Below are 86,855 nucleotides of genomic sequence, written 5' to 3'. Positions count from 1 at the left end.
CGTGGCCCCCACCGCCGGTTCGCCCGCGGCCCCCGCCGCCGAGGCGGCGTCCTCCGCGACCCCGGTGCCTTCCGAGGTCCCGGCGTCCGCCGACGCCGAGCCCGCGCCGGAGGAGGCCGCCCCGAAGGGCCGTGGCCGCACCGCGCGCCGTGCCCAGGGCGGCGCGAAGAAGCCCGCGTCCGACGCCCCGCTCGACGTGCTCTCGGAGTTCGGGCTGAGCGCGGCCCCCGCCGTGGAGCAGGCGGTGCCCGCGGCCACGGGCCCGGACGCCGACGCGCTGCTCGGTGCGCCCGACGCGCCGCGCAAGGCCAAGCGCACCCGGACGACGCGCAAGGCGGCGCCGGCGGACGACGTCGCCGCGCCCGAGGCGGAGCCCGCCGGGCCGACCGAGCCCGCACCGGCGACCGAGGCTCCTGGGGAGAAGAAGCCCGCGCGCCGCTCGCGCCGCGCGACCTCCGCGGCCGGCGCCCCGAGCGCGCAGGCCCCGACCGCGAGCGTCGCGGACGCACAGCCTCCGGTCACGACGGCCGACGACGCCGCGCCCGTCGTGGCCGAGGCCACCGCGCCGCTCGTCCAGCCGGACGCGCCGGCCTCCGAGGAGGCGCCGAAGAAGCCCGCGCGCCGCTCGCGCCGCGCCACCTCGAAGGCCGCCCCCGCCGAGGCCCCGACAGAGCCGCAGCAGGCGGCCGAGACGACGTCGAGCGACGCCCCGGCAACCGCGGACGCACCCGAGGCGCCCGTCTCGCCCGCCGCGACCGGCGCGGGCACGAGCGCGCCGCGGCTCGCGACGACCGCCCTGCTCTTCCAGGCGCCCGACCCCGCGGCCGCGCCGCGTCGTCCCCGCCGGGCCCAGAGCCCGGCCGGTCCGCCGCGCCACGTCGAGCCGACCCCCGCGACCCAGGCGGCCCCCGCCGCGGCCGAGCCGCGCGAGCGGGCTCCGAAGGAGTCCGCGGCTGCCCCGGTGGCGTCCGAGCGCACGGAGGACGTGACGGTCGAGGTCGCCCTCACGGGCGAGGACGCCGCCGCCGTCGAGGAGATCGAGGCCATCGAGTCGGAGCTCGTCGCCGAGGGGATCGAGCTTCCCGACGACGCGTTCGGCCCGGAGGACTTCGTCGAGCTGGACGAGGCCGAGTCCGACGCCACCGAGGACCAGGCCGCGTCCGACGACGCGGAGTCCGGTCCCCGCCGCCGTCGTCGCCGTGGTGGCCGCGGTCGCCGCGGTCGCCCGGACACCGGTCGCGAGCAGGACGAGAACGACGAGAGCCCCGCCGAGGGGGACGAGCCGGCCGACGCCGACGCGACCGCCGAGGCCGACGAGCCCGAGCACGAGGCTGCGGACGCCGAGTCCGGCGAGGACGACGCGGGCGGCAGCCGCCGTCGGCGTCGCCGCCGCCGTGGTGGGCGGGGCGAGAGCGGCGAGAGCTCCTCGACCCGTTCGCGGCCGCGCGAGCGCAGCCTGGCCGACGAGGTCACGGCGCTCAAGGGCTCGACGCGTCTCGAGGCGAAGCGCCAGCGTCGCCGCGAGGGTCGCGACGCGGGCCGTCGCCGCCAGATCATCACCGAGGCGGAGTTCCTCGCGCGCCGTGAGGCGGTCGAGCGGTCGATGGTCGTGCGCGAGCGCGCGGGCCGCACGCAGATCGCCGTGCTCGAGGACGGCGTGCTCGTCGAGCACTACGTCTCCCAGCAGTCGCAGGCGTCCATGGCGGGCAACGTCTACCTGGGCCGGGTCCAGAACGTGCTGCCGAGCATGGAGGCCGCGTTCATCGACGTCGGCAAGGGCCGCAACGCGGTGCTGTACGCGGGCGAGGTGAACTGGGACGCGGCCGGGCTCGAGGGCCAGCCGCGACGCATCGAGCAGGCGCTCAAGTCGGGCGACTCCGTGCTCGTGCAGGTGACGAAGGACCCGATCGGGCACAAGGGCGCGCGCCTCACGTCGCAGATCACGCTCGCGGGGCGCTACCTCGTGTTCGTGCCGGGCGGCGGCATGACGGGCATCAGCCGCAAGCTCCCCGACACCGAGCGCAACCGACTCAAGAAGATCCTCAAGGAGGTCGTGCCCGACGGCGCGGGCGTCATCGTGCGCACCGCCGCCGAGGGTGCGAGCGAGGAGGAGCTGCGCGCCGACGTCGAGCGCCTGCGCGGGCAGTGGGAGGCCATCGAGAAGAAGTCGAAGAGCGCCTCGGCGCCGGCGCTGCTCCAGGGCGAGCCCGACCTCGCGATCCGCGTGGTCCGCGACATCTTCAACGACGACTTCAGCTCGCTCGTCGTCGAGGGCGACGGGGCGTGGAGCGAGATCTCGTCGTACGTCGAGGAGCTCGCGCCGGACCTGCGCGAGCGCGTCTCCAAGTGGACGGGCACGCAGGACGTCTTCACGGTGCACCGCGTCGACGAGCAGCTCGCCAAGGGCATGGACCGCAAGGTCTGGCTGCCGTCGGGCGGCTCGCTCGTCATCGACCGCACCGAGGCCATGACGGTCGTCGACGTCAACACGGGCAAGTTCACCGGCTCGGGGGGCACGCTCGAGGAGACGGTGACGCGCAACAACCTGGAGGCGGCCGAGGAGATCGTCCGCCAGCTCCGGCTGCGGGACATCGGCGGCATCATCGTCATCGACTTCATCGACATGGTGCTCGAGTCCAACCGCGACCTCGTGCTGCGTCGCCTCGTCGAGTGCCTGGGCCGCGACCGGACCAAGCACCAGGTCGCCGAGGTCACGTCCCTCGGGCTCGTGCAGATGACGCGCAAGCGCGTCGGCCAGGGCCTGGTCGAGGCGTTCAGCGAGACGTGCGAGCACTGCCACGGGCGCGGGTTCATCGTGCACACCGACCCGATCGAGAAGTCGGGCGGTAACGGGCGCGGGGGCCACGACCACGGCGGCAACGGCGGGAGCGGCGGCGCGGCGGCCGCGGAGGAGCCGGCCGAGGCCGGGCGCTCGCGGTCGCGTCGCAAGCGCGGCACCGCCACCGCCGCGGCCGGCAAGGACGCCGCCATCACGCTCCCGCAGCCGGCCGTCCCGGTCCTGCCGGAGGTCTCGTCCGAGGCGCGCGAGGCCGTGAAGGCCACGCTCGCGACGATCGCCGCGGCCGCGGCGCACGCCCACGAGCACGAGCACGACGGCGCGGACTCCACGCCGGTCGCCGGCGACGACGCGCACGCGGAGCCCGGCGAGGAGTGACGCGGACCGCACCCGGCGGCGTACCGCTGTACGCCGCCGGGGCGCGCGTCCGCCTGCGCGGGTGGCGCGCGGACGACCTCGCGGCCTACCGCGCGTGGCTGCGCCCGGAGCACGAGTGGCACCGGTGGGACGGCCCGTACTACCCCGTGCCCGACGACGCCGCGTCCGACGCCGCGGTCGCGCGCCTCGCGCGCGCGGCGGCCACGCAGGCCGCCCACCCGGACGGCCTGGACGACGACGGCCTCCCGCCGCGGCGCGTCGTCGTGGCCGACGAGGAGGACCGCCTCGTCGGGACGTGCTCCTGGTACTGGGTGTCGGCCGAGACGCAGTGGGCACGGGTCGGGATCGGCCTCTACGACCCCGCGGTGCGCGGCCGAGGCCTGGGCCGCGACGCGCTCGGCGCGTGGATCTCCTACCTGTTCTCGGTGACGGACTGGGTCCGCCTCGACCTCGCGACGTGGTCCGGGAACGCGGCGATGCTCGGCGCCGGCCGAGCGCTCGGCCTCGTCGAGGAGGGGCGGTTCCGCGACGCCCGCGTCGTCGACGGCGTGCGGCACGACGCCGTCGTCCTGGGCGTCCTGCGCCGGGAATGGGCCGCCCGGTCCTGACCGGTGCGGGGGCGTCTTCGTCCCCGTCACCTGCACCTGGCATCATGCCGCCATGGGTTACGACCTCTCGGGCCGCCTCGTCGTCGGCGTCGCCTCGTCCGCACTGTTCGACCTCACCGAGTCCGACCGCGTGTTCCGCACGCAGGGGGAGGCGGCGTACCGCGACTTCCAGGAGCGCCACCGCGACGACGCGCTGGCCCCGGGCGTCGCCTTCGGGTTCGTGCGCCGCCTGCTCGCGCTCAACGACCTGGCGCCGGCGGCGGACGACCCGCTCGTCGAGGTCATCGTCATGTCGCGCAACTCGCCCGAGACGGGCCTGCGGGTCATGCGCTCGATCCGGCACCACGACCTCGGCATCACGCGCGCCGTCTTCCGCCAGGGCCGCAGCCCGCACGAGTTCATCCGCCCGCTGCACGTGGACCTGTTCCTCTCCGCCGACGAGCGCTCCGTGCGCGACGCGGTCGACCTCGGCCTGCCGGCCGGGTACGTGCTCGACCCGACGTTCGCCGACGAGGCCGGGGACGAGCTGCGCATCGCGTTCGACTTCGACGGCGTGCTCGCGGACGACTCGTCCGAGCGCCACTTCCAGGACGGCGGCCTCGCCTCGTTCCGCGAGCACGAGGCGCTCAACGCCGACGTGCCGCTCGGGCGCGGCCCGCTGCGCGAGCTGCTCGTCGGCATCCACCGGGTGCAGGTCGTCGAGCGCGAGCGGCACGCGACCGACCCGTCGTACCGGCCGCGCGTGCACGTCTCGCTCGTCACGGCACGCTCGGCCCCGGCGCACGAGCGCGCGGTCGCGACGCTGTCGTCGTGGGGCGTCACCGTCGACGACGCGTTCTTCCTCGGCGGGGTGGACAAGGACGGCGTCCTCGAGGTGCTGCGCCCGCACATCTTCTTCGACGACCAGCGCGCCGTCGTGGAGGCGACCCGCCGCGTCGCCCCGTCGGTCCACGTGCCCTACGGCGAGCTCAACCGCGGCGTCCTGCCCGCGGAGCCGACGCTCGACACCCGGCGCCCGCGTCCGGCCGACGCCGTCCCTCCCGCGCCCACCCGGCGCGAGGCGGCCACGCCGCCGGCACCGACCGCGGCGACGGGCGAGCGCGACGCCGAGGAGGAGCCGGCGCCCGCGCGCGGCGACGAGGTCCGCACCCGGGGGACCGGCACGCGCGAGCTCCCGCTCGTGCGTTCCGTGCCGGGCATCGGTGGTGCGGGTCTCGCCGGTCTCGCCGGGGCGTCGACGGTCGTCCCGGCCGCAGAGCCGGCGCGCGAGGCCGAGCGTCCCGAGCCGGCCCCCGGTCCCGCGACCACCGCTGCCCCCGCTCCTGCTGCTCCGCGGGACGGAGAGGCCGGGCCAGAGCCGGCGACGAGCCCGGAGCCCACGGACCGTCCGTCCGACGCCGAGGGCTCGGCGCCCACCGGGACCACGCTCCTCAGCCGCCGGGACGTCGCGCGCCCGGGGACGCCCGACCGCGTGTCGGTGCTCGGCCACGCAGGGGAGCAGAAGCCGCTGCCCGTCCGCCCGTCGAACGGCTCGGCCCGGCACCACTGACGGGCGCACCGGCCCCGCGTCGCGCGCCGTCGGGGTCCGGTGGTTCACTGCTCGCATGAGCGGCGCCGCACGTCTCCCGGACCCTTCGCCCCGCGCGGGCGGCCGGGTCGAGGTGGTGTGCGGCCCGATGTTCGCGGGCAAGACCGAGGAGCTGCTGCGCCGGGTCCGACGCGCCGAGGTCGCGGGGCGCCGCGTCGAGGTGGTCGGCCACGTCCTCGACACGCGGCGCGGCACGGGAACGGTGAGCTCGCACTCCGGTCTCGCGATCCCGTCGCGGACGGCGCGCGACGCGGCCGACCTCGCGCGGCTGGTGCACGACGGCGGCCCGCTCGACCTCGTCGCGGTCGACGAGGCCCACTTCTTCGGGCCCGACCTCGTCGACGTCGTGCAGCGCCTCGCGGACGACGGGCTCGTGGTGGTCGTCGCGGGCCTCGACGTGACGTTCGACGCGCGGCCGTTCGAGCCCCTGCCGACGCTCGCGGCCCTCGCCGAGCGCGTCGACAAGCTCACCGCCGTGTGCGCGGTGTGCGGTGAGGACGCGGCGTTTCACGTGCGGGTGGCTCCGGAGGCGGCGGCCGACGACGGACCGCGCGACCCGCTGGCACCCGTCGCCGCGCACGTCGGCGGCGCCGAGAGCTACGAGGCGCGGTGCCGCGCGCACCTGCCCGCGGCGCCGTGGCGGGCTCAGCCGGCCGGCGGCCCCGGCGGGTCTTCGACGAGCGGGACGAACGAGTAGGAGCCGTGCTCGCTCACCCGGGCGCCCCCCGGCGCGTCCGGGTCGGCCTCGACGAGCAGCATCGTGTGCCGGACCGGGACCACCATCCGGCCGCCCGGCGCGAGCTGGTCCACGAGGGCCTGGGGGAGCGCGTCGGCCGCCGCGGAGACGAGGACCCGGTCGTACTGCTCGCCCGGTGTGCCCAGGACGCCGCGCCGCGCGGGCTCCAGGCGCGCCCAGGGGACGTGCGCCGTCGCGACGTTCGTGGCGCCCCACGCGGCGAGGTCGAGGTCGCGCTCGAGCCCGAGCACGCTGCCCGACGGCCCGACGAGCACGGCGAGCAGCGCCGTCGTCCACCCGGAGCCGGCGCCGACGTCGAGGACCCGGTGTCCGGGGGCGACGTCGAGCAGCCGCAGCATCGCCGCGACGGTCGAGGGCTGCGAGTTCGTCTGGCCGTGCCCGATCGCGAGCGGGCGGTCCTGTCCGGCCCAGCGGCGTTGCGCCCGGGGGAGGAACGCGCGGCGGTCGATCGCGCGCATCGCGGCGGCGACGGCGTCGTCGTGCCCGCGACGGCTGCTGCCGTCGGGCGGGCCTGCCGGGCGCATGCGACCACCTCCACCGCCAGCGTAGGCACGGCCGCGCGCCACCCGCCCTCCGTCGTGGCCGGTCGCCGGCGACCGTGAGTCGGACGACGAGGGGACGACCGGACCCCCCGGGTGGCGAGGGCGCACGCGCGGCGGGATGCTCGACGGGTGCGCGGGCGCGTCGGTGCGCCCGCCCCGGACGGGGGAGCCCGGCATGAGCGGCACGGTGGCACGGATCACGCACATCAGCGCGCGGTCGGACACGAGCTTCGAGGACGCCGTGAAGATCGGCGTCGAGCGCGCGGCGAGCACGCTGCGCAACGTCTCGGGCGCGTGGGTCAAGGAGCAGAAGGTCGACATCGTCGACGGTCGCATCACGACCTGGCAGGTCGTCCTCGAGATCACGTTCGTCCTCGAGTAGGACGGCGGTCGGCGGACCGCGGGACGGGGCCGTCGCGCGCGGGAGATCGTGCGCGCGGTCACGCCCGCGCCATTTGACCTGCCCAACCGATTTCCGTACTCTTGAACGTCGGCGCGCCCAGGCGCGCCGGTCCCGTGTGCCCACGGACGACTCGCACTCGCACGCCGCGGCGTGGCCGGAGTCTCCAAGACGAACTCGCCGTGACGAGCACGCCAAGACTAGGAGAGATGAGCAGCAACGTGGTGTACGCGATCGTCAAGGCCGGTGGCCGTCAGGAGAAGGTTTCCGTCGGCGACATCGTCGTGGTGGACCGGGTGTCCGCCAAGGTCGGTGAGTCCCTCGAGCTGCCCGCTCTCCTGCTGGTGGACGGGGAGAAGGTGACCACCGACGCGGCGAAGCTCGCGAAGGTCAAGGTCACCGCCGAGGTCGTGCGGGACGAGAAGGGTCCGAAGATCACGATCCTGCGGTACAAGAACAAGACCGGTTACCGCCGTCGTCAGGGTCACCGCCAGCAGCTGACCCGCCTCAAGGTCACCGGCATCAAGTGACCTCGCCCGGCGCGAGGTAGCGGCCACGGGCCGCCCCGCGCCGACCGGCACCCTCCCTCAGCAACCAGCACGAAAGCAGGTTCGTCATGGCACACAAGAAGGGCGCGAGCTCCTCGCGCAACGGTCGCGACTCGAACGCCCAGCGCCTCGGCGTCAAGCGCTTCGGCGGTCAGGTCGTCAAGTCGGGCGAGATCATCGTCCGCCAGCGCGGGACGCACTTCCACCCCGGTGAGAACGTCGGCCGCGGCAAGGACGACACGCTGTTCGCCCTGGCCGCCGGTGCGGTCCAGTTCGGCACGCGTCGTGGCCGCAAGGTCATCGACATCGTCGCCGTCGAGGGCTGAGCGACAGCCACAGGCTTCGAGCAGGAGGGGCGCACCGACGCGGTGCGCCCCTCCTGCTGTTTCTCGCACACCCACCTCTGAGAGGATCGTTCCATGGCCAGCTTCGTCGACCGTGTCGTCCTGCACGTCTCCGGCGGCAACGGCGGGAACGGGTGCGCCTCGGTCCGTCGCGAGAAGTTCAAGCCGCTCGCCGGCCCCGACGGCGGCAACGGCGGCGACGGCGGCACCGTGCGGCTCGTGGTCGACGCGCAGACCACCACGCTGCTCGAGTACCACCACTCGCCGCACCGGCACGCGACGTCCGGCACGCAGGGCATGGGCGACGACCGCGACGGCGCGAACGGCGACGACCTCGTCCTGCGCGTGCCGGACGGCACCGTCGTCAAGGCGACGGACGGGACCGTCCTCGCCGACCTCGTGGGCGACGGCGCGGAGTACGTCGTCGCCGAGGGCGGCCGCGGCGGCCTCGGCAACGCCGCGCTCTCGTCGCCGCGCCGCAAGGCGCCGGGCTTCGCCCTGCTGGGCGAGCCGGGCGAGGAGCGGGACGTCGTCCTCGAGCTGAAGACGATCGCCGACGTCGCGCTCGTCGGGTACCCGAGCGCCGGCAAGTCGTCGCTCGTCGCCGCGATCTCGGCCGCGCGGCCCAAGATCGCCGACTACCCGTTCACCACGCTCGTGCCGAACCTCGGCGTCGTGCAGGCGGGCTCGGCGCGGTTCACCGTCGCGGACGTCCCGGGCCTCATCCCGGGCGCGAGCGAGGGCAAGGGGCTCGGGCTCGAGTTCCTCCGCCACATCGAGCGCACCGCCGTGATCGTGCACGTCCTCGACTGCGCGACGCTCGAGCCCGGTCGCGACCCGATCAGCGACCTCGACGTCATCGAGGCGGAGCTCGCCGCCTACGCGCAGGACCTCGACATCGAGGGCGGCCGCGTGCCGCTCACCGAGCGCCCGCGGCTCGTCGTCCTCAACAAGATCGACGTGCCCGAGGCGCGCGAGCTCGCCGACCTCGTCAAGCCCGACCTCGAGGCGCGCGGCCTGCGCGTGTTCGAGATCTCGACGGCCAGCCACGAGGGCCTGCGCCCGCTGACCTACGCGCTCGCCGAGCTCGTCGAGAAGGCCCGGGCCGAGGCGCCCGCGCCCGAGCCGACACGCGTCGTGCTGCGGCCGCGCGCCGTCGACGAGGCCGGGTTCACCGTCACGCGCAAGGGCGGGGCCACGGACTACTGGTTCGAGGTGCGCGGCGCCAAGCCGGAGCGCTGGGTGCGCCAGACGGACTTCAGCAACGACGAGGCCGTCGGCTACCTCGCCGACCGCCTCGCCCGCCTGGGCGTGGAGGAGAAGCTCTTCGCCGCCGGGGCCGTCGGGGGCGACGAGGTGCGCATCGGCACCGACGCCAACGCCGTCGTCTTCGACTGGGAGCCGACGCTCCTGACCGGCTCCGAGCTGCTCGGCGGCCCGCGCGGCTCCGACAACCGCCTCGACGAGCGCCTGCGCCCGACGCGCACGGAGAAGCGCCGCGAGCACCACGAGCGCATGGACGCCAAGGCCGAGGCGCGCCGCGAGCTGTGGACCGAGCGCGAGGCCGGCACGTGGACGGACCCCGACGCGGACTGACGCAGGTCCGCTGTGGGCAGGGAATGGGCCCGGTCCCCACGCGGGGACCGGGCCCATTCCCTGCCCACCACCGGTCCGGGGCGTCCTGGTCCGTGAAATCCTGCGCGCCCGGGAGCGGCCGGCGGCGATGATGGACGCGTGAACGCGCTGTCCTCCCGCTCCGAGATCGCCTCCGCCCACCGCGTGGTGGTGAAGATCGGCTCGTCCTCGCTCACGGGCGCGGACGGGCACCTCGACCTCACCGCCCTGCGCGCGCTCGTCGACGTCCTCGCGGCGCGACGCGCGGCGGGCGGCCAGGTCGTGCTCGTCACGTCCGGCGCGATCGCCGCGGGGATCGGGCCCCTGGGCCTCGCGAGCCGGCCGCGCGACCTCGCCACGGCGCAGGCGACCGCCTCCGTCGGGCAGGGCATGCTCGTCGCCCGCTACACGGAGGCGTTCGCGGGGCACGGGCTGCGTGTCGGGCAGGTGCTGCTCACCGCGGAGGACACCGTGCGGCGCGGGCACTACCGCAACGCCCAGCGCTCGCTCGAGCGGTTGCTGGACCTCGGCGTCGTGCCGATCGTCAACGAGAACGACGCCGTCGCGACCGACGAGATCCGGTTCGGCGACAACGACCGCCTCGCCGCGCTCGTCTCCCACCTCGTGCGTGCCGACGCGATGGTCCTGCTCACCGACGTCGACGGCCTCTACGACGGACCGCCGTCGCGCCCGGGCACGCGCCGGATCGCCGAGGTGCGTTCACCCGCCGACATCGAGGGCGTCGAGGTCACGGGCCGGGGGAGCGCGGTCGGGACGGGCGGCATGCTCACCAAGCTCGAGTCCGTCTCCATCGCGACCGGCACGGGCATCCCGGTGGTGCTGACCCAGGCGCAGAACGCCGCGGCCGCGCTCGCGGGCGAGGCCGTCGGGACGTGGTTCGCCGCGACCGGCAAGCGGACGACGCGCCGGCGCCTCTGGCTCGCACACGCCGCGCGCACGCGCGGTCGGCTCGTCCTCGACGACGGCGCGGTGAAGGCCGTGCAGGGAGGGCGCGCGTCGCTCCTGCCCGCGGGGGTCACGGCCGTCGAGGGGGAGTTCGACGCCGGGGACCCGGTCGAGCTCGTGACGTCGGACGGGCGCGTGGTCGCCCGCGGGCTCGTCGCGTTCGAGTCCCGCGACATCCCCGACCTCCTGGGCCGGTCCACCACCGAGCTGCGGGCCGAGCTGGGCGAGGGTTACGACCGCGAGGTCGTGCACCGCGACGACCTCGTCCTCGTCCGCAAGCGAGCGCGCTGACCGGTCGTCGGACGGCGCCCCCGGCGCACGGTCGACCGACGTAGGCTCGGTCCATGACCACCACCGAGGACGCGCCCGTCGTCGCGGGCGCCGCCGAGCCCCGGCCCGCAGGTCACGCCGCAGCGGGTGCCACGACCGACGTCGCGACCGCCGTCGAGGACGTCGCGCGCCGCGCCAAGGTCGCCTCGCGCATGCTGGCCACGGCCACGCGCGCGACCAAGGACGCCGCCCTCCTCGCGCTCGCCGACGCGCTCGTCGCGGCGACGGACGAGATCGTGGCCGCGAACGCCGTCGACCTCGAGCGCGAGCGCACGAACGGGATGAGCGAGGGCCTGCTCGACCGCCTCGCGCTCGACGGCCCGCGCATCGCCGCGATCGCCGACGCGCTGCGCGCCCTCGCGGGTCTGCCGGACCCGGTCGGAGAGGTCGTGCGTGGCTCGACGCTGCCGAACGGGCTGCGCCTGCGCCAGCTGCGCGTGCCCATGGGCGTCGTCGGCATGATCTACGAGGCGCGGCCCAACGTCACCGTCGACGCCGCGGGGCTCGCGCTGAAGAGCGGCAACGCCGTGATCCTGCGCGGCGGGTCGGCGGCGGCGAGCTCCAACGAGGTGATCGTGGGCGTGCTCTCTCGCGCGCTCGAGGCACAGGGCCTGCCGGGCGACCTCGTGCAGTCGATCGACCGTCACGGGCGGCCGGGCGCCGTCGCGCTCATGCACGCGCGCGGGCTCGTCGACGTGCTCGTGCCGCGCGGCGGGGCCGACCTCATCCGCACGGTGGTCCGCGAGTCGACCGTCCCCGTCATCGAGACCGGCGTCGGCAACGTCCACGTGTACGTCGACGCGAGCGCGGACCGGGCCATGGCGCTCGAGATCCTGCTCAACGCCAAGACGCAGCGCGTGGGCGTGTGCAACGCCGCGGAGACGCTCCTGGTCCACGCGGACGCCGCACAGGACTTCCTGCCCGCCGCCCTCGCCGCGCTCACCGCGGCGGGCGTCGTGGTGCACGGCGACGACCGCACGGCCGGTCTCGCGCCCGAGGGCACCGAGGTGCTCGCGGCCACCGACGAGGACTGGGCGACCGAGTACCTCGCGCCCGAGATCGCGGTGCGCGTCGTCGACGACCTCGACGCCGCGATCGAGCACGTGCGCACGTGGACGTCCGGGCACACCGAGGCGATCGTCACGCGCGACCTCGCGTCCTCGGAGCGGTTCGTCGCCGAGCTCGACTCGGCCGCGATCATGGTCAACGCCTCGACGCGGTTCACCGACGGCGGCCAGTTCGGCCTCGGCGCGGAGATCGGCATCTCGACGCAGAAGCTCCACGCGCGCGGCCCGATGGGCCTGGCCGAGCTGACGACGACGAAATGGGTCGTGCACGGCGACGGTCACGTTCGTCCGTGACGAGCGGTTCGTCGGCAAGTACCTGATACCTGCCGGACCAGGCCGCCGGGCGGTCGTGAGAGACTGGTCGGCGACCGGAGCCCGTCCGGTCCGCCGTCGGGCCGGTCCCGGCAGGCGTACCGATCCACCGCACCACCCCGGACCGCGGCACGACACCGTCCGCCCCGGGGACGACCTTCGAGGAGGACGTCGTGATCTCTGCCGTCGTGCTGGCCGCCGAGGAAGGCGCCGAGGCCGCGTCGCACCTGCCCATCCCGCCGCTCGCCTACGGGCTGCTCGGGTTCGGCGGGCTCGTGGCCCTGCTGCTCGTGACCTACGCGTTCCGCAGCGTCGGCACGCGGCACTGACCGGTAGCGAACGACGGAAGCGCCCGCGACCGATGACGCCCCGATGAGCCCGCGCCGTCCCCGCCTGGGGGTGATGGGTGGCACGTTCGACCCCATCCACCACGGCCACCTCGTCGCGGCGAGCGAGGCCGCGGCGCGGTTCGACCTCGACGAGGTCGTGTTCGTCCCCACGGGCAAGCCGTCGTTCAAGCAGCACCAGAGCGTCAGCCCGGCCGAGCACCGGTACCTCATGACGGTCATCGCGACCGCCTCGAACCCGCGGTTCACGGTGAGCCGGGTCGACGTCGACCGGCCGGGACTGACCTTCACGGTCGACACGCTGCGCGACCTGCGGGCCGCGCGTCCGGACGCGGAGCTGTTCTTCATCACGGGTGCGGACGCGATCGAGCAGATCCTGACCTGGAAGGATGCCGACGAGCTGTGGAAGATGGCACACTTCGTGGCTGTCTCCCGCCCGGGCCACAGCCTGAGCGTCGAGGGTCTGCCGCCGGGCGTGGTCACCATGCTCGAGGTCCCGGCCCTCGCCATCTCGTCGACGGACTGCCGTCGGCGTGCGGAGGCGGGCCAGCCGGTGTGGTACCTGGTTCCGGACGGCGTGGTCCAGTACATCGCCAAGCACGGTTTGTATCGAGGTCAGCACGATGAGTGACAACGGCAGCAACATGCAGCCCGTCCGCCCCCTCACGCGGCGCGAGATGCGCGAGCGCGAGCAGGCGGCCGCGGCCGAGCGGTCCGCGCAGCCCGGCACGCCTCCACCCGCGCCGGCGCCCGGTGCCGGTGGGTGGCAGCAGCCCGCCCCGGCGCGGCCCGCTGCTCCGGCGACACCGCCGCCGTCGCGCCGCACCCTGCGCGAGACGACCGGTCCGACGGACTATCCGTCGCAGCCGTCCGTCGTCCGCCCGCCGGCCGCCTCGGGCGGCATGCGCGGTCTCGACGAGACGGGTCGCCTCACCCCGGTGCAGGAGACCGCGGAGCGCGTCGCGATCCGCCCGCCGGCCCCGACCCCCGTCGTGCCGACGCGCACGAGCTCTCGCCCCCCGGCGGGCACGCCGCGGCCCGCCGTGCCGGGCGCTACCGGCCCCGTCCGACCCCCGACGCCGTCCGCCCCCGTGGGCGGGTTCGGTTCCGCGCCGGTGGGCCGCGTCGGAGCGCCCGAGGCGCCGCCCGCCCAGCCGCAGCGGCTGTCGGCCTTCTCGGCCCCGGCCGCGGGACCTGCCGCGCCTCCCGCCACGCCTGCTCCGGCACCCGCCCCGTCGCCGTGGGGAGCGACCGCGGCGCCCGCGCCCGAGCGCACGCCCGCTGCCGCGCGGCCGGCGGCTCCGCCCGCGGCGGCCCCGCCCGCCGAGACTCCCGGGGCCGCGCTCCCGTGGTCGGCGATCACGTCGGGCTCGGCGCCTGAGCCGGCGAGCGCGGGTCGCGAGCCCGCCTCGCCCTTCGGCGGCGTGCGCGAGCAGCCGGCCGCGGCGCCCGCCGCCGCGAGCGGCCCGTCCGACGACCTCTTCCCCCGTGTGCGCGCCCGCGCGGACGAGCTCGACGACGAGGCGGACGACGACCTCGACGACGAGCCGCGCGGCCCCTCGTACACGTGGCTGCACTACCTCATCCTCGTCGCCGTGGCGTTCGTCCTCGGCCTGCTCGTGTGGACGCTCGTCTCGCGCGACGACCCGGGCCTCGCCACCGAGGACACGAGCGCGTCGGCGACCGCCGTGTCGACGTGGGACGACCCCGGCACCCTCGACACCGGCCGCTGAGCGGCCGCACCACGAACGGAGACACGTGACTGCCACCGAACGAGCCGTAGAGCTCGCCGTCATCGCGGCGCGGGCGGCGTCCGACCGCAAGGCCGAGGAGATCATCGCGCTCGACGTGAGCGAGCAGCTCGTCCTCACGGACGTGTTCCTCATCGCCTCCGGGTCGAGCGAGCGCCAGGTCTCGGCGATCGTCGACGCGGTCGAGGAGGCGATGTACAAGGCGGGCTCCAAGCCGATCCGACGTGAGGGCAAGCAGGAGGCCCGCTGGGTCCTCATCGACTTCGGCGACGTCGTCGTGCACGTGCAGCACTCCGAGGACCGCGTCTACTACGCGCTCGAGCGCCTGTGGAAGGACTGCCCCGTCGTCGAGCTCCCCGAGGACGCGCGCGGCGGCGACGGCACGGCCGACGACGCCGACGACACGACCCGCGGCGACGGCGCCATCCGCCTCTCGGGGGAGCCCCTGGCGTGACCGCCGGCACGCTCGTCCTCCTGCGCCACGGCCGCACGGCGTACAACGCCGCGATGCGCCTGCAGGGCCAGGTCGACATCCCGCTCGACGGCGTCGGGCAGTGGCAGGCCGAGCACGGCGCGAAGGCGCTCGCCAGCGCGCACCGCGCGACGCGCGTCGTCGCGTCCGACCTCGTGCGCGCCGCCGACACCGCGCGCGCGTACGCCGGTGCGATCGGCGCGGACGTCCAGCTCGACCCTCGGCTGCGCGAGCGCGGCTTCGGGGAGTGGGAGGGGCTCACGGGCCCGGAGATCGCGGACCGCTGGCCCGAGGAGTACGCGGCGTGGCGCCGGGGCGAGGAGCCCCCGCGCGCGGGCGCCGAGACCAAGGCCGACGTCGCCGCGCGCCTCGTCGAGGCCGTCACCGAGCACGTCGAGTCCCTCGAGAAGGACGACACGCTCGTCGTCGTGTCCCACGGCGCCGCCATCACGCTCGCCGTCACCGCGCTGCTCGGGCTGGACCCGGAGGGCTGGCGCGGGATCTCCGGGCTGCACAACGTCCACTGGTCCCACCTGCACCGCTCCGCGCCCGCCGCGACGCCCGGGTGGCGCCTCGTGGCGCACAACGTCGGTGCCGGGTTCCCCCTCGACGAGTGGAACGCGGGACCGGATTGGAATCTGGAGCCGGTTTCTGCGTAGACTAGCGACGCTCCGCAGGACGGGAAACCGGCCGGGGGAGTGTTCATCCAGTGTTTGACCAGGATCTTCGCAGATCCACGGGGCTGTGGCGCAGCTGGTAGCGCACCTGCATGGCATGCAGGGGGTCAGGGGTTCGAGTCCCCTCAGCTCCACCGGATCGAAGCGGGGCGTCGTTCATCGGCGCCCCGCTTTCGTCGTCTCTGCTCTGCGTTGGGTCGTGGCTCTCGCTCTCCTGCTCGGCGCGCCCCGGCGGCGGTGAGGGCTGGCCGGTAGGGTCGGCCCCGCCCGTCCTGCCGTCCGGCGGCCGGGCGGTCTCGACGGGAAGCGGAGGCTCGCATGCCGGGTTCGACAGGCGTTCTCGCCGTGGTGGCGGACGCGATCGGCGCAGCACGCGCCGAGCAGGTGCTGACCCGGTTCGACCGGTACTCGAACCAGCCGAACGCCATCACAGGGGCCGTGCGCCTCCCGAGTGACCCCGCCTTGGAACGAGCCGCGCTGCGGGTGTTCGACGACCCGGTCCTCGGGGCGTTCGCCGGTCTCGACGCGTCGAGCCTCGCCGAGGCGCTCGATGCGCGGACGCTCTGGGCGCTCCTCGCGCTGGCGGCCCGGGCGGACGTGACCGTCCTCGACCGGCTCCCGGCCGACACGGCAGAGCGGGGCGCTCCGAAGATCGCGACGATCCGCCGGGCGGCCGCGAAGCACGCGGCGGCGCTGGGGTCCTCGCCTGCTGCGCCCGCCTCGGCTGAGGATCCTGGCTCGTCGCCTGCGCCCGCGGGGAACGACGTCCCGGCGCTCCCCGGAAAGGTGGCGCAGGTGGCGTCGTGGCTCGCGGTGCACCCTGGCGCGGACCCCCGGTGGTTCGCGGCACGCCCGGGGCAGCGGGCGGCCGAGCGGCGGATGGCCTTCCGGGCGCTGGGGAGCATCGGGACCCCGGCGGCCCTCGACGTGCTCGCCGGGTACGCGCGCGACGGCTATCCCGACGTCGAGCTGGCGGAGCTGCACCGCGCGTGGGGGAGGTTCGACCGGCGTGCGTTCGCCGCGACGATGTTCCGCCCGGAAGACACCATGCTCCAGCTCGGTGCGTGCTCCACGCTCGAGGGGATCGGCGCGGTGCAGGGGCTCACGGGCGTCGGTGTGGCCCTGACCGGTCCTGCCGACCTTGCGCCCCTGGTGGAGTGCACCGACCTCCGGCGGCTGCACGTGAACGTCGTCGGCGGAGGGCTCGCGGGGGTCGAGCTGCTGTCCCAGCTGCCCGCGCTCACCGAGCTGTACCTGGTCGGCACGACCCGGGGCGCCGACCTCACGGCGCTGCGTGACACCGCCGTCGAACGGCTGTCACTGAGCCTCGACGGTGCCGACGGCGCGTTCCTCTCGCGGCTGCCGCACCTGAGGTCGCTCAAGCTCTCCGGCGGGTCGGCTCCTGAGGACTCCGGGTACGACGGCGAGGACGGTACCGTTCCGCTGCCCGCGCACCCCGGGCTCGTGGACGTCGTGCTGCGGCTGCTCGCCGACGGCGTCCAGGTGGTGGTGCTCCGCCACGAGCGCTCGTGGGTGTCGCGGCTGACGGCAGCAGTCCCGTCCGACGTCTACGTGGTCGAGCGCAGCGGCTACGTGGGCCTGACCCGGGACGGGTCGGACGTGGAGGGTCTCGGCAGGAGGCTGTTCTCGAACGTCGTGCCGTGACGGGTGGGGGCGGAACCTAGGACGTGCTGACGTGCACGTGGTCGAAGTGGTTGGCGGTCGTGCCGCCGCGGTCCTCCATGCCGGACCACGCGCTCGTGGGGTCTCCAGCCATCCAGATCTGCTGCTGGTAGATGAGGTACGTGATCCCCAGCGCCCCGGCGTTGGCCTGGAGGTAGCGGGCGATCTCCCAGCCCGTCTCGCCCGTGATCATGATGTCCAGGGCGCGGCCGGTGCCGTGGTCGCCGCTGTCGCCCGGGCGGATCCCGCCGTAGGAGGTCACCTGCGGGAATATCGCGCACACCGCACGGTAGACCGCGCGGGCGTTGGACTGGAGCGACGACTCGATCCCGGAGCTCACCGAGCAGGCGGCGTCGGAGATGCCGCTCGCGCTCGACCCGCCGCCGCTCGCGGCGGTCGCCGCCGGCGCCTCGGGCTGGGAGTCCGCGAGGAAGCTCGACTTGATCCAGGCCGCGGCACCGTCCCAGACGACCTGGCTCCACTCGCCCTCGGTGGCGCCGGTGACGTCGACGGCGGTGGCGAACGCGGCGGTCGCGACACGCCCGGCGTCGGCCGACGGCCCGGTGCGGACGTTGACGGCGTCGGTGGTCCAGAGCTGGCCCGTGGCGACGGGGACGACCGGGGTGGGCGGGGCGACCTCGGCGGCGGGGACCACGGTGATCTTCGCCGCGGTCTCGACGACGGGGGACTCCTGGGTCGCCGCCGGGGGAGCGACGCGCTCGGCGGAGCGGCTGGCGGCACCCGTGCCACGCTTCACGGTCGACCCGGAGGCGGGCTCGACGCTCAGCGGTGCGAGGTCGGGGTTCCCCTCGGCGGGCTGGGGGCCCGCGCCGACGACGCCTGCGCCGAGCAGGCCGACGAGGGCGAGCGCCGGGAGCTTGAGCGCCCGTGCCGGGCGCGTCGGGAACGACGGCAGGGCAGGGAGCCGGAGGGAGCGCGCGGGCGCTGCGGGTGCGGCGCTGTGGCGGCCTCGGGACATGGTGCGCTCCGGTTCGTTCGTGATCAGGACCGCGCCCATGTAACCAAACCGTGATCTACAAAGTCCAACCCGGATCTCGCCGTGCAGGTCAGGGACTCATGAGCGCGAGCGCTGAGTCGCATGCCCGGCAGTCGTTGGACGCCTGGACGGCCGGTTCCTAGGCTGGAGGGCATGACCGCTCCCTCTGTCCCGACCGTGACGCTCAACTCCGGTCACACCATCCCCCAGCTCGGCTTCGGCGTCTTCCTCGTCCCGCCGGACGAGGCGGAGAAGGCCGTGAGCGAGGCCCTCGAGATCGGCTACCGCCACATCGACACGGCCGCGATCTACCGCAACGAGGAGGGCGTCGGCGCCGCGATCGCGAAGAGCGGCGTCCCGCGCGACGAGCTCTTCGTCACGACCAAGCTGTGGAACGACCGTCAGTCCGGCGAGCAGCCGCACGACGCGATCCGCGAGAGCCTGGACAAGCTCGGCCTCGAGTTCGTCGACCTCTACCTCACGCACTGGCCGGCGCCCGCCCAGGACCAGTACACGAACGCGTGGGCCAAGCTCATCGAGATCCGCGACGCCGGCCTGGCGCGCTCGATCGGCGTCTCGAACCACCTGCCCGAGCACCTCGACCGGATCGTCGCGGACACGGGCGTGGTCCCCGCCGTCGACCAGATCGAGCTGCACCCGGCCTACCAGCAGCGCGACGTGCTCGCGTGGGCCGACGCGAACGGCATGAAGATCGAGGCGTGGGGCCCGCTCGGCCAGGGCAAGTACCCGCTGTTCGAGCGGCAGGCCGTCGTCGACGCCGCGGCCGCCCATGGCGTGACGCCCGCCCAGGCGGTCCTGCGCTGGCACCTGCAGCGCGGTTTCATCGTGTTCCCCAAGTCGTCGCGCAAGGAGCGCATGGCGGAGAACTTCGACCTCTTCGGGTTCGAGCTCACGGCCGACGAGGTCGCGGCGATCGACGCCCTCGACACGGGCGACGGCTCGGGCCGCGTGAGCGCGCACCCGTCCGAGGTCAACTGACCCCGTCTCCCCGGGGCCTCCACGGGCACTCGCAGCACGACGAGGGGCGCCGTCCGGAAGGACGGCGCCCCTCGTCGTGCGTGGGGGAGACCCGGTCAGCCGCAGTCGTCGCAGATGCCCGTCGCGGGCAGCACCGTGAAGCACGTGGGGCACACGGCCGGCGGCTTCTCGGGCTCGGACGCACGCGGCGTCGTCGTGCGTCGCGGGGTACGGGGCGCGGTCGCGGCCTTCGCCGCGGTCCGACGTGCGGGCGCCGGCGCTGCGGGCGCCGCGCCCGGCACGTCGAAGCCGCGCTTGCGCAGCAGGTCCGCGACGCTCACGGGGCTGTTGCGGAACTCCTCGGCCGTCGCGACGCGGCCGGTCGCGTACCGGTGCGCGACGCCGAGGATCGCCTGGGCGTCGTACGCGCGGTCCTCGTGGAGGAGGGGGGTGCCGGGGGCGGCGGTGAACCCGTAGACCCCGAGGAACGCGTCCCGGCCCCGGTCGTCCCAGTCCGCGATCGCCTGGAGGATGTGCTGCCGGGTCACTGCCGAGAAGGTTGCCACGGCACGAGCCTAGACCGCCCCGCAGGGCGGCCCGGACGGCCGGTGCGTGACCTCCGACACCAGCGTCCGGGCGCGCGCGTCAGGGGACGGTGTAGCCCGCGGCGCGGAACAGCTCGTACCACTCCGCGCGCGTGAGCGGCACCTCCGAGCCGAGGGCCGCGCCCGCCACGCGCTCGGGGCTCGTCGTGCCGAGCACGACCTGCATCCGTGCCGGGTGCCGCGTGATCCAGGCGGTCGCGATCGCGATGGGCGGGACGTCGTAGCGGGCGGCGAGACGGTCGATCACGGCGTTGAGCTCGGGGTACTTCTCCGAGCCCAGGAAGACGCCGGTGAAGAACCCCGCCTGGAACGGCGACCACGCCTGGACCGTGATGTCGTGCAGGCGGCAGTAGTCGAGGATCCCGCTGTCGCGGCTGATCGACTGGTCCAGGCCCTGCATGTTCGACGCGACCCCCTGCGCGACGATCGGCGCGTGCGTGATCGAGAGCTGGAGCTGGTTCGCGACGATCGGCTGCTCGACGTACCGGCGCAGCAGCTCGATCTGGCCCGGCGTGTGGTTCGAGACCCCGAACGCGAGCACCTTGCCCGCGGCGTGCAGGTCGGCGAACGCGCGCGCGACCTCCTCGGGCTCGACGAGGGCGTCGGGCCGGTGCAGCAGGAGGATGTCGAGGTAGTCCGTGCGCAGCGCGTCGAGCGAGCCCTCGACGGACGCGACGAGGTGCTCGTAGGAGAAGTCGAAGTAGGGGCCCTCGGGCACGATCCCGGCCTTCGACTGGATGACCCACTCACCGCGCTCGGCGGGCGAGAGGTCGAGGGCCTCGGCGAACCGGCGCTCGCAGCCGTGCAGGTCCGTGCCGTAGACGTCGGCGTGGTCGAGGAACGTGATGCCGGCGTCGCGGGCCGTGCGCACCAGGGTGCGGACCTCGTCGTCGGTCTTGTCCTGGATGCGCATGAGGCCGAGGACGACGTCCGGCACGACCAGGTCGGTGCCGGGCAGGGTGAAGGTCTTCATCGGTGGAGCTCCTTCGCGGGGGTGGGGAGGGTTCCGGCGGTCGTCACGCGGCGGAGAGCCGCGCGACCTCTTCCGGGGTCAGGACGAGGTCTGCGGCGGCGGCGGAGTCACGGATCGACTCCGGCCGCGAGGCGCCGGGGATGGGGATCACGACGGGTGCGAGCGCGAGCTCCCACGCGAGCGTGACCTGGTAGACGCTCACGCCGTGCGCGTCGGCGACGTCCTGGAACACGGCGTGGCGCGCGCCGAGCTCGGCGGCGTTCGCGATCCCGCCGAGCGGGCTCCACGGCAGGAACGCGACGCCGAGCGCCGCGCAGTGCTCGAGCTCGCCCTGGCTGGAGCGGAAGCGCGGCGAGAACTGGTTCTGCACGGACGCGAGCCTGCCGCCCAGGAGGTCGTGCGCGAGGTCGATCTGCCCGACGTCCGCGTTCGAGATCCCGGCCTGCTGGATCACGCCCTCGTCGAGCAGCTCGACGAGCGCGCCGACCGAGTCGGTGTAGGGGACCTCGGGGTCGGGGCGGTGGAACTGGTACAGCCCGATCGCGTCGACGCCGAGCCGGCGCGCCGACTCCTTGGCGGCGCGCTTGAGGTAGGCAGGGTCTCCGTTCCGGGTCCAGGTGCCGTCGCCAGGTCGCAGATGGCCGCCCTTGGTCGCGACGAGGACGTCGGAGGTGTCGCTGCCGTACGACCGGAGGGCACGGGCGATCAGCTCCTCGTTGTGCCCGACCTCGTCGGCGTGCAGGTGGTAGGCGTCGGCCGTGTCGATCAGCGTGACGCCGGCGTCGAGCGCGGCGTGGACCGTCGCGACGGACCGGGCCTCGTCCGGTCGGCCCTCGATCGACATCGGCATGCCGCCGAGACCGATCGCGGAGACCGTCCGGGATCCGAGAGTGCGCTGCTGCATGGGGGACTTCCTCACGGTTCAGGGGTAGGAAGGGTCGTCGCCCGCCTGCGAGGGCGGAGCGCCGGGCAGTGCGAGACGACGGACCGGGACTGCTCGAGCGTAGGAAGCGATAATCTAGAAGTCCAACAACTAGTAGTTGTCAAATAGAGAAGTGCGAGTGGTCAATGGATCTTCGTCAGATGGAGTACCTCGTCGCGCTCGCGGACGAGCGCCAGTTCACCCGCGCGGCGCAGCTCGTCGGCGTCTCCCAGTCGGGCCTGTCCGCCGCGGTCCGCAGCCTCGAGGAGGAGCTCGGCGCGAGCCTGTTCACGCGCACGACGCGCCGCGTCGAGCCCACCGAGGCGGGCCTGGCGCTGCTGCCGCACGCACGCTCCATGCTCGCGCAGGCGGCCGCCGGTCGCGACGCGGTCGTCCGCGCGACGCGCGCGCTGTCCGGCTCGCTGCGCGTGGGATCGGAGCAGTGCCTCGGGGTCCTCGACGTCACCACGTTGCTCGAGCGCTTCCACCGCCGCTACCCCCAGGTGGAGATCCACTTCGCGCAGGCCGGCTCGCACGACCTCCTCGCGCGCGTGCGCGAGGGCGACCTGGACGTCGCGTTCGTCGCCACCACCGAGCACCTGGGGTCGCTGTCGCAGACCGTGCTGGGCAGCGAGCCGCTCGTGCTCGTGTGCGCGCCCGAGCACCCGCTCGCCACGCGCGGCCGGGTGGACTGGGCCGACCTCTCCGGCCAGGAGTTCGTCGACTTCGACCCGTCGTGGGGCGCGCGTCCCGTCAACGACGCCACGTGCGCCGCGCACGGCGTGCACCGCCGCGTGCGGTGCTCGGTCAACGACGTGCACACGCTCCTCGAGCTCGTCGACCGGGGCCTCGGGATCGCGCTCGTCCCGCGCCACGTCGCGGCGAAGCCTCAGGCGGAGCGCCTCGTCACGCTCGCGCTGCCCGAGGCCGGCGCGCCCAGCTGGGTCGTCTCCGTCGTGACCGGGCGCTGGGACAGCGGGGCCTCCGCGGCGCCCCAGCTCCTCGAGCTCCTCGCCGACGCGCCCGCGTGCCGTGGCGTCGAGGTCACGCGACCCGACGGCGAGCGGTCGGGCGTCGAGGTCGCGGCGGAGGTGCGGTGACCGCCCCCGCGGGCACCGACGCGCCGCTCTTCCCCCTGCGCAGCGTCGTCCTCGGCGCGTTCGTCCCGACGCTCGTCCTCGAGATCGGCATCGGGGCGATGCTGCCCGTCGTCGCGGTCACCGCGACCGGGCGCGGGGCGAGCCTCACCGTCGCGGGGCTCGTCGCCGCGCTCGTCCCGATCGGCAAGATCCTGTTCGACCTCCCGGCCGGGGCGCTCGCGCAGCGGATCGGCGACCGGGCGGCCATGCTGCTCGCGGGCGGCGTTGCCGTCGTCGCGTTCGCGACGATCGCGCTCAGCCCGAACCTCGGGGGACTGGCTGCTGGCGTCCTCGCCCTCGGTGCGTCGACCGCCGTCTTCAACCTCGCCCGTCAGGCCTACCTCACCGAGATCACCCCGCCGCTGCGGCGGGCGCGCGTCCTGTCCACGCTCGCGGGCGTGCACCGCATCGGGCTGTTCCTCGGTCCGTTCGCGGGGGCGGCCGTCATCGCGGCGACGGACGTGCGCGGCGCCTACTGGCTCGGCGCCGTGGCCGCGTTGGCGGCGGTGGCGGTCCTCGCCGTCGTGCGCCCGGAGCCGGCGGCCCAGGACGAGCCGGGCCGCGTACGGACACGCGGCCCCGCGGCAGGACCGCGGGTGACCATCGCCGGCGTGGCGCGCGAGCACCGGCGCCTCTTCGCGACGCTCGGCGTCGCGATCCTCCTCGTGAGCGCCGTGCGCGGGGCGCGCCAGACCGTCATCCCGCTCTGGGGCGAGCACCTCGGGCTGGATGCGGAGGTGACGTCGCTGATCTTCGGCGTCTCCGGCGCGCTCGACATGCTGCTGTTCTACCCGGCGGGCAAGGTCATGGACCGGTTCGGACGGCTGTGGGTGGCCGTGCCCTCGATGCTCACCATGGCCGCCGGGCTCGCGCTCCTGCCCTTCGCCCACACGGTGGGCGCGGTGACCGTCGTCGCGGCACTGCTCGGGGTCGGCAACGGGATGGGGTCGGGCATCGTCATGACGCTGGGGGCCGACGTCGCACCCGCAGAGGTGCGCCCGACCTTCCTCAGCGTGTGGCGCCTCTTCCAGGACACGGGCGACGCGCTCGGGCCCCTCGTGCTCTCGGCGGGGGCAGCACTGGGGTCGCTCGCGGCGGGGGTCTGGGCGACGTCGGTGCTCGGCGCGGGGTCCGCGGCGGCCCTCGCGCGCTGGGTGCCCCGGTACTCGCCGCTCGCGAACCTCGTGCGGCCGCGCGCCGGGCAAAAGGCCGTGCGCGTCCCGTCCGACGCGCCCTAGCGTGGCGGGATGGCGAGCGACGGCACCGATCCCGGCCCGTTCCCCGACCCGTTCGACCACCAGGTGACCCAGGACGGTCGCGTCCGGGTCGCGCGCGGCGGGCGCGTCGTCGTCACCGTCGCCGGGACGGCGGCCGACCGGCTCGTCGTGGCCCTGGAACGGGCAGAGGCGCGTGACGACGAGGGCGAGGTCCAGCTCCTGCTCGCCAGGGCGACGGGGAACTACCGACGCGGCAACGAGAAGCGCGCCCACCGGCCGTGACGCAGGTCACGCGCGGGCATGTCACGCGCGGCCCGCGGCGGGCGTCTGGATGGTCGACCTCGCGCACGACCGGCGCGCACCGCGCCGGCTGACGGAAGGAGACCCTCGTGGCCCGCATCTCGCTCGACCCGCCCCGGACCCTGCTCAACCGCACGCTCGCCGCGCTCTCGCGGCGGCGGTACGGCGCCGTGCTCGAGCCGCTCGCCGCCGTCGGGCACAACCCGCGCGTCGCGACGACGTACGGCGTCCTCGAGGCGGGCGTCGCGCGCTGGCGGACGCTCGACCCGACGCTCTCGGCGCTCGCGGTCATGGCGTCCGCGGTGCAGATCGGCTGCTCGTGGTGCGTCGACTTCGGCTACTGGGAGTCGGAGCACGGCGACGTCGACCCCGGCAAGCTCCACGACGTGCCCGCGTGGCGCGAGAGCGACGCGTACAGCGCCGTCGAGCGGCGCGTGCTCGAGTACGCCGAGGCGGCGACCGCGACCCCGCCGACGGTGACGGACGAGCTCGCGGCCGCGCTGGTCGACGACCTGGGCGAGCCCGCATTCGTCGAGCTCACGGCCCTGGTCGCGCTGGAGAACCTGCGCAGCCGGATCAACGCGGCCCTCGGCCTGTCCAGCCAGGGCTTCAGCGACCGGTGCGAGGTCCCGCTCGGCGGGGGGCTGCGCGCGGCAGGCACGGCTGGCAGGCTGGCCGGGTGAGCGAGAGCGCCGGGTCCCCGCCGCCCGACGGCGCCGCGGGGCCCCGCGGTCCCGGTGCGGCCCTCGCGCCGTTCACGACGCACCGTCGCCTGCTCTTCACGGTCGCGTACGAGATGACGGGCTCCGCCGCGGACGCCGAGGACGTGGTCCAGGAGGCCTGGCTGCGCTGGTCCTCGGCGGACCGGTCCGGCGTCCTGGACCCGCGCGCCTACCTCGTGCGCGTCACGACACGGCTCGCGCTCGACCGGCTGCGCACGCTGCGGACGCGGCGCGAGACGTACGTGGGGTCGTGGCTGCCCGACCCGCTCCTCACGACGCCGGACGCCGCGCTGCAGGTCGAGCGCGCGGAGGACGTGTCGATGGCGCTGCTCGTCGTGCTGGAGACGCTGAGCCCGCTCGAGCGTGCCGTGTTCGTGCTGCGCGAGGTATTCGACGTCCCCTACGACGAGATCGCCGACGGCCTCGACCGCTCGCCCGAGGCCGTGCGCCAGACCGCGCACCGCGCGCGCGAGCACGTACGGGCGCGGCGCCCGCGGTTCACCCCGCCCGACGACGCGCAGCGCGCGGCGGTCGAGCGGTTCATGGCCGCGTGCGCGACGGGAGACACGACCGCGCTCGTCGAGATCCTCGCGCCGGACGTCGTCGTGGTGAGCGACGGCGGCGGCAAGGCGCGCGCGGCCCTGCGGCCCGTGACGGGTGCGGACAAGGTGGCGCGGATGCTCGTGGGTCTCTCGGCGAAGCCCGAGACGACGGCGATGGCCTTCGAGCCCGCGCTCGTGAACGGGGCTCTGGGCGGCGTGTGGACCGTCGGCGGGGAGCCCGCCATGGCCGCGACCGTCGAGTACGACGGCGAGCGCGTCGTGCGCGTCCTGCTCTTCCGCAACCCGGAGCGGCTGGCCGGGCTCAGACGAGCGTGAGGACGCCGAGCACGCCGACCGCCAGGGCCAGCACGAGCGAGACCGCGATGAGCGCGACGTGCACCGTGAGGAAGCGCGTCGCGCGCCCGTCGGCGTCACGTGCGCGCGGGTCCTTGGCGATGCGCTGGAGGAACCGCGGCCAGATGAGCAGGTTCCACGCGGCGGTGACGAGCAGGACGACGGACCAGGCGACGGGGAGCTCCACGCACCGAGCATGACACCGGTCTGCGACGTCCCCGGACGGAGGAGCGCGCACCGGGTGTGGGATCGACCACATCGACGCCGGGTGTCAGGTGAGGCTAGCCTTGCCTCGGTTCCGTGCTCGCGGGGCCGTCGTCCGCCCGGCACGCCGGGCCGCACCCCGAGGAGCCACCGGTGGCCACCTTCAAGACGGTCAAGCCCGCCGACGCTCACGTCGTCACGCTGAGCGTCGTCGGGAGCAAGCGGGTGAGCCCCCACGTCGTGCGGGTCACGCTCGGTGGCGACGACATGGAGCTCTTCACGCCGATGGGCTTCGACCAGTGGTTCCGGCTCTTCTTGGCCCGCGACGACCAGGACTCCCTCCGGCTGCCGACGCGCACCTCGGGCCTGTGGTACGTCCAGTACCTCGCGACGCCCAAGGCGCGCCGTCCCTGGGTCCGCAACTACACGGTGCGCGCCGCGCGGCCCGACCTGCGCGAGATCGACGTCGACTTCGTCGTCCACGGCGACGCCGGCCCCGCGTCGTCGTTCGCGCTGTCCGCGCAGCCGGGTGACCGCGTCGGCCTGCTCGACCAGGGGGTCGGCTACAACCCGCGCGTCCCGCACGACTGGACGCTCGTCGTCGCCGACGAGACCGGGCTGCCGGCCGTCGCGGGGATCTGCGAGTCGCTGCCCGACGACGCGCGCGGCCTCGCGATCGTCGAGATCCCCGAGGCGGCGGACGCGCAGGACTTCCGCGTGCCGGCGGGTGTCGAGCTGCGCTGGGTCGTGCGCGAGGGCGCGGCGCCCGCGGGCACCGACCCGCACGAGCTCCTGCCCGGCGCGCTGGCGCTCGAGGCCGTGCGGTCGGCCGACCTGCCGTCCGGGCCCGTCTACGCGTACGCGGTGGGGGAGTCGACGCTCGCGACCGGGGTGCGCCGCCACCTCGTCAACGACCGCGGCGTGCCCAAGACGCACGTCGACTTCGTCGGGTACTGGCGGCACGGTCACGCGGCGTCCGCCTGACCGGACCGCGCGTCGTCGCGCGGTGCGGCCCCGGCGGTCCGGCGCGGCCGTCAGACCTTGCGGAGCTGGCGGAACATCGGGCAGTCGAACGGGTCGCGCGCGGAGAGCCCGACGCGGTTGAGGTACCGGACGACGATGCCGTAGGACTGCACGAGGCTCGTCTCCGTGTAGGGCAGGCCGAGGTTCGCGCAGTGCTCGCGCACGATCTCGCGCGCCCGCGCGAGGTGGGGCCGCGGCATGCTCGGGAACAGGTGGTGCTCGATCTGGAAGTTGAGCCCGCCCATGAGGATGTTCATCCACCAGCCGCCGCGGATGTTGCGCGACGTGAGGACCTGCTTCGAGAGGAAGTCGATCTTCGTGTTCTCGGGGATGATCGCCATGCCCTTGTGGTTCGGCGCGAACGACGCGCCCATGTAGACGCCGAACACCGCGAGCTGCACGCCGAGGAACGCGAAGGCCATGCCGAGCGGCAGGAACCAGAAGATCGCGCCGACGTAGAGCGACAGGCGCAGCGTGAGGATCACGAGCTCGACGACCCGGGCCCGGAGGTTGCCTCGCGCCCGGCCGCCCGCGAGGAGCGAGCGGTACGCCTGGACGTGCAGGTTGAGGCCCTCGAGCGTGAGCAGCGGGAAGAAGAGCCAGCCCTGGTAGCGGTTGATCACGGAGCGGAAGCCCTTCGCCGCGGCGGCGTCGTCGTCGAGGAAGACGACGACGTCCGGGGCGATGTCCGGGTCCTTGCCGCGCTGGTTGGGGTTCGCGTGGTGGCGTGTGTGCTTGTTCATCCACCACGAGTGGCTGATCCCCACGACGCCGTTCGCGAGGATGCGACCCAGGCGGTCGTTCGCCGGGCCGGACGCGAAGACCTGGCGGTGGGACGCCTCGTGGGCGACGAACGCGAACTGCGTGAAGACCAGGCCGAGCGCGCCGGCGATCAGGAGCTGGAACCACGAGTCGCCGAGGAGGACGAACCCGGCGACGGCGCCGCCGAGCGCGAGCGTCAGGACGGCGAGGGTCCAGAGGTAGTAGCCGTGCGTGCGGTGGAGCAGTCCGGCGTCGCGCACGGTGCGCGACAGCGCGCTGTAGGTGCTGGTGACGGCGCCCGGCTCGTCGGTGCGGGGGCGGGTGGCCCGGAAGCCCGGGCGCACTGCGGCAGAGGTCATGTGCGGCCTCGCAGGGTGTCGGTGTCGACTTCCCAGCCGCGGAGGTGAGCGGGTGCTCGTGGTGCAGATCACCCCACCCTACGGGACCGTAGGTTGCGCGCGCGAGCGCGGCACGTGAAGAACTCGCGCAGGAGCCTCGGGGGCCGCGTCGTCGTCAGGCGGCGAAGCGGAACGTCTGGCGGTACTCCGTCGGCGTGATGCCGACCGCGCGCCGGAAGTGGTGGCGCAGGAGCGCCGCCGACCCGAACCCGCAGCGCCGCGCGACCTCCTCGAGGTCCAGCGTCGACTCCTCGAGCAGGGACTGCGCGTGCCCCACGCGCTGCGACGTGAGCCACGCGAGCGGCGTCGTGCCCGTCTGGGCGACGAACGAGCGCGCGAACGTGCGCTCCGACGTGTGGGCGCGGCGCGCCAGGTCCCGCACCGTGAGCGGCTCGTCGAGGTGCTCGGTCATCCACTCCAGCAGCTCGGCGAAGGAGTCCTCCTCGCACTCCGGGACCGGGCGCTCGATGAACTGGCGCTGCCCGCCGTCGCGCTGGGGCGGCACGACCATGCGCCGCGCGATCGTGTTCGCGACCTTGGCCCCGAGCTCGCGCCGCACGAGGTGCAGGCACGCGTCGATCCCGGCGGCGGTCCCGGCGCTCGTGACGAGGTTGCCGTCGTCGACGAACAGCACGTCCGGGTCGATGTCCAGGCTGGGGTACTGGCGGCGCAGCTCGTCGGCGTGCATCCAGTGGGTCGTGACGCGTCGCCCCTCGATCACGCCGGCCGCGGCGAGGAGGAAGACCCCTGAGCACACGCTCAGCAGCAGCGCGCCGCGCTCGGACGCGCGCCGGACCGCGTCCAGCACCTCGGGCGGGTAGTGCGAGCCGATGCGGATCGCCGGGACGACGAGGAGGTCGACGTCGTCCGTGGCGTCGAGCCCGTGGTCGGGGACGACCTGCGCGCCGACCGACGTGCGCACGGGCCGCCCGGCGACCGGTCCGCACACGCGGAAGTCGAACGACGGGACGCCGTCCTCGCTCCGGTCGAGGCCGAAGACCTCGCACACGACGCCGAACTCGAACGGGGCCAGGCCGTCGCACACGACGGCCGCGACGGAGCGCACCATGCACGGCACGCTACGCCCGTGGCGGGATCTTGTCGAGAGGTGTCGGTCCTGCCACTCGTCGCCCCGCACGTGCGACGACAGGGTGGAGGCATGGACATCTTCTGGGGTGCGGTGGTTCTTCTCCTCGTCGTCGGCCCGACCGTCGCGGCTCTCGCGGTGCGGCGCGCGGACCCCGCGCGGCCGTGGTTCCCCGCGGGGTCCGACGGCGCGTGGCCGGGCGGTGGCGCGTGGGGTGACCGGTCGGTCCACGGCGAGCGCTGGGACCGCGACGCGCAGCGTCTCGACGCGGACCTGCGCGCCGCGGCCGCTCGCCCGGACGCACAGCCCGGGCCGGTCGACCCGCACGAGGTCGCGGCCGAGCTCGTGCTGCGGCGCGTCGTCCCGAACCCCGCGGTGCGGGACGGCGTCCGCGGGCTCCCGCCGGCTCCCGCGACGCACGCCGAGCCGGCACCGTCGCGCGCGGGGCGGCGCGTGCGGCTCCCGCGCTGACCGTCGCGGCCGGGCGCGGGACGCACGACGGCCCGGACCTCGTGGAGGTCCGGGCCGTCGCGGGGGAGGGGCGTCAGATCGTGGTCAGGCGCGCGAGCCGACGGCGTCGACGTCCGCGCCGCCCGTGAGCTGGTCGAGGCCCTCGAGCTCCTCGGCCTCCCACGGCGCCTGGCCGAGGCTCGGGATCATCGTCGCGAGCTCGGGGCGCCACTTGGTGAAGCGGGCGGGGAAGCAGCGCTCGAGCAGGTCGATCATCGCGGGGACCGCGGTCGACGCGCCCGGAGAGGCGCCGAGCAGGCCCGCGATGGAGCCGTCGCCCGCGGCGATGACCTCGGTGCCGAACTCGAGGACGCCCTTGCCGTCCTTGTCCTTCTTGATGACCTGGACGCGCTGGCCCGCGGTGATGGTCTCCCAGTCCTTCGGGTGCGCCGTCGGCATGAAGCCCTGGAGCGCCGTGAACTTGGTCTCCGGGCTCGCGAGGAGCTGGCCGACCAGGTACTGGGTGAGGTCGAGGTTCTTCAGGCCCGCGCCGACCATCGAGCCGAGGTTGTGCAGGCGCAGCGACGTGAACAGCCCGAGGTACTTGCCCTTCTTGAGGTACTTGGGGCTGAACCCGGCGTACGGGCCGAACATCAGGTACGTCTTGCCCTCGACGACCCGCGTGTCCAGGTGCGGGACGGACATGGGCGGGGAGCCGACGTCGGCCTTGCCGTACACCTTGGCCTGGTGCTGCGCGACGAGCTCGGGGCTGTCGGTGCGCAGGAACTCGCCGCTGATGGGGAAGCCGCCGTAGCCCTTGGCCTCGGGGATGCCCGCGGCCTGGAGCAGCGGCAGGGCACCGCCGCCCGCGCCGACGAACACGAACCGGGCCTCGACGGTCGAGCGGCGCTTCGGGGCGTTCCACGAGCGGTCCTTGACCGTCAGGCGCCAGCGGCCGTCCTTCGTCTTCTTGAGGTTCTTCACCTCGTGCTCGAGGAAGAGCTGCGTGCCCTGGGAGACGAGGTAGTCGACGAGCTGCTGCGTGAGGGCGCCGAAGTCGACGTCCGTGCCGCTCGTCGCGCGCGTCGCCGCGACCGGCTCGTCACCGTCGCGCTCCGCGACGAGGAGCGGCGCCCACTCGGCGATCACGGCGGGGTCGTCGCTGAACTCGAGCTCGCTGAACAGCGGGTGCTGGCGCAGCGTCTCGAACCGGCGGCGCAGGTAGTCGACGTTCTCCGCGCCGCGCACGAACGTCATGTGCGGCGTGCGGGAGATGAAGCTCGCGGGCTGCGGGAGCGCGCCCGTCGTGAGCAGGTGGTGCCAGAACTCGCGCGACACCTCGAACTGCTCGTTGATCTTCACCGCCTTGGTGATGTCGATCGAGCCGTCCGCCTTCTCCGGCGTGTAGTTCAGCTCGCACAGGGCGGCATGACCCGTCCCGGCGTTGTTCCACGGGTTCGACGACTCCTGCGCCACGGCGTCCAGACGCTCGTAGATGCGCACGGTCCAGGAGGGCTCCAGGACCTTGAGGAGAGCCCCCAGCGTGGCGCTCATGATGCCACCGCCGATGAGGGCTACGTCGATCTGGTCTGCGCTGCTTGCGGGGTTGCTCGCTCGACTCGACACGCTCCGATTCTACGCTTGTGAAAGAGTGCACTAACTGTGCGGTGCGTCACGGGCGTGCGTCACACTTTCCCGGGACGAACGTCCCGAGCGGCACAGGCCGGACGTCTCGCCCCTCGTGGCGCCGCCTTTCCACGCCGAGGTAGGACCGTGGTCGCGCGAGGTAGAGCCGTGGTTCGTGTGCTCGACGGCGTGTGGCTGGTTTGGGTGGTCGGGGTGGGTGGTGGTGCCGCGTCTACCATCCGCCGCTCGTTCCTCGCGGCTCCCGCCAGGCCCGCCACGACGCGGCACCACCACCCACCCCGCCCTACGTCGTCTCGCCCTGTTCGTTGCTCACCCGGGCTACCACCCGCGGCGTCGGTTCGTCCGCGTCGTCGCCCGTACGTCGCCGCTGAGCCGCGCGCGGGCCCGCGCGCCTACCGTCGTTCTCCCTGGGCGGGCAGAGGTCTCTCGCGTGACTTGGGTTCTACCTCGGCGGAGAGTAGGGCGAGGGCCAGGGGCCGATCTGGGGGAGGGGCGTCGGTTCGCCGGCGCGGAAGGCGTCGGGCTCGGCGTCGGGGGTGCGGCCCGCGAGCCAGGCGGCGACGTCGGTCAGGCGACCCCGGACGACGACACCGGCTCGCGCGTCGAACCCGGGGTCGCTCCCCACGGGAGTCTCCGAGTGGGGACCTGTCCCGGGTTCGGCAGCGAGGCGAAGGCCGCCCGGGCCCACTCTGAGCAGGGTGGGCTCGTCGGCGAGCTCGACCAGGACGTCCTCCGGGAGGCGGACCCCGAGGAAGTCGAGGAGGTGGAGTCCGAGCGCGCGCGGCCAGGTGTCGAGGTCGAGCCCGGCGTCGAGGTCGACGGCGTGGATCCGGACCTCGCGCCACCACGCGACGAGCGCGTCCACGACGGTCCCGTCGCGGTAGGTGACGCGCGCGTCCCAGCCCGGCGAGCCGGCGGGGGGCCAGGCCGCGTCGAGACGCTCGGCGAGCGACTCGAGCGCGTGCGCGTGCTCCGCGACCGACCGGCGCGCGCCCGCCTGGATGCCGGCCTCCCGGCCGGCCGCTCCGCCGTCGTAGACCTCGACGAGCTCGCCGTGGGCGGCCCGCTCCGCCTGGCGGGCCATGGCCTCGCCGATCGCCGTGACGTGCGCGAGCACGTGGCTGCGCGACCAGCCGGGCAGGGCGGACGGGCCCGCGAGGCCGGCGTCGTCGAGGTCACGCGTCGCTGCGGTGACGGCGTCGAGGGCGGCGCGCGCGTCGCGACGCACCTCCTCGACGTCCGGCGCGACGGGTGCGGTGGGGTCGGTCACGGCCACAGGAGCTCCTTCGTCCAGGGATGAGGTGTCGCGGCTCCCGCTTCGGTCGACGCGGTGTAGCGCAGGCGGATCTGGCCGTCGGGCGAGGATGCCCAGAACTCGACGCTCGTCGGCTCGAGCGCGTACGACGTCCAGGCGTCGAGCACGAGCCCGGGCTGGGCGCGGACCTGCGCGAGCGCGGCGTCCCACGCGGCCCGGTAGGCGTCCGGTGACTCGAGCGGGGCGCTCTGCGGCCCGGCGAGCGCGGTGGCACGGGAGAAGTCGGAGCGGGCGAGGAAGTCGGCGGCCGACGCCTCGGGCCCGAGCGGGACGACCGGTCCGCGCACCCGGACCTGGCGACCGTGCTCGCGCCAGAAGAACGTCAGCGCGGCGTTCGGGTTCTGCGCGAGCGCGTCGCCCTTGGGCGAGTCGGCGCGCGTCGCGAAGACCCAGCCGTCGCCGTCGACGTCCTTGAGGATCAGCGTCCGTGCGTCGACCCGGCCGCTCGCGTCGGCGGTCGAGAGGGTCGCGGCGTGCGGCGCGGGCAGGCCGGCGCCGATCGCCTCTTCGAGCCAGCCGACGAAGAGCGTGCTCGGCTCCTCGGGCGCTGCGTCCACGTCGAGGCCGGGCAGGTCGGCACCGAACACCGGGAGCGCGCGCAGGCGCTCGCGCAGGGACGGGTAGTCGGGGGTGCCGGTCATACGTCCTCCAGCGGGTCGGCGGGGCGGGGGTCGAGCAGCGCGACGAACCCGCGCGCGGCGGCGGTCATCGCGTCGGGGTCGTCGAGGGCGCGCGCGAGGACGTACCCGCCCTGCACGATCGCGACGGCGGCGTGCGCGCGGTCGCGGGCCGCGTCGTCGGGCAGCCCGTCCTCCGTGAGGACGGCGGCGGCCAGGTCGACGAGGCCGCGGAAGTAGGCGCGGACCTCCGCGGCGAGCTCGGCGTCGTCCATGACGGCCTGGTCGCTCACGAGGCGCCCGACCTTGCACCCGGCGAGCGCGGGGCGCGGCCGCTCGAGGTAGCGGACCAGGCGCTCGACGGCGGACCCGCCCGCGTCGAGGTCGCGGTGCGCGGCGTCGAGGCCGGCCGTCGTCGTGGCGTGCACGGCGGCCGCGGCGAGGTCGTGCTTGGTGGGGAAGTGGTGGTAGAGGCTGCCCTGGCCCACGCCGCTCGCGGCGAGGACCTGGCGGGGGCTGGTCGCGCCGACGCCCTGGGCCCAGAACAGGTCCTGCGCGGCCGCGACGAGCCGCTCGCGGGCGTCGGTCGTCGTCATGCGACCCACCGTACCTACCTCTAGGTATGGTGTCGAGCCGCCGCCCGCGGACCACCACGCGTCACACGCCGCAGCCCCCCTCGGTCGGGACGGTATGAGAGTGCAGTCGTACGGTGGGTCGGTGACGGTGCAGCAACGGGTGCTGGTGGTCGCGGTCCTCGCGTCGTTCGTGTCGTTCCTGGACGGCTCGGTGGTCAACGTCGCGCTGCCCGCGATCTCCGCCGAGCTGACGACCGGGCCGGTCACGGGCCTCGCCTTGCAGCAGTGGGTCGTCGACGCCTACATGATCACGCTCGGCGCCCTCATCCTCCTGGCAGGCTCGCTGTCCGACGTGCACGGTCGGCGCCGGATCATGGCGATCGGCCTCGTCGGCTTCGCGGCGACGTCGGTCGCGTGCGCGCTCGCACCCGACGGGCTGTTCCTCGTCGTCGCGCGCGGGCTTCAGGGCGTCGCGGGCGCGCTGCTCGTGCCGAGCTCGCTCGCCATGATCATCTCGACGTTCGACGGCGAGCGGCAGTCGCGCGCCATCGGCTCCTGGACCGCGTGGACCAGCACCGCGTCGCTCGTGGGGCCGCTGCTCGGCGGGATCCTCATCGACACCATCTCGTGGCGCTGGGTGTTCTGGATCAACGTGCTCCCCGTCGCGGTGACGCTGTGGCTGCTGCGCGGGGTGCCGCGGTCGGCGGCGGAGGAGCCGGGCGCCGGGACGACCCGCCGCATCGACGTCGCCGGGGCGACGCTCGCCGCCGTCGGGCTCGCCGGGACGGTGTTCGCGCTCATCGAGCAGGGCCGGTTCGGCTGGGCGAGCCCGGTCGTGTGGGGGCCCTGCCTCGTCGGCGTGGCGTGCCTCGTCGTGTTCGTGTGGTGGGAGCGGCGCGCGCCCGACCCCATGCTCCCGCCACGGCTCTTCCGGGTGCGCAACTTCGCGTGGGGCAACCTCGCGACCGCCGCGATCTACGGTGCGCTCTACTTCGGCGGGTTCGTCGTCACGCTGTTCCTCCAGCAGGTCGGCGGGTACAGCGCCACCGCCGCCGGGCTCGCGCAGCTCCCCGTGACCCTCGTGCTCCTCGCGCTGTCCACGCGGTTCGGGGCGCTCGCGGGCCGGTACGGCCCGCGCCTGTTCATGACGGTCGGGCCGATCATCGGGGGCGCGGGCTACCTGCTGCTCCTCACCACGACCGACGACGCCGTCTACGTCACCCAGGTCCTCCCGGGCCTCCTGCTCTTCGGCCTCGGCCTCGCGATGACGGTGGCGCCGCTGACGTCCGCGATCCTCGGCTCGATCCCCGCGTCAGACGCCGGCATCGGCTCGGCGGTGAACAACGCCGTGTCGCGCGTGGCGGGGCTCGTCGTCATCGCGTTCGCGGGCGTGATCGTCGGCGGTGTGCTCGACCTCGACGGCTTCCACCGCTCGCTCGTCGTCACCGCCGCGCTGCTCGTCCTGGGCGGCGTGCTGAGCTGGGTCGGTATCCGCAACGAGAAGGTGCGCGCGACCGCGGACGCCGTGTCCGGGGACCGCTGAACGACCGCGCCCCCTACCGCACCGTCTGAAGGTCGTGCGTCGAGGTGTTGAGGCGGCGCGCGCCGTCGGGCACGTCGGGCGGGAACGCGACGACGATGTCCTCGATCCGCACGCCGAACCGTCCGGGCAGGTAGATGCCCGGCTCGACGGAGAAGCACATGCCGGGCTCGATCGGGCGGTCCTCGCCCTCGACCATGTACGGCGGCTCGTGGGTCGTCGTGCCGATGCCGTGCCCGGTGCGGTGCACGAAGTACTCGCCGTAGCCCGCGTCGGCGATGACGGCGCGTGCGGCGCGGTCGACGTCCTGGCACGTCGCGCCCGGGCGGACGGCGTCGACCCCGGCCTGCTGGGCGCGGCGCACGACGTCGTAGACCTCGCGCTGCTGTGCGGCGAGCGCGTCGTCGGTGCCGCCCTCGACGAGGACCGTACGCGTCGTGTCGGAGCCGTACCCGTCACGCAGCCCGCCGAAGTCGAGCACGACGAGGTCGCCCGGCTCGATGACGCGGTCGCCCGCGTCGTGGTGCGGGTCGGCGCCGTTCGGCCCGGCGCACACGAGCGTGAAGTCGACCTGCTCGTGCCCGTGCTCGCGCAGGAACCGGTCCAGGTCGGCAGCGACGTCCCGCTCCCGCCGGCCGGCGAACGCGACCTCGCGGATCTGGGCGAAGGCCGCGTCGGCGGCGGCACCCGCCGCGGCGAGGCGCTCGACCTCCTGCGCGTCCTTGACGGCGCGCAGGGTCGGGACGGCGTCGGTGAACGCGGTGAACCGCGCGTCCGGGAGCGCCCGCTGGAGCCCGAGCACGTGCAGCGCCCACGTGGAGTCCGAGACGGCGTAGGTGCCGGTCCCCTCGAGGAGCCGCGCCGCGGCGGCGTGCTCGTCGTCACCGTCGCGCCAGGTCACGACGTCGAGCCCGTCCGCGCCCGGGGCGGCGACCAGGTCGCCCCGCTCGAGCAGCGGCACGACGACGGACGCGCCACCCCCTGCTGCCGCCCCGTCCGCGGGGATCGAGAGCAGCGTGAGGCGCTCGGTGTCCGGCGGCGCGTAGCCGGTGAAGTAGGCGAGGTCGGGCCCGGGCGAGACGAGGAGCCCCGCCAGGCCGGCCTCGCGGGCGTGCGCGGCCGCGCGCTCCCGGCGGGCGGCGTAGACCTCGGGGCCGAACGCGGCCCCCGGACGTGCGGCGTCGGTGCTGCTCATGGTGACAGCGTGGCACCGCTCACCCGCGAGATCGACCCGAACGGCCCGACGTCGGCCCTCCGAGGGTCGATCTCGGACGTGCGGGTCGATCTCGCGGCGCGCAGGGGAGTGGCAGGGTGGGTGCATGACCGACGTGCGCAACCTTTTCACCGCCCTCGACGCGTTCGACGGGCACTGGCAGCCGCACCGTGTCGCGAGCCTCAACGACGAGGACGTCAAGGTGGTCAAGGTGCTCGGCGAGTTCGTCTGGCACGACCACCCCGAGACCGACGAGCTGTTCCTCGTGCTCGCGGGCGAGCTGACGATCGACCTGCGGGAGGACGGCGTCGAGCGGGCGGTCGTGCTGGGGCCGCACGACCTGTTCGTCGTGCCGCGCGGCGTCGAGCCGACCGCGGGCCGCCGTCGAGACGTCCGCGGTGCTCGTCGAGCGCCGGGGGACGGTGAACACGGGGGACGCGGGCGGCGACCTGACGTCGCCGCTGCGCGAGCTGCCGGACGCCTGACGACGGCGAGATCGACCCGAGCGTCCGAGATCGACCCTCGGTGGGCCGACCTCGGGACGCTCGGGTCGATCTCGCGCGGCTCAGACCCGGACGACGACCTTCCCGCGCACGTGGCCCGACTGGCTCGCGCGGTGGGCGTCGGCGGCGTCGGCGAGGTCGAACACCTCCGCGACCTCAGGACGCAGCAGGCCCTCGTCGCCGAGGCGCGCGAGCTCCGCGAGGTCCGCCGCGTCGGGGCGCACCCACACGTAGTGCCCGCCGAGCTCGTCGCGGGCGCGGGCGTCCGTGATCGAGGCGACCGTGCCGCCGTCGCGCAGGACCTGGGGCACCGAGTCGAGCGCGTCGCCGCCCACGTAGTCGAGGACGACCTCGACGCCCTCCGGCGCGAGCGCCCGGACGCGGTCCGCGAGCCCGTCGCCGTACGTGACCGGCTCGGCGCCGAGCGAGCGGAGGAAGTCGTGGTTGCGCTCCGACGCCGTGCCGATCACGCGTGCGCCGAGGGCCCGCGCGATCTGGACGGCGAACGACCCCACGCCGCCGGCCGCGGCGTGCACGAGCACCGTCTGCCCCTCGGCGACGCCTGCGCGCCGGATCGTCTGGTACGCCGTCAGACCCGCGAGCGGCACCGCGGCCGCCTCCTCGAACGACCACGCGGCGGGCTTGCGCGCGAGCGTGCGCACCGGCGCCGCGACGAGCTCCGCGAACGTCCCGCCCGAGACCTCGCCGCCGATCACGTCCTTGCGCACGTAGCCGTACACCTCGTCGCCCACCTGGAGCTCGGGGGTGTCCAGCCCGACGCGCTCGACGACGCCCGCGACGTCCCACCCGGGGACGACGGGGAAGGCCACGTCCATGATCTGGTCGAGGTAGCCCTCGCGGACCTTCCAGTCCACCGGGTTGACGCTCGCGGCGCGCACACGCACGAGCACGGAGTCGGGCCCGACCTTGGGGGTCGGGAGGTCGGTCGTCTCGAGGACGTCGGGGCCGCCGTAGCGGGAGTAGGTGATGGCTCGCATGACGGCGGCAACGGCACGCGCGCCCGCTCGATTCCCGGTCTGCCGGGGGAGAGGCGCGGGTCACACCGGTGCGCACGCCCGTCGCGTCGTCCCTCAGGGCGGTCAGCCCTCGAACGCCGTCGGGTCCATGAAGAGGACCTCCCACTGGTGGCCGTCGAGGTCGGCGAAGCTCCGCGAGTACATGAACCCGCCCTCCTCCTGCGGGTCCTTGACCGCGGTGGCGCCGGCGGCGAACGCCGCGTCGGCGAGCCGGTCGACCTCGGCCCGGCTGTCGACGCTCAGCGCGTTGATGACCTCGGTCGTCGCGGTCGCGTCGGCGACGGACTTGTTCGTGAACTGCTTCGCGAACTCCTCGGTGAGGAGCATGACGTAGATCGTGTCGCTGATGACGATCGAGGAGGCGTTCTCGTCCGTGAACTGCTCGTTCACCGAGTACCCGAGCGCCGTGTAGAACGCCTTGGAGGCGTCGAGGTCCTTGACGGGCAGGTTGACGAAGATCTGCGTGCTCATGAGTGCGCCTCCGGCATCGTGGGCGGTTCGCCCGGTACGTGGTGTCGTGGGGGTAGACGACCGGTCCCTCATGAACTCATCGCCCGGCCGCGCACGAGTCGCGGCCGGGCGACGGAGCGCCGCGGCGCCTCAGGCGAGCACGTCGCCGTCGCGCGCGACGACCCGGCCGGCCGCGACGACGAGCGCGCGGCGCGGGGCGCGCACGACGGCGTCGGGCACGTTCTCGGCGTCGACGAGCACGACGTCCGCGGGGGCCCCGACGACGAGGTCGTGCACGTCGCGGCCGACGAAGCGCGCGGCGTCGGACGTCGCGATGCGCGCCGCGGTGGCGAGCTCCTCGTCGTACCGGAAGCGCGACAGGCGCGCGAGCTGCGTCGTGAGGGCGAGGAGGTCCCCGGTCCCGTACGGGGACCACAGGTCGCGGATCCCGTCCGTGCCGAGCCCGACGGCGACGCCCGCGGCACGCAGCGCGTGCACGGGCAGGGGCGCGGCGCCGATCGGCGCGACGGTCGTCATGGTGATGCCGGCCTCGCCCATCGCGGCGACGAGGTCCGCCTGGCGCGACGCCGGGACGTCGCCGACCGCGAAGCCGTGCGCGACGTTGACCTTGCCCTGGAGCCCCGCGCGCAGCGTGCGGTCGATCATGAGCTCGACCTGGAACGCGCCGAGGTCGCCGCCGTCGTGCAGGTGCACGTCGATGCCGACGCCGCGGCGCTCCGCGATCGCGAAGAGCCCGTCGAGCTGGCCGACCGGGTCGCGGTCGATCGACGCGGGGTCGAGCCCACCGATGTGCTCGGCCCCCGCGGCCGCGGCCGCGTCGAGCAGGTCCAGCACCCCGGGACGGCGCAGCACGCCGTCCTGCGGGAACGCGACGATCTCGGCGTGCACGGCGCCGCCGAGCGCCGCGAGCGCCTCGCGCACGACCTCGATGCCGCGCAGGCCCAGGCCGAGGTCGACGTCCACGTGGGTGCGGATCGCCGTCGTGCCGTGGCGCACGAACTCGCGCAGCACGGCGAGGGTGACGTCGACGCCGGGGATGCCGAGCTCGTCGCGGTGCGCGCGCTCGTGCGCGATGCGGCCCTGCGTCGTCGCCTCGCCCCCGTAGCTGACCCACGGCTTGCCCCACCAGCTCTTGTCCACGTGCGCGTGGGCGTTGACGAGACCGGGCAGCGCGAGCAGGCCGCGGCCGTCGACGACGCCGGCCGCGCCACCCGTCGGCGAGCCGGCCGGCGTGCCCGACGGCGCCGCGACGGCGGGGTCGTGCGGCGTCACCGCGGCGATGCGCCCGTCGGCGACGTGCAGGTCGACCCGCTCGCCGCCCCAGGGGCGGACGTCGCGCAGGACGGTGACGGTCTCGGGGGCGTTCGGGCTGGTCATGCGGCGGGTCCTTCCGGGAGCGGGACGACGACCTGGGGCCGTCCGGGGATCTGGATCTCGTACGTGGCGAGGGTGTCGAGGTCGACGACGGTCGCGCCGTCCCACGCCTCGGCCTGCGTGTAGCCGCCGGCGAGCACCGCGCTCAGGCCTCCGGTCGCGGGGTCGGTCCACGTGGTCGCGGTCTCGTGCCGGCGCGTCAGCGGCGCGACCTGCTCGGCCCCGGTCGCGGGGTCGAGCACCGTCACGTTCGGTCCGCCCGCGGCGTTGCCGAACGGGCCGTTGCCCACGACGACGACGCGACCGTCGGGAGTGCGCGCGACGCCGTGCTGGTGGCTGTCCGCCGCGGAGGGCACGCTCGTCGCCGTGCCGGTGGCCGGGTCGAGGCGGACCAGCACGCGGCCCTGGTAGGGGAGCAGGAGGGAGCCGTCGTCGTCGAGCACGGCGTAGTGCGGCTTCTCGAACGACGCGAGCCCGCCCTCGGTGCCGAACGGCGCGACCTCGATGCGCCGCGCCTCGAACGTCGTGGTGTCGACGACGTGCACGGAGAACTCGTCGTGGTCGACGGTGTAGACCTCGCTGCCGTCGGCCGCGACGAGCACGTCGAACGGACGCAGGCCCACGGGCGTGCTCGCGAGCACCTCGCGCGACGCGACGTCGATCGTCTCGAGCGTCGACGAGTCGCCGCGGTGGACGGCCACGTAGACGCGGGTGCCGTCGGGCGACACCGCGATGCCCATGCCGCCGCGGCGGTACTCGCCGAACCCGACCCGGGCGGGCGTGTCCCGGTAGGGGATCAGGTCGACGCGCTCGCGCGTGGCGAGGTCGACGACCGCGACCCCCTGCGCCGTCGAGACGTACGCGCGCATCGTCGGGGCGTGCACGGCGACGCCCCACGGCGCTGCCCCGACCTCGATGCGGTCGACGACGGCGCTGCCCTCGCGGATCGTCGGGTCGACGACGGCGAGCCCGTCGGACTCCGCCTCGGTCGCGAGCAGGTAGCGCGCGGGCGCCTCCACCGGCTCCTCGGGGGCCGCGGGCACGGTGGTCGGGGCCGGTTCGGGTTCCGTGGCTGAAGGCGGCGCGACGTCCGGAGCTGGAGCGGACGGGGCAGGGTCGCCCGCGGCGCCGGGTGAGCAGGCGGCGAGCAATGCGACCACAGCGGCCGTCGCCCATGCCGCGACGACGTGCCGGGTGCGGCGCGTGCGGCGCCTCAGGGGCACGGCGCCACCTGGAGAGGAGAGGGGAGCCATCCCAAAATGGTATACCAACGTCCCTGATCGTCCTCTCGACCCCGAAGTGGCTCCGCGCCCCGGCGCGTGCCCACCGTGTTGGTCGAGAGCCTCTGTCCGAGGCCCAGGGAATCACGAGCTCGCGCCCACAGAAGATGGCGCACCCTTGACGTCGTCGTCGGGGCCGGACCGGGTGGGCTGCCGTGATCTGGTCTCAGCGGGCGGCGTCCCCCGACCAGCCGCAGCGCACGGTTGGTTCGTGCCAGCGACGTCGATCTCCCGGGGCGCGGAGTGCTGGGTGTGCGTTACGCGGGACCGGCCCCGCGGACCGGTGCGCAGACGATCAACCAGGACGTGTAGTGCTCGACCACGCGCCCCCCGAGGTCCGCCACGGCGGCCGCGACCTCGTCGACCTCGCCCCGCGTCCAGTCGCTGAACGTGCTGAAGAGTCGGTGCGCCTGCTCTGCGTCCAGCGTGACGCTCCAGCGGTACTCGCCGACGTCCTCGACGCTGAACAGCCCAGAGGCGGTCAGCAGCGCTGTGGTCGCGCCGAGGTCCTCCGGGTCCCCGGCGCGAGGCGGCCGGCTCCGCCGCGCGACGATCTGCGCGACCCGGTCACGGAACGGGGTGTGCACCGCCGTGGGATCGCCGAAGACGTGCCGCCAGACGAGGAACCGCCCCTCTGGCACCAGAGCCCGGTGGAGCCGGGGCAGGAGTACGTCGAGGTCCATCCAGTGGATCGAGGTCGCCGCGACCGCCAGGTCGAACGCGGCTCGGCCGAGCTCGGCCTCCTCGGCGCGGCCGACGACCACCTCAGCCGTCGGGTACCGGGCCGCGAGCACGGTGGCCAGCCGCGTGCCCGGTTCGACGGCGACCACGTCGACTCCCTGCGCGAGCAGCGGCCCGGTCGCTTCCCCGGTGCCCGCGCCGAGGTCGACCGCTCGTCGGCCCGGCGCGGCCAATCCTGTCCGACGCACCCGATCCCAGAGCTCGGCCGGATACGGCGGACGCGCGGACCCGTACGCGTCTGCGAGCGTGTTGAAGTGCATCGGGTCTGCCATGGCTCGACCATAGGACCGCGGTGGCGGCGCGAGCGGGACGGCTGACAGTGGTCCGGTGACCGTCGAGGACGGGAGGGTACGTCGGTCGGGCGCCGACTACGCGCCGTCGCCGGCCGGCACCTCTGCGGCCCGGGGCTCCAGCACGACGACCGCCGTCTCGGTCGGGCGGCGCGCGGCGAAACCGTCCAGCGCGTGGTCGAACGTGCGCCACCGCTCCCAGAGCCGGGCGCGCTCTGCTCCCTGGGCCGCCCGGCCGTGCACGGCACGCGTCTCGCCGTGCAGCTCGACGGTCGTGTCGGGGTGCGCCTGGAGGTTGAGCCACCACGCGGGCTCGGGCGCGGCCCAGCCGTTCATCGCGAGCGTGACGAGGTTCGGGCCGTCCTCGAAGTACCCGACGATCACGTCGTGCTCGCGGCCGGTGCGTCGCCCGACCGTGCGGAGCAGGAGCGTCCCCCACTTCTCGGGCTGCGGGCGCCACAGGCCGCGCCGGTGCCCGGTGACCCGGTAGTAGGCGCGGTGCACGACCCAGGCCGTGCGGACGAACCAGCGCGGCGGGAGTCGCGGCGGACGCTCGGGGGCGGGAGGTGCGGAGGAGGTGTCGGTCATGGTCACCGTCCTGCGTCGGAGGGAAGCCGAGGAACCTCGACGCAGCAACGGTCCCGCGGGCCGGGGGGCGCGTCAACGGTCCGTCACCGGTCGAGCGTCGCGGGCTCCTCGCGCACGACGTCGGACGGCGACTTGTCGCGCCGCCACCCCTTCCACACGGGGTGCCGCAGCTTGCCGAACGGGATGTCGTCGCCCTCGCCCTCGCCGGGCCCCGTCCACTCGGCGTAGACGACCTCGGCGACCCGACGCGGCGACACCCAGCGCGCGTCCCGCGCGTCCTCGCGGGGCACTCCTGTCGCGGGAGACGTCGTGCGCTCGATCCGGCCGAGCTCGGCGACGAGGTCGCGTCGTTCCGCGTCCGTGAAGCCCGACCCGACGCGGCCCACGTAGACCAGCCGGTCGCCGTCGGGCACGGCGAGCAGCAGCGACCCGACGAGGTGCGCCCGGTCGCCGTGCCCCGGCCGCCACCCCACGACGACGACCTCCTGCGACTGCGCGTGCTTGAGCTTGAGCCACAGCGCCGAGCGGCGGCCGGACGAGTAGGTGCCGTCGCGCCGCTTGGCGACGACGCCCTCCAGGCCGAGCCGCCTCGACGTCTCCATCGCCGCGTCGAGGTCGCCGTCGAACGCGGGTGGCACGTGGACCGGTGCGCGCGCGTCGCCCAGCACGTCCTCGAGCACCTCGCGCCGCTCGTCGTACGGGCGCTTGGCGAGCGACCGGCCCCCGGTCTCCAGGAGGTCGAACAGCATGAGGTCGACCGTGACCTTGCGCCGGGCCGCCGCGACGTCCCCCGGCTTGGCGATGTTCGCGCGCTGCTGGAGGCGCCGGAAGCTCGGCCGCCCTCGCGCGTCGAGCGCGACGATCTCGCCGTCCAGCACGACCGGCAGCGCCTCAGCCGGGACCTGCTCGGCGAGAGCCTGGAGCTCCGGGTACGTCACCGTCATGTCCTTGCCCGAGCGGCTCACGAGCCGCACCTGCCCGTGCGACACGTGCGCGAGCGTCCGGAACCCGTCCCACTTCATCTCGAACGCCCAGCCGTCGTCGTCGTGCAGGTCGCCTGCCGACGCGGGCGACGCGAGCATGGGTCGCCAGTCCGTCCGGGCCGGCGTTGGCTCGGCGTGGTCGTGGTCGTGGTCGGGTTGGGTGGCGGGTGGGGCGCTCGCGCCGGGTCTACCATCCACGCCTCGTTCCTCGGCGCTCCCGCCAGGCCCGCCACGACCCGGCGCGAGCGCCCCACCCGCCTTCTTCGTCTCGCCCTGGTCGCGGCCTCCCGCGGACGCCGCCCCCGAGGTGCCGCCGCGCGGGGCCATGAGGTGGATGAGCCAGTTGTCCTCGTCGCGGCCGTCGCGGCCGCCCGTGTGGATGAGCGCGAGGCGGCGCGTGCCGTGCTGCTCGCCGTGGAGGGTGACGATGACCTCCGTGCCGTCCCGCCACTTCTCCAGCTCGTACGTGCCGGCGTCCCAGATGGTCACCTCGCCCGCGCCGTACTCGCCCTTCGGGATCGTTCCCTCGAACGCCCCGTACGCGAGCGGGTGGTCCTCCGTCTGGACGGCGAGGTGGTTCTTCTTCGGGTCGGTCGGCTCGCCGCGGGGCAGCGCCCAGCTCACGAGGACGCCGTCGTGCTCGAGCCGGAAGTCCCAGTGCAGGCGCCTGGCGTGGTGCTCCTGGATGACGAAGCTGTTGCCCTCGCTCGCCGGTGGTGCCTCGTCCGGGACGGGCTCGGGCGTCCGCGCGGCGTCGCGCATCGAGCGGTAGCGGTGCAGGCGGTCGGGTCGATCGTCGTCCCCGGACCCGGAGGCGTCCGCGCCGGCGTCGCCCGACGTCGCAGCGCCCTTGCGCTCGAACGTCGCCATGCGCTCGGGCGTGGGCTCGAGCGCGGCGAGGTGGCCCAGGGTGAGCGCGGCGAGGGGGTCGCCGATCGTCCGCACGCGCTCGACGACCTCGTCGGCGTCGAGGTGGCGGAGACCCGGGTCGTCGAGCTCCTCCCACGTGCGGGGGGCGGCGACGGTCGGGTGCTCGCGCCCCCGCAGGGAGTACGGTGCGATCGTCGTCTTGTTGCCGTTGTTCTGGCTCCAGTCGACGAGCACCTTGCCGCCGCGCAGCGACTTCTTCATGTCGCTCACGACGAGGTCGGGGTGCTCGGCCTCGAGGTAGCGCGCGAGCTCGTGCGCGACGTCGGACACGGCCGCGGCGTCCTGCTTGCCGTCGAGCGCGGCGTACAGGTGGATGCCCTTGGAGCCGCTCGTCACGGGCTGGGGGTCGAGCCCCATGCCCTGGAGGATCGTCCGGGCCAGGCGTGCGACCTCCGCGCACTCGGGCAGCCCGGCCCCCGGGCCGGGGTCGAGGTCGAGGACGAGCCGGTCGGGGTTGAGGTGGACCCCGGTGCGGCCGAACTGCCACTGCGGCACGTGCAGCTCGAGCGACGCCGTCTGGCCGAGCCACGTGAGCGTCGCCAGGTCGTCCACGAGCACGTAGTCGTTCGCGCTGCTCTTGTGCTGGATGCGGCGCGTGCGGACCCACGACGGCACGCCCTGGCCCGCGTTCTTCTGGAAGAAGACCTGGCCCTCGACGCCGTCGGGCCAGCGCTTGCGCGTCGCGGGCCGGTGGGCGCAGTGGGGGAGCATGACGTCGGCGACGGCCGCGAGGTAGGCGAGGACGTCCGCCTTGGTCGTCCCGGTGGCGGGGTAGAGGACCTTGTCGAGGTTCGTGAGCCGCAGGCGGTGGCCACCGACGTTCACCGTCTCGCCCGCGCCGCGGCTCGATGTGGTGGCCATGGGCCCATCGTGGCGCGCACGGGGCGGCGCCGCCCGCGGGGCGGGACCGGACGAGGGACCAAGGGCCCTGTCCGCGGGCCGTCGCGGGAACTTCCCGGCGTCCCCGACCGTGCACACTGGAGGAGGCGGTCCGACCATCCGGGGAGACCGCCGGACGAGGCCGCACCGAGAGGACCACCGTGACGCACCTGACGACCGACGACGTCCCGCCCTCCGGGGAGATCCGTCCGCGGGTGCGCGAGTTCCGCCGGCTGATGATGACGTACAAGTTCGGCATCGACGAGGTGATGACCAAGATCACCGTCCTGCGCGACGAGTTCCGGCACATCCACGACTACAACCCCATCGAGCACCTCGGCTCGCGCCTGAAGTCGATCGACTCGATCTTCGCCAAGGCGCAGCGCAAGGGGATCCCGCTCACCCCGGAGGGCGTGCAGGAGAACATGTTCGACGTCGCGGGCGTGCGCGTGACGTGCAGCTTCGTCTCCGACATCTACCGCGTGCGCGACATGCTCGTCGGCCAGCGCGACCTCACCGTGCTCGAGGAGCGCGACTACATCGCGCACCCCAAGGGCAACGGCTACAAGAGCCTGCACCTCATCGTGAAGGTACCGGTCTTCCTCTCGGACCGGGTCGAGGACGTCGTCGTGGAGATCCAGCTCCGCACCATCGCCATGGACTTCTGGGCGAGCCTCGAGCACAAGATCTATTACAAGTACCAGCGCGACGTGCCCCAGCACCTCACCGACGCCCTCAAGCTCGCGGCCGACGTCGCGGCGACCCTCGACACGACGATGGAGCGCATCCACGACGAGGTCCGCGAGCTGGACGGCGAGGCCGAGCCCGTCGAGACCGCGGACGCGCTCGTGTCGCCGCGCGAGATGGTCGAGAACTTCATGAGAACGGTGCAGGTCGCCGACGAGGCCTTCCACGAGCGTCGCCACGACGGCTGACGCCGCCCGCCCGAGGGGCGAGCGGCGACCGCCGGCGGCGGGGCCAGATCAGGTCCAGCGGAACCAGCGCGCCGCGCCGGCGGCGCCCACCGCGACCGCGACGCCGAGCGCGACGAGGTGCGCGGCCGCCACGGGCTGCCCCGCCCACGCGTCGCCGAGCGCCTGCACCGCGGCGCCGAAGGGGAGCAGCTCCCCGACGCGCGCGACCGGCTCGGGAAGGTTCGACACGTCGCCGAACATGCCCCCGGTCGCCCCGAACGCGAAGAACGCGACGAGACCGAGCGCGAGCGCGGCGTTCGGGGTCGGCGCGACGGCGGCCACGAGCATCCCGACCGCGTACATCGCCGCCGACGCCAGGGCGAGCACGCAGAGCGCGACCCCGGGGGACGCCGGGAGCCGCGCGTCGAACGCGACCGTCGCGACGACGAGGGCGAGCGCGACACCCCCCGCGGTCTGGGCGACGCTCACCACGACCTGCGCGACGAGCACCATCGCGGGCGACGCGGGCGTGACGGACAGGCGCTTGAGGACGCCGGACCGCCGGTAAAAGGCGAGGAAGCTCGGCATGTTGATGACGCCGATGATGCCGACGACGATCGCGAGCACGACCGGGATCACGAAGACGTCGAACGCCGTCCTTCCCCCCGAGCCCGGGAGGACCATCGTCGTGGCGTCGCTGACGCCGTACATGACGAGGATCAGCACGGGCATGCCGAACGGCATGACGAGCCCGGCGGTGTCGCGCGCGACCATCCGCGCCTCGGCGCCGACCAGGGCGGCCCACGCGCGCGGCCCGGGCCTGCTCGGCGCGCGCCGCCCGGACGGCGTCGTGACGGCGGGGACGGTGGTGGTCATGCGGCCTCCTCGGTCGGGGCGGTCGTCGCGCGGGGCCCGCCCGACGGGTCGTCGGTGAGCGGGCGTCCCGTCAGCGCGAGGAACGCGTCGTCGAGCGTCGCGCGCTCGAGCCGGGTCTCCGTCGCGACGACGCCGGCCCGCACGAGCGCGGTGCTCACCTCCTGGAGCAGGTCACCGTGCCCGGTCACCACGACCTGGTCGCCGCGGACCGCGACGTCCTCCACGCCGGGGACGCGGTCCAGGAGCACCGGCGGGAGCGGCTGCGCGACGCGGAAGCGCACGCGCTGGTCGAGCCCGGCGCACGCGACCAACCCGGCCGGGGTGTCGTGCGCGACGACGCGACCGCTCTCGAGGAGCGTCACGCGGTCGCACAGCCGCTCGACCTCCTCCATGAGGTGCGAGACGAGGAGCACGGTCGCGCCGCCGTCGCGCAGGTCCTCGACGACGCCCCACACCTGGCGGCGCGCCTGCGGGTCGAGCCCGGTCGTGAGCTCGTCGAGGATCACGACGCGAGGGTCCCCGACGAGCGCGAGCACGATCGCGACGCGCTGCTGCTGGCCCCCCGAGAGCCGCTCGTAGCGCACGTCGCGCTGCTCCTCGAGACCCAGGGTCGCGACGAGCTCGTCGGGGTCGCGGCCCGCGCCGTAGAACGTGCGGTAGAGGTGCGCGAGCTCGCGCACCGTCAGCGCGCCGTGCAGGAACCCCGACTGGAGCTGCACCCCCAGCACCTGGCGCACCGCGGCGCGGTCCGTGAACGGGTCGAGGCCGAGCACGCGCACGGACCCGTGGTCGGGGCGGCGCACGCCCGCGACTATCTCGACCGTGGTCGTCTTGCCCGCCCCGTTGGGGCCGAGGATGCCCAGGACCTCGCCCTCGACGGCGACGAGGCCGACGTCGTCCACCGCCGTCGTCGACCCGCCCTTGCGGCGGTAGCGCTTCGTGAGGTTCCGTGCGTCGACGGCGTCCATGTCGTCCTCCTGCTCGTCCGGGGGAGCCGGTCCGGGCGGTCCCGGCCCGGTGCTCCCTCGACGCTAGGGATCGGGGTGACCGGCCCGCGCGTGCCGGTCGTCACCGACCGCGCCCATGACTTCCGGCACGTCGCGCGCGGCCGGCGGGTCCGTAGGGTGGAGGGATGCGACGGACCGACCCGGAGGTGTGGGCGGGCGTCGCGATGCTCGTCGTCATCCTCGGCATCGGGGCGCTCGTCCCGATCGCCGCGCCCGGCGCCCTGACGGTCCCCGTCGTGGCCTGGCTCGCGGTGTTCGCGGCGTTCGTCCTGGTCACCGTGGGTATCGTCCTCGGGTCCGGGTACGCGACGCCCCGCGCGCACACGCTGCTCGGCGCGCAGGTCGTGCTCGTCGCGACGCTCGTGCTCACGGCCCCCGGCGCGGGCTGGCTCCCGATCCTGCTCGTCGTCGTCGCGGCGCTGAGCGTGTACGTCGTCCCGGTGCCCGTCGTGGCCGTCGTCGTCGCCGTGAACGTCGTCGTCGTGGGGGTCGCGTCCGGCCTGCGCGGCTCCGTCACCGACGCCCTGCTCACCGCGACGATCTACCTGCTGCTCCAGGTCGCGAGCGTCGGCTCGACCCTCGCGCTCCAGCGCGAGCGGCGCATGCGCGAGCAGCTCGCCGTCGCGCACGTCGAGCTGCGGGCCGCGGCCGTGCTGCGGGACGAGTCGACGCGCTCCGAGGAGCGCCTGCGGATCGCGCGCGAGCTGCACGACGTGCTCGGCCACCAGCTCACCGTGCTCGCGCTCGAGCTCGAGACGGCGAGCCACCAGGACGGCGAGCGGGCCCGCGAGCACGTGGTGCGGGCCAAGGACGTCGCGCGCGAGCTGCTCGGCGACGTGCGCGCGACCGTCGGCGAGCTGCGGCGGCAGGCCCCGAGCCTGGAGGAGTCGCTCGGCTCGCTCGTCGAGCGGGTGACCGTGCCGCGCGTGCGGATCGCCGTCGACGACGACGTCACGGTCGACGAGGAGCAGACGGTCGTGCTCGTGCGCGTGGTCCAGGAGGCGCTGACCAACGCGATCCGGCACGCCGAGGCCACCGTGCTCGACGTCGCCGTCACCGCCGAGGAGGGCCGGGTGCGGCTCGTCGCGCAGGACGACGGGTGGGGCGCCGCCCGCGTGGAGCCGGGCAACGGCCTGCGGGGGATCGAGGAACGGGTCCGGGCCGCCGGCGGCACCGTCCGCCTCGACGGGCGGAGCGGGTTCCGGGTCGAGGTCGAGCTCGCCCCCGAGCACAGGGCTGCCCTCACCGAGCCCCGCCGCGCCGGGGGAGACGCTCGAGCGATCCCGCGGGGCACCGCCCCCGTGCGGCCGACGGTGCCGGGCGCATGAGCGACGCCGCGGTGCGCGTCCTGCTCGTCGACGACCAGACCCTCGTGCGGCAGGGGATCCGCAGCCTCCTCGAGCTCGCGCCCGACGTCGACGTCGTCGCCGAGGCCGAGGACGGGATGGCGGCGCTCGCGGCCGTGCGCGAGCACGAGCCCGACGTCGTGCTGCTCGACCTGCGGATGCCGCGCCACGACGGGATCTGGGCGCTCGAGGCGATGAGCGAGAGCGGGTACGACGTCCCCGTGCTCGTGCTCACGACCTTCGACGACGACGCGCTCGTGTTCCGCGCCCTGCGGGCGGGAGCCCGGGGGTACCTGCTCAAGGACGTGACGCTCGAGCAGCTCACCGGCGCGGTCCGCACGCTCGCCTCCGGCGGCACGCTCGTGCAGCCGTCGATCACCGACCGCCTCCTGCGGGCGGTGCGGGCCGGGACGGTCCCCGCCGACGACCTGGACGACGGGGTCGGTCCGGTGCAGGAGCTGACCGAGCGTGAGCTCGAGGTGCTCCGCCTCGTCGCGGCGGGGTTCTCCAACCGCGAGATCGCGCACGCGCTCTTCCTGGCCGAGGGGACGGTGAAGAACCACGTGTCGACCGTGCTGCTCAAGCTGGGGACGCGCGACCGCACGCGGGCCGTCCTGCGTGCGCTGCACGTCGGCCTGCTCGGCTGACGCCCGTCAGAGCAGGGTCTCGACGCCGATCGTCACCCGGTCGCCGACGTCGACGCCCTCGGCGCGGCGGACCGCGGCCTTGATGGGGACGACGAACGTCTTGCGCTGCGCGTCGGGGAACACCGACGTCGACCAGCGCTGCGCGCCGAGTGTCACCTCGACCTTGACCGAACCGAACCCCGCGGGCGGCAGCGGGAGCTCCGCGATCTCGTCGCTCACGTCCTCCGGCAGCGCGGCGAACACCCAGCTGTCGGTGCGCGCCTCCCACCGCCACAGCTCTGCCTCGAACTCGAACCTCGTCCCCGCCACCCGACCATGGTGCCGCGGGCCACCCACACGCGCGGCGTCGTCGGGCCGCCCGCGGGCGTCGCCCGCACGCGAACCAGCGCCGCCAGCCCTCGCGGGCAGGCGCGCGGGGCGCCACCATGGACGGATGAGGGCCATCTGGAAGGGCGCCATCACGTTCGGCCTCGTCAACGTCCCCGTCAAGGTCTACTCCGCGACGGAGGACCACGACGTGCCGCTGCACCAGGTCCACGACAAGGACGGCGGGCGCATCCGCTACCGGCGCGTGTGCGAGATCGACGGCGAGGTCGTGCCCTACGAGCACATCGACAAGGCGTACGACGACGGCGAGCGCACCGTCGTGCTCACGAGCGAGGACTTCGCCGCGCTCCCCGCCGAGCGCAGCCGCGAGATCGAGGTCGTCGAGTTCGTCCCGAGCGAGCAGATCGACCCGCTGCTGCTCGACCGCAGCTACTACCTGGAGCCCGACTCCAAGTCCAACAAGGCGTACGTGCTCATGCGGCGCACGCTCGAGGAGACCGACCGCACGGCGATCGTGAAGTTCGCGCTGCGCCAGCGCACCCGGCTCGCCGCGATGCGCGTGCGCGACGACGTGCTCGTGCTCCAGACGCTGCTCTGGGCGGACGAGGTGCGCGAGGCCGCGTTCCCCTCGCTCGACGACGAGGCGAAGGTGACCGACAAGGAGCTCGCCATGTCGGCGCAGCTCGTCGCGAGCTTCGAGGCCGACTTCACGCCCGAGGAGTACGAGGACGACTACCAGGCGCAGCTCCGCCAGCTCATCGAGGCCAAGCTCGAGCAGGGCGACGCGCTCGACACCGCGGAGACCTTCGGCGAGCAGCCGGAGGAGGGCGAGGGCGCCGAGGTCATCGACCTCATGGAGGCCCTGCGCAAGTCCGTCGCGTCGTCGAAGAGCAGCCGAGCGAGCGGGTCGGGGTCGTCCGGCGAGTCGACGGCGAAGGGCGGCTCGGGCCGCAAGGCCGCCTCGTCGTCGGGCAAGAGCTCCTCGGGCTCCCGGGCGAAGAGCACGGGGACCAAGGACGAGGGGTCGAAGCCCGCCGCCAAGAAGACCTCGAGCCGCTCGTCGTCGAAGGAGAAGACGACGGCGAAGACGACGGCGAAGACGACGGCGAAGACGACGGCGAGGACGACGCGGAAGAAGGCGTCCGCGTAGGGTCGCGACCCTGCTCCCGGCGCCGCTCCGCGCCGTGCGATGAGTTCGGTGCCCGGCGCGCGTCGGAACGGTGAGGACGGTGGTCCGGCCGCCCGTGAGACCTGCGACGAACGGAGACGACGATGCGCGCGATCGTGCCGAGCCTGTGGTTCGACGGCAACCTCGAGGAGGCCATCACCTTCTACTCGAGCGTCTTCCCCGACGCGAAGGTCGGCGACGTGTTCCGCCAGCCCGACGGCACGGCGGTGTCGGCGGACTTCGAGCTCGCCGGGCACCGGTTCGCGGCCATCAACGGCGGCCCGCAGTTCCCGTTCACCGAGGCGGTGTCGTTCGTCGTCGAGTGCGAGTCGCAGGACGAGGTCGACGAGTACTGGGCCGCGCTCACCGACGGCGGCCAGGAGTCGCAGTGCGGCTGGCTCAAGGACCGGTTCGGGCTGTCGTGGCAGGTGGTCCCCGTGGAGTTCCTCGCGATGCTGCAGGACCCGGACCCCGCCCGCGTCCAGCGCGTCGTCGACGTGATGATGACGCAGGCCAAGCTCGACCTGGGACCGTTGCGGGCCGCCTACGACGGCTGACCCGACGCCAGGCAGCGGTGCAGCCGCACAGGTGATCTGCGGGGGATGTCCAGACCGTGCCCAGGTCTGGTTGAATGCGCTCGTCATCTCCGCCGACGGCCCGCGCCGTCCTCTCGTGAAGGACCACGACACCGAGTGAAGAAGCTCCTTGCCGGCACCGTGGGGACGGTGCTGGCCCTCGGCGGGCTGGGCGTCGCCACCGCGACCCCCGCAGCCGCCGCTACCCAGTTCGTGCAGCCGTCCTGCAACTCTCTCTACGTCAGCCTCGAGGACTACCCGGAGGGGACCTCCGTCGTCGTGGTCCTCGACGGGGAGACGGTCGAGAGCACGACGTTCGACACCTCGTACTTCTTCTGGCGCGACCTCGACTTCTCGACCCCGCACGACTGGAGCGTCGAGGTCGACGCCCCGGACGGTGCAGAGGGGGACCTTTCGGACGGCGGGACCACCACGCCGTGCGAGACCAACCCGAACACCTCCGCGTGGACGGACGCCTCCTGCGGGGAGATTGCTGCGAGCGTCACCGAGTACCCCGTCGGCTCGCGCGTCGTGACCACGGTCGACGGGACCGTTCGCGCCGACGACGTGTTCGACGGCTCCTACTGGAACCTGTGGTCGCTCGACTGGCGGTCGTCGCACGACTGGTCCGTCGTGCTCGACGCTTCCGACGACACGCTCGACCGGACGTGGTCGGGAACCACCGAACCCTGCCGGTTCGACCCCAGTCTGCGCGTCTACGTCAACGCCCAGTGCGACGCGTTGACGGTCTCCGTCGAGGGGTACCCGGTGGGCACGGCGGTCACGGTGCGCGCGGGGGACGACGTCGTCGGCGAGGGCGCGATCGACGAGAGCGGGTACTTCTGGGGCCAGTGGGCAATCGACGGCTCGTCGGCGACGTCGTGGACGGTCGAGATCGACGCTGCCGACGACGCGATCGACCGGGTCGAGACCGGGTCTTCCGACCCCTGCTGGGTGCCGCCGACCACGGTCGAGCCCGTGTCGCCCGAGGTGGTGACGGACTGCTCGGCCACGCCGGACGACGTCGTGCTGCCCGAGGACACCGAAGCGATCACGTACACGCGCACGCACGCCGGCATCGTCGCCACGGCGTCCCCGGGGTACGAGCTTCCCTTCTGGTTCGACCAGTGGCAGACGCACGGTGACGGCCAGCTCCGTCTCGGCTGGTACTCCGTCGTCCAGCCCCGCTGCGACCTGGAGAACGTCACGGTCGAGCCCGTCTGCCAGGACGGTGTGCCGTACGTGGACATCTCGGTGGCAGCTCCGGTGGGCGCCACGGACGACAACTCGACCTTCTACATCGAGTGGGAGGGCCCAGGAGGTCCGTACGAGGTCGTCTACGGCGATGCCGGATTCGGGCACCCGTGGACGACTCGGGTGCCATGGCCGGGCTTCATCACGAACGACGACGGGACCGTCTCGCCGACGAACGACCCGACGTGGAAGCTCGACGACATCGATCTGAGGCTCGGGGCCTCGGTCTGGGTCGACGGCACGTCGTACTCGCGTTACCACGATGCTGTCTGGGAAGACGCGCCGACGGCCGACCCCTGCGCCGACGACCCCGGGCCGCACTTCTCCGTCGACGTGAGCCAGCGCTGGATCGCGGGCAAGTTCTACCTCGCGGTGCGCGTGCTCAACGAGGGTGACAGCACCGCCGACGTGAGCGTCGTGACACCGTTCGGCCGCAAGCACTTCCCGCGCGTCGCGGCAGGGGCGAGCGCGTACCAGGCGTTCGCCGTGCGGACGACGGAGCCGGTCGAGGGCCAGGTGGACGTCTCCTTCACCGCCGACGTCGGTGGCGAGCCGGTGACGCGGGAGCGTGCCGTCCCGTTCTGGCTCGGCGGATAGCCACGAGCCGCACCCGAGAACCGGAGGCCCGGTGGCGCGTCGACAGACGTGCCGCCGGGCCTTCCGGTGTGCCGGGACGGTGCCGGGTCAGACTGTCGGCCCGCGCCGCAGCGCGACCAGCTCGCCGATGAGCTGGAGGAGGTCGTCGACGTCGTCGCCCGGGCGCGGGCCGCGGAAGGCGAGGTCCTCGCCCGCGGCGTCCGCGGCGTCGTCGGCCTCGGAGACGCCACCGGTGACGCGCCCGAGCACGTCGCTGCTCAGCGCGGCGTGCGCGTAGAGCCCGTCGCTGAGCAGGACGATCGCGCGCGCGACGACGGGGTCGTCGACCTCGTCGAGGACGGCGCGCGTCCAGGCGTCGTGCGCGCCGTCGAGCGCGGCGCGGGCGCGCGGGTACGACCCCTGTGCCAGGCGCGAGACGGCGAGGTAGACGAGCTCGAACTCGGTGTCGACGAGCGTCGAGGTGCGGATGAGGTAGTCGACGGCGCCCGCGGGCGCGGCACGCATCGTCTCGACGTCGGCGGCGGTCAGCTCGCGCAGGTGCTCGGTGAGGCCGTCGGCGAGCGCGTCCTTGGAGCCGAAGTGGTAGAGGAGCCCGCCCTTGGACACTCCGGCGCGCTCGGCGACGGCCTCGAGCGTGGCGGCGCGCTCGCCCTGCTCGACGAGGAGGGACGCGAACGCGCGCAGGACCTTGGCGCGGGCGGCGGGGGGCGGCGGCATGGTTCCGAGGGTAGTGGTGAGGGTGCGATGCACCGGCCGTCCCGATCGGGGGTGGCGCCCGCCGATGACCGACGACAGGGGAGAGGCGGCGGTGCGCAGCGTCACATCGTGCTCGGGATGACGGCGAGGCTTGAGATCGTTACTGTACCGTCTGGACGGTTTGGAAGTTCGGCGCCACCGCGCCGCCCCGACCGCCCGCAGAACGTGGAAGGACCTCTCGCCGTGACGACCCCCGTGACGACGACCTCGACGGCCGGCCGGACCGCGCCCGCCCAGCACGCGCCCGCGACGCGCGGACCCGCGCGCGGCGCCGCCGGTCGCTGGTTCGCGCTCGCCGTGCTCATGCTCCCGGTGCTGCTCGTGTCGATCGACAACACCGTGCTGAGCTTCGCGCTGCCCCAGATCTCCGAGTCGCTCCGCCCCAGCGGGACGCAGCTCCTGTGGATCATCGACATCTACCCGCTCGTGCTCGCCGGCCTGCTCGTGCCGATGGGCTCGTTCGCCGATCGCGTCGGCCGTCGTCGGCTGCTCCTCGTCGGCGCCGTCGGCTTCGCCGCCGTGTCGGTCGTCGCTGCCTATGCGCCGACGGCAGGGGCGCTCGTCGCGTCCCGCGCGGCGCTCGGCTTCTTCGGCGCGATGCTCATGCCGTCGACGCTCTCGATCCTGCGCAACGTCTTCGTCGACCGCGAGGAGCGCCGCCTCGCCATCGCGATCTGGGCGGCGGGGTTCGCCGCCGGGTCGGCGCTCGGCCCGATCGTCGGCGGGTTCCTGCTCGAGCACTTCTGGTGGGGCTCGGTGTTCCTCCTCGCCGTCCCGGTGCTCGTGCTGCTGCTCGCGCTCGCGCCGTTCTTCGTGCCCGAGTCGCGCGACCCCGCGCCGGGGCGCATCGACGTCCTGTCGATCGTGCTCGTCATGGCGACCATGACCCCCGTCGTGTACGGCATCAAGATGCTCGCCAAGTCCGGGGCGAGCACGCTCGCCGTCGGGAGCGTCGTCGTCGGGCTGGCCGCCGGGGCGCTCTTCGTGCGCCGCCAGCTCCGTCGTCCCGACCCGATGATCGACGTGCGGCTCTTCACCCACGGCGCCTTCAGCGGTGCGGTGCTCGTCAACCTGCTGTCCGTGTTCTCGCTCGTCGGGTTCCTGTTCTTCGTGTCCCAGGACGTGCAGCTCGTGCTCGGGCTCACGCCGATGCAAGCGGGCGTCGCGCTCCTGCCCGGCCTGCTCGTCATGATCGTGGCGGGCCTGGGCGTGGTGCGGGTCGTGCGCCGCGTGCGCCCGGCGCACGTCGTCGCCGTCGCGCTGCTCTTCTCCGCGACGGGGTACGCGATCGTCGCCGCGGGCGCGGGGCAGAGCACGCTCGCGCTGCTCATGGTCGCGTTCGTCGTGCTGTCGCTCGGCGTCGGCGCGGCCGAGACCGTGTCGAACGACCTCATCGTGTCGTCCGTCCCCGCCGCCAAGGCGGGCGCGGCGTCCGCGATCTCCGAGACCGCGTACGAGGTAGGTGCCGTGCTCGGCACCGCGGTCCTCGGGAGCATCCTCACGGCGTCGTACCACGCGAACGTCGTCGTCCCGGCGGGAGTGCCCGCGGCCGACGCCGTCGCCGCGGCCGAGACGCTCGGGGGCGCGACCCAGGTCGCCTCGACCCTGCCCGCCGGGCAGGCGCAGGCCCTGCTCGACTCCGCGCACGCCGCGTTCGGCAGCGGCGTGGGCACGACGTCGCTCATCGGCGTGGTGCTCATGCTCGTCGCCGCGGGCGTGGCGCTCGTCACGCTGCGGAACGCGAAGTCCTGACGACGCGCCGTCCCACGCGCCCCGCCGCACCCTCGCGGCGGGGCGCGCGGCGCTCGCGGTTGGCGGCGAGAGCCGCGATCCGGGAGGCTGGGCGGTGATGAGCCGTCCGCACCGCACCCCGCCCCGCTGGGTCCGCTGGACCCTCGCCCTCCTGCTCGCTCTCGTGCCGTGCGTCGTGTGGGGGGTCACGACCGCGACCGCCGAGCGCAGCCTCGGCCCCCATGAGGCGCTCTACGAGGTCACGACGAACGGCCTCGTCACCGTCGACCTCGGCCCGCTGGGGACGATCCAGATCGACTCCCCGCTGCCGCTCGGCCTCGGCGCCGACGTCACGGTGGAGGAGATCCCTGCGGACCTCACCGCGGTCGGGCAGGCCGACACGCTCGAGGGCCTGTCGCAGGACCTCGAGGACTACCTGCGCTTCTTCGGCGGCCCGCAGGAGACCATCGGCTCCGTCGCGCGGGCCCTCGTCGTCGACGCGCTGCGCCGGACGGGGTTCGCGATCCTCGTCGTCGGGGCCGTCGGCGCCGGGCTCTACCTGCTGCTCGGCCCGCCGCGCCGGCGTGAGCTCACCGAGCGCGTCGCGCCGCGCACCTACGAGATCACGGCGGGGGTCGTCCTCGTCTCCCTCGTCGGCGTCTCGCTCGTCGCGAGCGACCCCGGCACGACGACCGGCCCGTCCCAGCGCGCGTCCGCCGTCTTCGACGGGACCCCGCTCGAGGGTGCGCGCATCACCGGCCGGCTCGCGGGCGTCGTCGACACCTACGGCGCGATGCTCATCGACCTCTACCGCGAGAACGAGGACTTCTACGCGCGGGCGGACGCCAACCTCGTCGCGGCGTGGGACCGGCGCGACCGCATCCAGCGCCTCACCGCGCCGCTGGCCGCGGCCACAGCGACGTCCGACGAGGAATCCTCGCCCGACGACGAGCCGCTGCCCGGCGACGCGACGTCGCCCGACGCGACCTCCACGACGGGGGACGAGGACGGTGCGGCCGAGGGCCCGGCGTCGAGCACGGGTGACGAGGACTCCGGCGACGTCTCCGGCGCGGAGGGGTCGGCCGACGCGGAGACGACGGAGGAACCCGCCCCGGAGCCCGCGGCGGAGGAGGACCTCGTCACGCTCCTGGTCGTGAGCGACCTGCACTGCAACACGGGCATGACGCCGCTCATCCGGACCGCGGCCGAGCGCTCCGGGGCGTCGATCGTGCTCAACGCCGGGGACACGACGATGAACGGCACGGCGGTCGAGTCGTTCTGCGTCGACTCGTTCGCGTCCGCGGTGCCGAAGGGCGCGACCATGGTGGTCTCCGACGGCAACCACGACAGCGTCGAGACCTCGGCGCAGGAGCGGGCCAACGGCCAGACCGTGCTGGACGGGAAGGTCGTCGAGGTCGAGGGGATCCGTATCCTCGGCGACCGCGACCCGCTCGAGACGCGCCTCGGCCTGGGTAGCCAGCCCCCGCGGGAGGAGACCCCCGAGGAGTACGCGGCCCGGCTCACCGAGGTCGCGTGCGCCGAGCAGGAGGACGGCGACGGGATCGACCTCCTCCTCATCCACACCCCGCGCATGGGGAACGAGGCCCTCGACTCCGGCTGCGTGCCGAACCAGATCTCCGGCCACATGCACACCCGGTCCGGCCCGGAGCGGATGGGCGGCGGCGTCAGGTACGTGAGCGGCAGCACCGCGGGGGCGGTCAAGGACCAGCTCCGCATCGGCCCGCTCAAGGGCACCGCCGAGATGACGGTGCTGCGCTTCGACCCCGAGCGGCGCCGGATTGTCGACTGGCAGCTCGTGCAGATCGGGACCGACGAGTCCGCGAAGGTCTGGCCGCGCATCGCCTGGCCCACGCCGTCGGGCGTGCCGGTGGTCGAGGAGCCGGCCGGTGACGGCAGCGAGGAGGGCGTCGAGGGCGGGGAGGTCCCGGCCGACGAGCCCACCGACGACGTGCCCGCCACCGAGGGCTGAGACGGCGCGCGTCGGTCCTGGCCGCGCGTCGCCGGACACGGCAGGATGTGCCGTATGAGCAGGTCCACGCGCTGGATCGTCGTGTCGGTGGTCCTCGCGCTCGTCGTGGTGCTCCTCGCGCCGTTCGTGTACTCGGAGGTGCAGGAGGGCCGGACGCCACCGCCGTTGGGCCTGCAGTCGCCGGGGGAGGAGACGGCTTCCGCGGCGCCCGCCGAGCCGGGGCCGTTCGACGTCGACGGAGAGTGGATCGTCGGGCCGGGGTCCGAGGCGGGCTTCCGCGCCGACGTCCTCGACGTGCCGGCCGACGAGGCCGTGCTCCTGGGCGTCACCTCGGACGTCACCGGGACGTTCCGCGTGCGGTCGGGCTCGTTGGAGACCGCGACCGTGACGGTCGAGACGACGACGCTCCGGACCGGGTCCGCCGTGGCGGACCGCCAGCTCCAGCAGGCCCTCGAGACCGACCTCTACCCGACCACGCTCTTCTCGCTCACGTCGCCGCTCGACGTGAGCGAGCTCTCGTCCACGACGGCACCGGTGCGCCTCGAGGCATCGGGTGCGCTGACGATCCGCGACGAGACCGAGGCCGTGACGGTGGCGCTCGAGGCGCAGCGCTCCGGCGACGGGGTGCTCGCGACCGGCGCGATCGGCGTGCGCTTCTCCGACTTCGGCATCGCGGTGCCGCCCGTCGCGCCGGTCCAGGTGCGCGACGAGGGCACGGTCGAGGTGCGGCTCCAGCTCGTCCGGCCCGCGAGCCCCTGAGAGTCGCGCCCGGCCCTGTGACCTAGGGTGGTCGGGTGGACCACCCGACCGACCTGACGCCCGTCGCCCAGGACTACCTCAAGGTCGTCTGGGCCGCCCAGGAGTGGTCGGACGAGAGGGTGACGACCAAGCTCCTCGCCGAGCGCATCGGTGTCGGCGCCTCCACGGTCTCGGAGACCGTGCGCCGCCTCAGCGCCCAGGGTCTGCTCGAGCACGCGCCCTACGGGGCGATCACGCTCACCGAGCGCGGGCGCAGCCTCGCGCTCGCCATGGTGCGACGCCACCGGCTCCTCGAGACCTACCTCGTGTCCGAGCTCGGCTATGGCTGGGACGAGGTGCACGACGAGGCCGAGGTGCTCGAGCACGCCGTCTCCGACCTGCTCATGGAGCGGATCGACGCGCGCCTCGGGCACCCGACGCGCGACCCGCACGGCGACCCGATCCCCGGTGCGGACGGGAGCGTCGTGCGTCCGCCCGCGGTGCCCCTCGCGGACCTCGTCGTAGGGGACCGGGGGACCGTGGCGCGGATCTCCGACGCCGACCCGGACGTCCTGCGCTACCTCGCGGAGATCGGCGTCGGCCTGGACACTGGCGTCGAGGTGCGCGAGCGCCGCGAGTACGCCGGCATCCTCTCCGTCGTCTGGTCGCCGCCCGCCGCTGCCGGGGCGGACGGCGGTCCCGACACCGCGCGCCCGACGCCGCCCGCGCAGCTCGGCCTGCGCGCCGCGGACCACGTGTGGGTCGTGCGCGCGGAGCCCGTCTCCGCCTAGACTGGCCGCCTGCCCCTGTTCTCGTCGCCGACGTCGCCGACGCCCTCGAATCGATTCGATCGCCGTCTCGGTCCGAGGCCCACCGCCGCACTGCGCCTGACGCCCGAGGACACGATGACCGACAGCACCGCCACGCCCGCGCCTGCCGCGGACGCACCCCGCACGGGTACGCCCCCCGCGAGCGCCGGGCGCCTGCGTGGGGCCGGCCCCGCGCTCCTCGCGCTCGCCATGGGCGGCTTCACGATCGGCACGACCGAGTTCGCGACGATGGGCCTGCTGTCCGACATCGCGACCGACCTGGACGTCTCTATCCCCACCGCGGGCCACGCCATCACGGCCTACGCCGTCGGCGTCGTCGTCGGGGCCCCGCTGCTCACCGTCGTCGCGGCGCGCCTGCCCCGCAAGACGCTGCTCGTCGCCCTCATGGCGTTCTACACGCTCGGGAACCTGTTCTCCGCGACCGCCGGGAGCATCGAGACGCTCGTCGCCGGGCGGTTCCTCGCGGGGCTGCCGCACGGCGCGTTCTTCGGCGTCGGGGCCGCGGTCGGCGCCGCCGTCGCCGGCCCCGGACGCCGCGGGCGCGCCGTCGCGACGATGATGGCCGGGCTGACCATCGCGAACGTCGTCGGCGTCCCGCTCTCGACCTTCGCCGGGCAGCAGCTCGGCTGGCGCGCCGCGTTCGTCGTGGTCGGCGCGCTCGGCCTCGTCACGCTCGCCGCCTTGTGGTGGCTCGTCCCGGCGGGCGCCGGGAACGAGGACTCGAGCGTCCGCCGCGAGCTCGGCGCGCTGCGCAACGGGCCCCTGTGGCTCGGGTTCGTCGGGGCTGCGGTCGGGTTCGGCGGCATGTTCGCCGTCTACTCCTACGTGGAGCCGACCATCACGCGCGTCACCGGCCTGTCGTCCGCCGCCGTGCCGCTCGTCCTCGCGATCTTCGGCGTCGGCATGACCGTCGGCACGGTCCTCGGCGGCCGGCTCGCCGACCGCTCCGTCATGCGCACCGTCTACCTCGGGTTCGGCTCCACCGGCGTGACGCTCGCGCTGTTCGCCCTCACGGGGCACCACCCCGTCCCCGCCGTGCTGTCCCTCTTCCTGCTCGGCGTCACCTCCCAGGTCCTCGGCCTCTCGCTCCAGACGCGCCTCATGGACCTGTCGCCCGCCGCGCCCTCGCTCGGTGCGGCGCTGTGCCACTCCGCCCTCAACGTCGGCAACGCGAACGGGGCGTTCCTCGGCGGCCTCGTCATCGCCGCCGGCTGGGGCTACCTCGCCCCGGCCTGGACCGGCGTCGTCCTCACCGTCGCCGGCCTCGCGATCATCCTCCTCGTCGGCCGCCGCCCCGCCGGCGTCACCACCACCACCCTGCCCGACGTCGACACCCGCCCCGACGACGCCCGCTCGTCCGCCGATCCCTCCGCCCTGGCGAGGTAGATCTCCGGTAACGCGAGAGAGCGTGCCACGACTGCCCGCGACACGACCATACGGCCCGCTCGAGGCGTGGAGCAGACGCCGCGGGCAGTCGCCCGGGCGAGCACCGACCAGGGTGAGACGACGTCGGGCGGACCCAGGGCGACCACACGCCGTCGGGCAGGGTGACCACGGCTCTACCTCGCGCAAACCACGGCTCTCCCTCGCGCAACCACGGCTCTCCCTCGGCGGACCAGTGGCGACGCTTCGGGGTGCTCCCAGCCGGGATCCAGCGACGCGCGGTAGGTTGTGCCCTGCGCGCACCGCCGTGCGCCCCGTCACGTCCGGCGCGAGCCGGTGACCCACGAGGAGCGTCCCCGTGAGCAAGAGCGCCACCGCCGGTGCGAGCGTGTCCGCCGACCACGACGACGAGCTGCTGGAGTCGTCCGGTCCCCGCCCGATCAGCGCGCGCACGATGGGCTGGTTGCTCGTCGTGCTCGGCGCGATCGGTCTCGCCGGCTCGGCGGCGCTGGCGATCGAGAAGTTCCTCAAGCTCGCGGACCCGAACCACGTGCCGTCGTGCAGCCTCAACGCGCTCCTCGACTGCGGCGACGCGATGGACTCGTGGCAGGGCTCGCTCCTCGGGTTCCCGAACCCGCTGCTCGGCATCGCGGCGTTCCCGGTCGTCATCACGACGGGCGTCGTGCTGCTCGCGGGCGCGCGCCTGCCGCGCTGGTACTGGCTCGCGCTGCTCGGCGGGACGACCCTCGGCATGGGCCTGATCGTCTTCCTCATCTGGACGACGATGTACGAGATCTCGGCGATGTGCCCCTACTGCATGGTCGTGTGGTTCGCCATGCTCCCGCTGTTCTGGTACCAGGTGGTCCACGCGGTTCAGGAGGGGTACCTGCCCGCGGGTGACGGCGTGCGTCGCACCCTGGTGGGCAACCGGCACCTGTTCCTGGCGATCGGCTACGTCGCGCTCGTCGCGTGGATCCTGCTGGTCAAGGGCCCGATCATCATGACGCTGTTCTGACACGCGCTGGCGCGCCGCGGCCCCGCGAGGGTCCGGCGGCGCGCCCCGCGGAGGGCGTCAGCGCCAGGCCGGCTGGTCCGGGGCGGCGTCCTGCGGGTAACCGTGACCGCCCGGCTGCTGGGGTGCGGGGGCGCCTTGCGCCTGGTGGGCGGACTGCGCCGTCGCGCCGGGCTGGCCCGCCGGGATCGGCGTGACGACGACCGCGGTGCCGTACGCGCACACCTCCGAGAACGACGCCGCGATCTCGCCCGTGTCGAAGCGCATGCCGACGACGGCGTTCCCGCCACGACGCTGCGCCTCCTGGACCATGCGGTGCATGACCTCCTGGCGGGACTCGTAGACGAGCTTCGTGTACTCGGTCACCTCGCCGCCGCCGATCGAGCGGAACGACGCCACGAAGTTCGCGCCGATGTTCGCGCTGCGCACGGTCATGCCCATCACCTCGCCGAGCACCGCGTCGATGCGGTAGCCGGGCACCTCGTTGGTCGTCACGATGATCACGGCGCACATCTTCGCACGGGGTGGACGGGCCGCCGTCGGGCCGCTCTCCGGCCGGTAAACTCGGCCGGGTGACCACGCCTGACACCGCCTCGATCCCGCACGCCCCGGACGCCCCCGCCGCGGGCGGCCCCGCCCACCGCTACACGCCGGCGCTCGCGGAGCAGATCGAGCTCAAGTGGCAGGAGCTCTGGGAGCAGCGCGGCACGTTCTTCGCCGCGAACCCCACGGGGGAGCTCACGGACGGCGACGGCAACGGCCCCGAGGGCGCGAGCCCGTACTTCATCATGGACATGTTCCCGTACCCGTCGGGCGCGGGCCTGCACGTGGGGCACCCCCTCGGGTACATCGCGACGGACGTCGTCGGGCGCTTCCGGCGCATGCGCGGAGAGAACGTGCTGCACGCGCTCGGCTACGACGCGTTCGGCCTGCCCGCCGAGCAGTACGCCGTGCAGACGGGCCAGCACCCGCGCGTGACGACCGAGGCGAACATCGCGAACATGCGTCGCCAGCTCCGCCGCCTCGGCCTGGCGCACGACTCCCGCCGCACGTTCGCGACGATCGATCCCGACTACGTGCGCTGGACGCAGTGGATCTTCCTGCAGATCTTCGACTCCTGGTACGACGCCGACGCGCTGCGCCCCGACGGCGGCCGCGGCCGTGCGCGCCGCATCGCCGAGCTCGAGGCCGAGCTCGCCTCCGGTGCGCGGCCGGTGCCGGTCGGCGTCGACGGTGTCGAGGAGGGCGCGGACTGGGCGACGCTCACGCCGGAGCAGCGCCGCGCCGTCGTCGACTCCCAGCGCCTCGCGTACGTGGACGAGTCGCCGGTGAACTGGGCTCCCGGCCTGGGCACGGTCCTCGCGAACGAGGAGGTCACGGCCGACGGCCGCTCCGAGCGCGGCAACTTCCCGGTCTTCCAGCGCAGCCTGCGCCAGTGGAAGATGCGCATCACCGCGTACGCGGACCGCCTCGCCGACGACCTCGACCTCATCGACTGGCCCGAGAAGGTCACGGCGATGCAGCGCAACTGGATCGGTCGCAGCGAGGGCGCGCTCGTGCGGTTCGCCGTGCTCGGCACGCCCGACGGCGCGAACGACGCCGCGGCGGAGTCCGGCGGCGAGATCGAGGTCTTCACGACGCGCCCGGACACGCTGTTCGGTGCGACGTTCATGGTCGTCTCGCCCGAGCACCCGCTGCTCGACGAGGTCCCGGCGCACTGGCCGGACGGCACGTCGAGCGCGTGGACGGGCGGGCACCGCTCGCCGGTCGAGGCCGTCGCCGCCTACCGTCGTGAGGCGGCCGCGAAGACGGCGGTCGAGCGCCAGGCCGACGCGGGCAAGAAGACGGGCGTGTTCACCGGGCACCTCGCGGTGAACCCGGTGAACGGGCAGACGATCCCGGTCTTCACCGCCGACTACGTGCTCATGGGCTACGGCACCGGCGCGATCATGGCGGTCCCCGGCGGAGACGAGCGCGACTTCGCGTTCGCCGAGGCGTTCGGGCTGCCGGTCGTGCGCACGGTCGAGCCCGAGGGTGGGCTGCCGGAGGACTTCACGGGCCCGTACACGGGTGACGGGATCGCCGTCGGCTCGTCGAACGACGAGGTGTCGCTCGACGGGCTCGGCGTGGCGGAGGCCAAGCGTCGCATCACCGAGTGGCTGGTCGGCAAGGGCCTCGGCGAGGGCACCACGACCTACCGCCTGCGCGACTGGCTGTTCAGCCGCCAGCGCTACTGGGGCGAGCCGTTCCCCATCGTGTGGGACGAGAACGACCAGCCCGTCGCGATCCCCGACGCGCTGCTGCCCGTCGACCTGCCGGACGTGCCCGACTACGCGCCGCGCACGTTCGACGCCGACGACGCCGACTCGTCGCCCGAGGCGCCGCTCGGCCGCAACGACGAGTGGGTCAACGTCACGCTCGACCTGGGTGACGGGCCCAAGCAGTACCGCCGCGACACCAACACCATGCCCAACTGGGCGGGGTCGTGCTGGTACTACCTGCGCTACCTCGACCCGCGGTGGGACGGCGGCGCGGACGACGTCGTCGTCGACGAGGGCCTCGAGCGCTACTGGATGGGCCCGGAGCACAACCCGAGCGCGGGCCGCGCCGGGGGAGTGGACCTGTACGTCGGCGGCGTCGAGCACGCCGTCCTGCACCTGCTGTACGCGCGCTTCTGGCACAAGGTCCTCTACGACCTGGGCCACGTGACGAGCGTCGAGCCGTTCCACAAGCTCTTCAACCAGGGCTACGTCCAGGCGTACGCGTTCACCGACGCGCGCGGCCAGTACGTGCCGGCCGCCGAGGTCACGGAGGAGCCCGCGTCCGACGGCTCGGGCGAGGTCGTGTACCGCTGGAACGGCGAGGTCGTGCAGCGCGAGTACGGCAAGATGGGCAAGTCGCTCAAGAACGTCGTGACGCCCGACGAGATGTACGCCGAGTACGGCGCCGACACGTTCCGCGTCTACGAGATGTCGATGGGTCCGCTCGACCTGTCGCGCCCGTGGGAGACGCGCGCCGTCGTCGGGTCGCAGCGGTTCCTCCAGCGGCTGTGGCGCAACGTCGTCTCGGAGGAGACCGGCGAGCTGACGGTCGTCGACGAGCCCGCCGACGCCGCGACCCTGCGCGCCGTGCACCGCGCCATCGCCGACGTGCGCGTCGAGATGGAGCACATGCGCCCCAACACGGCGATCGCGAAGCTCATCACGCTCAACAACCACCTCACGTCGCTCGACCGGGTGCCGCGCGAGGCCGTCGAGCCGCTCGTCCTCATGACGGCGCCCGTCGCGCCGCACATCGCGGAGGAGCTGTGGGAGCGCCTGGGCCACGACCGCTCGCTCGCGCACGAGCCCTTCCCGACGGCGGACGAGCGCTACCTGGTCGAGGACACCGTGACGTGCGTCGTCCAGGTCAAGGGCAAGGTGCGCGCCCGCCTGGAGGTGCCGCCGTCGATCTCCGAGGAGGACCTCACGGCCGCCGCGCTCGCAGAGCCGAACGTCGTGCGCGCGATCGACGGCGCCGAGGTCCGCAAGGTCATCGTCCGCGCCCCCAAGCTGGTCAACATCGTGATCTGACGCCTGCCTCGCTGAGTGCATGAAAGAGTCGCGTCCGAAGCTGTCGGGCGCGACTATTTCAAGCACTCACGGCTGGCTTGGGGTCCGACGACGGGCCCTCGCTGCCAGGACACGGCGTACCAGTCGCTCGGGCGAGCGGAGCACGTCGTCGGCCGTCGCCGTGACGATGATGCCGCGCCACCCGGGGCGTCGGAACCCGTGCACGCGGAGCTGTGGACAACCGCTCCGTGGGTGCATGAAACAGTCGCGTTCACCCGGTGAGGACGCGACTATTTCATGCATTCAACGGTTGGGGTGGGGGCGGCGGGCGGGGGTCAGCGGCGGCGGGTGCCGAAGATGGTGCGGGTGAGCTCGCGGCCGAGCTGGGTGCCGGCCGAGCGGAGGAACGAGTCGAGCGGGCTCGACGACCGTGCCGACCCGCCCGAACCCGAGCGACTCCGGGCGGCGTCGCGCTCGAGCTTCGCGCGCATCTTCTCGAGCTCGGCCTGCTCCTTCTTGGCCGCGCGCGCGGCCTCCTTGGCGGCCTCCTTCGCCGCCTTCTCCTGGGCCGCCGCCTCGGCCTCGGCGGCCGCGGCCGCAGCCCGCGCGGCCGCCTGCTCCTGCACGCGCACCTGGAGCAGCTCGAACGCGGACTCGTTGTCGACCGCCGTCCCGTAGCGCGCGAACCCCGGCGACGCCGCGACGATCCCGTCGAGCACGGCCCCGGGCGCCGGCTCCATCGACGACTGCGGCGCCCGGACGCGGGTCCAGGCCACCGGGGTCGGCGCGCCCTTCTCCGTGAGGACCGTGACGACGGCCTCGCCCGTCCCGAGCGACTGCAGGAGCCGTTCGAGGTCGTAGGGGGAGGTCGGGTAGGTGCGCACGGCCGCTCGCAGGGCCGCGGCGTCGTCGGGCGTGAAGGCGCGCAGCGCGTGCTGCACGCGGTTGCCGAGCTGGGCCAGCACGTCAGCGGGGACGTCCTTGGGGCTCTGCGTCACGAAGAACACGCCGACGCCCTTCGACCGCACAAGCCGCACCGTCTGCACGACCTGCTGGAGGAACTCCTTCGACGCGCCCGTGAACAGCAGGTGCGCCTCGTCGAAGAAGAACACGAGCCGTGGCTTCTCGGCGTCCCCGACCTCGGGCAGCTCCTGGAACAGGTCGGCCAGGAGCCACATGAGGAACGTCGAGAAGAGCGCGGGGCGGTCCTGCACCGCGGGCAGCTCGAGGGCGGAGATCACGCCGCGGCCGTCGGGGGCGGTGCGCAGCAGGTCCGACGTCGCGAACGCGGGCTCGCCGAAGAACACGTCGGCCCCCTGCGCCTGGAGCGCGACGATCTCGCGCAGGATCACGCCCGCGGTCGCGCCCGACACCCCGCCGATGCCCTTGAGCTCCGCCTTGCCCTCGTCCGACGTGAGGTAGGCGATCGTCGACTGGAGGTCCTTGAGGTCGAGCAGCGCGAGCCCCTGCGCGTCGGCCCAGTGGAAGATCAGCCCGAGGCTCGACTCCTGCGTCTCGTTGAGCCCGAGGACCTTGGACAGCAGCAGCGGACCGAAGTCCGTGACGGTCGTGCGGATCGGCACACCGGCCCCGAGCCCGCCGAGCGAGTAGAACTCGACGGGGAAGGTCGTCGGGCTCCAGTCCTGCCCGATCGACGCCGAGCGCTCCACGATCTTCTCGTTCGACTCGCCGGGAACGGCGAGCCCGGACAGGTCGCCCTTGACGTCCGCGAGGAACACGGGCACGCCCGCGGTCGACAACCCCTCCGCCATGCCCTGGAGCGTCTTCGTCTTGCCGGTCCCGGTCGCGCCCGCGACGAGCCCGTGCCGGTTGAGCATGCTCAGGGCGAAGCCCACCTGCACGTCGGCGCGCGGCGCGGGGTCGGCGCCCGGCTCGCCCTCGAGCAGCGCGCCGAGGGCGAGCGTGCCGCCGCGGTACGCGTAGCCGGCCGCCACCTCGGCGGCGTAGCCCTCGAGCGGCCCGGCGCCCGACGACGCAGCCTCCTCGGCGGGCGCGCCCGCCTCCGCGCTCGGGTCGTCGCCCGACGGCGCGGCTCCCTCGCGCGAGCCGCTCGCCTCGGCGCTCTCGGGAGCCGCGGGCCCGACAGCGGCGTCCGCGCGCGCTGCCGCCTCCGCGGCCTCGAGGGCCGCTTGCGCGGCGACGGCCTTGGCCTCGGCGGCCTCCGCGGCCGCCTGCGCGGCCGCCGCGCGCAGGGCGGCGAGCTCGGTCGGGGACTGTGCGGCGTCGTCGGCCATGCTCGGATCGTAGGGGTGGCACCGCGCGGGCGCAGCCGGGCCGGGATGCGCGACGGCCCGCGCGCGCCGTAAGGTGGCGCGGCCATGACCGACCACCGCGTGCACGTCGTCACCGACTCGACGGCGTCCCTCCCGCCCGTCCCCGACGAGCGGCTCCGCTCCGTCCCGCTGCACGTGATCGTCGACGACGTGTCCTCCCTCGAAGGGGTGGGCCTCACCGCCGAGGACGTGGCGGCGCACCTCGAGGCCGGTCGTCGGGTCACGACCTCGCAGCCGACGCCGCGCGCCTTCGCCGAGGCGTATGCCGCGGCCGCCGCGGCGGGAGCGCGGGAGATCGTCTCCGTCCACCTCTCGGGTGAGCTGTCGGGCACGGTGCACGCGGCCGCGATCGCGGCCGCGGACGCACCGGTCCCGGTCCGGGTCGTGGACTCCCGGACCGTCGCGATGGGGCTGGGCTTCGCGGCGCAGGCCGCCGCCCGGGCCGCGGCGGCGGGGGAGAGCACGGACGTCGTCGCGCGGCGCGCGATCGAGGTCGCCGACGCGAGCCGTGCCGTGTTCCTCGTCGACTCGCTCGACCATCTCCGCCGTGGCGGCCGCCTCAGCGCGGCGTCGGCGGCGCTGGGGACGGTGCTCGGCGTGCGGCCGCTGCTGGCCGTCCGGGACGGGAAGATCGAGGTCGTGCAGAAGGTCCGGACCAAGGCCGCGGCGGTCGAGCGCCTGACGACGGTCGCGGTCGAGTCCGCCGCACGCCGCACGCGGCCGGCGCTCGCGGTCCACCACGTCGGGGACGACGCCGGCGCGCACCGGCTCGCGTCCGAGCTGACCGCTCGCACCGGCCTGGACGTCGTGGTGACCCCGGTGAGCGCCGTGCTCGGGGCGCACGTCGGACCGGGAGTGCTGGCGGTCGTCGTCGCGGAGCTCGCGGACCGCGGCTCCGGCGTCGGGGGCCGCTCGGCCGCGCACTGAGCCCCGTCGCTCCGGCCCGCCGCGGGAGAGCCTCGCTGGTCCTGGCCGTGCACAGGACCGCTCGCGGACGGTCTCGTCCACAGGGCCGCCCGGCGCCCGGTCCCCGCCCCGCCCGACCTCCGTACGGTGCGCGACGTGAGCACCCCACGACCCGAGCCGCGTCAGCACGCCCGTCCCGCCAGTGACCCCGTCCGGGAGGGAGCGGTCGTCCGGCAGCGTCTGCGCGCCGTGACCGGGACCGGGCGACCAGCGCTCGCGTGGCACCCGGCGACCGCGACCCTTCCGCAGGTCGGACCACCGGGTGACCCCGAGGCCGCGCCCGACGTCGGTCCGTGGCCGGGCGGTCCGGGGACGCCGGCGCTCTACCCCGTGGACGATGGCGCGGCACCCGCGTCCAGCGGAGAGGCGCCCGGAGGCTGGGGAGAGTCTCCCGTGGCCGACGAGGGTGATCGCCGCGGACGCGGTCGTGCGCGGGGGTCGGACGACACGGCCACGGGTTGGCTCCCGCCCCGCCCCGACGTGGACGAGAGCAAGGGCGCGGACCGCGCGGGAGAAGCCGGGACGGACGACGCCGGGACGGAAGATTCCGGGCTCGCCGGTCGCGCGAGTCCGGGCGACGTGGCGGTCGACCGCCTGCGGTCCCGCGCGGCGCGGACCGCGGCGACGGCGTACACCGCGACGTACGGGCACCCCACGTCGCACGCGGGGTTCGCCGGGCTCGGCGAGGAGGGGCGCCGCCGGTGGGCGCTGCGGCCACGGACGGCGGTGGTCGCGCTGGTCGTCGTGCTCCTCCTCGCGGCCGGGGTCGTGCTGCTGAGGTCCCCGGCCGGAGGAGTCACTGCGGTCGTGCCGATCGACGCGACGCCGGCCGGCGGTCCGGCGACGGAGCCGGACGCGGAGTCCGCGGCGCTGGCGGGCGCCGACGCGACGACCGGCGGCGGGACCGCGGAGCGTGCAGCAGCGGGAGGAGGGGGAGAGAGCGCCGAGTCCGGGGCCGAGGGCGCGCCGTCGGGCGGCGTGGTCGTGCACGTCGTGGGCCAGGTCGCTGCTCCCGGCCTCGTGACCGTCGCCGCCGACGCACGCGTCGCGGACGCGCTCGAGGCGGCCGGCGGGGCGACCGCCGAGGCCGACCTCGCCGCCCTGAACCTCGCCCGGACGGTGACGGACGGCGAGCAGATCGTCGTCCCACGACCCGGCGAGGCGGTGCCCGCCGCCGGACCGGCAGCGCCCGCGGCCGGGGCCACCGCGGGCGGAGCGGTGGACCTCAACGCGGCCGACGCGACGGCGCTCGACGCGCTGCCCGGGATCGGGCCCGTGCTCGCCGAGCGCATCGTCGCGTGGCGGGACGAGAACGGTCCGTTCACGACGGTCGACGAGCTCGGCGAGGTGAGCGGGATCGGGCCTGCCGTGCTCGCGGACGTGCGCGACCTCGTCCGCGTGTGACCGACCTGCGGCTCGTCCCGGCGGCGCTCGCGGCCTGGGGGGCGGCGTTCCTCGCGGTCGGCGCTGCGCCGACCCTGGTCCTGCGCGGTGCGTCGATCACCGTCGTGCTGCTGGGCGTCGTGCTCGGCGGAGTGCTGCTCGGCGCGCGACGTGCCCGCCGCGGGACGCCGGCGGGCACGGGACCCGCCATCTCCCCGGGCGCCGCCCGCGTGCCGTCGGGGCCGGGAGTCCGACGACCTCCGTCGGGTCCGGGCCGGCCCGTCCGGTCGGGCCTGACCGCGCGCGTGCTGGGACAGGTCGCCCTGGTGGCCGCGTGCGTGGCGGCGGTGCTCCTGTCCACGGGCGCGCAGCTCGCCGACCGGCAGGCGCTCGCCGACCTGGCCGGCCAGGGTGCGACGGCGACGGTGACCGCGACCGTGCGCTCCGCCGTCGTGCCGCGGTCGAACCCGTGGTCGGGCGCCACCGACCGCCACGAGGTACGCGTCTCCCTGCGCGACCTCACCGCGCGCGGTGTGACGACCGCCGCGGCGGGGACCGTCGTCGTCACCGGGACGGGCGACGGCTGGGAGGAGCTCCCGTACGGGGCGTCCGTCGTGGCGACGGGCCGGCTCGCGGTCCAGGGCGACCGGACGATGCTCCGGACGGAGGGCCCGCCGCGGGTCGTCGAGCCACCGGGCGCGTTCCTGCGCGGCGTGCACGCGATGCGTCGCGGGCTCCTCGACGCGACCGCGGGCCTGAGCCCGCAGGCGCGCGGGCTCGTCCCGGGTGTGGCGGTCGGTGACACCTCGCGGCTCGACCCCGTGCTCGACGACGCGATGCGGACGACGTCGCTCACGCACGTCACCGCCGTGTCCGGCGGGCACTTCGCGATCGTCGTGGCCTGCGTGGCCGGGCTGTGCGTCCTGGTCCGCGCGGCCCGCTGGGCGCGCGTCGTGATCACCGGCGCGGCCATGGCGGGCTTCGTCGTGCTCGTCCACCCGGAGCCCAGCGTGCTGCGGGCGGCCGCGATGGGCGCCGTCGGCGTGGTCGGCATCGCGCTCGGCAGGCCGTCGCGCGCCATGGCTGCCCTCGCGGCCGGCGTCGTCGTGCTGCTCGTCCTCGACCCCGGGCTCGCCCGCTCGTACGGCTTCGTGCTCTCTGTCGCGGCGACGGCCGGGCTCGCGCTCCTCACGACGCCTCTCGCCCGCCGGATGGCACCGTGGTGCGGGCGGACCGTCGCGCACGTGGTCGCGGTGCCCGTCGCCGCGCAGGCCGCGTGCGCCCCGGTGCTCGTCCTGCTCGACCCGAGCGTGAGCACCTGGTCCGTCCCCGCCAACCTGCTCGCGGCCCCGGCACTCGGACCCGCGACCGTCTTGGGCGTCGTCGCCACCCTCGTCGCGCCGTGGTGGCCCGCCGCGGCGACGGCGCTCGGGTGGGTCGCCGGGATCTTCACCGGGTGGATCGCGGGCGTCGCAGAGGCGTTCGCGGGTCTCCCCGGCGCACGGCTGCCCTGGCCGGGAGGCGTCGGCGGGCTGGTCCTGCTCGCGCTCGGGACCGCCGTGCTGATCGCCGTCGTGCTCCGCTCGCGCGCGCTGCGCGAGGCCGGGGAGCGACGTGCCGTGCGGCGAGCGTCGTCGCCGCCGCTGCGCGACCGCGTCGCCCGGGCGGTCCGGGCCACCCGGCGCCGGTGGTCCCGCGGCGGCCGAGGCGGGGCCTGGCCCGGCACGACGCCGAGGATGCCCCGCCGGTCCCCGGGGCAGGTCGTGGCCGGTGCGCTCGTCGTCGTGGGCCTGGTGGTGCTCGTCGTCGCGCTCGTGCGCCCGCTCGTCGTGACGGCCGGGCCGGTTCCGCAGGACTGGGCCGTGGTCGCGTGCGACGTCGGGCAGGGCGACGCCCTCGTGCTGCGCTCCGGACCCCGGTCGGCGGTGGTCGTGGACGTGGGGCCAGCAGGAGCCGCGGCGGGCGACTGCCTCGACCGCCTCGGCGTCGACCGGGTCGACCTGCTCGTCCTCAGCCACTTCCACGCCGACCACGTGGGCGGTCTCGACGCCGTGCTGCGCGGCCGGAAGGTCGAACGCGCCCTCGTGACCGCGACGGCTGATCCTCCGGAGCAGGCCGAACGGACACTCGCCGCACTCACGGACGCGGGCGTCCCGGTCCAGGTCGCACAGCCGGGCGCCACCGGCAGCGCGGGAGGCGCGGACGACATGGACGGCCGTCAGGACGTCGGCTCGTCCGGAGGCCCCGGCGCCGGCGGCGTGCGGTGGGAGGTGCTCCAGGCCGGGGTGGGCGGCGGGCCGACGAGCGTCGCGCGCCCGAGCACGGCACGTACCGCCGTCGCGGAGTCCGACGGCGGTGCGAACGACGCGAGCGTGGTGCTCCTCCTGCACGTGGCGGGGATGGACGTCGTCGCGCTCGGCGACCTGGAGGACGCCGGCCAGGCGGCGCTCGCCCGGACCCTCGCGCAGCGCGGCTCCGGCCCGGTCGACGTCGTCAAGGTCGCGCACCACGGCTCGGCGACGCAGTCCGACCGCCTCGCCGAGCTGCTCGCCCCGACGGTCGCGCTCGTCAGCTCGGGGGAGAACACCTACGGGCACCCGACCGACCGGGCCCTCGACCTCTACCGGGGCGTCGGCGCGACGGTGTTGCGGACGGACACGTGCGGGACGTTCGCGCTCGTCGTGCGTGACGACCTCCTCGCCGCCGCGGGCTGCGGCTGACGCGGCCGGAGCGTCCCGGCCACGGGACGCCTGCCGTCCGTACCGTGGCGGACGGAGCCAGGAGAGCCAGCAAAGCCCGAGAAGCCAGGGGAACCAAGGGATCTAGAGGCCAGGGGAGCCAGGGATCCGTCGAGCGGGGGCGCCAGGACGCGCCGGGGTTCTCGCGCGGTGGGCGGCTCGTGGGAGGCTGGTGCCATGCCCGCGCCGACCCGTACCGCCCGTCCGTCCGCCGGCCCGTCGCTCGCGTGGGACGACGTCCGGATCGCACCGGTCGTGCTGGTGCAGGGTCCCGAGTCGCTCCTGGCCGAGCGTGCCGTGGACGCGATCGTCGGGCTCGCGCGCGAGCGGGACCCGGAAGTCGAGAAGGTCACGATGGAGGGGGCGACCTACCAGGCGGGCATGCTCACGGTCGCCGCGAGCCCGTCGCTGTTCGGTGAGGCCAAGGTCGTGGTCATCGAGGGGGCGGAGGCGGCGACCGACGCGCTCGTCGCCGACGTCGTGGACTACGTCCCGACGGCCGACCCGGAGACGACCGTCGTCGTCGTGCACGGGGGCGGCGTGCGTGGCAAGCGCATGCTCGACGCGATCAAGGCGAGCGGCGCGCCGGTCGTCGCGGTCGAGGCGATCAAGAAGGACTCCGACAAGACCGCGTTCGTCACCGCCGAGTTCCGTCGTGCCCGCCGCCGCATCGACGCGTCGGGAGTGCGCGCGCTCGTCGAGGCGGTCGGCAACGACCTGCGCGAGCTCGCCGCCGCGTGCAGCCAGCTCGTCACCGACACGGACGGCACCGTGAGCGAGGCGGTCGTCGACCGCTACTACGGCGGCCGGGTCGAGGCGACCGGCTTCCGTGTCGCGGACGCGGCCGTCGCGGGGAACGCGGGGGAGGCCGTCGCCCTCCTGCGCCACGCGCTCGCGACCGGTGCCGACCCGGTGCCGCTCGTCGCCGCGCTCGCGATGAAGCTCCGCGCGCTCGCGAAGGTCGGCGCGATGCGCGGTCGCGGCGGCATCGCCGCCAAGGACCTCGGGCTCGCCCCCTGGCAGGTCGACCGTGCACGCCGCGAGCTCGCGGGGTGGACCCCGGAGGGCCTCGCCACGGCCATCAGCGCCGTCGCGCAGGCCGACGCCGAGGTCAAGGGCGCCGGGCGGGACCCGGTGTTCGCCGTCGAGCGCGCCGTCCTCACCATCGCCCGCGCCCACGGTCGCTGAGGGGCCGAGCGGCCGAAGTTCCGTCAGCGCCGGCCCCGGTGCGACATCCACCGTCCCGTACTCCCTCGGCACGGCTCTCGACAGCCTGGAGCTCTCCCTCGTACGAGCCGGGCTCTCGCACGCGCACGCACGGAGGGGCGCCGACCCGTGCGGGTCGGCGCCCCTCCGTGGGAAGCCTGTGCGGCCGTCGTGACGTTCAGCGTGTCACGTCAGCGCGGGCGAACCGTGCGCTCAGAGAGCGTTGACGGCCTTCGCGATGGCCGACTTGCGGTTCGCGGCCTGGTTCGCGTGGATGACGCCCTTCGAGACGGCCTTGTCGAGCTTGCGGGACGCAGCCTGGAGCGCGGTGCTCGCCGCGTCCTTGTCGCCCGCGGCGACGGCCTCGCGCACGCGGCGCACGTACGTCTTGAGCTCGGACTTGACCGCCTTGTTGCGCAGGCGAGCCTTCTCGTTCGTACGGATGCGCTTGATCTGGGACTTGATGTTTGCCACGTGTGGACTCTCTGGTTCTGTTCGCCGGAGCGAGCGGATAGGTCGTAGAGGGCGGCTCCAGCTCCGGGACTGGGGTGGGGAACCCGTGGAGAGGTGCTGGGGCTGTGCCCGCCGACCTGGGCGGACACGCGACCACCAAGACTACCAGCGGTCGTGGCCCGAACTCCAATCCGCCGGAGCTCCCGCCGGACGACGCCGCGAGGTCGCCGCGTCGCGTCCCTGTCGGGTTCCCGGTCCGCGGGGTCAGCGGTGCTGCGTGATGCCCGCCACCACGCGGTCGAAGACGTCGCGCCCCACCACGGCGCCCTCGCGCCGCACCGCGCCCGGCTCGACGCGGATCACGCGGTCGAGCCGGACCTCGCTGTCGCGGCCCTGGGCGTCCCACGGGCCGGACCCAATGTCGAGCCAGTAGCGACCCCACCGGGCCTCGTCGCGCGCGTCGCGCGAGTGGTCCTTGCTCGTGAGCATGACGCCCAGCAGCCAGTCACCGTCCGACCCGACGAGCAGCACGGGCCGGTCCTTGCCCTGCGAGAAGTCCTCCTCGAAGGGCACCCATGTCCAGACGATCTCCCCGGGGTCCGGGTCGCCGTCGAGCCGCGGCGCGTACTGCGCGCGGACGCGACCCTCGTAGTCGCCGGGGTACGCGCCGGTGCGGCTGCCGCCCGCTCCCGCCCGCGCCGGGGCGCTTGGCCGCGCAGGGGCCGTCGGGCGTGGGCCCGGGCGCGGGGACGGCGTCCGGCCCGACGGCGTCCGCTCCCTCCCGGGCGCGCGCGTCGCCGCGGTGCCCGTGCCGCCCTGCGAGCCCTGCGACGAGCGCGTGAGCCCGGAGACGACGGCGCGTGCCGCGTCGGTGAGTAGTCCCAGCCATCGGTTGCGTGCCACGCGCGCACCCTACCGGGCGTGCCTCGCCGCGGTCAGGGCGCTCAGGGCGGCTGGTGCGGTCAGGGTGTGAGGCGCCCGGCGAGCGCGGCGGCCAGCGCGTCGGCGTCGCCGTCCACCACGACGCCGGCCGCGTCAGGTGCGAGCCGTCCCCACAGCAGGAGCGCGAGCTCGCGCGCGGGTGCCGACGCCGTCGCTGCCGGCTCGCCGTCGCCGAGGACCCACGACCGTCCGGCGTCGATGGCCCGGAGCGCGACGGGCAGGGCCAGCGGCTCCGCACGGCCGAGGCGGACCTGGCGAGGCGCCATGACCGTGACGACCTCGTCCACGGCGTCCGCCCAGACGACGGGGTCGACGTCACGGACCGCGTAACCGCGGGCGGCGCGGAGGTCGTGCAGGTGCACGAGCGTCTCGTGCGTCTGCCGGCGGTGCCAGAAGAGCACCGTCGAGGCCGGGTCGTCCGGTGCGAGGAGCGTCCACGCCGGGGCGTCCGGGTCGAGCGCGGCGAGCGTCGTGCGCAGCTCCGCCGCGTGCTCGGCGTAGAACGGGGCGAGGTCGAACGGGCCGGGCCCGAGCGGCGTCTCCGGCCGTCGTCGGGCCTGCGCGGCCGCCCAGTGGTGGACGCTCCCGACGTGCTCGACGAGGTCGCGGACCCACCACCCGGCGCACGCCGGGACCGGCGTCTCCGGGTCGGCGTCGCGGACCTCGGCGAGGAACGCGTCCTGGAGGCGGGACAGCAGCGCGAGGTGGTCAAGGGCGTCGTCCATGGCGGGAGTATGCCCGCGCGGGACCGCCGCGTCAGCCCCCGAGGACGGCGTCCACCTCGCGCAGGAAGTCGTCGAGGTCGCCGGGGTCGCGCGACGTGACGAGCGTGTAGCCGTCGTCGTCCCGCACGACGGGACGGTCGACCCAGGCCCCGCCCGCGTTGAGCACGTCGGTCTCGAGCGACGGGTAGCTCGTGAGGGTCTTGCCCTCGACGGCTGCCGCCTCGACGAGCACCCAGGGGCCGTGGCAGATCGCCGCGACGGGCTTGCCCGCGGTCGTGAACGCGCGCACGAGGCTCACGGCGTCGTCCTGGAGGCGCAGGGCGTCGGCGTTGATCGTGCCGCCGGGCACGAGCAGCAGGTCGTACGCGGCGGGGTCGGCGTCGGCGTGCGTGAGCGTCGGGGTGACGGTGCGGCCGGGGTCCTTGTCGTCCACGAGGGTCTGCACGTCGTCGGCGGACACGGCGGCGACGTCGACCTCCACCCCCTCGCCGCGCAGGTGCTCGAGCGGGACCACGAGCTCGTCCTGCTCGACGCCGTAGTTCGTCACGATCGCCAGCACGCGACGGCCGCCGGGGCGGCCGGAGGTCCGGTGCGCGGTGTCCTGGGCCATGAGTGCTCCTCTCGTCGCCGGGCGGCCGGTGCCGCCGGGACCTCCACGCTAGGTCGGCGCGCGGCGCCCCGCAGGGCGGGCGGGTGCGCGACGCCGGACGTGGGACAATGGACGCTCCCGCCCGCCCGAGAGCGACCGTCGGCGCGCCGCCCCCGAGCGCGCGGCCCCGACCCGCACGCCACTCCCAGGAGCGCACCCGCGTTGTCCCCGATCCCCAGCGCCCAGCTGAGCACCCGCATCCAGCCCGCGGCCACGCCGCCCGAGCTGATCCGGAACTTTTGCATCATCGCGCACATCGACCACGGCAAGTCGACCCTGGCCGACCGCATGCTGCAGCTCACCGGTGTCGTCGAGCCGCGCGCCATGCGCGCCCAGTACCTCGACCGCATGGACATCGAGCGCGAGCGCGGCATCACGATCAAGTCGCAGGCCGTCCGCATGCCGTGGGCGGTCGTCGAGGACGGGGTCGAGACCCCGCACGCGCTGAACATGATCGACACCCCGGGCCACGTCGACTTCACGTACGAGGTCTCGCGCTCGCTCGCCGCGTGCGAGGGCGCGGTGCTGCTCGTCGACGCCGCGCAGGGCATCGAGGCGCAGACCCTCGCGAACCTGTACCTCGCGATGGAGAACGAGCTCGAGATCATCCCCGTGCTCAACAAGATCGACCTCCCGGCGGCGCAGCCCGAGAAGTACGCGGAGGAGCTCGCGAACCTCGTGGGCGGCGACCCGGACGACGTGCTCAAGGTCTCCGGCAAGACGGGCGCGGGCGTCGAGGCGCTGCTCGACCGCATCGTCGAGCGCGTGCCCGCCCCCGTCGGGAACGCGGACGCCCCCGCGCGCGCCATGATCTTCGACTCGGTCTACGACACCTACCGCGGCGTCGTGACCTACGTGCGCGTCGTCGACGGCAACCTCAACCCGCGCGAGCGCATCCTCATGATGTCGACGCGCGCGACGCACGAGCTGCTCGAGATCGGCGTCATCTCGCCCGAGCCCATCGTCACGAAGGGCCTCGGCGTCGGCGAGGTCGGCTACCTCATCACGGGCGTGAAGGACGTGCGCCAGTCGAAGGTCGGCGACACGGTGACGAACTCCGCGAAGCCCGCGGCGGAGGCGCTCGGCGGTTACTCCGACCCCAAGCCGATGGTCTTCTCGGGCCTGTACCCGATCGACGGCACCGACTACCCGGTGCTGCGCGACGCGCTGGACAAGCTCAAGCTCAACGACGCGGCGCTCAACTACGAGCCGGAGACCTCGGTCGCGCTCGGCTTCGGGTTCCGCGTCGGGTTCCTCGGCCTGCTGCACCTGGAGATCGTGCGCGAGCGGCTCGAGCGCGAGTTCGACCTCGACCTCATCTCGACCGCGCCGAACGTCGTCTACGACGTGACGCTCGAGGACGGCACGGTCATCAAGGTGACGAACCCGTCGGAGTTCCCCGGCGGCAAGATCAAGCAGGTCAGCGAGCCCGTCGTGCGGGCGACCATCCTCGCGCCGAGCGAGTTCGTGGGCACCGTCATGGGCCTGTGCAACGACCGCCGCGGCCAGATGCTCGGCATGGACTACCTGTCCGAGGACCGCGTCGAGCTGCGCTTCACGCTGCCGCTCGCCGAGATCGTGTTCGACTTCTTCGACCAGCTCAAGTCCCGCACGCGCGGCTACGCGTCGCTCGACTACGAGCCCTCGGGCGACCAGGTCGCGGATCTCGTCAAGGTCGACATCCTGCTCCAGGGCGAGCAGGTCGACGCGTTCAGCGCGATCGTGCACAAGGACAAGGCGTACGACTACGGCGTGATGATGACCGCCAAGCTCAAGGAGATCATCCCGCGCCAGCAGTTCGAGGTGCCGATCCAGGCGGCCGTGGGCGCGCGCGTCATCGCGCGCGAGACCGTGCGCGCGATGCGCAAGGACGTCCTCGCCAAGTGCTACGGCGGCGACATCAGCCGTAAGCGCAAGCTGCTCGAGAAGCAGAAGGAGGGCAAGAAGCGCATGAAGAACATCGGGTCCGTCGAGGTCCCGAAGGACGCCTTCATCGCCGCGCTCTCCTCCGACGCCGCGGGCGGCAAGGACGCCAAGGACAAGTCCAAGAAGTGAGCCCTGCCCTGCCCGACGGCGAGCCGGTCCCACCCGACGGCTCGCTCCCCGCGTGGATCGCGGCGGGCGGGGACGGGTCCGTCGCGGGGGCGCCCGGCCCGACGGCGTCGCGCGGGTTCGGCGTCTACCTGCACGTCCCGTTCTGCTCGGTCCGGTGCGGGTACTGCGACTTCAACACCTACACGGCGTCCGAGCTCGGCGGGGGCGCGAGCCAGGCGTCGTACGCGAGCACGGCGCTGCGCGAGATCGACCTCGCGGCGCGCGTGCTGCGCGACGCCGCACTGCCCGAGCGCCCCGTCTCGACCGTCTTCGTCGGCGGGGGCACGCCCACGCTCCTGCCTGCCGGCGACCTCGTGCGCCTGCTCCGCGGCGTGCGCGACGCGTGGGGCCTCGCGCCCGACGCCGAGGTGACGACCGAGGCCAACCCCGACTCGGTGACGCCCGAGTCTCTCGCGGAGCTCGCGGCGGCCGGGTTCACGCGCGTCTCGTTCGGCATGCAGTCCGCCGTCCCGCACGTGCTCGCGACCCTCGAGCGCACGCACGACCCGCGCCGCATCCCCGACGTCGTGCGCTGGGCGCGCGACGCGGGCCTCCAGATCTCGCTCGACCTCATCTACGGCACGCCGGGGGAGAGCCTCGACGACTGGCGGGCGAGCCTCGACGCCGCCCTCGCGACCGGCGTCGACCACGTGTCGGCCTACGCCCTCGTCGTCGAGGCGGGCACCAAGATGGCCGCCCAGGTGCGCCGCGGCGAGGTCGCGCTGCCGAGCGAGGACGACCAGGCGACGAAGTACGAGCTCGCCGACGAGCTGCTCACCGCCGCCGGGCTCACCTGGTACGAGGTGAGCAACTGGGCTCGCGCCGACGACGACCGCTGCCGCCACAACCTCGCGTACTGGCGGGGCGACGACTGGTGGGGGATCGGTCCCGGCGCGCACTCGTACGTCGCGGTCCCCGGGGCACTGCGTGCCGACCCGTCCGTGACCGACGACACGGGCGCGTCGGTCCGGGACGCGAGGGTCGGCGTGCGATGGTGGAACGTGAAGCACCCGCGCCGCTACGCGGCGCTGCTCGATGCGGGCACGAGCCCCGCCGCAGGACGCGAGCTCCTCACGCGGGACGAGGGCCGGCTCGAGCAGGCCATGCTCGGCGTGCGGCTGCACGAGGGTCTCGACCTCGCGGTCCTGTCCCCGGCCGGACGACGCGCCGTCGCCGGGCTCGTCGCGAACGGGCTCCTCGACGGCCGCGCGGCGGTCGCAGGACGTGCGGTGCTCACCCTGCGAGGACGGTTGCTGGCAGACACGGTGGTACGGGAGATCACGGACGAGTGACGACGACCCACGAGGCATCTCGACCCGGGACGACCCCTGCGGGGGTCGGCCGCCCGACGCTCGAGACGCCTCGTGTCGTCGGGCACGTGCGAGCACCGTCATCGGGCCGCCGGCCGGGCCGACCGACCGTGCGCTACCGCCGGATGCCCGGGCTCGACGGGCTGCGGGCGCTCGCCGTGGTGGTCGTCGTCGCGTTCCACCTCGCCCCCGCCACCTTCCCGGGCGGGTACGTCGGGGTCGACGTCTTCTTCGTGCTCTCGGGCTTCCTCATCACGACGCTGCTCGTGCGCGAGCATCGCGACCGGCACCACGTGGGGCTGCGCGCCTTCTGGGCGCGCCGGGCGCGCCGCCTGCTCCCCGCGCTCGGGCTGGTCGTGGCGGTGTGCACGGCCGTCGCGGCGGTCGTCGGCGGCGACGTCCTCGTCGGCATCGGCCCCCAGCTCCTCGGCGCCGCGACGTTCACGAGCAACTGGGTCGACGTCGCGAGCGGCGCCACGTACTCGGGAGCCCTGCTCCCGCACCTCTTCGGCAACCTGTGGTCGCTCGCGGTCGAGGAGCAGTTCTACCTCCTGTGGCCGCTCGCCGTCGTGCTCCTGAGCGTCGTGCGGCCCCTGCGCCGTCGGGCGCCGTGGATCGTGGCCGGTCTGGGGCTGGCGTCCGCGGCCCTCATGGCGCTGCTCTACGCGCCCGGCGCCGACCCGACGCGCGTCTACGTCGGCACCGACACCCACCTCTTCGCGCTCATGGCCGGGGCGGCGCTCGCGTTCTGGCACGTGCGCCCCGTCCAGCGGCCCGACGGCGACGCCCGGTCCGGCGCCGACGCGCACGTCCTCCTGCCGGGCGGTCCGCGCGTGCGCACGCCACGCGGCCGGCTCGCCGTCCTCGCCGCCGGGGTGGCGGGCGCGGTCGTGCTCGGGGTCGCGGTCGCGACGATGCGCTGGGACGACGCCCTCGCCTACCGCGGCGGGCTGCTCGTGTGCGCCGTCGCCGCGACCGCGGTGCTCAACGCCGTCGTGTGCCTGCCCGGCCTCGGCACGCAGCTCGACCGCGGCCCGCTCGGCTGGGTCGGACGGCGGTCGTACGGGCTCTACCTGTGGCACTGGCCCGTGCTCGTGCTCGCCGCGTCCTCGCTCGGGACCGTGGTCGGGCCCGTGCCGCCGGGCACGGTGCACCCGGTGGTCGTCGTCGTGACGCTCGCCGTGACCGTCGTCGCGGCGGCGCTCTCCTACCGGTACGTCGAGCGCCCCGTCCTACGGCGCGGGCTGCGCGGCGCGGCGCGCGACCTCGCGCGTCGGCTCCAGCCGACGTCCGACGAGGCCGGGCCGCGCGTCCTCTCCCGCCGGGGCTGGGCGCTCGCGGCGTCGTGCGCGCTCGTCGTCGGCCTCTCCGCCGCCGGCGTCGTCACAGCGCCTGCCACGACGAGCGTGGAGCAGCAGATCGCGGCGGGGGAGCAGGCAGCGCAGGCGACGCAGGCCGCGTCGGACGCCCCGGCGGAGGCCGCTCCGGAGGCGGCCGCCCCGGAGGGGGAAGCACCGGCAGACGGAGCCGGGCCCGACCCGGCCGCCTCGCCCGCACCGGACCCCGAGCCCGGGGCCGACGAGGTGCCGGCGGCGCCGGTCGCCGCGCCGACGGGCGACCAGGTCACCGTCGTCGGCGACTCGGTGACGCTCGCGAGCGCGCCCGCGCTCCTGTCCGCGCTCCCGGGCGCCTACGTCGACGGCGCGGTCTCGCGCCAGGTCAAGGACGGGCCGGCGGCGCTCGCCGCCGCGCGCGGCGCGGGCGCGCTGCGGCCCTACGTCGTCGTCTCGCTCGGGACGAACAGCACCGCGAGCGCCGCGGCGATGGACGAGCTGCTCGCGGCGATCGGGCCCGACCACCGCGTCGTGCTCGTCACCGGGTACGCCGACCGGCCGTGGGTCCCGGGCACCAACGCCGAGATCGTCGCCGCCGCGGGCCGGCACCCCGGCGTGGTCGTCGCGGACTGGTCGGCCGCGGCGGCCGCGGACCCCTCCGTGCTCGGCCCGGACGGCGTGCACCCCACGGACGCCGGCGCGACGGCGTACACCGCGGTCGTCGTCGACGGCCTGACCCGCGCGGCGGCGCTGGGTTCCACGACCCGTTGATCCCTCCGCGGCCGTCGTGCCGCGCCCGCCCGGGGCGAGGCACCGGGTGACTTCTGCCGTGCGGGCCGGTCCGCCCGGCGTTTCCTCTCGCGCCGTCGTCGGAATCCCGACAAGGTGGAGCACGACCGCGAAATGTGCGATCGACACACGACGTCCACATCCGGCGCGGGGCGGCTCCGCCGTGGCCCGTCGACCGACCGAGGAGACCCATGAGCGAGAGCACCGCCGGCGGCCCGCCGCGCGACGAGAACGAGCCGCGGCTCCCCTCGGACGCCGCCCCGGCGTCCGAGAACCCGTACGCGGCGGCCGAGCCGTCGGTCCCGCCCCGGGAGCCCGCAGCGTCCGAGCCCGCCGCGCCGCAGCCGCGGCCCGCGCCCACGCGACCCGCGTCGCCGCCCCCGGCCGGGCCGCCGCCCGCACAGCCGTACGGTGCCCCGCCCGCAGGTGCGTACCCCCCGCCTGCGGGGCCGCCGCCCGGTCAGCCGTACGGCCAGCAGCCGCCGGGGCAGCCGCCGTACGGCGGGCAGCCCGGCTACCCGCCGCCGGCCGCGCCGTACGGGCAGCCGGGCTACCCGGGGCAGACGGTCCAGGTCCAGGACGCCTTCTCCTACGGCTGGGACAGGTTCACGCAGAACGTCGGCGTCATCCTCGGCGGCGTCCTCACGTACGTCGCCGTGCTCGCCGGCCTGTCGGTCGCGTTCTGGGCGATCCTCGTCGGGACGGCGCAGACGACCGTCGACCCGGTCACCGGCGAGGTCAGCACGGCGGGCGGGTTCGCGTTCGGGTTCGGCACGTTCCTGTTCGTCGCGATCTTCGTCGTGCTGGGCTTCCTCGTGCAGGCCGCGGTGGTCAACGTGTCGCTCCTGGTCACCCGGGGCAAGAAGCTCGAGTACGCGGACTTCTTCCGGTACCCGAACCTCGGCACCGTGATCCTCGCCGCCCTCCTCATCGGGCTCGCGACGGGCGTGCTGGCCATCACGATCGTGGGACCGATCGTGTTCGTCTTCTTCGCCCAGTTCACGCTGTTCTACGTGATCGACAAGAACCTCGGCGTCTTCGACGCGTTCAAGGCGAGCTTCACCGTCGTGAGCAGGAACCTCGGCACCGTCGTGCTGCTGTTCCTCGGCGTGTACCTCGCCCAGCTCGTCGGGACGCTCCTGTGCTACGTCGGTCTGCTCGTCGCGCTGCCCGTCGCCCAGATCGCGACGGCGTACGTGTACCGACGCCTGAACGCTGAGCAGCCCGTCTGAGGAGGGTGGGCGTCGCGGTGCTCGCCGCGCGCCCAGGCCTCTGAGCAGCCAGGATAGGACCGAGCACGTCGAGGACGCGTGCTGCCCGCAGCACGTGACGACGAGGAACGAGGTGCACCATGACGGACCCCACGAACCCGGGCGGTCAGCCGCCCCGCGACGACGAGCCGACGCCGACGGACGGTTCCGGCACCCCGCAGCAGCCCGCAGAGCCGCCCGCGGGTCCGGCCCCGGACCAGCCCGCGGGCCCACCACCCACGACCCCCGACGCTCCGCCGGCCTCGCCGTACGGACCGGGCGGGGCGACGCCGCAGGACCCGGCCGCGCCGCCGTCGGGTCCGCCGGCCTGGGGTGCGCCGCAAGACCCGGCCGCACCGCCGTCGGGCCCGCCCGCGTACGGCGCACCCGGAGCGTACGGCGCACCCGCGGGCGCGCCGGGCGACCCCACGGCCCCCGGACCGACCGCCCCGCCGCCGGGCGCCTACCCGCCGCCGTCCGGCGCCTACCCGCCTCCGCCGGGTTCCTACCCCCAGGCGGCGGGCGGCTACGGCGCCCAGCCCGGGTACACGGGACCCGCGTTCGCGGTGGGTGAGGCGATCTCCTACGGCTGGCGCAAGGTCACCTCGAACCTCGGGCCGTGGATCCTCGTCGCGCTCATCTTCATCGCCGTCAACGTGGCCTGGAGCTGGATCTCGGGCGGGTTCGACCAGTTCCAGGACCAGTACGACTTCACGGACACGAACTTCGCCGCCGTCAGCGGCATCACCTTCACGAGCATCCTGCTCGGGATCGTCGGCACCGTCATCGGCTACCTCATCACCGCGTTCTTCACGCGCGGCGCGCTCGACGAGGTGGACGGGCGCCGCCCGGACGTCGCGGCGTTCTTCCGCATCGGAAACGTCGTCAACGTGCTGCTCGCGGCGCTGATCGTCGGCATCCTGACGGGCATCGGCTTCGTGCTGTGCATCCTGCCGGGCTTCGCGGTGCTGCTCTTCTCGGCGTTCGTCTACTACGTCGCGCTCGACCAGGGCGTCGACGCGATCACGGCGATCCGGACGAGCTTCTCGCTCGTGGCCAAGAACTTCGGCCAGGTGTTCCTGCTGCTGCTCGCGCTCTTCGGCATCAACATCCTCGGCGCGATCCCCTGCGGCCTCGGCCTGTTCGTCACGATCCCGCTGAGCTACGTGGCCGTGGGCTTCGCCTACCGCCGCCTCACGGGGGGAGTGCCGGCCGCCTGACGGCCGGTCGTCGTCGCCCGTCCACCGCGCCCCGGTGCCGCTCGACGGTGCCGGGGCGCGGCGCGTCCGGACCCCGGGGCGAGGTCAGGGCGCCGTGACGAAGTCGATGAGCTCCTCGACGCGCCCGAGCAGGGACGGCTCGAGGTCGGCGTACGTGCGGACGGTGCCGAGGATGCGCTGCCACGCGCGGCCGACGTCCTCGGCGGTGTCCGCGGGCCAGCCGAGCTCGCGCAGGATGCCGCGCTTCCACTCCGTGCCCCGCTCGATCACGGGCCAGCGGTCGAGGCCGACGCGCGCAGGCTTCACGGCCTGCCACACGTCGACGTACGGGTGCCCGAGCACGAGCACGGTGCCCGCGGGGGAGCGGCGCAGGGCCTCGTCGGCGATCCGCCGCTCCTTGCTCCCGGGGACGAGGTGGTCCACGAGCACGCCCACGCGCCGCTGCGGCGTCGGTCCGAAGTCCGCGAGCGCCGCCGCGAGGTCGTCGACGCCGTGCAGGGGCTCGACGACGACGCCCTCGACGCGCAGGTCGTCGCCCCACACCTTCTCGACGAGCTCGGCGTCGTGCTTGCCCTCGACCCAGATGCGGCTGCCGCGGGCCACGCGCGCCCGCTGCCCGACGACGGCCCGCGAGCCGGACGCGGTGCGTGCCGGAGCCGCGGGGGCGCGGGACGTGACGGGCGCGGTGAGCTCGACCGGCTCGCCGTCGACCCAGAACCCGGGCCCGAGCGGGAACGTCCGCGTGCGGCCGGCGCGGTCCTCGAGCACGACGACGTGCATGCCGCCCGACTTCTCGACGCGGACGACGGCGCCGACCCACCCCGTCTGCACCTCCTCGACCACGAGCCCGCGCTCGGCGGGCTGCGGTCGGGACACCGGTCGCGCGCGGTGGTGGGCGGGGGCGGGCGTGCCGCCGAGGACGTCGGAGCCATAACGGTCGAAGGACACGCCGTCACCCTAGGT

78 protein-coding genes and 1 tRNA gene are annotated in these 86,855 nt (G+C 74.5%); 48 read left to right on the top strand and 31 right to left on the bottom strand.

The features are described from left to right. The 4 genes from A0J59_RS19235 to A0J59_RS19220 all read left to right on the top strand — a co-directional run. Nucleotides 1-3,175: Rne/Rng family ribonuclease (locus A0J59_RS19235; RefSeq protein ID WP_369799797.1), on the top strand; the 3,175-nt coding region annotated here is incomplete at its 5' end. After that, a complete protein-coding gene (locus tag A0J59_RS19230) occupies nucleotides 3,172-3,783 on the top strand; it encodes a GNAT family N-acetyltransferase (RefSeq protein WP_255365358.1) in 612 nt (203 codons plus the stop codon). The genes A0J59_RS19235 and A0J59_RS19230, both read left to right, overlap by 4 nt. A gap of 52 nt (nucleotides 3,784-3,835) precedes the next feature. Beyond that, on the top strand, nucleotides 3,836-5,332 hold the full coding sequence (locus tag A0J59_RS19225) for a 5'-nucleotidase (RefSeq protein ID WP_064317158.1): 1,497 nt from the start codon (nucleotides 3,836-3,838) through the stop codon (nucleotides 5,330-5,332). A 55-nt stretch (nucleotides 5,333-5,387) separates the two neighbouring features. After that, nucleotides 5,388-6,068, top strand: coding sequence for a thymidine kinase (locus A0J59_RS19220; RefSeq protein ID WP_047234732.1), 681 nt, complete (start codon nucleotides 5,388-5,390; stop codon nucleotides 6,066-6,068). On the opposite strand, the gene A0J59_RS19215 is transcribed toward A0J59_RS19220, so the two are convergent. Next, nucleotides 6,017-6,652, bottom strand: a complete 636-nt coding sequence (locus A0J59_RS19215) for a protein-L-isoaspartate O-methyltransferase (protein ID WP_064317156.1) — start codon at nucleotides 6,650-6,652, stop codon at nucleotides 6,017-6,019. The two genes, A0J59_RS19220 and A0J59_RS19215, sit on opposite strands and share 52 nt — an antisense overlap. A gap of 193 nt (nucleotides 6,653-6,845) precedes the next feature. On the opposite strand from A0J59_RS19215, the gene A0J59_RS19210 reads away from it, so the two are divergent. The 13 genes from A0J59_RS19210 to A0J59_RS19155 all read left to right on the top strand — a co-directional run bounded on the left by A0J59_RS19210 (nucleotide 6,846) and on the right by A0J59_RS19155 (nucleotide 17,163). Then, nucleotides 6,846-7,052 carry a dodecin family protein gene (locus tag A0J59_RS19210; RefSeq protein ID WP_047234741.1) on the top strand — a complete coding sequence of 69 codons (207 nt, stop codon included), beginning with the start codon at nucleotides 6,846-6,848 and terminating at the stop codon, nucleotides 7,050-7,052. Between the two features lie 227 nt (nucleotides 7,053-7,279). Further along, complete coding sequence (gene rplU, locus A0J59_RS19205) at nucleotides 7,280-7,600, top strand: 50S ribosomal protein L21 (protein ID WP_047234734.1); 321 nt, start codon at nucleotides 7,280-7,282, stop codon at nucleotides 7,598-7,600. A gap of 86 nt (nucleotides 7,601-7,686) precedes the next feature. Continuing rightward, a complete protein-coding gene (rpmA, locus tag A0J59_RS19200) occupies nucleotides 7,687-7,944 on the top strand; it encodes a 50S ribosomal protein L27 (RefSeq protein WP_047234735.1) in 258 nt (85 codons plus the stop codon). Between the two features lie 93 nt (nucleotides 7,945-8,037). Beyond that, a complete protein-coding gene (gene obgE, locus A0J59_RS19195) occupies nucleotides 8,038-9,558 on the top strand; it encodes a GTPase ObgE (RefSeq protein ID WP_064317155.1) in 1,521 nt (506 codons plus the stop codon). A gap of 147 nt (nucleotides 9,559-9,705) precedes the next feature. Next, entirely contained in the window at nucleotides 9,706-10,833 is a 1,128-nt protein-coding gene (gene proB / locus A0J59_RS19190) for a glutamate 5-kinase (protein ID WP_082919201.1), read from the top strand. 53 nt (nucleotides 10,834-10,886) lie between these two features. Then, nucleotides 10,887-12,233, top strand: a complete 1,347-nt coding sequence (locus A0J59_RS19185) for a glutamate-5-semialdehyde dehydrogenase (protein WP_064317153.1) — start codon at nucleotides 10,887-10,889, stop codon at nucleotides 12,231-12,233. A gap of 191 nt (nucleotides 12,234-12,424) precedes the next feature. Continuing rightward, nucleotides 12,425-12,580 carry a hypothetical protein gene (locus A0J59_RS21890; RefSeq protein WP_021483496.1) on the top strand — a complete coding sequence of 52 codons (156 nt, stop codon included), beginning with the start codon at nucleotides 12,425-12,427 and terminating at the stop codon, nucleotides 12,578-12,580. Nucleotides 12,581-12,623: 43 nt separating this feature from the next. Next, the gene (gene nadD, locus A0J59_RS19180) at nucleotides 12,624-13,229 is read left to right on the top strand and encodes a nicotinate-nucleotide adenylyltransferase (protein WP_047233692.1); all 606 of its coding nucleotides are present in this window, start codon (nucleotides 12,624-12,626) and stop codon (nucleotides 13,227-13,229) included. Next, on the top strand, nucleotides 13,222-14,331 hold the full coding sequence (locus A0J59_RS19175) for a hypothetical protein (protein WP_156533194.1): 1,110 nt from the start codon (nucleotides 13,222-13,224) through the stop codon (nucleotides 14,329-14,331). Before nadD ends, A0J59_RS19175 begins: the two co-directional genes overlap by 8 nt. A 25-nt stretch (nucleotides 14,332-14,356) precedes the next feature. Next, complete coding sequence (rsfS, locus tag A0J59_RS19170) at nucleotides 14,357-14,803, top strand: ribosome silencing factor (protein ID WP_047233694.1); 447 nt, start codon at nucleotides 14,357-14,359, stop codon at nucleotides 14,801-14,803. Continuing rightward, on the top strand, nucleotides 14,800-15,480 hold the full coding sequence (locus tag A0J59_RS19165) for a histidine phosphatase family protein (protein ID WP_064317151.1): 681 nt from the start codon (nucleotides 14,800-14,802) through the stop codon (nucleotides 15,478-15,480). The genes rsfS and A0J59_RS19165 overlap by 4 nt, the downstream gene beginning before the upstream one ends. Before the next feature lie 79 nt (nucleotides 15,481-15,559). Further along, nucleotides 15,560-15,632: transfer RNA gene (locus A0J59_RS19160), tRNA-Ala, on the top strand. A gap of 184 nt (nucleotides 15,633-15,816) precedes the next feature. Continuing rightward, a complete protein-coding gene (locus A0J59_RS19155; protein WP_156533192.1) occupies nucleotides 15,817-17,163 on the top strand; it encodes a hypothetical protein in 1,347 nt (448 codons plus the stop codon). Nucleotides 17,164-17,179: 16 nt separating this feature from the next. Here the strand turns inward: A0J59_RS19155 and A0J59_RS19150 are convergent, their stop codons facing one another. After that, a complete protein-coding gene (locus tag A0J59_RS19150) occupies nucleotides 17,180-18,160 on the bottom strand; it encodes an SH3 domain-containing protein (RefSeq protein WP_156533190.1) in 981 nt (326 codons plus the stop codon). Between the two features lie 171 nt (nucleotides 18,161-18,331). On the opposite strand from A0J59_RS19150, the gene A0J59_RS19145 reads away from it, so the two are divergent. Further along, nucleotides 18,332-19,177 (top strand): aldo/keto reductase, encoded by an 846-nt coding sequence (locus tag A0J59_RS19145; RefSeq protein WP_064317148.1) that lies wholly within the window; start codon nucleotides 18,332-18,334, stop codon nucleotides 19,175-19,177. Nucleotides 19,178-19,272: 95 nt separating this feature from the next. On the opposite strand, the gene A0J59_RS19140 is transcribed toward A0J59_RS19145, so the two are convergent. The 3 genes from A0J59_RS19140 to A0J59_RS19130 form a co-directional block, all read right to left on the bottom strand. Next, nucleotides 19,273-19,722 carry a hypothetical protein gene (locus A0J59_RS19140; RefSeq protein ID WP_064317147.1) on the bottom strand — a complete coding sequence of 150 codons (450 nt, stop codon included), beginning with the start codon at nucleotides 19,720-19,722 and terminating at the stop codon, nucleotides 19,273-19,275. Between the two features lie 79 nt (nucleotides 19,723-19,801). After that, nucleotides 19,802-20,734: an aldo/keto reductase family oxidoreductase gene (locus A0J59_RS19135; protein WP_064317146.1), complete on the bottom strand. Its 933-nt coding sequence runs from the start codon at nucleotides 20,732-20,734 to the stop codon at nucleotides 19,802-19,804. Between the two features lie 43 nt (nucleotides 20,735-20,777). After that, nucleotides 20,778-21,638, bottom strand: a complete 861-nt coding sequence (locus tag A0J59_RS19130; protein ID WP_047233700.1) for an aldo/keto reductase — start codon at nucleotides 21,636-21,638, stop codon at nucleotides 20,778-20,780. 164 nt (nucleotides 21,639-21,802) lie between these two features. Here A0J59_RS19130 and A0J59_RS19125 point away from each other — a divergent pair, with 164 nt between their 5' ends. From A0J59_RS19125 to A0J59_RS19105, 5 genes are all read left to right on the top strand, one after another. Then, entirely contained in the window at nucleotides 21,803-22,756 is a 954-nt protein-coding gene (locus A0J59_RS19125) for a LysR family transcriptional regulator (RefSeq protein ID WP_082141357.1), read from the top strand. Continuing rightward, the gene (locus tag A0J59_RS19120) at nucleotides 22,753-24,033 is read left to right on the top strand and encodes an MFS transporter (RefSeq protein ID WP_064317145.1); all 1,281 of its coding nucleotides are present in this window, start codon (nucleotides 22,753-22,755) and stop codon (nucleotides 24,031-24,033) included. Before A0J59_RS19125 ends, A0J59_RS19120 begins: the two co-directional genes overlap by 4 nt. 9 nt (nucleotides 24,034-24,042) lie before the next feature. Continuing rightward, the gene (locus A0J59_RS19115; protein WP_047233702.1) at nucleotides 24,043-24,294 is read left to right on the top strand and encodes a hypothetical protein; all 252 of its coding nucleotides are present in this window, start codon (nucleotides 24,043-24,045) and stop codon (nucleotides 24,292-24,294) included. A gap of 107 nt (nucleotides 24,295-24,401) precedes the next feature. Beyond that, entirely contained in the window at nucleotides 24,402-24,995 is a 594-nt protein-coding gene (locus A0J59_RS19110; RefSeq protein WP_047233703.1) for a carboxymuconolactone decarboxylase family protein, read from the top strand. Beyond that, nucleotides 24,992-25,912 carry an RNA polymerase sigma-70 factor gene (locus A0J59_RS19105; RefSeq protein WP_082919196.1) on the top strand — a complete coding sequence of 307 codons (921 nt, stop codon included), beginning with the start codon at nucleotides 24,992-24,994 and terminating at the stop codon, nucleotides 25,910-25,912. The genes A0J59_RS19110 and A0J59_RS19105 overlap by 4 nt, the downstream gene beginning before the upstream one ends. Here the strand turns inward: A0J59_RS19105 and A0J59_RS19100 are convergent. Beyond that, on the bottom strand, nucleotides 25,899-26,117 hold the full coding sequence (locus tag A0J59_RS19100; RefSeq protein ID WP_047233704.1) for an SCO4848 family membrane protein: 219 nt from the start codon (nucleotides 26,115-26,117) through the stop codon (nucleotides 25,899-25,901). The genes A0J59_RS19105 and A0J59_RS19100 overlap by 14 nt on opposite strands. A 170-nt stretch (nucleotides 26,118-26,287) precedes the next feature. Here A0J59_RS19100 and A0J59_RS19095 point away from each other — a divergent pair, with 170 nt between their 5' ends. Continuing rightward, complete coding sequence (locus A0J59_RS19095) at nucleotides 26,288-27,118, top strand: siderophore-interacting protein (protein WP_047233705.1); 831 nt, start codon at nucleotides 26,288-26,290, stop codon at nucleotides 27,116-27,118. A 50-nt stretch (nucleotides 27,119-27,168) separates the two neighbouring features. Here A0J59_RS19095 and A0J59_RS19090 read toward each other — a convergent pair whose 3' ends face one another. Next, nucleotides 27,169-28,278 (bottom strand): acyl-CoA desaturase, encoded by a 1,110-nt coding sequence (locus tag A0J59_RS19090; protein WP_064317144.1) that lies wholly within the window; start codon nucleotides 28,276-28,278, stop codon nucleotides 27,169-27,171. Nucleotides 28,279-28,432: 154 nt separating this feature from the next. Beyond that, complete coding sequence (locus A0J59_RS19085; protein ID WP_064317143.1) at nucleotides 28,433-29,386, bottom strand: helix-turn-helix domain-containing protein; 954 nt, start codon at nucleotides 29,384-29,386, stop codon at nucleotides 28,433-28,435. A gap of 90 nt (nucleotides 29,387-29,476) precedes the next feature. On the opposite strand from A0J59_RS19085, the gene A0J59_RS21750 reads away from it, so the two are divergent. Then, nucleotides 29,477-29,875: a hypothetical protein gene (locus A0J59_RS21750; RefSeq protein WP_064317142.1), complete on the top strand. Its 399-nt coding sequence runs from the start codon at nucleotides 29,477-29,479 to the stop codon at nucleotides 29,873-29,875. An 84-nt stretch (nucleotides 29,876-29,959) separates the two neighbouring features. Here the strand turns inward: A0J59_RS21750 and mqo are convergent, their stop codons facing one another. The 4 genes from mqo to A0J59_RS19060 form a co-directional block, all read right to left on the bottom strand. Continuing rightward, nucleotides 29,960-31,480: a malate dehydrogenase (quinone) gene (mqo, locus tag A0J59_RS19075; RefSeq protein WP_053371493.1), complete on the bottom strand. Its 1,521-nt coding sequence runs from the start codon at nucleotides 31,478-31,480 to the stop codon at nucleotides 29,960-29,962. A gap of 463 nt (nucleotides 31,481-31,943) precedes the next feature. After that, the gene (locus A0J59_RS19070) at nucleotides 31,944-32,771 is read right to left on the bottom strand and encodes a maleylpyruvate isomerase family mycothiol-dependent enzyme (RefSeq protein WP_172820088.1); all 828 of its coding nucleotides are present in this window, start codon (nucleotides 32,769-32,771) and stop codon (nucleotides 31,944-31,946) included. After that, nucleotides 32,768-33,457, bottom strand: a complete 690-nt coding sequence (locus A0J59_RS19065; protein ID WP_064317140.1) for a pyridoxal 5'-phosphate synthase — start codon at nucleotides 33,455-33,457, stop codon at nucleotides 32,768-32,770. The genes A0J59_RS19070 and A0J59_RS19065 overlap by 4 nt, the downstream gene beginning before the upstream one ends. After that, complete coding sequence (locus A0J59_RS19060; RefSeq protein ID WP_064317139.1) at nucleotides 33,454-34,029, bottom strand: TetR/AcrR family transcriptional regulator; 576 nt, start codon at nucleotides 34,027-34,029, stop codon at nucleotides 33,454-33,456. The genes A0J59_RS19065 and A0J59_RS19060 overlap by 4 nt, the downstream gene beginning before the upstream one ends. A 94-nt stretch (nucleotides 34,030-34,123) precedes the next feature. Here A0J59_RS19060 and A0J59_RS19055 point away from each other — a divergent pair, with 94 nt between their 5' ends. Then, nucleotides 34,124-35,551, top strand: coding sequence for an MFS transporter (locus tag A0J59_RS19055; protein WP_064317138.1), 1,428 nt, complete (start codon nucleotides 34,124-34,126; stop codon nucleotides 35,549-35,551). Nucleotides 35,552-35,564: 13 nt separating this feature from the next. Here the strand turns inward: A0J59_RS19055 and A0J59_RS19050 are convergent, their stop codons facing one another. The 8 genes from A0J59_RS19050 to A0J59_RS19010 all read right to left on the bottom strand — a co-directional run bounded on the left by A0J59_RS19050 (nucleotide 35,565) and on the right by A0J59_RS19010 (nucleotide 45,819). Further along, nucleotides 35,565-36,743: an aminopeptidase P family protein gene (locus tag A0J59_RS19050; RefSeq protein WP_064317137.1), complete on the bottom strand. Its 1,179-nt coding sequence runs from the start codon at nucleotides 36,741-36,743 to the stop codon at nucleotides 35,565-35,567. Between the two features lie 583 nt (nucleotides 36,744-37,326). Then, complete coding sequence (locus tag A0J59_RS19040; protein WP_047233713.1) at nucleotides 37,327-38,262, bottom strand: NADP-dependent oxidoreductase; 936 nt, start codon at nucleotides 38,260-38,262, stop codon at nucleotides 37,327-37,329. Nucleotides 38,263-38,364: 102 nt separating this feature from the next. After that, nucleotides 38,365-38,772, bottom strand: a complete 408-nt coding sequence (locus A0J59_RS19035) for a VOC family protein (RefSeq protein WP_047233714.1) — start codon at nucleotides 38,770-38,772, stop codon at nucleotides 38,365-38,367. Nucleotides 38,773-38,901: 129 nt separating this feature from the next. Continuing rightward, nucleotides 38,902-40,149, bottom strand: coding sequence for an amidohydrolase (locus tag A0J59_RS19030; protein WP_064317136.1), 1,248 nt, complete (start codon nucleotides 40,147-40,149; stop codon nucleotides 38,902-38,904). After that, nucleotides 40,146-41,165 (bottom strand): YncE family protein, encoded by a 1,020-nt coding sequence (locus tag A0J59_RS19025; RefSeq protein WP_255365352.1) that lies wholly within the window; start codon nucleotides 41,163-41,165, stop codon nucleotides 40,146-40,148. The genes A0J59_RS19030 and A0J59_RS19025 overlap by 4 nt, the downstream gene beginning before the upstream one ends. Before the next feature lie 518 nt (nucleotides 41,166-41,683). Next, nucleotides 41,684-42,439 carry a trans-aconitate 2-methyltransferase gene (locus A0J59_RS19020; RefSeq protein ID WP_064317134.1) on the bottom strand — a complete coding sequence of 252 codons (756 nt, stop codon included), beginning with the start codon at nucleotides 42,437-42,439 and terminating at the stop codon, nucleotides 41,684-41,686. Between the two features lie 96 nt (nucleotides 42,440-42,535). Continuing rightward, the gene (locus A0J59_RS19015) at nucleotides 42,536-43,045 is read right to left on the bottom strand and encodes a nitroreductase/quinone reductase family protein (protein WP_064317133.1); all 510 of its coding nucleotides are present in this window, start codon (nucleotides 43,043-43,045) and stop codon (nucleotides 42,536-42,538) included. Nucleotides 43,046-43,128: 83 nt separating this feature from the next. Then, nucleotides 43,129-45,819, bottom strand: coding sequence for an ATP-dependent DNA ligase (locus A0J59_RS19010; protein ID WP_064317132.1), 2,691 nt, complete (start codon nucleotides 45,817-45,819; stop codon nucleotides 43,129-43,131). A gap of 254 nt (nucleotides 45,820-46,073) precedes the next feature. Between A0J59_RS19010 and A0J59_RS19005 the strand changes: the two genes are divergently transcribed. After that, a complete protein-coding gene (locus A0J59_RS19005) occupies nucleotides 46,074-46,772 on the top strand; it encodes a GTP pyrophosphokinase family protein (RefSeq protein WP_082380068.1) in 699 nt (232 codons plus the stop codon). A gap of 48 nt (nucleotides 46,773-46,820) precedes the next feature. Here the strand turns inward: A0J59_RS19005 and A0J59_RS19000 are convergent, their stop codons facing one another. Both A0J59_RS19000 and A0J59_RS18995 read right to left on the bottom strand, forming a co-directional pair. Further along, a complete protein-coding gene (locus A0J59_RS19000; RefSeq protein WP_064317131.1) occupies nucleotides 46,821-47,627 on the bottom strand; it encodes an ABC transporter permease in 807 nt (268 codons plus the stop codon). Beyond that, the gene (locus A0J59_RS18995; protein WP_064317130.1) at nucleotides 47,624-48,595 is read right to left on the bottom strand and encodes an ABC transporter ATP-binding protein; all 972 of its coding nucleotides are present in this window, start codon (nucleotides 48,593-48,595) and stop codon (nucleotides 47,624-47,626) included. Before A0J59_RS18995 ends, A0J59_RS19000 begins: the two co-directional genes overlap by 4 nt. Before the next feature lie 164 nt (nucleotides 48,596-48,759). On the opposite strand from A0J59_RS18995, the gene A0J59_RS18990 reads away from it, so the two are divergent. Further along, nucleotides 48,760-49,962 (top strand): sensor histidine kinase, encoded by a 1,203-nt coding sequence (locus A0J59_RS18990; protein WP_064317129.1) that lies wholly within the window; start codon nucleotides 48,760-48,762, stop codon nucleotides 49,960-49,962. Continuing rightward, nucleotides 49,959-50,627 carry a response regulator transcription factor gene (locus tag A0J59_RS18985; protein WP_064317128.1) on the top strand — a complete coding sequence of 223 codons (669 nt, stop codon included), beginning with the start codon at nucleotides 49,959-49,961 and terminating at the stop codon, nucleotides 50,625-50,627. Before A0J59_RS18990 ends, A0J59_RS18985 begins: the two co-directional genes overlap by 4 nt. A gap of 6 nt (nucleotides 50,628-50,633) precedes the next feature. On the opposite strand, the gene A0J59_RS18980 is transcribed toward A0J59_RS18985, so the two are convergent. Then, nucleotides 50,634-50,936, bottom strand: a complete 303-nt coding sequence (locus A0J59_RS18980; protein WP_047233722.1) for a DUF1905 domain-containing protein — start codon at nucleotides 50,934-50,936, stop codon at nucleotides 50,634-50,636. 124 nt (nucleotides 50,937-51,060) lie between these two features. Here A0J59_RS18980 and A0J59_RS18975 point away from each other — a divergent pair, with 124 nt between their 5' ends. The 3 genes from A0J59_RS18975 (at nucleotide 51,061) to A0J59_RS18965 (ending at nucleotide 54,548) form a co-directional block, all read left to right on the top strand. Continuing rightward, a complete protein-coding gene (locus A0J59_RS18975) occupies nucleotides 51,061-52,104 on the top strand; it encodes a Ku protein (protein WP_064317127.1) in 1,044 nt (347 codons plus the stop codon). Between the two features lie 122 nt (nucleotides 52,105-52,226). Next, complete coding sequence (locus A0J59_RS18970; RefSeq protein WP_047233724.1) at nucleotides 52,227-52,679, top strand: VOC family protein; 453 nt, start codon at nucleotides 52,227-52,229, stop codon at nucleotides 52,677-52,679. Between the two features lie 135 nt (nucleotides 52,680-52,814). Beyond that, nucleotides 52,815-54,548 carry a hypothetical protein gene (locus A0J59_RS18965; RefSeq protein ID WP_064317126.1) on the top strand — a complete coding sequence of 578 codons (1,734 nt, stop codon included), beginning with the start codon at nucleotides 52,815-52,817 and terminating at the stop codon, nucleotides 54,546-54,548. An 87-nt stretch (nucleotides 54,549-54,635) separates the two neighbouring features. On the opposite strand, the gene A0J59_RS22580 is transcribed toward A0J59_RS18965, so the two are convergent. Next, on the bottom strand, nucleotides 54,636-55,265 hold the full coding sequence (locus A0J59_RS22580; protein WP_156533188.1) for a TetR/AcrR family transcriptional regulator: 630 nt from the start codon (nucleotides 55,263-55,265) through the stop codon (nucleotides 54,636-54,638). Between the two features lie 222 nt (nucleotides 55,266-55,487). Between A0J59_RS22580 and A0J59_RS18955 the strand changes: the two genes are divergently transcribed. From A0J59_RS18955 to A0J59_RS18930, 6 genes are all read left to right on the top strand, one after another. Further along, entirely contained in the window at nucleotides 55,488-57,056 is a 1,569-nt protein-coding gene (locus A0J59_RS18955) for an MFS transporter (RefSeq protein ID WP_255365350.1), read from the top strand. 97 nt (nucleotides 57,057-57,153) lie between these two features. Then, a complete protein-coding gene (locus A0J59_RS18950; protein ID WP_064317125.1) occupies nucleotides 57,154-59,025 on the top strand; it encodes a metallophosphoesterase in 1,872 nt (623 codons plus the stop codon). 54 nt (nucleotides 59,026-59,079) lie between these two features. Then, entirely contained in the window at nucleotides 59,080-59,784 is a 705-nt protein-coding gene (locus A0J59_RS18945) for a YceI family protein (RefSeq protein ID WP_064317124.1), read from the top strand. 35 nt (nucleotides 59,785-59,819) lie between these two features. After that, nucleotides 59,820-60,554, top strand: coding sequence for a metal-dependent transcriptional regulator (locus A0J59_RS18940; protein ID WP_064317123.1), 735 nt, complete (start codon nucleotides 59,820-59,822; stop codon nucleotides 60,552-60,554). A gap of 114 nt (nucleotides 60,555-60,668) precedes the next feature. After that, nucleotides 60,669-61,979 (top strand): MFS transporter, encoded by a 1,311-nt coding sequence (locus A0J59_RS18935; protein WP_082919191.1) that lies wholly within the window; start codon nucleotides 60,669-60,671, stop codon nucleotides 61,977-61,979. Nucleotides 61,980-62,334: 355 nt separating this feature from the next. Beyond that, nucleotides 62,335-62,991, top strand: a complete 657-nt coding sequence (locus A0J59_RS18930; RefSeq protein ID WP_052877711.1) for a vitamin K epoxide reductase family protein — start codon at nucleotides 62,335-62,337, stop codon at nucleotides 62,989-62,991. Nucleotides 62,992-63,048: 57 nt separating this feature from the next. Here A0J59_RS18930 and A0J59_RS18925 read toward each other — a convergent pair whose 3' ends face one another. Beyond that, nucleotides 63,049-63,492, bottom strand: coding sequence for a YbjQ family protein (locus tag A0J59_RS18925; protein WP_047233741.1), 444 nt, complete (start codon nucleotides 63,490-63,492; stop codon nucleotides 63,049-63,051). A gap of 68 nt (nucleotides 63,493-63,560) precedes the next feature. Here A0J59_RS18925 and leuS point away from each other — a divergent pair, with 68 nt between their 5' ends. Beyond that, on the top strand, nucleotides 63,561-66,560 hold the full coding sequence (leuS, locus tag A0J59_RS18920; protein ID WP_082919190.1) for a leucine--tRNA ligase: 3,000 nt from the start codon (nucleotides 63,561-63,563) through the stop codon (nucleotides 66,558-66,560). Between the two features lie 314 nt (nucleotides 66,561-66,874). On the opposite strand, the gene A0J59_RS18915 is transcribed toward leuS, so the two are convergent. Then, nucleotides 66,875-68,794, bottom strand: a complete 1,920-nt coding sequence (locus A0J59_RS18915; RefSeq protein ID WP_064317122.1) for a helicase HerA-like domain-containing protein — start codon at nucleotides 68,792-68,794, stop codon at nucleotides 66,875-66,877. A gap of 84 nt (nucleotides 68,795-68,878) precedes the next feature. Here A0J59_RS18915 and A0J59_RS18910 point away from each other — a divergent pair, with 84 nt between their 5' ends. The 4 genes from A0J59_RS18910 to holA all read left to right on the top strand — a co-directional run bounded on the left by A0J59_RS18910 (nucleotide 68,879) and on the right by holA (nucleotide 75,108). After that, entirely contained in the window at nucleotides 68,879-69,760 is an 882-nt protein-coding gene (locus A0J59_RS18910; protein ID WP_064317121.1) for a DegV family protein, read from the top strand. Nucleotides 69,761-70,279: 519 nt separating this feature from the next. Beyond that, nucleotides 70,280-71,203 (top strand): helix-hairpin-helix domain-containing protein, encoded by a 924-nt coding sequence (locus A0J59_RS22505; protein ID WP_255365348.1) that lies wholly within the window; start codon nucleotides 70,280-70,282, stop codon nucleotides 71,201-71,203. Beyond that, nucleotides 71,200-73,902 (top strand): ComEC/Rec2 family competence protein, encoded by a 2,703-nt coding sequence (locus A0J59_RS18900; RefSeq protein ID WP_064317120.1) that lies wholly within the window; start codon nucleotides 71,200-71,202, stop codon nucleotides 73,900-73,902. Before A0J59_RS22505 ends, A0J59_RS18900 begins: the two co-directional genes overlap by 4 nt. A 195-nt stretch (nucleotides 73,903-74,097) precedes the next feature. After that, entirely contained in the window at nucleotides 74,098-75,108 is a 1,011-nt protein-coding gene (gene holA / locus A0J59_RS18895) for a DNA polymerase III subunit delta (RefSeq protein WP_047233033.1), read from the top strand. A 231-nt stretch (nucleotides 75,109-75,339) separates the two neighbouring features. On the opposite strand, the gene rpsT is transcribed toward holA, so the two are convergent. From rpsT to A0J59_RS18875, 4 genes are all read right to left on the bottom strand, one after another. Further along, nucleotides 75,340-75,600, bottom strand: a complete 261-nt coding sequence (rpsT, locus tag A0J59_RS18890; protein WP_047232984.1) for a 30S ribosomal protein S20 — start codon at nucleotides 75,598-75,600, stop codon at nucleotides 75,340-75,342. Between the two features lie 243 nt (nucleotides 75,601-75,843). Continuing rightward, the gene (locus A0J59_RS18885) at nucleotides 75,844-76,482 is read right to left on the bottom strand and encodes a type II toxin-antitoxin system PemK/MazF family toxin (RefSeq protein ID WP_064317119.1); all 639 of its coding nucleotides are present in this window, start codon (nucleotides 76,480-76,482) and stop codon (nucleotides 75,844-75,846) included. Between the two features lie 59 nt (nucleotides 76,483-76,541). After that, entirely contained in the window at nucleotides 76,542-77,246 is a 705-nt protein-coding gene (locus tag A0J59_RS18880) for a maleylpyruvate isomerase family mycothiol-dependent enzyme (protein WP_064317118.1), read from the bottom strand. A gap of 31 nt (nucleotides 77,247-77,277) precedes the next feature. Next, nucleotides 77,278-77,856, bottom strand: a complete 579-nt coding sequence (locus A0J59_RS18875; protein WP_064317117.1) for a DJ-1/PfpI/YhbO family deglycase/protease — start codon at nucleotides 77,854-77,856, stop codon at nucleotides 77,278-77,280. 201 nt (nucleotides 77,857-78,057) lie between these two features. On the opposite strand from A0J59_RS18875, the gene lepA reads away from it, so the two are divergent. The 5 genes from lepA (at nucleotide 78,058) to A0J59_RS18850 (ending at nucleotide 85,892) form a co-directional block, all read left to right on the top strand. Then, a complete protein-coding gene (lepA, locus tag A0J59_RS18870) occupies nucleotides 78,058-79,950 on the top strand; it encodes a translation elongation factor 4 (RefSeq protein ID WP_047232987.1) in 1,893 nt (630 codons plus the stop codon). After that, complete coding sequence (gene hemW, locus A0J59_RS18865; protein ID WP_064317116.1) at nucleotides 79,947-81,281, top strand: radical SAM family heme chaperone HemW; 1,335 nt, start codon at nucleotides 79,947-79,949, stop codon at nucleotides 81,279-81,281. The genes lepA and hemW overlap by 4 nt, the downstream gene beginning before the upstream one ends. Nucleotides 81,282-81,424: 143 nt before the next feature. Further along, nucleotides 81,425-83,404, top strand: coding sequence for an acyltransferase family protein (locus tag A0J59_RS22575; protein WP_156533186.1), 1,980 nt, complete (start codon nucleotides 81,425-81,427; stop codon nucleotides 83,402-83,404). 209 nt (nucleotides 83,405-83,613) lie between these two features. After that, entirely contained in the window at nucleotides 83,614-84,654 is a 1,041-nt protein-coding gene (locus tag A0J59_RS18855; RefSeq protein WP_064317114.1) for a hypothetical protein, read from the top strand. A gap of 119 nt (nucleotides 84,655-84,773) precedes the next feature. Then, complete coding sequence (locus tag A0J59_RS18850) at nucleotides 84,774-85,892, top strand: hypothetical protein (protein WP_064317113.1); 1,119 nt, start codon at nucleotides 84,774-84,776, stop codon at nucleotides 85,890-85,892. Nucleotides 85,893-85,976: 84 nt separating this feature from the next. On the opposite strand, the gene A0J59_RS18845 is transcribed toward A0J59_RS18850, so the two are convergent. Next, entirely contained in the window at nucleotides 85,977-86,840 is an 864-nt protein-coding gene (locus tag A0J59_RS18845; protein WP_064317112.1) for a DUF3097 domain-containing protein, read from the bottom strand. Nucleotides 86,841-86,855: the final 15 nt, after the last annotated feature.

The sequence above is a fragment of the Cellulosimicrobium sp. I38E genome, from assembly GCF_001647255.1.
GTDB lineage: Bacteria > Actinomycetota > Actinomycetes > Actinomycetales > Cellulomonadaceae > Cellulosimicrobium > Cellulosimicrobium cellulans_E.
Note: the sequence above shows the minus strand (reverse complement) of the source record. Positions and strands in the feature narration are given on the sequence as shown.

Excerpts from the sequence above, each read along its gene's own strand:
- A0J59_RS19225 (WP_064317158.1), top strand. The coding sequence starts at position 3,836 with ATGGGTTACGACCTCTCGGGCCGCCTCGTCGTCGGCGTCGCCTCGTCC.
- A0J59_RS19220 (WP_047234732.1), top strand. The coding sequence starts at position 5,388 with ATGAGCGGCGCCGCACGTCTCCCGGACCCTTCGCCCCGCGCGGGCGGC.
- A0J59_RS19215 (WP_064317156.1), bottom strand. The coding sequence starts at position 6,652 with ATGCGCCCGGCAGGCCCGCCCGACGGCAGCAGCCGTCGCGGGCACGAC.
- A0J59_RS19210 (WP_047234741.1), top strand. The coding sequence starts at position 6,846 with ATGAGCGGCACGGTGGCACGGATCACGCACATCAGCGCGCGGTCGGAC.
- rplU (WP_047234734.1), top strand. The coding sequence starts at position 7,280 with ATGAGCAGCAACGTGGTGTACGCGATCGTCAAGGCCGGTGGCCGTCAG.
- rpmA (WP_047234735.1), top strand. The coding sequence starts at position 7,687 with ATGGCACACAAGAAGGGCGCGAGCTCCTCGCGCAACGGTCGCGACTCG.
- obgE (WP_064317155.1), top strand. The coding sequence starts at position 8,038 with ATGGCCAGCTTCGTCGACCGTGTCGTCCTGCACGTCTCCGGCGGCAAC.
- A0J59_RS19185 (WP_064317153.1), top strand. The coding sequence starts at position 10,887 with ATGACCACCACCGAGGACGCGCCCGTCGTCGCGGGCGCCGCCGAGCCC.
- nadD (WP_047233692.1), top strand. The coding sequence starts at position 12,624 with ATGAGCCCGCGCCGTCCCCGCCTGGGGGTGATGGGTGGCACGTTCGAC.
- A0J59_RS19175 (WP_156533194.1), top strand. The coding sequence starts at position 13,222 with ATGAGTGACAACGGCAGCAACATGCAGCCCGTCCGCCCCCTCACGCGG.
- A0J59_RS19155 (WP_156533192.1), top strand. The coding sequence starts at position 15,817 with ATGCCGGGTTCGACAGGCGTTCTCGCCGTGGTGGCGGACGCGATCGGC.
- A0J59_RS19150 (WP_156533190.1), bottom strand. The coding sequence starts at position 18,160 with ATGTCCCGAGGCCGCCACAGCGCCGCACCCGCAGCGCCCGCGCGCTCC.
- A0J59_RS19145 (WP_064317148.1), top strand. The coding sequence starts at position 18,332 with ATGACCGCTCCCTCTGTCCCGACCGTGACGCTCAACTCCGGTCACACC.
- A0J59_RS19135 (WP_064317146.1), bottom strand. The coding sequence starts at position 20,734 with ATGAAGACCTTCACCCTGCCCGGCACCGACCTGGTCGTGCCGGACGTC.
- A0J59_RS19130 (WP_047233700.1), bottom strand. The coding sequence starts at position 21,638 with ATGCAGCAGCGCACTCTCGGATCCCGGACGGTCTCCGCGATCGGTCTC.
- A0J59_RS19125 (WP_082141357.1), top strand. The coding sequence starts at position 21,803 with ATGGATCTTCGTCAGATGGAGTACCTCGTCGCGCTCGCGGACGAGCGC.
- A0J59_RS19115 (WP_047233702.1), top strand. The coding sequence starts at position 24,043 with ATGGCGAGCGACGGCACCGATCCCGGCCCGTTCCCCGACCCGTTCGAC.
- A0J59_RS19090 (WP_064317144.1), bottom strand. The coding sequence starts at position 28,278 with ATGACCTCTGCCGCAGTGCGCCCGGGCTTCCGGGCCACCCGCCCCCGC.
- A0J59_RS19085 (WP_064317143.1), bottom strand. The coding sequence starts at position 29,386 with ATGGTGCGCTCCGTCGCGGCCGTCGTGTGCGACGGCCTGGCCCCGTTC.
- A0J59_RS21750 (WP_064317142.1), top strand. The coding sequence starts at position 29,477 with ATGGACATCTTCTGGGGTGCGGTGGTTCTTCTCCTCGTCGTCGGCCCG.
- A0J59_RS19065 (WP_064317140.1), bottom strand. The coding sequence starts at position 33,457 with ATGACCGGCACCCCCGACTACCCGTCCCTGCGCGAGCGCCTGCGCGCG.
- A0J59_RS19060 (WP_064317139.1), bottom strand. The coding sequence starts at position 34,029 with ATGACGACGACCGACGCCCGCGAGCGGCTCGTCGCGGCCGCGCAGGAC.
- A0J59_RS19055 (WP_064317138.1), top strand. The coding sequence starts at position 34,124 with ATGAGAGTGCAGTCGTACGGTGGGTCGGTGACGGTGCAGCAACGGGTG.
- A0J59_RS19050 (WP_064317137.1), bottom strand. The coding sequence starts at position 36,743 with ATGAGCAGCACCGACGCCGCACGTCCGGGGGCCGCGTTCGGCCCCGAG.
- A0J59_RS19040 (WP_047233713.1), bottom strand. The coding sequence starts at position 38,262 with ATGCGAGCCATCACCTACTCCCGCTACGGCGGCCCCGACGTCCTCGAG.
- A0J59_RS19035 (WP_047233714.1), bottom strand. The coding sequence starts at position 38,772 with ATGAGCACGCAGATCTTCGTCAACCTGCCCGTCAAGGACCTCGACGCC.
- A0J59_RS19030 (WP_064317136.1), bottom strand. The coding sequence starts at position 40,149 with ATGACCAGCCCGAACGCCCCCGAGACCGTCACCGTCCTGCGCGACGTC.
- A0J59_RS19020 (WP_064317134.1), bottom strand. The coding sequence starts at position 42,439 with ATGGCAGACCCGATGCACTTCAACACGCTCGCAGACGCGTACGGGTCC.
- A0J59_RS19015 (WP_064317133.1), bottom strand. The coding sequence starts at position 43,045 with ATGACCGACACCTCCTCCGCACCTCCCGCCCCCGAGCGTCCGCCGCGA.
- A0J59_RS19010 (WP_064317132.1), bottom strand. The coding sequence starts at position 45,819 with ATGGCCACCACATCGAGCCGCGGCGCGGGCGAGACGGTGAACGTCGGT.
- A0J59_RS19005 (WP_082380068.1), top strand. The coding sequence starts at position 46,074 with ATGATGACGTACAAGTTCGGCATCGACGAGGTGATGACCAAGATCACC.
- A0J59_RS19000 (WP_064317131.1), bottom strand. The coding sequence starts at position 47,627 with ATGACCACCACCGTCCCCGCCGTCACGACGCCGTCCGGGCGGCGCGCG.
- A0J59_RS18995 (WP_064317130.1), bottom strand. The coding sequence starts at position 48,595 with ATGGACGCCGTCGACGCACGGAACCTCACGAAGCGCTACCGCCGCAAG.
- A0J59_RS18990 (WP_064317129.1), top strand. The coding sequence starts at position 48,760 with ATGCGACGGACCGACCCGGAGGTGTGGGCGGGCGTCGCGATGCTCGTC.
- A0J59_RS18985 (WP_064317128.1), top strand. The coding sequence starts at position 49,959 with ATGAGCGACGCCGCGGTGCGCGTCCTGCTCGTCGACGACCAGACCCTC.
- A0J59_RS18975 (WP_064317127.1), top strand. The coding sequence starts at position 51,061 with ATGAGGGCCATCTGGAAGGGCGCCATCACGTTCGGCCTCGTCAACGTC.
- A0J59_RS18970 (WP_047233724.1), top strand. The coding sequence starts at position 52,227 with ATGCGCGCGATCGTGCCGAGCCTGTGGTTCGACGGCAACCTCGAGGAG.
- A0J59_RS22580 (WP_156533188.1), bottom strand. The coding sequence starts at position 55,265 with ATGCCGCCGCCCCCCGCCGCCCGCGCCAAGGTCCTGCGCGCGTTCGCG.
- A0J59_RS18950 (WP_064317125.1), top strand. The coding sequence starts at position 57,154 with ATGAGCCGTCCGCACCGCACCCCGCCCCGCTGGGTCCGCTGGACCCTC.
- A0J59_RS18945 (WP_064317124.1), top strand. The coding sequence starts at position 59,080 with ATGAGCAGGTCCACGCGCTGGATCGTCGTGTCGGTGGTCCTCGCGCTC.
- A0J59_RS18935 (WP_082919191.1), top strand. The coding sequence starts at position 60,669 with ATGACCGACAGCACCGCCACGCCCGCGCCTGCCGCGGACGCACCCCGC.
- A0J59_RS18915 (WP_064317122.1), bottom strand. The coding sequence starts at position 68,794 with ATGGCCGACGACGCCGCACAGTCCCCGACCGAGCTCGCCGCCCTGCGC.
- A0J59_RS18910 (WP_064317121.1), top strand. The coding sequence starts at position 68,879 with ATGACCGACCACCGCGTGCACGTCGTCACCGACTCGACGGCGTCCCTC.
- holA (WP_047233033.1), top strand. The coding sequence starts at position 74,098 with ATGCCCGCGCCGACCCGTACCGCCCGTCCGTCCGCCGGCCCGTCGCTC.
- A0J59_RS18880 (WP_064317118.1), bottom strand. The coding sequence starts at position 77,246 with ATGGACGACGCCCTTGACCACCTCGCGCTGCTGTCCCGCCTCCAGGAC.
- A0J59_RS18875 (WP_064317117.1), bottom strand. The coding sequence starts at position 77,856 with ATGGCCCAGGACACCGCGCACCGGACCTCCGGCCGCCCCGGCGGCCGT.
- A0J59_RS22575 (WP_156533186.1), top strand. The coding sequence starts at position 81,425 with ATGCCCGGGCTCGACGGGCTGCGGGCGCTCGCCGTGGTGGTCGTCGTC.
- A0J59_RS18855 (WP_064317114.1), top strand. The coding sequence starts at position 83,614 with ATGAGCGAGAGCACCGCCGGCGGCCCGCCGCGCGACGAGAACGAGCCG.
- A0J59_RS18850 (WP_064317113.1), top strand. The coding sequence starts at position 84,774 with ATGACGGACCCCACGAACCCGGGCGGTCAGCCGCCCCGCGACGACGAG.